The sequence below is a fragment of the Methylobacterium sp. Leaf118 genome (genome assembly GCF_920984675.1).
In the GTDB taxonomy this organism is placed as follows: Bacteria; Pseudomonadota; Alphaproteobacteria; order Rhizobiales; family Beijerinckiaceae; genus Methylobacterium.
In genome coordinates, this window is record NZ_CAKLBV010000016.1 from 1 (window position 1) to 81,744 (window position 81,744).

77 protein-coding genes and 1 pseudogene are annotated in these 81,744 nt (G+C 71.7%); 42 read left to right on the top strand and 36 right to left on the bottom strand.

Annotation, left to right across the window (positions count from 1 at the left end; all coding sequences use genetic code 11):
* Positions 1-236: 236 nt before the first annotated feature.
* A complete protein-coding gene (locus tag LW587_RS09115; protein WP_232629272.1) occupies positions 237-1,250 on the bottom strand; it encodes an NAD(P)H-quinone oxidoreductase in 1,014 nt (337 codons plus the stop codon).
* 107 nt (positions 1,251-1,357) lie between these two features.
* On the opposite strand from LW587_RS09115, the gene LW587_RS09120 reads away from it, so the two are divergent.
* Together LW587_RS09120 and LW587_RS09125 are read left to right on the top strand one after the other, a co-directional pair.
* Positions 1,358-1,582 (top strand): hypothetical protein, encoded by a 225-nt coding sequence (locus LW587_RS09120; protein ID WP_232629273.1) that lies wholly within the window; start codon positions 1,358-1,360, stop codon positions 1,580-1,582.
* Complete coding sequence (locus tag LW587_RS09125; protein WP_232629274.1) at positions 1,579-1,860, top strand: type II toxin-antitoxin system RelE/ParE family toxin; 282 nt, start codon at positions 1,579-1,581, stop codon at positions 1,858-1,860. The genes LW587_RS09120 and LW587_RS09125 overlap by 4 nt, the downstream gene beginning before the upstream one ends.
* A gap of 11 nt (positions 1,861-1,871) precedes the next feature.
* Here LW587_RS09125 and upp read toward each other — a convergent pair whose 3' ends face one another.
* Complete coding sequence (gene upp / locus LW587_RS09130; protein ID WP_232629275.1) at positions 1,872-2,528, bottom strand: uracil phosphoribosyltransferase; 657 nt, start codon at positions 2,526-2,528, stop codon at positions 1,872-1,874.
* A gap of 434 nt (positions 2,529-2,962) precedes the next feature.
* Here upp and LW587_RS09135 point away from each other — a divergent pair, with 434 nt between their 5' ends.
* On the top strand, positions 2,963-6,280 hold the full coding sequence (locus LW587_RS09135) for a helicase-related protein (protein WP_232629276.1): 3,318 nt from the start codon (positions 2,963-2,965) through the stop codon (positions 6,278-6,280).
* A gap of 492 nt (positions 6,281-6,772) precedes the next feature.
* Positions 6,773-7,342 carry a hypothetical protein gene (locus LW587_RS09140; protein ID WP_232629277.1) on the top strand — a complete coding sequence of 190 codons (570 nt, stop codon included), beginning with the start codon at positions 6,773-6,775 and terminating at the stop codon, positions 7,340-7,342.
* Between the two features lie 66 nt (positions 7,343-7,408).
* On the opposite strand, the gene LW587_RS09145 is transcribed toward LW587_RS09140, so the two are convergent.
* Positions 7,409-8,554 carry a GNAT family N-acetyltransferase gene (locus LW587_RS09145; protein WP_232629278.1) on the bottom strand — a complete coding sequence of 382 codons (1,146 nt, stop codon included), beginning with the start codon at positions 8,552-8,554 and terminating at the stop codon, positions 7,409-7,411.
* 2 nt (positions 8,555-8,556) lie between these two features.
* The gene (locus tag LW587_RS09150) at positions 8,557-9,933 is read right to left on the bottom strand and encodes a lipopolysaccharide biosynthesis protein (protein ID WP_232629279.1); all 1,377 of its coding nucleotides are present in this window, start codon (positions 9,931-9,933) and stop codon (positions 8,557-8,559) included.
* Between the two features lie 748 nt (positions 9,934-10,681).
* On the opposite strand from LW587_RS09150, the gene LW587_RS09155 reads away from it, so the two are divergent.
* Positions 10,682-10,843 (top strand): hypothetical protein, encoded by a 162-nt coding sequence (locus LW587_RS09155; RefSeq protein ID WP_232629280.1) that lies wholly within the window; start codon positions 10,682-10,684, stop codon positions 10,841-10,843.
* Between the two features lie 24 nt (positions 10,844-10,867).
* Here the strand turns inward: LW587_RS09155 and gshB are convergent, their stop codons facing one another.
* Positions 10,868-11,830 carry a glutathione synthase gene (gshB, locus tag LW587_RS09160; RefSeq protein ID WP_232629281.1) on the bottom strand — a complete coding sequence of 321 codons (963 nt, stop codon included), beginning with the start codon at positions 11,828-11,830 and terminating at the stop codon, positions 10,868-10,870.
* Positions 11,831-12,139: 309 nt separating this feature from the next.
* Positions 12,140-12,484 carry a hypothetical protein gene (locus LW587_RS09165; RefSeq protein WP_332839829.1) on the bottom strand — a complete coding sequence of 115 codons (345 nt, stop codon included), beginning with the start codon at positions 12,482-12,484 and terminating at the stop codon, positions 12,140-12,142.
* Positions 12,485-12,922: 438 nt separating this feature from the next.
* Between LW587_RS09165 and LW587_RS09170 the strand changes: the two genes are divergently transcribed.
* The 4 genes from LW587_RS09170 to LW587_RS09185 are packed head-to-tail and all read left to right on the top strand — an operon-like array spanning position 12,923 to position 15,283.
* Positions 12,923-13,144: a hypothetical protein gene (locus LW587_RS09170; RefSeq protein WP_232629283.1), complete on the top strand. Its 222-nt coding sequence runs from the start codon at positions 12,923-12,925 to the stop codon at positions 13,142-13,144.
* On the top strand, positions 13,141-13,947 hold the full coding sequence (locus LW587_RS09175; RefSeq protein WP_442919108.1) for a hypothetical protein: 807 nt from the start codon (positions 13,141-13,143) through the stop codon (positions 13,945-13,947). Before LW587_RS09170 ends, LW587_RS09175 begins: the two co-directional genes overlap by 4 nt.
* Positions 13,948-13,993: 46 nt before the next feature.
* Entirely contained in the window at positions 13,994-14,704 is a 711-nt protein-coding gene (gene rnhA, locus LW587_RS09180; RefSeq protein WP_232629284.1) for a ribonuclease HI, read from the top strand.
* A 12-nt stretch (positions 14,705-14,716) separates the two neighbouring features.
* Complete coding sequence (locus LW587_RS09185; RefSeq protein ID WP_232629285.1) at positions 14,717-15,283, top strand: DNA-3-methyladenine glycosylase; 567 nt, start codon at positions 14,717-14,719, stop codon at positions 15,281-15,283.
* Positions 15,284-15,401: 118 nt separating this feature from the next.
* Here the strand turns inward: LW587_RS09185 and LW587_RS09190 are convergent, their stop codons facing one another.
* The 5 genes from LW587_RS09190 to LW587_RS09210 all read right to left on the bottom strand — a co-directional run bounded on the left by LW587_RS09190 (position 15,402) and on the right by LW587_RS09210 (position 21,859).
* Entirely contained in the window at positions 15,402-17,645 is a 2,244-nt protein-coding gene (locus tag LW587_RS09190) for an NADP-dependent malic enzyme (protein WP_232629286.1), read from the bottom strand.
* Positions 17,646-17,877: 232 nt separating this feature from the next.
* On the bottom strand, positions 17,878-18,060 hold the full coding sequence (locus tag LW587_RS09195) for a hypothetical protein (RefSeq protein ID WP_232629287.1): 183 nt from the start codon (positions 18,058-18,060) through the stop codon (positions 17,878-17,880).
* A 546-nt stretch (positions 18,061-18,606) separates the two neighbouring features.
* On the bottom strand, positions 18,607-19,164 hold the full coding sequence (locus LW587_RS09200; RefSeq protein WP_232629349.1) for a GNAT family N-acetyltransferase: 558 nt from the start codon (positions 19,162-19,164) through the stop codon (positions 18,607-18,609).
* A 68-nt stretch (positions 19,165-19,232) separates the two neighbouring features.
* Positions 19,233-21,578: an Orn/Lys/Arg decarboxylase N-terminal domain-containing protein gene (locus LW587_RS09205; protein WP_232629288.1), complete on the bottom strand. Its 2,346-nt coding sequence runs from the start codon at positions 21,576-21,578 to the stop codon at positions 19,233-19,235.
* Positions 21,579-21,676: 98 nt separating this feature from the next.
* Entirely contained in the window at positions 21,677-21,859 is a 183-nt protein-coding gene (locus tag LW587_RS09210) for a hypothetical protein (protein ID WP_232629289.1), read from the bottom strand.
* Between the two features lie 337 nt (positions 21,860-22,196).
* On the opposite strand from LW587_RS09210, the gene LW587_RS09215 reads away from it, so the two are divergent.
* On the top strand, positions 22,197-24,605 hold the full coding sequence (locus tag LW587_RS09215; protein ID WP_232629290.1) for a putative bifunctional diguanylate cyclase/phosphodiesterase: 2,409 nt from the start codon (positions 22,197-22,199) through the stop codon (positions 24,603-24,605).
* A 76-nt stretch (positions 24,606-24,681) separates the two neighbouring features.
* Here LW587_RS09215 and dusA read toward each other — a convergent pair whose 3' ends face one another.
* Positions 24,682-25,704, bottom strand: coding sequence for a tRNA dihydrouridine(20/20a) synthase DusA (gene dusA, locus LW587_RS09220; protein WP_269780321.1), 1,023 nt, complete (start codon positions 25,702-25,704; stop codon positions 24,682-24,684).
* A gap of 356 nt (positions 25,705-26,060) precedes the next feature.
* On the opposite strand from dusA, the gene LW587_RS09225 reads away from it, so the two are divergent.
* Positions 26,061-26,582, top strand: coding sequence for a hypothetical protein (locus tag LW587_RS09225; protein ID WP_232629291.1), 522 nt, complete (start codon positions 26,061-26,063; stop codon positions 26,580-26,582).
* 201 nt (positions 26,583-26,783) lie between these two features.
* On the top strand, positions 26,784-27,071 hold the full coding sequence (locus LW587_RS09230) for a hypothetical protein (protein ID WP_232629292.1): 288 nt from the start codon (positions 26,784-26,786) through the stop codon (positions 27,069-27,071).
* An 84-nt stretch (positions 27,072-27,155) separates the two neighbouring features.
* Here the strand turns inward: LW587_RS09230 and LW587_RS09235 are convergent, their stop codons facing one another.
* From LW587_RS09235 to LW587_RS09260, 6 genes are all read right to left on the bottom strand, one after another.
* Positions 27,156-28,088, bottom strand: coding sequence for a DMT family transporter (locus LW587_RS09235; protein ID WP_232629351.1), 933 nt, complete (start codon positions 28,086-28,088; stop codon positions 27,156-27,158).
* A 221-nt stretch (positions 28,089-28,309) separates the two neighbouring features.
* Positions 28,310-29,359: a hypothetical protein gene (locus tag LW587_RS09240; protein ID WP_232629293.1), complete on the bottom strand. Its 1,050-nt coding sequence runs from the start codon at positions 29,357-29,359 to the stop codon at positions 28,310-28,312.
* Between the two features lie 108 nt (positions 29,360-29,467).
* Positions 29,468-30,607: an aminotransferase class I/II-fold pyridoxal phosphate-dependent enzyme gene (locus tag LW587_RS09245; protein WP_232629294.1), complete on the bottom strand. Its 1,140-nt coding sequence runs from the start codon at positions 30,605-30,607 to the stop codon at positions 29,468-29,470.
* A gap of 56 nt (positions 30,608-30,663) precedes the next feature.
* The gene (locus LW587_RS09250; protein WP_232629295.1) at positions 30,664-31,467 is read right to left on the bottom strand and encodes a molybdate ABC transporter substrate-binding protein; all 804 of its coding nucleotides are present in this window, start codon (positions 31,465-31,467) and stop codon (positions 30,664-30,666) included.
* Positions 31,467-31,775: a hypothetical protein gene (locus tag LW587_RS09255; protein ID WP_232629296.1), complete on the bottom strand. Its 309-nt coding sequence runs from the start codon at positions 31,773-31,775 to the stop codon at positions 31,467-31,469. Before LW587_RS09255 ends, LW587_RS09250 begins: the two co-directional genes overlap by 1 nt.
* 29 nt (positions 31,776-31,804) lie before the next feature.
* Positions 31,805-32,125, bottom strand: coding sequence for a recombinase family protein (locus tag LW587_RS09260; protein WP_232629297.1), 321 nt, complete (start codon positions 32,123-32,125; stop codon positions 31,805-31,807).
* Positions 32,126-32,243: 118 nt separating this feature from the next.
* Here LW587_RS09260 and LW587_RS09265 point away from each other — a divergent pair, with 118 nt between their 5' ends.
* Both LW587_RS09265 and LW587_RS09270 read left to right on the top strand, forming a co-directional pair.
* Complete coding sequence (locus LW587_RS09265) at positions 32,244-33,287, top strand: substrate-binding domain-containing protein (protein WP_232629298.1); 1,044 nt, start codon at positions 32,244-32,246, stop codon at positions 33,285-33,287.
* Between the two features lie 94 nt (positions 33,288-33,381).
* Entirely contained in the window at positions 33,382-34,008 is a 627-nt protein-coding gene (locus LW587_RS09270; protein ID WP_232629299.1) for a uracil-DNA glycosylase family protein, read from the top strand.
* A gap of 22 nt (positions 34,009-34,030) precedes the next feature.
* Here LW587_RS09270 and LW587_RS09275 read toward each other — a convergent pair whose 3' ends face one another.
* A complete protein-coding gene (locus LW587_RS09275) occupies positions 34,031-34,384 on the bottom strand; it encodes a hypothetical protein (protein ID WP_232629300.1) in 354 nt (117 codons plus the stop codon).
* A 74-nt stretch (positions 34,385-34,458) separates the two neighbouring features.
* Positions 34,459-35,244, bottom strand: a complete 786-nt coding sequence (locus tag LW587_RS09280; RefSeq protein WP_232629301.1) for an FRG domain-containing protein — start codon at positions 35,242-35,244, stop codon at positions 34,459-34,461.
* 117 nt (positions 35,245-35,361) lie between these two features.
* Between LW587_RS09280 and pyrF the strand changes: the two genes are divergently transcribed.
* The gene (pyrF, locus tag LW587_RS09285; protein ID WP_232629302.1) at positions 35,362-36,054 is read left to right on the top strand and encodes an orotidine-5'-phosphate decarboxylase; all 693 of its coding nucleotides are present in this window, start codon (positions 35,362-35,364) and stop codon (positions 36,052-36,054) included.
* Positions 36,055-36,157: 103 nt separating this feature from the next.
* On the opposite strand, the gene LW587_RS09290 is transcribed toward pyrF, so the two are convergent.
* On the bottom strand, positions 36,158-36,541 hold the full coding sequence (locus tag LW587_RS09290) for a VOC family protein (protein ID WP_232629303.1): 384 nt from the start codon (positions 36,539-36,541) through the stop codon (positions 36,158-36,160).
* A gap of 156 nt (positions 36,542-36,697) precedes the next feature.
* On the opposite strand from LW587_RS09290, the gene LW587_RS09295 reads away from it, so the two are divergent.
* The gene (locus LW587_RS09295) at positions 36,698-37,042 is read left to right on the top strand and encodes a DUF1330 domain-containing protein (protein WP_232629304.1); all 345 of its coding nucleotides are present in this window, start codon (positions 36,698-36,700) and stop codon (positions 37,040-37,042) included.
* A gap of 182 nt (positions 37,043-37,224) precedes the next feature.
* Here LW587_RS09295 and LW587_RS09300 read toward each other — a convergent pair whose 3' ends face one another.
* From LW587_RS09300 to LW587_RS09310, 3 genes are all read right to left on the bottom strand, one after another.
* Positions 37,225-37,851, bottom strand: a complete 627-nt coding sequence (locus LW587_RS09300; protein WP_232629305.1) for a TetR/AcrR family transcriptional regulator — start codon at positions 37,849-37,851, stop codon at positions 37,225-37,227.
* A 112-nt stretch (positions 37,852-37,963) separates the two neighbouring features.
* Positions 37,964-40,072, bottom strand: coding sequence for a glycogen debranching protein GlgX (gene glgX, locus LW587_RS09305; protein WP_232629306.1), 2,109 nt, complete (start codon positions 40,070-40,072; stop codon positions 37,964-37,966).
* Positions 40,073-40,313: 241 nt separating this feature from the next.
* The gene (locus LW587_RS09310; RefSeq protein WP_232629307.1) at positions 40,314-41,735 is read right to left on the bottom strand and encodes an alpha,alpha-trehalose-phosphate synthase (UDP-forming); all 1,422 of its coding nucleotides are present in this window, start codon (positions 41,733-41,735) and stop codon (positions 40,314-40,316) included.
* A 508-nt stretch (positions 41,736-42,243) separates the two neighbouring features.
* Between LW587_RS09310 and LW587_RS09315 the strand changes: the two genes are divergently transcribed.
* The 9 genes from LW587_RS09315 to LW587_RS09355 all read left to right on the top strand — a co-directional run bounded on the left by LW587_RS09315 (position 42,244) and on the right by LW587_RS09355 (position 48,740).
* The gene (locus LW587_RS09315) at positions 42,244-42,711 is read left to right on the top strand and encodes a hypothetical protein (protein WP_232629308.1); all 468 of its coding nucleotides are present in this window, start codon (positions 42,244-42,246) and stop codon (positions 42,709-42,711) included.
* A 12-nt stretch (positions 42,712-42,723) separates the two neighbouring features.
* On the top strand, positions 42,724-43,131 hold the full coding sequence (locus LW587_RS09320; protein WP_232629309.1) for a phage holin family protein: 408 nt from the start codon (positions 42,724-42,726) through the stop codon (positions 43,129-43,131).
* Positions 43,128-43,565 (top strand): DUF3618 domain-containing protein, encoded by a 438-nt coding sequence (locus LW587_RS09325; protein WP_232629310.1) that lies wholly within the window; start codon positions 43,128-43,130, stop codon positions 43,563-43,565. Before LW587_RS09320 ends, LW587_RS09325 begins: the two co-directional genes overlap by 4 nt.
* 73 nt (positions 43,566-43,638) lie before the next feature.
* A complete protein-coding gene (locus tag LW587_RS09330; RefSeq protein ID WP_232629311.1) occupies positions 43,639-44,472 on the top strand; it encodes an apolipoprotein A1/A4/E family protein in 834 nt (277 codons plus the stop codon).
* A gap of 184 nt (positions 44,473-44,656) precedes the next feature.
* On the top strand, positions 44,657-45,382 hold the full coding sequence (gene pxpB / locus LW587_RS09335; RefSeq protein ID WP_232629312.1) for a 5-oxoprolinase subunit PxpB: 726 nt from the start codon (positions 44,657-44,659) through the stop codon (positions 45,380-45,382).
* Entirely contained in the window at positions 45,379-46,392 is a 1,014-nt protein-coding gene (locus LW587_RS09340) for a biotin-dependent carboxyltransferase family protein (protein WP_232629313.1), read from the top strand. The genes pxpB and LW587_RS09340 overlap by 4 nt, the downstream gene beginning before the upstream one ends.
* 126 nt (positions 46,393-46,518) lie before the next feature.
* Positions 46,519-47,595 carry a UV damage endonuclease UvsE gene (locus LW587_RS09345; RefSeq protein WP_232629314.1) on the top strand — a complete coding sequence of 359 codons (1,077 nt, stop codon included), beginning with the start codon at positions 46,519-46,521 and terminating at the stop codon, positions 47,593-47,595.
* Between the two features lie 125 nt (positions 47,596-47,720).
* Complete coding sequence (locus LW587_RS09350; RefSeq protein ID WP_232629315.1) at positions 47,721-48,272, top strand: RBBP9/YdeN family alpha/beta hydrolase; 552 nt, start codon at positions 47,721-47,723, stop codon at positions 48,270-48,272.
* A gap of 198 nt (positions 48,273-48,470) precedes the next feature.
* Positions 48,471-48,740 carry a hypothetical protein gene (locus tag LW587_RS09355; protein WP_232629316.1) on the top strand — a complete coding sequence of 90 codons (270 nt, stop codon included), beginning with the start codon at positions 48,471-48,473 and terminating at the stop codon, positions 48,738-48,740.
* Between the two features lie 80 nt (positions 48,741-48,820).
* On the opposite strand, the gene LW587_RS09360 is transcribed toward LW587_RS09355, so the two are convergent.
* From LW587_RS09360 to ispG, 7 genes are all read right to left on the bottom strand, one after another.
* On the bottom strand, positions 48,821-49,702 hold the full coding sequence (locus LW587_RS09360) for a 3-hydroxybutyryl-CoA dehydrogenase (protein ID WP_232629352.1): 882 nt from the start codon (positions 49,700-49,702) through the stop codon (positions 48,821-48,823).
* Positions 49,703-49,812: 110 nt separating this feature from the next.
* Entirely contained in the window at positions 49,813-50,766 is a 954-nt protein-coding gene (locus LW587_RS09365) for an electron transfer flavoprotein subunit alpha/FixB family protein (RefSeq protein ID WP_232629317.1), read from the bottom strand.
* A gap of 73 nt (positions 50,767-50,839) precedes the next feature.
* Entirely contained in the window at positions 50,840-51,589 is a 750-nt protein-coding gene (locus tag LW587_RS09370; protein ID WP_232629318.1) for an electron transfer flavoprotein subunit beta/FixA family protein, read from the bottom strand.
* Positions 51,590-51,790: 201 nt separating this feature from the next.
* Positions 51,791-52,372 carry a cob(I)yrinic acid a,c-diamide adenosyltransferase gene (locus LW587_RS09375; protein WP_232629319.1) on the bottom strand — a complete coding sequence of 194 codons (582 nt, stop codon included), beginning with the start codon at positions 52,370-52,372 and terminating at the stop codon, positions 51,791-51,793.
* A gap of 310 nt (positions 52,373-52,682) precedes the next feature.
* Positions 52,683-53,324 carry an acyloxyacyl hydrolase gene (locus LW587_RS09380; protein ID WP_232629320.1) on the bottom strand — a complete coding sequence of 214 codons (642 nt, stop codon included), beginning with the start codon at positions 53,322-53,324 and terminating at the stop codon, positions 52,683-52,685.
* Positions 53,325-53,478: 154 nt separating this feature from the next.
* Positions 53,479-55,488: a potassium transporter Kup gene (locus LW587_RS09385; RefSeq protein ID WP_232629321.1), complete on the bottom strand. Its 2,010-nt coding sequence runs from the start codon at positions 55,486-55,488 to the stop codon at positions 53,479-53,481.
* Between the two features lie 352 nt (positions 55,489-55,840).
* Complete coding sequence (gene ispG / locus LW587_RS09390; RefSeq protein WP_442919109.1) at positions 55,841-57,169, bottom strand: flavodoxin-dependent (E)-4-hydroxy-3-methylbut-2-enyl-diphosphate synthase; 1,329 nt, start codon at positions 57,167-57,169, stop codon at positions 55,841-55,843.
* Positions 57,170-57,486: 317 nt separating this feature from the next.
* On the opposite strand from ispG, the gene LW587_RS09395 reads away from it, so the two are divergent.
* The 5 genes from LW587_RS09395 (at position 57,487) to LW587_RS09415 (ending at position 65,067) form a co-directional block, all read left to right on the top strand.
* Positions 57,487-58,638, top strand: coding sequence for a patatin-like phospholipase family protein (locus LW587_RS09395; protein ID WP_232629323.1), 1,152 nt, complete (start codon positions 57,487-57,489; stop codon positions 58,636-58,638).
* Positions 58,639-58,762: 124 nt separating this feature from the next.
* Entirely contained in the window at positions 58,763-59,776 is a 1,014-nt protein-coding gene (locus tag LW587_RS09400; protein ID WP_232629324.1) for an ArsR/SmtB family transcription factor, read from the top strand.
* A gap of 46 nt (positions 59,777-59,822) precedes the next feature.
* The gene (gene metF, locus LW587_RS09405) at positions 59,823-60,749 is read left to right on the top strand and encodes a methylenetetrahydrofolate reductase [NAD(P)H] (protein ID WP_232629325.1); all 927 of its coding nucleotides are present in this window, start codon (positions 59,823-59,825) and stop codon (positions 60,747-60,749) included.
* 215 nt (positions 60,750-60,964) lie between these two features.
* Complete coding sequence (metH, locus tag LW587_RS09410) at positions 60,965-64,717, top strand: methionine synthase (protein WP_232629326.1); 3,753 nt, start codon at positions 60,965-60,967, stop codon at positions 64,715-64,717.
* Positions 64,718-64,854: 137 nt separating this feature from the next.
* Positions 64,855-65,067, top strand: coding sequence for a hypothetical protein (locus tag LW587_RS09415; protein WP_232629327.1), 213 nt, complete (start codon positions 64,855-64,857; stop codon positions 65,065-65,067).
* A 294-nt stretch (positions 65,068-65,361) separates the two neighbouring features.
* Here LW587_RS09415 and rlmN read toward each other — a convergent pair whose 3' ends face one another.
* Both rlmN and LW587_RS09425 read right to left on the bottom strand, forming a co-directional pair.
* Positions 65,362-66,639, bottom strand: coding sequence for a 23S rRNA (adenine(2503)-C(2))-methyltransferase RlmN (gene rlmN / locus LW587_RS09420; protein ID WP_232629328.1), 1,278 nt, complete (start codon positions 66,637-66,639; stop codon positions 65,362-65,364).
* A gap of 73 nt (positions 66,640-66,712) precedes the next feature.
* Positions 66,713-67,330: a L,D-transpeptidase family protein gene (locus LW587_RS09425; protein WP_232629329.1), complete on the bottom strand. Its 618-nt coding sequence runs from the start codon at positions 67,328-67,330 to the stop codon at positions 66,713-66,715.
* Between the two features lie 286 nt (positions 67,331-67,616).
* On the opposite strand from LW587_RS09425, the gene LW587_RS09430 reads away from it, so the two are divergent.
* The 6 genes from LW587_RS09430 to fhuF all read left to right on the top strand — a co-directional run bounded on the left by LW587_RS09430 (position 67,617) and on the right by fhuF (position 72,536).
* Complete coding sequence (locus LW587_RS09430; RefSeq protein ID WP_232629330.1) at positions 67,617-68,303, top strand: response regulator transcription factor; 687 nt, start codon at positions 67,617-67,619, stop codon at positions 68,301-68,303.
* 110 nt (positions 68,304-68,413) lie between these two features.
* Positions 68,414-68,881 carry a cyclic nucleotide-binding domain-containing protein gene (locus LW587_RS09435; protein ID WP_232629331.1) on the top strand — a complete coding sequence of 156 codons (468 nt, stop codon included), beginning with the start codon at positions 68,414-68,416 and terminating at the stop codon, positions 68,879-68,881.
* A 79-nt stretch (positions 68,882-68,960) separates the two neighbouring features.
* Complete coding sequence (gene dapD, locus LW587_RS09440) at positions 68,961-69,803, top strand: 2,3,4,5-tetrahydropyridine-2,6-dicarboxylate N-succinyltransferase (protein WP_232629332.1); 843 nt, start codon at positions 68,961-68,963, stop codon at positions 69,801-69,803.
* Entirely contained in the window at positions 69,803-70,675 is an 873-nt protein-coding gene (locus tag LW587_RS09445; protein ID WP_232629333.1) for an alpha/beta fold hydrolase, read from the top strand. The genes dapD and LW587_RS09445 overlap by 1 nt, the downstream gene beginning before the upstream one ends.
* 150 nt (positions 70,676-70,825) lie before the next feature.
* Entirely contained in the window at positions 70,826-71,695 is an 870-nt protein-coding gene (locus LW587_RS09450) for an acid phosphatase (RefSeq protein ID WP_232629334.1), read from the top strand.
* A gap of 121 nt (positions 71,696-71,816) precedes the next feature.
* Complete coding sequence (gene fhuF, locus LW587_RS09455) at positions 71,817-72,536, top strand: siderophore-iron reductase FhuF (protein ID WP_232629335.1); 720 nt, start codon at positions 71,817-71,819, stop codon at positions 72,534-72,536.
* A gap of 42 nt (positions 72,537-72,578) precedes the next feature.
* Here fhuF and LW587_RS09460 read toward each other — a convergent pair whose 3' ends face one another.
* Positions 72,579-73,319, bottom strand: coding sequence for a TerC family protein (locus LW587_RS09460; protein ID WP_232629336.1), 741 nt, complete (start codon positions 73,317-73,319; stop codon positions 72,579-72,581).
* A gap of 14 nt (positions 73,320-73,333) precedes the next feature.
* Positions 73,334-74,278, bottom strand: a complete 945-nt coding sequence (locus tag LW587_RS09465) for a lipid kinase (RefSeq protein WP_232629337.1) — start codon at positions 74,276-74,278, stop codon at positions 73,334-73,336.
* A gap of 439 nt (positions 74,279-74,717) precedes the next feature.
* Here LW587_RS09465 and LW587_RS09470 point away from each other — a divergent pair, with 439 nt between their 5' ends.
* The 5 genes from LW587_RS09470 (at position 74,718) to LW587_RS09490 (ending at position 79,904) form a co-directional block, all read left to right on the top strand.
* On the top strand, positions 74,718-75,566 hold the full coding sequence (locus LW587_RS09470) for a hypothetical protein (RefSeq protein WP_232629338.1): 849 nt from the start codon (positions 74,718-74,720) through the stop codon (positions 75,564-75,566).
* Positions 75,567-75,661: 95 nt separating this feature from the next.
* A complete protein-coding gene (locus LW587_RS09475) occupies positions 75,662-76,963 on the top strand; it encodes a thermonuclease family protein (protein WP_232629339.1) in 1,302 nt (433 codons plus the stop codon).
* 238 nt (positions 76,964-77,201) lie between these two features.
* On the top strand, positions 77,202-77,903 hold the full coding sequence (locus LW587_RS09480) for a L,D-transpeptidase (RefSeq protein ID WP_442919110.1): 702 nt from the start codon (positions 77,202-77,204) through the stop codon (positions 77,901-77,903).
* A 213-nt stretch (positions 77,904-78,116) separates the two neighbouring features.
* A complete protein-coding gene (locus LW587_RS09485) occupies positions 78,117-78,863 on the top strand; it encodes a YebC/PmpR family DNA-binding transcriptional regulator (protein WP_232629340.1) in 747 nt (248 codons plus the stop codon).
* Positions 78,864-79,004: 141 nt separating this feature from the next.
* Positions 79,005-79,904 (top strand): thioesterase domain-containing protein, encoded by a 900-nt coding sequence (locus LW587_RS09490; protein WP_232629341.1) that lies wholly within the window; start codon positions 79,005-79,007, stop codon positions 79,902-79,904.
* Positions 79,905-79,911: 7 nt separating this feature from the next.
* Here LW587_RS09490 and zapE read toward each other — a convergent pair whose 3' ends face one another.
* Positions 79,912-81,129: a cell division protein ZapE gene (gene zapE / locus LW587_RS09495; RefSeq protein ID WP_232629342.1), complete on the bottom strand. Its 1,218-nt coding sequence runs from the start codon at positions 81,127-81,129 to the stop codon at positions 79,912-79,914.
* Between the two features lie 224 nt (positions 81,130-81,353).
* On the opposite strand from zapE, the pseudogene LW587_RS24220 reads away from it, so the two are divergent.
* A pseudogene (locus LW587_RS24220) lies at positions 81,354-81,744 on the top strand (GNAT family N-acetyltransferase); the annotation flags it as partial.

The following is an 81,744-nucleotide window of genomic DNA, read 5'->3' on the forward strand; positions in this document are numbered from 1 at the left end:
GGCGAGGGCACCGCCGGTGCCGCGCCGGAGGCGCCGCCGGCCGTGCTGGGCGCCGTCTGGGCGATGGCCGGCCATGGGGCGAGAGCCAGCGCCACGGTGAGCGCGCGCGCGAGGGGATGCATCGGAAACCTTGCGAGGGAGGCTGAAGGGGAGGGCGGCCACGGACCGGGCCGCCGCGCCTCACCAAGCCCAGCGCGCGGCGGCGGTTCCCCGCCGCGCACCGCCGCCGGGGCCCGTCAGCGCCCGGTCGTCAGCAGGATCTTGCCCGAATGGCCGCTCGTCTCCATCAGTTCGTGGGCCTTGCGGGCGTCCTCCAGCGGGAAGGTCGCATGGACGATGGGGCGGATCTTTCCGGACTCGACGAGCGGCCAGACCTCCCGCGTCACGCCCTCGGCGATGGCGGCCTTCGCCTCCTTGGACTGCGCCCGCAGGGTCGCCCCGGTGATCGTCAGGCGCTTGAGCATGATCGGCGTCAGCGTCAGGCTCTCGGCCTTGTAGCCCTGCATGAAGGCGATCTGGACGAGCCGGCCCTCGACCGCGAGCGAGGCGATGTTCTTCTGGAGATAGGCCGCGCCCACCATGTCGAGGATCACGTCGACGCCCTTGCCCTCGGTGAGGCGCTTCAGCTCCTCGGCGAAATCGGCCTCGCGGTAGTTGATCGCGGCCTCCGCCCCCAGTTCCTCGCAGAAGCGGCACTTCTCGGCCGAGCCCGCGGTCGCGAAGACCCGGGCGCCGTGCTGGCGCGCGATCTGGATCGCGGTGGAGCCGATGCCGCTCGATCCGCCATGGACCAGGAAGGTCTCGCCCGGCTGCAGCCGCCCGCGCTGGATGACGGTGGAATAGACCGTGAAGACGGTCTCGGGCAGGCCCGCCGCCTCGGTGAGCGAGAGGGAGGCGGGCTTCCTGAGCACCTGCCCCGCCTCGGCCAGCGCGAACTCGGCATAGCCGCCGCTGATGAGGAGCGCGCAGACCTCGTCGCCCACGGCGAGCCCGCTCACGCCCTCGCCAAGCGCCGCGATGCGGCCGGCGATCTCCAGCCCCGGAATCTCGGTGGCGCCCTTGGGCGGCGGGTAGCTGCCCTGGCGCTGCATGAGGTCGGGCCGGTTGACGCCCGCGGCCACGACCTCGACGAGCACCTGACCGGCCCCCGGCTTCGGCACCGGGGCGGTCTCCACCCCGATCACCTCCGGCCCGCCCGCACCGCCGAAGCGGATCTGGCGCATGGTGTCGGGCGGGCTCTGGCTCGTCATCGGGAACTCCTGTCGGCGGATCGGGGCGCCCGCTCGCATGCCCGCACACATGGCGCGCGGGACGGCGCCCGTCGAGGCGTGCTAGACTGACGGTCCGAAGGTGACCGATGACGAAGCTGCTCGAACAGGCCGTCGAGGCGATACGCCGACTGCCCGCCGCCGATCAGGACACGATCGCCGAGGCCATGCTCGGCCTCGCTCGACTCGGCGCCGCAGACGACATCGACCCCGACCATCTCGAAGACGTTCTGGCTGGTCTTGCGGAGATCGAGCGGGGCGAGATCGCCTCAGAGGACGAAGTCGCGGCGGCCTTTCGCAGTTTCGAGCGGTGAAGCTGCAGGTCTCCCGTCGGGCTGTCGGGCAATTGTACCGGATCGCCGATTTCATTCACCGGCACGATCCGACGGCCGCCCTCAACGTGCAGCGGACCATCCGAGACGCGTTCCAGCTTCTGGCGGACTTTCCCGATGCCGGACGGATCGTCCGGCCGAACATCCGGCGATTCGTCGTTCCGCGATTGCCTGATCTGATCTATTACACCGTCAACACAACGGAGGATGCGGTCGTGATCGTGACGGTCCGCCACGCGGCCCGGCGGCGCCTGACCTAGGCAGGACCGCCTCACCGCGTCCCGTACATCCGGTCGCCGGCATCCCCCAGCCCCGGCACGATGTAGCCGTGCTCGTTGAGGTGGCTGTCGATCGACGCGGTCCAGACCGGCACGTCCGGATGCGCCGCCTGGAAATGGGCGATGCCCTCGGGCGCGGCGAGCAGGCAGACGAAGCGCAGGTCCCGGGCGCCCCGGCTCTTCAATCGCTCCACCGCGGCGACCGCCGAGTTGGCGGTGGCGAGCATCGGATCGAGCACCAGCACCGTGCGGTCGGCCAGATCCGACGGGCTCTTGAAGTAGTATTCCACCGCCTGGAGCGTGTCGGGATCGCGGTAGAGCCCGACATGGGCGACCCGGGCCGAGGGCATCAGCGAGAGCATCCCGTCGAGGAAGCCGACGCCGGCCCGCAGGATCGGGGCGAGCACGAGCTTCTTGCCGGCGATCTGGCGCCCCTCCATCGGCCCGATCGGCGTCTCGATGGAGATCGCTTCCAACGGGAGGTCGCGGGTCACCTCGTAGGCCAGCAGCATGCCGATCTCGTTGAGGAGTTCGCGAAACCCCTTCGTGGAGCGGTCGCGGTCGCGCATCATCGTCAGCTTGTGCTGGACGAGCGGATGATCGACCACCGTGACCGGCGCCGCCCCGGCGCTGCCTGCCCCCCTCGACATCGAACCTCCCTGGCGCCGGACCCTGTCGGCGCGGGCGCGACGATGCCACAGCCTGACGCCGGATGCCGAGACGCCCGCGCGGTTTTCCCGGCGGTTTCGACGGGACGGGGCCAGCCTGCTGGAGCGCCGGGCGCCGGAAGGCAGCACCGATGGCGTCAGGGACGGCGGCCGAGAGCCGCAGCGAGGGCTGATTTCTACGGCTTCGAGGCGGTCCCGACGATCGGCGGCGAGGGCCGACGGGCCGCAGGCGGGCCGCCCTCCGCCATGGCGACGCGACGCGGATCGGGGTGCGGACCAAAGTGCGGACCAGGACGCGGACACGCGACCGTTTGCAGCGCGCGACGGCTGGGGATCGCGGGGCGGGCCACGGAAACCGGGGGGCCGACCGGGGTTCCCGAAAGCCAGCCCTCGAAACGGTGCGCGACGGATCATCCATGGCAAAGCCCAAGGCTCAAACGAAGGCCCCGACGAAGGCGGCGACGCGCCGCGAGGCGGCGCCGGAGGTGGGGCTCGCCCCGCTGGTCCCCACGGGGGCGCTCGCGGTCGCCCTGCTCGATCTGGCGGGCGCGGCGCGGCCCCTCGTCCACGTGGCCCGGGACGCGCGCCGCCTGGAGACGATCGCCGCGGTGCTGCGGGCCCTGGCGCCGGAGCGGACGGTCGCAGTCTATCCCGAATGGGATTGCCTGCCTTTCGACCGCGCCTCGCCCTCGCGCGGCGTCATGGGCGCCCGGGCCGGGGTGCTGCGCTGGCTGACCGACCCGGCCTCACCCCCCGACATTCTCCTGACCACGGCGCCCGCCCTGTTGCAGCGGGTGCCCCCGCCGGAGGTCTGGGCCTCGGCCCATCTCGAGCTGCGCGTCGGCGATCGGCTCGATCCGGAGGCCCTTACCGCCGCCCTGCGGCGGCTCGGCTACGGCATCGACGACCGGGTCGACGAGCCCGGCGAGGTGGCGGTCCGGGGGCGGACCATCGACATCTTCCCCGCCGCCGCGCCGCTGCCCTGCCGGGTCGAGCATGCCGACGGCCGCATCACGGCGATCCGCTCCTACGATCCGGTGTCGCAGCGCTCCCGCGTCGAGACCGAGCGTCTGGTGATCGATCCCGCCAGCGAGATCGTCCCGGAGCCCGGTTCGGAGGCCGCGCCGCCCACGCCGTTCACGGGGCAGGAGCACCGGCTCCCGCGCCTCTACCCGCGGCTCGCCACCGTGCTCGACCCCGTGCCCGGCGCGCGCCTCGTGGTGGAGGCCGGGGTCGAGGCCCGCGTCGCCGCCTTCTTCGAGCAGCTCGCCGAGGCCCGCGAGGGTGCGGCGGAGGGTGCGGCGGAGGCGGACCTATACCTCACCCCCGAGGCGTGGCGGGCGCTTGTGGCGGAGCGCTGCCTCACGGAGGCCGACCCGGACGAGGGCGCGCGCGTGGCGCTGCCCGCCTTCGTCCACGAGCGTCGGCCCGCCGCGGCCTTCGCCCGGACCGTGGATGCGCGGCGCAAGGCCGGCGACCGGGTGGTGCTGGCCGGCCCCAAGGCGCCCCTGCGCCGCCTCGTGCGGGAGGCCGCCGCCCTCGGCGACAGCACGGTGCGCCTGATCGATGCCTGGAGCGAGGTCGCGGCGGCGCCCCCCGGCGCGATGCTGGCGCTCGAGGCCCCGGTCGAGGCAGGCTTTCACGTGCCCGGGGCGGACGCCACGGTGATCGCCGCCGCCGACCTGTTCGGCGGAGCGGTCGCGGGCGAAGCGCGTCGCGCCGCCGCGCTGCCGCTCGGGGAGGTCGAGCTGCGGGTCGGCGACGTGGCGATCGACCGCGACCACGGCCTGTGCGTGTTCGAGGGGCTCGCAACGATCCCGGGCGGCGAGGACGGGGCGGACGAGGACGCCCTGCGCCTGCGCTTCGCCGACGCGGCCCTCCTGATGGTCCCGGCCTCCCAAGCCGACCGGATCTGGCGCTACGGCTCGGAGACCGAGGCCGTCACCCTCGACCGGCTCGACGGCGGGACCTGGCCCCGGCGCCGCCTGGAGGCGGAAGCCGCCCTGGCCACGGCCGCCCGGGCGATGCTGACGGCCGCGGAGGACCGGCGGCGGGCCCGCGCGCCCGCGCTCGTCGCGCCCGAGCGCGAGATGGAGCGCTTCGCGGCCGGGTTCGGCCACCCGCTCACCGGCGATCAGGCGCGGGCGATCGATGCGGTTCTGGCCGACCTCGCCCGCGTGGAGCCGATGGACCGGCTGGTCTGCGGCGATGTCGGCTTCGGCAAGACCGAGGTGGCCCTGCGGGCCGCCGCCGCAGCCGTGTTCGCCGGCCGGCAGGTCGCCGTGATGGCGCCGACCACGGTGCTGGTGCGCCAGCATGTCGAGACCTTTCGGCGGCGCTTCGCCCGCTTCGGCATCGAGGTGGCGCATCTCTCGCGGCTGGTGCCGCCGGCCGAGGCCCGGCGGGTGAAGCAGGGCCTCGCCGACGGCACGGTGCGCCTCGTCGTCGGCACCCAGGCGCTCGCCGGGCGCGGCGTGCGCCTGCCCGATCTCGGCCTCGCGATCATCGACGAGGAGCAGCGCTTCGGCGCCAAGACCAAGGCCGCCTTGCGCCGCGCGGCGGGCGACGCCCATCTCCTGACGCTCAGCGCCACGCCGATCCCGCGCACCCTGCAGGCGGCGATGGTCGGCCTGCAGAGCCTGAGCGTGATCGCCACGCCGCCCGCCGTGCGCCAGCCGATCCGGACGGTGATCGCCCCCTTCGATGGAGAGAGCGTGCGGGCGGCGCTGACCCGCGAACACCGCCGCGGCGGCCAGAGCTTCGTGGTCTGCCCGCGCATCGAGGACATCGCCCCGATGGCGCAGCGCCTCGCCACCCTCGTTCCCGGCCTCACCGTGATCACGGCCCATGGCGGCATGCGGGCCGCCGACATGGACGCCGCGATGGTGCGCTTCGCCGAGGGCGAGGGCGACGTGCTGCTGGCCACCAGCATCATCGAGAGCGGGCTCGACGTGCCGCGGGCCAACACGATGCTGGTCTGGGACGCGGAGCGGTTCGGCCTCGCCCAGCTGCACCAGCTGCGCGGGCGGGTCGGGCGCGGGCAGCGGCGCGGGGCGGCCTACCTGTGCGGGCTCCCCGACACGCCGTTCTCGCCCGCCACCGAGAAACGGTTGCGGACGCTGGAGACCCTCGACCGGCTCGGGGCGGGCTTCGCCATCGCGGCCCGCGATCTCGACCTGCGGGGGGCGGGTGACCTCGTGGGCGAGGACCAGGCCGGTCACGTCACCCTCGTCGGCCTCGGGCTCTACCAGCACTTGCTGCAGCTGGCCCTGCGCGCCGCCAAGGGCGAGACGGCCGAGGACTGGACCCCGGAGGTGAAGCTCGGCCTGATCGGCCGCGTCCCCGCGGATTACGTGCCCGAGCCCGAGATCCGCCTGAGCCTCACCACCCGCCTGCTGCGCCTGGAAGCCGTGGAGGATCTCGACGCCCTGCACGACGAGATCGAGGACCGCTTCGGCGCCCCGCCGGAGCCGGTCGAGGCCCTCTTCACCCTGGCGCGCCTGCGGATCGCCTGCCGCGCCCTGGGGATCGCCCGCTTGACCGGCGGTCCGCAGGGGATCGCGGCGGATTTCCGCGCCGGCACGGCCCCGCCGATCATGCCGGTCTCGGACGCGATCACTCTGCGCGACGGGCGCGTGGTCCTGCGCCAGAGCAGCGACACCCCGCCGAGGCGGGCCGAGCAGGCCGCGGCTTTGCTGCGGACCTTGCGGGAGGCGCAGGATCGGCGCGGCTGAGCAAGCCTCGCCGGAGTCGTCCAAAGCGACCGTGGAGGGGCGTGGACTTCGGGTAAAAGCCACGCCCCTCATCGCGACCGGTCATCGCGCGATCGATTTGGCAAGGCATGCGCCCCACCTTTCCACTCCTGATTGACGAGGGGGATGGCGCCGTGTTCTCGCGTGCCTGCAACCGTTTCGGCAGTGGCACGCGCTCCCGCCGCTCAGGCGAGCTGCCAAACGCGACGCGACGCGTCATGAGCATGATCAGGAAGCTTTTCAGCGCGCTCGAACTTCCCCCGGCTCCTCCGACGAACACGGAGGCCGATCGCGAGCGCTTGGCTCGTGGCGTGGTTGCGGAACGCTCGCATGGAAATGTCCTGTTGCAGAGGGGACAATATTATACCAAAGAGGACATAGACGCGGAATACGAATCCGTCCGACGCTATGACTTAAAACCTACCGCAAAAGACCAGCGATAACTTCACAATCGCAAGCGATTATCGGAATTTCTTGGTCGAATACGACGAAGCGTCCGAGCTTTGTGCGAAGGTCCAGCTTTTCCGCAAGGCGGCCGGCATCCCCGCCATCAACGAGATGCGGTATGCGGGCTACCACCTCCGCTTTGCCTTCGACGATCAGGCGCAACTGCTCGATCAAGATCAGCTGCGAAAGGCGGGAGGCCATGCCCAGCGGGCGAGTTACGAGGCGGCCGAGGCGGGCCTTCTACTGGCCCTCGATGAGATCAATCTCTTCAAGGAAGATTATAAAAACGTCATCGTGACGGGCGATGTAAAGGATTACGTGGCGATCCTGGCAGATTGTGCCGAAGCACAGAGTCACCTGGGCGTTCAACACCATCTCGGCGATGGACAAATCCTCGATCACGTCCGGCATCGGCAGCTATTCGAAACGCTTCCGAAAGCGGCGAATACGCTGCATGCGGCACGGCCGGAAATCAACAAGCGCATGAATGAGTCGCGAACCGGCAAGGGGCGCTGGCTCATCACGACCCTCATCGCTCTGTGTGCCCTCATCGCGGCCTTCTTCAAGGAAAGACTCTGGGGGCTCATGGGGCCGTGAGTGCGGCGCACGATTCCGCGGTGAGGCGGGAACCGGCCGGCGGCGTGCCCGCGTGAAGAATCGGCCTCAGCGCCGGCCGAGCAGGCGCTTGGCCTCGGCGCGGGCGCGGTGGGCGAGGCGGGCGAGGTGCACGCGCTGCTCCAGGGTGAGCAGGCTGGGGCCGGGCGGCACGGCCAGGATCTCGGCGATGGTCTCGCGGTCGGGATAGAGGCTCTCCAGGACCGAGCCCGGCAGGGTGGCCGAGTCGAGACGGTCGGCGAAGGCGGTGTCGTGGAGGGCCCGGACGATGTCGGCCTCCAGCACCAGCCCCGGCGCCTGGGCACGCGAACCCTCGTCGTAGGCGGTCTTCAGGAGGAAGGCGGTCCCGCCCGCCACCAGGGCGAGGCTCGCCGCGATGGTCCGGCCGTCGAGACGCAGGAGGTCGGCGCGGACGGCGGGGGCCCCGTCCGCCCGGAACAGGGCCCGGGCGAGCGCCTCGGTGTCCGCACCGCACCGCAGGGCCGTGCCCGCCGCGCCCTTCCAGCCGGCCGCCTCCAGGGCCAGGAACTCCTCCAGGGCCTGCTCCAGGGCCGGACCCTCGGTCGCGGACACGAAGGCGAGCGTCCCACTCTCCCCGAGCCGCCGCCGCCGGCGGCGCAGGTCCTTCAGGCGGCCCCGGTGCGGATGGCCGGCGAGGAAGGCGGCGTGGTCCGCCCGCCGGTCGAGGACCGGGCGCGCGAACGCCGCCACCGTCGCCACGCCCCAGCCGGCCCGCGCCATCGCGGCCAGAAGGCCCGCGCCGAGGCGGCCGGCCACGGGCAGGAGCGGCCAGCGCCAGCAGCGCCCGCCCGAGGCCAGGGCGAGCCCCTCGACCAGGGCGTCGAGCCGATCGTCGAGAGCCGGCCCCTCGGCCACGAGCGGGAGGCTCGCGGTGACGAGGCGCGAGAGGAAGGGCTGGGCGACCGTGCCGCCGAGGCCGATCACGTCGGCGCGCAGCTCGAACGGCAGCACCGCCTCGAGCCCGTCCGTCCCGCGCACGACGACGGCGGCGAGGCCCGCGGGGGCGAGGCCGCTGGCCTGATGCGCCGCGATCGCGCGGCGGCCATAGAAGGGCTGGGGCGCGATCGCCCGGGCCGCGAGGGCGTTCCAGGCCTCGGGCTCGAGGGCGCCCACGCTCTCGACGGCAGCAGACCAGGGGCCGGGGGCGGGTGGACGGTGCAGGGGATGTCCCATCGTCAGGCGGCCCCGCGGCCCCAGGCGAAGGCCAGCGTCGAGATGCCGTGGACCGCCTTGGCGCCCGCCGCCATGGCGAAGCCCCGCAGGGCGGTGGCCCCCGCCATGGCGATCGCGGCCCCGATCATGCCGAGCGCGGGCACGAGGGCGAGGCACAGGAGGACGGCGAGCCCCAGCATGGCGAGGGTGATGCCGACGCAGAGGCGCTCGCCGCCGAGCATGATCAGGATATCCTCGCCGGGCCCAAACAGGCTCGCCGCGACGCCGCCCGCCACCAGGATCGCCAGCACCGGCAGGCTGTCGTGGAAATCCGAGCCGAACAGGCCGAGCAGGAGGGGGGCGGTCGCCAACACGCCGAGCCCGACCACCGCGGTGCCGAGGAAGGTCCAGCGCGCCTGGACCCGCACCAGAGCGGCGAGGCCCGCCTCGTCGCCCTCGGCGCGGGCGGCGGCGAAGCGCTGGGCGGTCGCGGCGGAGGCCGCATAGGAGACGAAGACCACGAATTGCTGGATGCGGGTGGCGGCGAAGTAGAGGCCCACCGCCGCGGGCGGGGCGAGGAAGCCCAGCAGGACCACGTCGACGAAGCCGAAGGCGCTGGCGGCGAGCTCGCCCGCCGCGATCGGCAGGCAGGCCCCGAGCCAGACCCGCCAGCGGGTGCGGCGAGGGCCCGGGGGCAGGCGACGGCGCAGGCGCACCAGCAGCACCACGCCCTGGACCGTCGCCGCGGCGCCGGTCGCCACCAGGGTGCAGGCGATGGCGACCCAGGCATGGGCCGGCGCGCCGAACAGCACGGCGGCGGCCATGCCCACCATGATCAGGCCCTGGCGCAGGAGGTAGGGCGGGGCGATGGCGAGGAGGGGCCAGCCCTGGCTTCGGGCCACGCCTTCGAGATAGTCCTGAAAGGCGAAGAGCGGCACGACGCAGACGGCGACCAGGATGAGTTCGCCGTAGGGACCGGCCAGCAGGCCGCCCTGCATCCGGGCGACCGCGAGGCCGGCCAGCGCCAGGACGAGCCCGCCCGCCGCGCTGGCGAAGGCGCCGCCGATTAGAAAGCCGCGCATCGCGGCGAGATCGCCTCGCGCCCGCTCGGCGGGCAGGAAGCGGCAGGCGCCCTGGCCGAGCCCGAGCGTCGCGGTGTGGCCGAGAATCGCGATCCAGACCCAGACGGTGGCGAAGATGCCGTATTCCGTGCCGCCCATCATGCGGGCCATCATGACCTGCGCGAGGTAGGCGAAGCCGGCCGCGGCGATGCGCAGCCCGAACACGCCCAGGGCGGCCTCGCCGGCGCCGTTGCGCGCGGCGCGCAGGCGCGCGAGGCCCCGGACGAGGGGATGCGAAGGGCCGGGGAGGGGACCGGCGATCGTCTCGTCCAGCGCCATGGCGCGTCCTTCACCGGGCACCGGCAGGGGACGGGGCCGGCACGCCCGAGCCGGAGCTTGCCGCAGGCGGCGTTTCGGGCGGGTTAAGCCCGGCGCAGGCGCGTGAGCCGCGGGATGCACCCGGGGCCGGTCGGTGGTCGACGGTCGCCCTTCCACAAGGTGGACTGCGCAGACGCGAGCCTCCGTCCCAAGGATGTCCGGTCATCCTCTGATCTGAGAAGGTCGCGTGTCCGTATTACCCCGCTCGCTCCTCAATATCCCAGTAGTTGTCCCAACCCACCGAGGCACGAAGCACGGCGGCGGCGATCGCACTCCGCTTCCGAGGGCGCGCGAAGACACGACTCAATTCCTGATTGATCCCCGTGATCAGACGACAAGCGCCCTCTCGGAGCCGCCTGCTCTGATCTTGGCGCGGCCTCGATGATCGACCTCGCAGAGATGTGTGTAATTCAGGTCGTCCTATCGGATAAAGGGAGCGTCGAACGCCTGGATCAGCCTCGATTCCGAGAACCCTTCCTCGCCCGCCGGCGTTGCGGTTCCGCTTGACGCCTGCCCCGCCCCGAACCGGCTTCGAACCCCGACCGTCACGAGGCCGTCTTTTGCCGTTCCGTCGTCCCCCGTCCGATCCTCCCGGGAAGGGCCGCACCGTATTCCGCGCGTGGGAGGATCGCCCCGGCCCTCGGCGTGAGGGCGCGTCGCATCGGTCCGCAGCCCGGGGCCCGCGGGCCATCGGCACGGCGACGTCGCGATGGTGACGCTGGCAAGCCTCACCTGTCTGGTGGCGGGCACGGTGCTGGCAGGCTGCGCCCACCGCTTCGCCACGCGGGCGGCCTTGGCCGAGACCGCGGCGGGGGTCCTGCTGATCCTCGGGCTCGTCCTGATCGGCCTCGGGCTGCCGGTGTTCCGGTAACGCGCGCCCCGAGCGGCCGGGCCGTTACGGGGACGCGCTCCGCCGCGCCGCGAGCCGGGCCTCGATCGCGTCCCAGATCGGTCCGGCGAGATCAGGGCCGCCGAGGCGGCGGATGGTGCGCACGCCGGTCGGGGAGGTCACGTTGATCTCGGTCAGGTGGCCGTCGATCACGTCGATGCCGACGAGGATCAGGCCGCGCCGCCGCAGCTCCGGGCCGATCTTGGCGCAGATCTCGCGCTCGCGCTCGGTCAGGTCGGACGGGCCGGCCGCGCCGCCGCGCACCATGTTGGAGCGGATGTCGCCCCGGGCCGGCACCCGGTTGATCGCCCCCATCGGCTCGCCGTCGACGAGGATGATGCGCTTGTCGCCCTCGGTGATCTTCTCGAGGAAGCGCTGCACCACCCATTGCTCGCGGAAGGTCACCGAGAACAGGTCGAACATCGAGCCGAAATTCGGGTCCTCCTCGGAGACCCGGAACACCGCCGCCCCGCCATGGCCGTGCAGCGGCTTCATCACGATGGTGCCGTGCTCGGCCCGGAACGCCTCGATCTCCGCCCGGTCGCGGGAGATCAGGGTCGGGGGCATCAGGTCGGGGAAGTCGAGGACGAACAGCTTCTCGGGGGCGTTCCGAACCTCGACGGGATCGTTCACCACCAGGGTGCGGTCGGCGATCCTCTCCAGCATGTGGGTGGCCGTCACATAGGCCATGTCGAAGGGCGGATCCTGGCGCATCAGCACCACGTCGACCGTGGCGAGGTCGATCCGCTCCGGCGGGAGAAGCGTCGCGTGCGCGCCCTCGACATCCTGCACGGTCACCGGCGTGGCGGTGGCCGTCACGAGCCGGCCCTGCATCGACAGCCGGTCGGGCGTGTAGGTGTAGAGGCGATGGCCGCGCGCCTGCGCCTCCAGCATGAGGCCGAAGGTGGTGTCGCCCGCGATGCGGATCGACTGGATCGGGTCCATCTGGACCGCGACGGTCAGCGCCATGCTCTCGTCCCCGGAAGCTTGCTCGATGTCTCTGGCCGGATGCCCGCGCGCCGTTGGCGCGGGAGGCGAGGCGGGCCGATCTACGCCGTCTCGCGGCGTCCGAGACCCCGCGAGGAATCCGGGACGGCGCGCCGCCCGCATCGGCCCGGGCGGGAGGGGTCAGCTCCTCGAAACCGCGGATGCGGCACCGGAGCCGAGAGCGCCGTCCCGGATCCGATCTCTCGGACGGCTCCGAGCCTCTGTCGTGGGGCGCCTCTGTCGTGGGGCGCGCTGGCGCCGAACCGGCATCCCCTTCGGCGGAAGAGCGCTCTAGTCCTCGGGCTGCGCGCCGCGGGAGGAGCGGCCGCGGGGCTGGGAGGCGCCGCCGCCGCTGCGCCGGTCGTAATCCGAGATCGCCGAGCGGCATTCGGGCGAGAGGCGCGCGCGGTTGCGGTTCATGCAGGATTCCGCGTCCGGGCTGTTGGGATCGACGCCAGCGCAGAGGCGGAAATAGTCGTTGGCGCAGCCGAGCTGCAGCCCCTGATCCTCGCGCTGCGCCTGGGCCGGGGTCGCGGCCAGGGCCATGAGGGCGAAGGGGGCGAGTCTCAGGGCCGCGGCCAATCCACGCGACGGACCGCGGGGTCGCCTGCCAAGTCGTGAGAAGTCCGGACGCATCCTGCCTTGTCCTTCGCTCGATCAAGAGGGCTGAAGCCCCGCATATCGGGCATTGCCGCGGGTTAGCAAGCGCAGCACGTCGATGGGTGCGGTGCCCATCCCGCGCGGTGGGGGGCCGGCCGGCCCGCGGGGAACCCATCGAAAAACGGCCCCGCGGCGGCTGCGCCCGGGGCCGAAGTCGAGGGAGGAAACGCCCGCCATGGGCCGAAACCACGATGCAAGGAGTGGGCCGCACGGCCACAGCTCCGCCCCTGCGACGCCTCGACGCCGGGCTGGAAACACTCCGTTAACCACGTCGTGCTGAGCATGGCTGCAGACCGCTCGGCCGGACGGCTCCTCCGTCCAAGGAGCGCCGTCCCCGGTCCGCGTCGCTCCTCGAGGGCGCGCCCTGCCCGGGGACGGGCTTCCGCCGCCACCCATCACGACGGGGCCACGCCCATGACGCCTTCGACGCCTTCCATCCAGCGCCCGCCGATCCCCGCCCGCGAGCGGAACACGGCCGGCTCCGTGGTGCCGTTCCGCACGGCGCCCGCCCGCCGCCTGCGCCGCGACGAGGCGGCGGATGCGCCGCGCGGCCAGATCCTGCTGTTCACGGGCGTGCGCTACGAGAGGCTGCCGGAGGTGGACGCTCCGGCGGTCCCGCAGCGCCGCCGCAAGTGACCCGCGGGGGCGGCGGCCGCCGCCTTCCCCTCCTGCTCGCCCCCCTGCTGACCCCCTGGCTCCTGGCCTCCTGTGCCCAGGAGGGCGATTTCGGGCGGCCGGCCAAGAGCGCCTGGAACGGGCTCGTCGAGACCACCGGCACGCTCGCGGCCCGCGAGCGCGGGGAACCGGCCTCGGCCTCGCCGCTGACCGACGACGAGGCGCTCCTGCGCGACCGGGCGTGGCGCTTCCTGATGCCGGCGCAGCCGCGCGCGGCCTTCGAGGACGCCCTGGCCAACCTCACCCGGGTGCGCGCCCTGCCGCCGGCTTGGCGGCCCGCCGACATCCCGGCCTATCACGAAGGGTTGATCGCCGGGCCGTTCCGCTCGCCGGTCTCCCGCTATCGCCGCCTCTCGGAGGACGCGACCGCCGATGCCCGCCTGATCCAGGCCTTCGCCGGCGTGGCGGAGCGCGTGTTCGAAGCCGACGCGATGCGGCTGCGGGCGCTGCCGCTGGCGCGCAGCCTCGACGAGTGGGATCTGCGGCAGGCCGCCATGCGGGTCGCCGAGAACCGCTGCCTCGTCGCCTGGATGCGCCTGGAAACCGGCCTTCGCCTCGCGGGCTATCGCTACGCCCTCGAGCATTTTCTGGTCGAGATGCCCGGCCGCGAGGCAGTGCCTGCCGAGCAGGCACTCGCCTTCCTCGAGGCGCGGCGCCGGCTGCTCGACCCGCTGCTGCCCCCGGAGGCCGCCGCGCGCTGCGGCCTCGCCGAGCCCGCCGCCACCGAGGCCACCCTGGCCCCGCCGGTGGTGGCCAAGTATTAGACTCCCCCCTTCAGGCGCGGCTCGACCCCGAAACACGCAGGCACCCATGCGAACCATCGTCTACGCGGATGGCGGCTGCGATCCCAATCCCGGCCCCGGCGGCTGGGGCGCGGTGATCCAGGACCCCGCCCGCACGGTCGAGCTGCGCGGCGGCGAGCGGGCCACCACCAACAACCGCATGGAGCTGACCGCCGCGATCAGCGCCCTCGAACACTTCCCCGAAGGCGCGCAGATCGAGATGCGCTGCGACAGCCAGTACGTGGTGAAGTCCGTCACCGAGTGGATGCGCGGCTGGAAGGCGCGCGGCTGGCGCACCGCCACCGGTCCGGTGAAGAACATCGACCTGATGCAGCGCCTCGACGCGCTGGCCTCCGCCCGCGACGTGCGCTGGACCTGGGTGCGCGGCCATGCGGGCGAGGCCGGCAACGAGCGCGCCGACCGCCTCGCGACGCTCGGCCGCCGCGAGGCGCTGCTGGGCATCACCGGCCCGACGGCGTCCACGGCCGCTCCCTCGACCGCCCCCTCGGCCACATCCGCCGCCGCGCTGGCCCCCCCGCCGGCCGCGTCCGTCCCGAACGAGGCCGGGACCGCTCCGATGAGCCTCGGCAGCGATCTGGCCCATGCCGTCGCCCGCGCCGCCGCCCGGGCCGGCACGACGCCCCAGGCCTATCTGGAGGAGGCGGTGCGCCTCGCCCTCGATCTCGGCCCCGAGGGCATCGCCCGGGTCCGGGGCGGGCTGACGCGCAAGGCCTCCTGACGGGCCGAGGCGATGGAGCCCGCCTTTTTCGACCGGCCGGCGGCGACGGTGGCGGCCGCGTTGATCGGGCATGTCCTTCTGGTCGAGGGGGTCGGCGGCGCCATCGTCGAGACCGAGGCCTACGACCGTTCGGACCCGGCCTCGCACAGCGTCTCCGGCCCGACCCGGCGCAATGCCAGCATGTTCGGGCCGCCGGGACGCGCCTACGTCTACCGCTCCTACGGCCTGCACTGGTGCCTCAACCTCGTCTGCGAGACCGGCAGCGCCGTGCTGCTGCGGGCGCTGGCGCCGGGCGACGGCCTCGCGGCGATGCGGGCGCGGCGCGGCCTCGACGACCCGCGGCGCCTCTGCGCCGGGCCGGGCCGCCTCGCCCAGGCGCTCGGCATCGAGGGCGCGCATGACGGCGCCCCGCTCGACCGGGCGCCGTTCGGATGGCGGCCCCCGGAGGGGCCGGTGACGGTGGCGGCGACGACCCGCATCGGCATCACCAAGGGGGTCGAGACGCCGTGGCGCTTCGTGTGGGCGGGCTCGCCCTATCTGAGCCGGCCGCTGCCGCGGCCAAGGTCAGCGATACGATGAGGCGCCACCCGCGCGCGACGGCGAGGGTGCCGGATCCGCTGTGTCCGAAAGCCGGCCGCCGCCTGGGCCGGCGCGCGCCGGGGGTCCCCGTCGATCCCCGGCGCTCGGCCGTGACGCCTCAAGCGAGGGCTTCGACCACCGTGAGGGCCGTCATGTTGACGATGCCCCGGACCGTGCTGGTGGGCGTGAGGATGTGGATCGGCTTGGCCGCGCCGAGCAGGATCGGCCCGACGCTGACGCCCTGGCCGGCCACCACCTTCAAGGCGTTGAAGGTGATGTGGGCCGCCCCCAGGTTCGGCATGATGAGGAGGTTGGCCTCCGCCGTGAGCCGGGATCCGGGGAAGACCCGGTTCATCAGGGACATGCTCAGCGCGACGTCGGCATGCATCTCACCCTCGACCTCCAGGTCCGGCTCCCGCCGGGTGATGAGGTCCAGCGCCCGGCGCATCTTCGCGGCGGCGGGATCCTCGGCCGTCCCGAGATTCGAATGCGACACCAGGGCGGCGCGGGGCGTCAGGCCGAAGCGGCGCATCGCCTCCGCGGCGAGATGGGTCATCTCCGCCAGTTCCGCGGCCGTCGGATCGAGGTTGACGAAGGTGTCGCAGATGAAGAGCGTGTGCCGCGGCAATTGGAGGAGGTTCATGGCCGCGAAGCCGCCTGCGCCCTCCTTCAGGCCGATCACCGTCTCGACGGTGCGCAGGTGGGCCGCGTAGGTCCCCGAGGTGCCGCAGATCAGCCCGTCGGCCCTGCCGGCCTTCACCAGCGCGGCCCCGATCGCGGTGCCGTCGCGGCCCCCCTCGCCCTCGGTGGCCGCGTCGCCGTGCACGTCCACGTCGCGGCCGATGTCGAGCCGGAGACCGAGCTGGCCGATTTTGGCGCGGATGGCGTCCGCGCGCCCGACCAGGACGGGCCGGGCCAGACCCTCGTCCACCACCACCTGCGCCGCGCGCAGCACGATGTCGCTCTCGCCTTCGGCGTAGACGATCCGCTTCGTCTCCGCCCCGGCCGCCGCCGCGAAGATCGGCTGCATCACCGTGCCGGAGGTGTAGACGTAGCGCTGGAGCGAGCGCCTGTAGCTCTCCACGTCGGCGAAGGGCCGGCTCGCCACGCCGCTGTCGATGGCGGCCTGGGCCACGGCCGGCGCCACCTTGAGGATCAGGCGCGGATCGAACGGGCGCGGGATCAGGTAATCGGGCCCGAAATGGATGTCCTGGGTTCCGTAGGCGGCGGCCACCACGTCCGACGGCTCGGCCTGGGCCAGTTCGGCGATGGCGTGGACCGCGGCGAGCTTCATCGCTTCATTGATGGTCGAGGCGCCGACATCGAGCGCCCCGCGGAAGATGAAGGGGAAGCAGAGGACGTTGTTGACCTGGTTCGGGTAGTCGGAGCGCCCGGTGGCGATGATCGCGTCGGGGCGCACCGCCTTGGCCGCCTCGGGTCGGATCTCGGGGTCGGGGTTGGCGAGCGCCAGGATCAGCGGCCGCTCGGCCATGGTCCCGACCATCTCGGGCGTGAGCACGCCGGCCATCGAGACGCCGAGGAACACGTCGGCACCGTGCATCGCGTCGGCGAGCGAGCGCGCGTCGGTGTCCCGGGCGTAGAGGGCCTTCTGCGCGTCGAGCTGGGCGAGCCGGCTCGTGCTGAGCACGCCGCGGCTGTCGGTGACGAGGATGTTCTCCTTGCGCACCCCCAGCCCCACGACGATGTTGAGACAGGCGATGGCCGCGGCGCCCGCGCCCGAGCAGACGAGCTTCACGTCCTCGATGCGCTTGCCGATCACCTTGAGGCCGTTCAGCAGCGCCGCCGCGGCGACGATGGCGGTGCCGTGCTGGTCGTCGTGGAAGACCGGGATCTTCATGCGCTCCCGGAGCTTCGTCTCGACGATGAAGCACTCGGGCGCCTTGATGTCTTCGAGGTTGATCCCGCCGAAGGTCGGCTCGAGCGCGGCGATGATCTCGACCAGCTTGTCGGGATCGGTCTCGTCGACTTCGATGTCGAACACGTCGATGCCGGCGAACTTGCGGAACAGGCAGCCCTTGCCCTCCATCACCGGCTTGCCGGCCAGCGCGCCGATATTGCCCAGCCCGAGCACGGCCGTGCCGTTCGAGATCACGGCGACGAGGTTGCCGCGCGCGGTGAGGTTCGAGGCCTCGCGCGGATCGTCCTTGATGGCGAGGCAGGCGGCGGCGACGCCGGGCGAGTAGGCGAGCGCGAGGTCGCGCTGGGTGGTCATGTCCTTCGTGGGCAGGACGGTGATTTTCCCCGGGCTGGGGTAGCGGTGATAGTCCAAAGCGGCCTGAGTCAGGGCGTCGATCGCGCCGGCATCGGCCCCGTCACGGGTCGCGGGGTGGGTCTCACGCATGACCTTGTCCTTCTCATCACCGGCACTGTCATCGTGCCTCTTCTTGTGAAGCTCTGGCGAGACGGGCGCTCGTCCGAAGCCGCGATGGAGACGGGAAAGCCTCCGGTCCCGCGGCTGCGCCTGCGGCCCTGACCGTTGTGGCGGCCTGCCCGCCCCGTTCTTTCACGCGGCCCTTGATGTCCTCGACTTGCGCCCGCAAGTCATCCTGCCGCCTTCAAGCGGCATCAGCGCGCTACAGACCGAAATCCGAGGCGGCGTCGATTGTCGTCTGGGCGAAGCCAGCTGCCTTCTGCTTGGTCTCGCGCAGACACGGGCCAATCTCTCGCCGTGCCTGTGACAGCCTCGTCTCGAACGCCGGCCGTCCGCCTTCCGGCGGATCGATGCGGCCAGTCCCGACATCCGAAACCTTGTTCATCCTCCGACCATCGCGCCTTCCTCTGCGGTTATCCGCAATTCATCGCTCTGTCAGCAGAGGAGGGAACTTCGAGTGACAAAAACAGCACAATGAATCAGGAACTCTGTCACCACTCCGACTGTACGAACCGATGATTTCGACAGACAAAGGCCCGCTTCTTGCTTCGAGCCTCCGAAACCCATCGCCGGCATCCTGGGGCTCCGTCGTCCCATCCCCGTGCGCCCGCGTCGCGATGCACCCCGCCCCGCAGCGTCACGACGCGTCTTGCGACAGCGTCCGGACGCGGCCGCCCCTCGGCGGGCCGGCCGTTCGGGGGGGCTTTCAGGAGGGTCTTCGCGGCATTCGGCAACTCTTCCAGACCCTCCGGGCCCTCATGGAGGTCAAAACCCCTCCGGCAATCTCAAGGGGCCGATGGCGTGAGCGGGGGAAAATCTGCGCATGCGGACATGCCCGCGATCGTCGTCCTTCGAGGATCGTCCGCGCCATGCCGCAGACGTGCGGGCCCGCTCGGACGGCGGGTGCGCGGGCCTCGGTCCGAGGAACGCCCTAGACGGCCGGCTCACCACGGCGGTGCCACGAGGCGAAGGGCTGGTCCTCCGCGCCGGAGCCGAGCGGGCACTGAACCATGACGCTGTCGCTCCAGCGCCCGTACTTGTAGCCGATGGCCGGGAGGTAGCCGACGCGCACGAACCCGCAGGCCTCGTGCAGACGCAACGACGCCTCGTTCTTCGCGTCGATATAGCCGATCATCTGCCGGTAGCCGCCGGCCGCGCAGGCCTCGATCAGCGCGGGCAGGAGGCGCCGGCCGATGCCCGCGTGCAGGTGGTCGGGATGCACGTAGATCGAGTGCTTGAGGGTGTAGCGGTAGGCCGGGCGCTTGCGGAAGGGCACGGCGTAGGCATAGCCCGCGACCTGCCCGTCCCGCTCCGCCACGAGGTGGGGCAGGCGCTTGCTGCGCATGTTCTTGCGCCGCCGCTTGAGCTCGTCGGGCAGCAGGCGCTCCTCCTCGAAGTCGCCCGCGTCGCCGACCCCCCTGCGGATGTGGCGCTCGTAGATCGCGATCATCGCCGGCACGTCGGCATCCGACGAGGGCCGGATCACCATGTCCGGCCAATCGGCCGGATCGGCCGGCTCCGAGCGATGCGGGGCGCCCTCCTGCGCGCCTGGCGCCATCAGGCGCCCTCGCGCAGGACGTAGGTGTGGAAGCGGATGCGGCCGTCCGGATCGGTCTCGCGGTAGACGCCCTGGATCTCCGCCTCGAAGCCCGGGAACAGGTTGGAGGCGGCTTCGAACATCTTGAAGTAGTCGAGCATCGGCTTGGCCCGCGCGTCGAGCCGCTCGCCCGGCAGCACCGTTCCGATGCCCGGGGGATAGACCAGCATCAGGGTCGTGGCGATGCGCCCCTCGGCCTCGGCGATCGGCACGTAATCCACCCGGTTGCGCGTCAGCATCTGCGCGGCGGCCTTGGGCGGCATCACCATCTCGGGCAGGTGCTCGGGCATGAACTGCTTGCGCTGGAGCGCCGAGGTGCCCGACTCGCGGTGGAAGGCGTGGTAGTCGGCGCAGAGGTCGCGCAGGCGCACGCCGCGGTAGCGCTTGGGCCGCGCCCGCACGAATTCCGGCATGGCGTCGTCGAGCAGCACGTTGTCGTCGTGCAGCCGCTTGAAGGCGACGAGGCCGGAGATCAGCGTGCCGGCCTTGGACGACTCGACGCCCGGCGTCAGCAGGAAGAGCAGCGAGTTCAGATCGTTCTTCTCCGGGACGATCCGGTTCTCGCGCAGGTACTGCGCCACGATCGGCGCGGGCACGCCGTGATCGGCATAGGCGCCGGTCTTGCGGTCGAAGCCGGGCGTCAGCACCGTGAGCTTGTTCGGATCGGTGATGGCGAAGCCCGGGGCGACATGGGTGAAGCCGTGCCAGGCGGCGCCCGGCGTCAGTTCCCAGTAGCGGGCATCCGCGGCGAGCGCGTCGGTCGGCACCGCCTCCCACGGGGTCTCGGTGCCGTCGGGGCCGGTCACCACGTCGGGCACGAAGGGATCGAAGAACCAGCGCCGCTTCGGGTCGGCCTCGCGCTCCTCGAATTCCTTGCGGATCGCCCGCGCCTTCTTGCGCCACTCGATGCCGAGCCGAATCGTGTCGTCCCACAGGACCACGCCGGAGCGGCCCTTCATCATCTGCGCGCCGACATCGAGCGAGGCGAAGATCGGATAGAACGGCGAGGTCGAGGCATGCACCAGGAAGCTCTCGTTGAGCCGCTTGTGCTCGACCCGCCGGGTCTGGCCGCGGATATGCCCGTCCCGGGTATGGATCTGCGAGGCCTGGGAGAAGCTGGCCAGCTGCTTGTGGGTCGATTGCGTGGCGATGATCCCGGGCGAGGTCTCGTCGAGCCCGGTCAGACCCATGGCGAAGCGGCGCTGGTAGAGCGGGTGGAACTTCATGAAGCCCGCCCAGGCCTCGTCGAACAGGATGTAGTCGCACAGGTGGCCGATCCGCTCGACGATCTCCTGGGCGTCGTAGATCGTGCCGTCATAGGTGCATTGCTCGATGACGGCGCAGCGGAACGGGCGCTCCTTGCGCCACGCCTCCTTGTCCTTCACCAGCGGATTCATCCGGATTTTGTCGCGGATCCGCTCTTCGTCGAAGGCCTCGTGATAGATCGGCCCGATCAGGCCGTAGGCGTTGCGGTCGGTCTCGAGAAAAATCGGGATGCCACCGGCGAGCAGCAGGGCACCGTGATGGGCGGCCTTGTGGTTGTTGCGGTCGAACAGGACGAGGTCGTCCTCGGCCACCAGCGAGCCCAGCACGACCTTGTTCGAGGCCGAGGTGCCGTTGAGGACGAAGTAGGTCTTCTCCGCGCCGAAGATCGCGGCGGCTTCCTTCTGGGCCTTCAGCGCAGGGCCTTCGTGGGTGAGGAGGTCGCCCAGATCCAGGACGGAATTGTCCAAATCATCGCGAAAAATCGCCTCGCCGAGATGCTCGACGAAAATCCGGCCGATCGGCGAGCGATTGTAGAAAATGCCGCCGTTGTGGCCGGGGCAGGTCCAGAGCTGGTTGCCCTCCTCGGCGTAGTCGACCAGCGCGCCGAAGAACGGCGTCTTGAGGGTGTCGGCGTACTGCGTGACGCGCGAGACGAGGCCGCGGGCGATGAATTCGGGGGTCTCTTCCGCCAGGAAGATGTAGCCGTCGATGAAGTCGAGGAGCTCGACCGGGATGTCCTCCAGCCGCTTGCGGCGGACCATGATGACGATCGGCATCTCGAGGCCGCGCTTGCGCATCATGTCGATGAGGGCGGCAGCCTTCCCCTCCAGCCCGCGCTTGCCCCAATCGACCACGAGGCAGCCGACGGCGGAATCGGTCTGGACCGCGATCGAGGCGTCCTCGACACGGCGCGCCCGCACCACCTCGAAGCCGCGCGCCTCGACGGCTGCCACGATCTGCTCGACCCGCGCGCCCTCCAGGTCGCCCGGCTCGAAGGTGGGCGTGCACATCAGGACGGTGAAGCGGCGGTGAAAATCCATGGAGCCGGGCTCTTTTCGTGAGGGTCGAACCCTGCCTTTCCGGCCCATCCGCGACGATTCGATGACACTCGGCCGCGATCTGCGACCGGCCGTCCCGCTCAGTCGGGCTGGAACCAGGACGGCACGGCGCGCAGCAGGGTCAGGACGGCGGCGGCCGCCAAGGCCGCGCCCAGGGTGATCTCGGCCGAATGGGCGTAGCCCGCCCGTTCGAGCACGGCAGAGGCGGAAGCAATCGTCAGGCCGATGCCGAGGGAGAGGAGGTGGGCGGGCGGCGTGCTCATGGGACCCACCCTAACCGATGCGGCTTGCGCGAGCATGGTGCCGCCCGCTTCGCGATCGCGTGAGCCTAAAGCCTGGGTTCGGGGCTTGAGGCCGAGGCTTCGGGCCTGGCTTGGGCTTGAAGCCGAGGCTTGGGGCCTGGGCTTGGGCTTGGGCTTGAAGCCGAGGCTTGGGGCCTGGGCTTGGGCTTGAGGCCGAGGCTTGGGCCCGGCCGCGCCCCCCGCTCGGCCGGACGCGCGGAGCAGGACAACCGCGCATGGTCCATGCAACCCGCCATAAGTTCACCTTAACCCCAGGGGGGCTAAGCCTCGGACGACGAGCGAGACGGCCCGGGGCATCATGCAGGCGCATGCGGAACATCGCGGAAGCCCGGGGGGACGATCCGCTGGCGCGGAGAATCGCCCCCATCCGGGTTCGCCCGAACTCGACCCCCTGTCGGAGACGATCCGGGAGCGGGTCCTCGTCACCGGGCTGACGCTCGGCCTGATCGTCGTCGGTCTCGTCGCGGTCGTCCTCGGCGCGGAGTTCGGCCTCGGCCGGGCGCAGCGCGTGGGCATCGTCGTGGGCACGGGCGGCCTGGCCCTGCTGCTCGTCGCCCTGATGACGGTGCGGCTCGCCCAGGCGATCGGCCAAGCGGCGCAGGCCGCCCAGGACATGGCCGCGGAGATCGCGGCGGTCGCCCCGGCCGACGCGTCCCCCCCCGCGCCCGGCCGCGCCAGTCTCCTCGAATTCGACCGGCTGCTCGCGTCTCTCGCGCGCCTGCGCGCTGCCCACGACGCGCTCGCCGGGCGCCGGGAAGCCGAAGGCCGCAGCCCCGAGACCCGGATCGGGACCGCTCTGGCCGCGGGCATCGGCCGGGAGGCGCTCGGCCTCGTGCTGACCGAGGCCGACGGGCGCGTGGTCCTGTCCACGGCCCCCTCCGCCCACCTGCGCGGGCTCGCCGACGGCGAGGAGGCCGACCTGGCCGACGGGCGCCGCGTCCGGGCCCGGCGCTGCCCGCTGCCCGATGGCGGCGCCCTGACCCTGCTCCTCGACCTGACGGCCGGGCGTGCCCGCGAGGAGGCCCTGAGCGACCACGCCACCCGGCTGGACGCGGCCCTGGACACTATGCCCCAGGGCTTCCTGCTCTACGACGACGCCCACCGGCTGCGGGTGGCGAACCGGCGCTATCACGAGATCTTCCGCCTTCCGCCCGGCGCCCTCGCCCGCGGCATGTCGGCGGCCGACGTGCTGCGCCGCAACGTCGAGGCCGGCAGCCATCCCGGCCGCGACCCGGACGACGTCCTGGCGGAGATCGATGCCCTCATGCGGATCAGCGCCGCGCCGGCGCAGATCCAGCAGCTCGGCAGCGGACAGGTGGTCTCGGGGGAGATGCACGCGCTGCCCTGCGGCGGCTTCGTGGCGATCTACGAGGACGTGACCGAGCGCTGGCAGGCGGAGGCCCGCATCGCCTACATGGCCCGCCACGACACGCTGACGAACCTGCCGAACCGCCTGCTCCTGCGCGAGCGGATCGAGGGGGCGATCACCCTCGCCCGGCGGGATGCGGGCTTCGCGATGCTCTGCCTCGACCTCGACAATTTCAAGCAGGTCAACGACACCCTGGGCCACGCCGTCGGCGACGAGCTCCTGCGGGCCGTGGCCCACCGGCTGAAGGCCTGCCTGCGCGAAGTCGACACCGTGGCCCGGCTCGGCGGCGACGAATTCGCGATCATCCAGGCCGGCATCGAGGGGCGGATGGATGCGGCCACCCTGGCCCAGCGCATCCGCGACGTGGTGAGCGCGCCCTACGTCCTGACCCACCATTCCGTCACGATCGGCGTCAGCATCGGCATCGCGATGGCGCCGGGCGACGGGCTGGAGCCGGACCGCCTGATGCAATGCGCCGACGTCGCCCTCTACCGCGCCAAGGGCGACGGGCGCGGCGTGTTCCGCTTCTTCGAGGCGGAGATGGATGCCCGCCTCCAGGCCCGGCGCGCCCTGGAACTCGACCTGCGCGCCGCCGTCGAGGCGAAGGCGTTCGAGCTGCACTACCAGCCGATCTACGATCTCGCGGCGGAGCGGATCTGCGGCTTCGAGGCGCTGCTGCGCTGGACCCACCCGACCCGCGGCCGGGTCTCGCCCGCCGAGTTCGTGCCGCTCGCCGAGGAGATCGGCCTGATCGTGCCGCTGGGCGAGTGGGTGCTGGCCCAGGCCTGCCGCGAGGCGGCGGGCTGGCCCGACGACCTCAAGGTCGCGGTCAACGTCTCGGCGGCGCAGTTCACCTCCGCGGAGCTGATCGGCACGGTGAGCGCCGCGCTCGCCGCGAGCGGCCTGCCGGCCCGGCGGCTGGAGCTGGAGATCACCGAGAGCGTGCTGCTCGTGAACGGCAACGCCACGGTCGCGATCCTGCACGCCCTGCGGGGCTTGGGGACCCGCATCGCCATGGACGATTTCGGCACGGGCTATTCCTCGCTGAGCTACCTGCGCAGCTTCCCCTTCGACAAGATGAAGATCGACCAGTGCTTCACCCGCGACCTCACGGTCGAGCAGAGCTCCGGCTTCATCGTGCGGGCGGTCATCAGCCTCGCCTGCAGCCTCGGCATGACGACCACCGCGGAGGGTGTCGAGACGCCCGAGCAGCTCGCCCGCCTGCGCGAAGAGGGCTGCGACGAGGTGCAGGGCTATCTGTTCAGCCGGCCGGTGCCGGCCTCCGCATTGCCCGCCCTCTTGGAGGTCTGGAACGGGGCCACCCGCCGGGCCGCCTGATCCCGGAGGCCGCGCCGGGGCGCCATCGCCCCTGCCATGGCCCTCGCGGGCCGAACCCGGGGCCCGGCTTACGGCCTCAGGCCGCCGCCCGCTCCGGCGGGCGCTCACGGGAGACCTTGGCGACCGCCTCCCGCAGGGTGGCGAGATCCGCCTCCGGGGCCATGCCCGCGGTGGCGAGGTGGCGCCGGTAGGCCCGCGCCCCGGGCCGCCCGTTGAACAGCCCCAGCATGTGGCGGGTGAAGGCGTGCAGCCGCGTGCCGGCGGCCAGCGCGTCGTGGATCGTCGGCGCCAGCGCCTCGATGGCCGCGAAGGCGTCCGCGACGGGCGCCGGCTCGCCGAACAGCGCGGGATCGACCTCGAGAAGCAGCGCAGGTTCGGTATAGGCGGCCCGCCCCACCATCACCCCGTCGACCTCCGCGAGCCGGGCCCGGGCCGCGGCGAGGTCCGCGATGCCGCCGTTGACCGCGATCGGCAGTCCCGGCCGGGCCGCCTTGAGACGAGCGACGCGGCTGTAATCGAGGGGCGGCACGTCCCGGTTCTCCCGGGGCGAGAGGCCCTTCAGCCAGGCCTTGCGGGCATGGACGATCAGCCCGTCGACGCCCGCGGCGACGACCGCCTCCGCCACGGCGTCGAGGGCCTCCTCGGTGTCCTGATCGTCGACCCCGAGGCGGCACTTGACCGTCACGGGTACGCAGACCGCCGCCTTCATCGCGGCCACGCACTCGCCGACGAGGGCCGGCTCGCGCATCAGGCAGGCGCCGAAGCGACCCTCCTGCACCCGGTCGGACGGGCAGCCGACATTGAGGTTGACCTCCGCGTAGCCGAACGCCGCCGCGATCCGCGCCGCTTGGGCGAGGTCCCCGGGGTTCGAGCCGCCGAGCTGCACCGCCACCGGCTGCTCGCCGGGTCCGAAGCCGAGCAGCCGCTCCCGGTCGCCATGCAGCACGGCCCCCGTCGTCACCATCTCGGTGTAGAGCCGGGCCCGGCGCGACAGCGTGCGGTGGAACGCCCGGCAATTCCGGTCGGTCCAATCCATCATGGGGGCCACGCTGAACTGCCACCCGCTGAGCGGGTCGGGAATGTCGATGCCCGCCGTCACGTCGATCCGCTCTCTATGTCTGTCGCTTGCCGGAACGCTTGCCTGAACGCTTGCGCGATCGGGTCGGCCCATCGGCCGGCCATGGATCGGCGCCCGTGGGCGGCCCGCCGCCGGGCGGCCCGCATCCCCGAACGCGCACCGGGGCGCCGGATACCATGGGCGCGCCGCGGGGCCAAAGCGGCGGCGGCCCACCGAGCGCCCGAACCCGGGTCACCGTCTGTCGAAGGGTGTGAAGGCGGCGCGCCGAGCGTCCTCACGGGCCGACGCGACTGACCTGTGCCGTTGAACATCTTGTGTTTTGCGCAGCCGAGACACTGCGGCTAGCGTCTTTTTCAGTCGGGTCGAAAGGGCTTACAGTGTTTTCCAGTCGTTTTGCACGGGCTGCGGTCGGTGCCGTCGCTCTTTTGATGCTGGCCAGCGGGCCTGTCCTCGCGAAAAAGGTCAAAGTCGTCCCCGGCGATCCGCCGATCACGGTCGATATTCCTGCGACCTGGGAAGTCACGGACAGCAAGCGGGGCATTCAAGCGAACACCGCCGATGAGGAAATCTATATTTGGTTTGAAAACTATAAGCCAAGCCAATTCGCTAAGATCTTGGATGAGCACAACAAGTATTTTGACGAACAGGGCGTGACCGTCACCGGGGCAGCCAAGCAGGACGAAAAAGCCTATCCGAACTTCGTGATCAAGAAATCAGATTATCCCGCGACCTACGAGGGCAAGCCGACCGTCCTGCGCTACCTTTCGATCGTGCCGCGGTCGGAGGAGAAGCGCCACCTGCTGATTTGTTACTGGGCCTCGCCGGACGCCGACAAGGAATACGCCGACGAGATGGAAAAGATGATGAAGAGCTTGGGCGCGTCCATCGACGAACAGTGACGGCGCTGGGCCGCTCCGGGCCGGGATCGCCCTGAGCGGCCGGTCGCCCGCGCGGTGGCGCGGGCCGCCCGCGCCGGCATGCCCCGAAGCCGGCGGCCCGGAACCCGAACGCTCAAGCTTCGTTGGGTTCCCGTCCGGGCGCGGGGCCGGCCTCTGTCCCCGCCCGATCCCAGCTCCGATCCGAGAAACGAGGAACACGCCATGATCCGTCTCGCCGCCGCTGCCGCAGGGCTGATGCTCTGCCTCATGCCCCTGTCGGGCGAGGCCCAGGCCCAGGGCGTTCCGGGAGGCATGCAGCGCGGTGCTGCCGAGGGCAATCGCGTCGGCGGTCCGATCGGCGCCGTGGTGGGCGGCGCGGTCGGCGGCGCCGTCGGCGGCGTCAACGGGGTGCTCGGCATCGATCCGGGCCGGCGCGCCTACCGCACCCGGATGCGCTCGCAGCGCGGCTACCATCACCGTCGCCATCACCACGACCGCCGCTACCGCTGAGGCGAAGGGGCGGAGGGCGTCGAAGCGCTCCGCCCGCCACGCCGGGAGGGCGCCGCGCGGGCGCCCGGCCTCTCAGGAGACCCGTCACGCCCGCGGCCGCGCCCACCTCCGCGCGATCCGGTCCTCGCCGATGAGCACGAGGCCGGAGGCCACGATGATCAGGGCGCCGAGGAGCGTCCAGGGGCTCGGCACGTCGCCGAACAGCCAGGCGCCGAGCAGCATCGACCACAGGATCTGCGTGTAGATCAGCGGCGCGAGCAGGCTCGCGGGCGCCCGGGCATGGGCCAGCACGAGGAGAAAGTGCCCGGCCGTGCCGAACAGCCCGACCGCGACCAGCATGGCCCAGACCGCGGCCGAGGCAGGCGCCGTCCAGATCCAGGGCAGGAACGGGCCCATCACGGCCAAACCGGCGAGCCCCGTGTAGAACACCGTCGTGGCCGAGGAATCGGTGGCCGCGAGCTTGCGCGTCACGATCAGGTAGAGCGCGTAGCAGAGCATGTTGCCGAGGCTGAACAGCATCGCCGGCTGGGCCGCGAGCGCGCCGGGCCGCACGATCACGAGCACGCCGAGAAACCCCGTCGCCACCGCCGCGAGCCGCAGGCGCGACGACCATTCCCCGAGGAGCGGCCCGGCCAGCAGCGCCACCGCCAGCGGCGCCGCAAACTGGATCGAGACCGTCTCGGCGAGCTGAAGCGAGCGCAGGGCGAGAAAGTTGCAGGCGGTGGAGCCGAACAGCAGCAGCGAGCGCAGCACCTGCAGGGGGAGGCGGCGCGTCTGCGCCACGCCGGGCCGGGTCACCGGGTTGAGGACGGCCGTGACCAGCGCGACGTTGACCGCGTAGCGCATGAAGGTCGTCAGAAGCGGGTCGACGCCCTCCGCCGCGAGCCGCTTGCCCGTGGCGTCGAGGCTCGCGAAGAAGACCGGCGCGGCGCACATCAGGGCGATGCCGACGAGCCGGCGCGGATCACGGCGCGGCGCCGGGGTCGCTCCTTGGGCCAGGTTCGCCCCTTGGGCCAGGTTCGCTCCTTGGGCCCGGGCGTCGTGGTCCGCAGGCACCGGTCAGGCTCCTCTCGCGGTGAGGGCTCCGGCGCCGTCGGTGCGAATCGTCCCGGAGACCGGATCCAGCATGCGTTCCTAAGATCCTGCGCCGCATCGGCTTTTTGCGAGAGCCGGGGCCCGTCCCTCGGGCCGATCCTATAGACCAGGGCGGGGGCCGACGCATCCCGCGCCGAGGCGCCTCAGAATTCCACGCCGAACTTCACCCGCACGGCGTGCCGCTCGTAGTGCCGGAGGTCGAACGCCCGGCGCGGGTCGGCAAGTTCGCGGTCGTGGCCGGCGATCTGCGCGGCGTAGGCGAGGATCAGATAGGCCCCGCGGGGCAGCGTCCGGTAGAGCGTCGGCCCGAGGGTGAGGGCGCGACCGCGGAAGCGGTTGAGGAAGAGGCCGTCATAGGTGCGGCTGTAGCGCAGCTCCGGTCCGACGAAGGTGTCCTCGGCGACCCGGGCCGCGAGAGCGTGCGACCACAGGAGGAGCGAGGATCGCTCGGCCGCGCCGCGCCCGCGCAGGCGCCCGTCCGACGGGTCGATGCTGAGATTGGTGCCGTACCACAGCCGGTCGGGCACCAGCCGGACATCGGCCTCGATCACGCTCTCCATGTCGAAGAGATCGGCGCCCCGTCCCTCGGTCGCCAGCACGCGGCGGTAGCTCGGCCGGATCTCCAGGGCGAGGCCGAGCGGCTGGGCGTTCGAGCCGTGCAGGAACTGGTACTTCAGCTCGAGCGAGGCACCGTCGAAGGTGCCGTAATCCTTGTCCGGCAGGCCCTCGACGGCCCGCACCCGGCGCAGATCCGCGAACACGCTGGTCTCGATGCTGAACCCGTCGGCCGGATCGTATTGATAGGTCAGGCGGGTGTTGGCGGCCGAAAAGCCCGAGCGCCCCGGCCCCGCCCGGCGCTTGCCGGCCCGGATCGTCGTATCGGTCAGGACTTCCTGCTCGCCCCGCTTGCCGGCCTCGGCCCCTTCGGTGAAGCCGAACAGGTTCTCGGTGTCGACCTCGTCGTCCGCGCCCTCGGTCCGCTCGCCCGTCGTCTTGTCCCCTTGCTCACCCCCATGCCCGCCCCCTTGCTCGTCCTTCTGCCCCGCCCTCTGCCCGGCATCCGACGCGGGCCCGGCCGCGCCGACGGGGGTGGCGCTCAGGACGAGCACCGCGAGGAGGAGGAGGACGGGGAGGCGAAGAGGGGGCGCCATCGGGTTGCCGGAGGAGCGATCCGCAGCCTCATGGTCTGCCACGCAAGCCGCTCCGAGACTGCGGCCCGGGCGTCACGCTGGCCAGAATTCCCCGGATCTTGGGGGCAAATCCTCCCGCCGCTCCTCCCGTCCTGCCGGGGCGGGCTTCGATCAGGCCGCCGCGACGAGGTCCGGCGCGAGGTCTCTCAGCGCCGCGGCGAGCGCGTCGACCTGGGCCTCGTCGTGCGCCGCCGAGAAGGCGACCCGCAGGCGCGCGGTGCCGGGGGCGACGGTCGGCGGGCGGATCGCCACGACGAGGAAGCCGCGGGCCTCGAGGGCGGCCGAGAGGGCGAGCGCCGCCTCGGCCGCGCCGACCAGGACCGGCACGATCGGGCTCTGCGCCGCAGGCAGGCCGAGGCGCTCGGTGAAGCGGCGGGCGAGGGCCAGGGGCCGGGCGGCCCAGTCCGGTTCCGTCTCGACGATGGTGAGGGCGGCGAGCGCCGCCGCCGCCGAGGCCGGCGGCAGGCCGGTGGTGTAGACGAGGCTGCGGGCCCGGCTCGTCAGGAGGTCGATCACGGGCCGCGCGGCGCAGAGATAGCCGCCATAGGAGCCCAAGGTCTTGGACAGGGTGCCCATTTCCAGGGGGGCCCGGGCGCCGGGCTCGACCACGCCGAGGCCGTGCGCGTCGTCGACCAGGGTCCAGGCGTCGAACTCCGCGGCCAGGGCCAGGATTTCGGCGAGCGGCGCCCGGTCGCCGTCCATGCTGAAGATCCGCTCGGTGAGGATCAGGACGTGCCGGGCCGCGCCGCGACGGGCGCGCAGCGCCGCGCGCAACGCCTCGAGCCCATTGTGGGGGAAGCGCTGCACCTCGGCCCCCGACAGGCGCGCGCCCGCAAACAGGCAGGAATGGCCCAGTTCGTCGATCAGGATCAGGTCGCCCGGCCCGACCAGCGCCGGGACGATGCCGAGATTGGCGAGGTAGCCGGAGCCGAACACAAGGGCGGCCTCCTTGCCCTTGTGCCGGGCGAGCCGCTCCTCAAGGGCGACGAGCGGCGGCGCGTTGCCGGTGACGAGCCGCGACGCGCCGGTCCCGGCGCCGTAGCGGGCGAGGGCCTCCGTGGCGGCGGCGATCACCCGCGGATCGTGGGCGAGTCCGAGATAGTCGTTGCAGGAGAACGAGACGAGGCTGCGCCCCTCACGCTCGGCGCGGGCGCCGGGTCCGCGGGCGGTGGTCACGAGGCGCCGTCGCAGGGCGGCGGCGTCCAGGTCGGCGAGTTTGTCGCGCGCGAAGGCGTCGAGGCTGTCGGACATGGCGCCTCACAGCGTCGCCGCGGGCCCGTTGTCAAGCGGCGCGAGACCCGGGGCGCTCACGGCGCGCCGGAGGTCCGGAACCCGTGGCGGGACAGGATCGCGCGGCCCTCGGGCGACAGGATGAACAGGGCCAGCCGGTAGGCCGCCTCGGAGGACCCGTTCATGACCGTGAGACCGTAATCGGCGCCGACGGCCAGGGCCTCCGGCAGGTCCACGACCCCGGCCCCCTCGACCTCGCGCGCCGCGGCGCGGGCGTTCGTGCAGTAGGTCAGGAACAGATCCGCCTCGCCCCGCTCGACGAGGCTGCCATAGACGCTCCGGCCTGTGGGCGGCTTCGGGCTCGCGGCCCCACCGGTGAGTGGAAGGGCCTTGCCCGCGAGGGCCGCGAAGCTGCCCGCCCGCACGGCCTCGGCCTTGCCGAAGGCCTCCCAGGCGTAGTCGCCGGAGGGATCGGCCTTCGGCGTCGCGGTGCCGAGCTTGATCTGCGGATCGAGCATCCGGTCGAGGAGGGTCGCGGTGGTCACCGCGAGGCCGGGCCGGACCAGCGCGCAGAGCTGGTTGCGCGCGAACAGGACGACGGGACCGCTGCGCTTGGCCTGCGCGAGGGCGCGGGGATGCTCCATGTTGGCCGAGGCGAACACCTCGGCCTTCGTTCCCCCCGCAATCGCGTCGCGCAGGAGGCCGGACGGGCCGAAGGTCGTCGTGACGGCGGCGCCCTCGGCCGCCTCGAAGGCGCGCGCCACCTCGGTCAGGGGATCGCGCAAGCTTCCCGCCGCATGCAGGAGAACCGCCTCCGCGGCGTGGCCGGAGGCGGGGAGCAGGGCCAGGAGGCTCATCGCGGCGGCGAGAAGCCGTCGCATCAGGTCCCGGCCTCGGGGAGAGGGCGTTTCCGTTTCGCCCCGGTTCGCGCCCGGCGCGCCCGGGCGAGGAGGATCGCGGTCTGGACCGCCGCCCGCTTCAGCACGGAATTGGTCCCGGGATTGGCCGTGATCTGGCTCGCCCAGTGATGCCCGGCGACCGCCGCGGCGAGATCGACCGTGTAGCCCTCCGTGATCGGATGCGCCGTGGTCCGAGGCTCGGCGAGGTACTGCTCGACGGCCGCGTCCACCTGCTCGTCGGTAAGCGCCTTGGCTTTGAAGAGATCGCTGACGGTCGGAGGCTCAGCCATCCCGCAAGACTCCGATCGCTTCGCTGACATCAGGCATGACGGGGGTGTTCGAAGGACCGGTCGTCGCGGCGTCCGGCCGGCCCGGCGGCGAGACGCTTCTCGACCCGCGCCACCTGCATCGGGTACCAGCGCCGCCCCCGCGCCGAGGGCACGCCCCGGGCGTTGAGGGCATTGGCCACCTGCTCCAGCGTCAGCGCGCCGGCGGCGCGAATCTCGTTCAGGATCGGCGCGACCGCCTTCGCCCGTTCCCGGCTTCGCTGGGCCCGTGGCCCCTCGCTCCGGCTCTCGACGGGCGGACGCGGCCGGAGATTCCCGGCCTGGAGGGCGGTCGTGTCGAGGTCAGAGGGCATCGGCAAGGGGAGGGACTGCCTTTCCGCAACGATGCGTGGGGGCGTCGTTCACCGAGCCACGACACGTCCCGGACTTTCAGGGTATTTGGTTGTCTATGACAATTGGAGCCCCATCAATATGAATGCGACTTCCGATAAGCCGCCCGTCGCCGTGGCGTTCAAGCTCGGCGGGACGGTCTGGGTCGGTTCGAAGCCGCTCGAAGTGCTCGACCTGATGACCGTGTTCGAGGCGATCGCCCGGACGGGGTCGATCAAGGGCTTTGCCGACACCCTCGGCCTGTCCTACCGCGCGGCCTGGGCCCGGGTGCAGGCCTGCGAGACGGCCCTGGGCCAGCCGCTCGTGCGCAAGACCCGCGGCCAGGGCTCGGAACTCACGGCATTCGGATCCGCCCTGGCGGAGGCGTTTTCCGCCGCGGCCTCGGAGCTGGAACCGGGCCTCGTGCGCGAGACCCGCGCCATCGAGCACCGCCTGCGGCGCCTGCTCACCGGGCGAGGGGGGACGCTGGCCCTGGCGGCCAGCCACGACCCGCTGCTGGTCGAGGTCCTGCGCGAGATCCCGGCCGACCACGGCGGGGTCGCGCTGTCGGTGATGGGCAGCAGCGCGGCGGTGCAGCTCCTCCTCGACGGCGGGGTCGATGCGGCCGGCTTCCATTGCGGCGCGCTGGCCCCCGAGCGGGCCGAGGCGCCCTTCTCCGGCGTCAGCCTGAGTGCCGGGCTCGTCCCGCACCCGCTGTTCGAGCGCGAGCAGGGCCTGCTGCTCGCCTCCGGCAATCCCCTCGGCATCCGCACCCTCGCCGATCTGACGGCGCCGGGCGTGCGCTACGTCAACCGCCAGCGGGGCTCGGGCACGCGCAGCTGGTTCGACCGCATGCTGGCGGAGGCGGGGCTCGCCCCCGGGGCGATCCACGGCTACGGGGTCGAGGAATTCACCCATCAGGCGGTCGCGGCCATGATCGCCTGCGGGGCGGCCGATGCCGGGCTCGGAGCACGGGCGGCGGCCGACCGGCTCGGCCTCGATTTCCTGTCGGTCGGCTGGGAAACCTACTATCTCGCCGCGAGCCGCTCGCTTGCCGTGCCCGTGCTCGACGCGCTGATCGAGGCCGTCCGGGCCGGCGCGGCCCGCACGCCCGGTTATCGCCCCGCGCAGGCGGCGGCGGGCTGAGCCCGGTTCCATGCGGCCTGCCCCCGGGCGCCGAGGGCCGGCCGGGCGCGGTGACGCATCGCGGCGGCCCCGCCCCCGCCCCATCTCCGAGGCCATGCCCGACGCCTTCGACGCCACGGCCGCCCGCCTGCGCGCCTGCCGGATCTGCCGCGACGCGCCCCGCCACGGGCCGCCGCTGCCGCACGAGCCGCGGCCCATCGTGCAGGGCCGCGCCACCGCCCGGCTCCTGATCGCGAGCCAGGCCCCGGGCAACCGGGCCCACCGCAGCGGCGTGCCCTTCAGCGACCCGTCGGGCCAGCGCCTGCGGGCATGGCTCGGCCTGTCCGAGGCGGCGTTCTACGATCCCGGCATGGTCGCGATCCTGCCGATGGGCGCCTGCTTTCCGGGCCTCGACGCCAAGGGCGGCGACCGGCCGCCGCGGCGGGAATGCGCGCCCGCATGGCGGGCCGCCCTCCTCGCCGGGCTGCCACGCCTCGACCTGATCCTGGTGATCGGCCAATACGCCCAGGTCTGGCATCTGCCGCCGGACGCGCGCGTGGGCGGCCTGACCGGAACGGTCGCGCGCTGGCGGACGATCCTGGAGGGGTCGTCCCGGCCCCGGGTGCTGCCGCTGCCCCATCCCTCCTGGCGCAACAACGGCTGGCTGCGCAAAAACCCCTGGTTCGAGGCGGAGCTGCTGCCGGTGCTGCAAGCCGAGGTCGCGGGCGCGTTGGCCTCATGATGAGACGGCTCTTTCGTGCCGACTATCCCGAGACGGCGTCGGTACTGACCTCGACCTTATCGATGACGGCCGCCCCATCTTCGGCGAAGTGCCCGAAGGCGTGGAAGGGGTACGAATCCGCCATCGAGAGGGCCCTCGGACTGCGGCCGTAGTTGAGCTTGACGTAGACGCTGCCGACGGCCTCGAACCCCGAGGCATCGGTGGTCTCGAAGATGCCTTCCGGTGTCGGCTCGACGCTCTGAACCTCCGTTCGCGCCGACAGATCGTCGAGACGCTGCCAGCCGGCCGAGGCCGTGATGTCGAAGGCCTGGATCGCCTGAACGATCCGATCGATCTTTTCCGTTTCGCGAACAGGGTGGAGTTGTTCTTCGACCATGGGCGCCTGACCTTAAACTCTCTCAACGGACCCAGAGGAACCGGGGGCGCCGAACCGGCCCCCGTTCGCGCCGCTCAGGTGCCGCCGCCCAATCCGATCCCACTCGCATGCTGCCACGCGTTCCGGGCGCCGAGCCCATCGAAGCCGCTCATGATACGCTGCTGATCGATTCCGAAAAAGAACAGCCTGCGTTGGAAGAAAGCCCGCGCGTCGCCGGGGATGTCGAACATGTGCTCGGCATCGGAAGGCAGCTCGATCCAGGGCTGATCGGGTATCGGGTGGGCGCTGAACAGGCCGCCTCGCGTCACGATCCGTGTCGTCACCGAGCGCGGAAGGATGAAGCCGACGCGGCGCATGGCGAAAGGGTCGGGCTCCTTGATCGGGTCGATCGTCAGGCGCGCGGTCGCCCGGATCGCGACGACCCGCGCCGTCACCACCGTGGCCTCCGGCGTCATTCGGATCGCCTTGGTGCTTCGGGTTCCGCTGGGCTTGGCGGCAATGGGACCCGGCTGGGCTTGGATCGCGAAAAAGGCCGCCACGAGTGGATTGGCCGTCCAGTCGAGCAGGCGGGTCGGCAGACCGTGATGCTGCGCGAGGGCGAGCTTGTCCCACTCGCTCATGCGGGACAGCTCGACGAACTCAGCGGCCCTGCGCTCGAAGATTTCGAAGGCCGCCCGTTCCCGGGCCAGGGCGTAGCGGCTGCGCCCGATGCCCGGGACAAGAGGAAAGGCGCTGTCGCCGAGGCCGCGATAGACCCAAAGCTCGCTGGCATGGTCGTCGCACCAATCCAGGAACGCCCTCCACAGGGTCAGGTGGCGCCGGATGCGGAGCGCGGGGTTCGGGAGGGTCCGCAGGGCCACGTTCGATTCCAAGTGATTTCGGGACGCTCTGCAACGGTAGGATGAAAATCGGACATTGCATACGCCTCCCGCGTGGCGCAGGAGTTCGCCGGCCTGCTCCTCATGCGTCGCGTCTCCATGCCTCCGCTCCTCGACCCCCGCGACCGCCTGATCGTCGCCCTCGACCTGCCCGATATCGGCGCGGCCGAGCGGCTGGTCGAGCGCATCGGCGACGCCGCGACCTTCTACAAGATCGGCTACCGGCTGGCCTATGCGGGCGGCCTCGCCTTCGCCGAGCGGCTCGCCGCGCAGGGCAAGAAGACCTTCCTCGATCTCAAGCTCCACGACATCGGCAACACCGTCGAGGAGGGGGTGCGCTCGGCCTCCGATCTCGGGGCGACCTTCCTCACCGTGCACGCCTATCCCCAGACCATGCGGGCCGCCGTGGCCGGGCGGGGAAACGGCTTGAAGATTCTGGCGGTCACGGTGCTGACCTCCTACGACGACGCGGACGCGGCGGAGGCCGGCTATGCCCTGCCTGTAGCGGCGCTCGTGGCGCAGCGCGCGCGCCAGGCGGCCGAGATCGGCATCGACGGGATCGTCTGCGCCGCGGCCGAGGCGAGGGCGGTGCGCGCGCAGATCGGCCCCGCGGGGCTGATCGTGACGCCCGGCATCCGCCCCGCGGGCGCGGATCTGGGCGACCAGAAGCGGGTGATGACGCCGGGCCAGGCCCGGGCGGCGGGCATCGACCACGTGGTGGTCGGGCGCCCGATCACCGGGGCCGCCGACCCCCGCGCCGTCGCCGAGAGGATCGTGGCCGAGATGGCCTGACGCGCGGCGTCGGCCCGTTTGGGTCGCTCTGAAAAGTCCCTCCCAACACCTTCCCCTGACTCCGTCGGCGCGCCGATCGGCGAGGCCACGCGCGAGGGACTCTCTAGCCGTCGAACACCGCGGCGAGCTTGGTGCCGCTCGGGTCCCGCAGAGAAGCGGCGTACCAGTCCGGGCCGTCTTGGGGCCTCGGGCCCGGCCCGCCCTCGTCGGTTCCGCCGCGGGCCATGGCGGCGGCGTGGACCGCATCGGCGGCGGCGCGCGAGGGGGCCGGGAAGCCCATCATCGTGCCGTTGCCGACGCTCGCCTCCCCACCGTCGAAGGGCGTGCAGACCCACAGGACGAGCCCCTCGCCGCGCGCGCCCAACGAGTCGCCCCGCCAGCCCGGAAACTCCGCATGCGGCCCCCAGCCGACCGTCGCCAGCACGGCGGCGTCGAAGGCGTGCGCGGCCGCGGCGTCGCGGGCGCCGAGGGTGAGGTCGGTCTGCATGCCGATGTCTCCGCCCGATTCGAGGCGGTGCAGGGTAGGCCGCGAAACCAGAACATATCAAAAACAAAGCTTGGCTTCATGCACGCCGTCCTGCCCGCCCGGCGTTGCCCCGGGGCCAGGGATCGGTATCGATGGCGGACCGGACAGGAGGACGCGATGCCCAAGGGCTATTGGATCGTGCGGGTCGATGTGGCGGATGCGGAGGCCTACAAGGCCTATGCGGCGGCCAACGGCGCCGCCTTCGCCCGCTTCGGCGGCCGCTTCCTCGTGCGCGGCGGCGCGTTCGAGGGCGTGACCGGCACGGCGCGGGCCCGCAACGTGGTGCTCGAATTCCCGAGCTACGAGCAGGCGCTCGCCTGCTGGAATTCGGACCTCTACCAGTCCGCCCGCGCCCTGCAGAAGGGCGGCGCCGAGGCCGATATCGTGGTGATCGAGGGCTATGACGGTCCGCAGCCCAATCTTTCGGAACCGGCGCCGACGCCCGGCATGGCATCGGAGTGATCCGGCCTCCGGTCGGCCGGTTTAAGGCGCGCCGCACGCCGTCACTGTGAGGCGCCGCAGCGGAGACGGCTCGCCTCATACCAAATCCGGTTGATCCCTTCGGGATGGCGGATGTGGGCTTCGCTCAAACGCCGCGCGGACTTGCCTGATCCGAGCTCCGCTTTGATCAAGCGGAGCTCGGATCAGTCCTTCGCGGGGCGGAGCGCTCCGAGCAGAAAGGCGATCATCGTGGGGAGCGGCGGCAGGGCGGTGTCCTGTTGCCGGCTCACGAGCAAGGGGTGGCAGTAGCGCACGATCGCGGCCTGGACGCAGACCGATGCCGCCTTCGGATCAGCGACCGTGAAGGCCCCCGCGCGTGCGCCGTCCAGCACCACGCGCTCGAACACCGCGCCGATGCGGTCGACATGGGCTTGGCAGACCGACCAGCTCTCGCTCATCGCCGCCTCGACCATCTCGTGGACGCGCGGATGCGCCTCCCAGCGGCGGTGGCAATCCTGGTGGAGCGCCGTGATGATCCGGGCGAGGCGCTCGGGCGCATCGAGGTTCGGGGCGCTGGCGATCGCCGCGATCATCGCCTCGATCTCGCCGGTGACCTGCTCGACCACCGCCTCGTTGATCGCCTTTTTCGATTCGAAGAAGCGATAGACGTTGGCCGGGCTCATCTTGAGCGTGCGGGCGATGTCGGCGACGGTGGTCTTCTGGTAGCCGATCTCGCGGAAGGAGCGCGCCGCCGCCTCGACGATGCGGTCCCGGGTCGTCGGGGCACAATCCTCGGAAAGCGGGATGATTCGGGCCGTGGCGGCAGGCATGATTGTCAGTACCTAAGGTCCGCCGCCGGCCGCGTCAAAGCGGCCGTTGCCGAGCGGGTCCCTTCCTCCAATCGGATCGCCGGCAATCTGTTCCCGCGGCCCGCGCCGCCCCTCACGGGGCCTCCGGCGCGGGAACCGCGGGGGCGGCCTTGAGGACCAGCACGGAGCGCTCGGGAAGGGCGACCGTGCCGCCTGCGCTCACCGGGGCGCGGCTGCCCTCGGGCACGGTTCCGGTGTCGAGGGTGGTGTCGAAGACCGGGCGCCAGGGGCCGCCGAGGGCCGGCGGCAGGGCGAAGGCGCAGGGGGCGACCGCCGCGTTCATCAGGATCAGCACGCGCTCCGAGCCCTCGATGTCGTTGCTCATCTGCATGCCGAAGGCTTGGCGCCCGCCCTCGGCCCAGGCGGCGGCGTCCATTTCGGTGGCGTCCGGCGAGAGCCAGTGCACGTCCTTGAGCCCGGTCTCGCCGACCTCCGCCCCCATCAGGAAGTGGCGCCGCCGCAGGGAGCGGCAGACCCGGCGCAGGGCGGCGAGATTGGCCACGAACGCCGTGAGCGCCGGATCGGGATCGTGGGTCCAGTCCATCCAGCCCGTGGCGTTGTCCTGGCAATAGGCGTTGTTGTTGCCGCCCTGGCTGCGCGAGCGCTCGTCGCCCATCAGCAGCATCGGCACGCCCTGGGCGAAGAACACGCAGGCCAGCATGTTGCGGGCCTGACGGGCCCGCACGCTCAGGATCGCCGGATCGTCGGTCGGTCCCTCGACGCCGTGATTGGCGCTGAGATTGTGCCCGTGGCCGTCGCGGTTGTCCTCGCCGTTGGCCTCGTTGTGCTTGTCCGCGTAGGCGACGACGTCGGCCAACGTGAAGCCGTCATGTGAGGCGACGAAGTTGATGCTGGCAAGCGGCGAGCGCCCGGACGGCAGGAAGATCTCGCGGGAGCCCGAGAGGCCCTGGGTCAGCTTGGCGAGGGTGCCGGAATCGCCCCGCCAGAAGCCCCGGAGGTTGTCGCGGAACTGGTCGTTCCACTCGCTCCAGCCATAGGGATAGCCGCCGAGCTGGTAGCCGCCCATGCCAATGTCCCAGGGCTCGGCGATGAGCTTGACCCGCGACAGCACGGGGTCCTGCGCCACGGCCTGGAAGAAGGCCGCGCGGGGGCTGAAATCGTGGGGCGCGCGCCCCAGGCTGGAGGCGAGATCGAAGCGGAAGCCCGCCACGCCGTAGACGGTGACCCAGTGGCGCAGACTGTCGAGCACCATCTGCATGACCCGGGGATGGGCCAGATCGAGGGTGTTGCCGCAGCCGGTACAGTCGAGGTTGCGCCGGCGGTCGTCCGGGTCGAGCTTGTAGTAGCTGGCGTTGTCGATGCCGCGGAAGGAGAGCGTCGGCCCGAGATGGTCGCCCTCGGCGGTGTGGTTGTAGACCACATCGATCAGCGTCTCGATGCCGGCGGCGGCGAGTTCGCGGATGGCGAAGCGAAGGCCGCTGGCGTCGCCGTCGCCCAGATAGCGCGGCTCGGGGGCGAAATAGGCGTAGGGCTGGTAGCCCCAGAAGTTCACGAGCCCCCTCTCGACCAGGAAACGGTCGTCGGCGAAGGCCTGGATCGGCAGGAGTTCGAGGGCGGTGACGCCGAGCCGGAGCAGATGCTCGATGATCGCCGGATGGGCGAGGCCGAGATAGGTGCCGCGCTCCGCCTCCGACAGGGCCGGATGCGTCATGGTCAGCGCCTTGACGTGCGCCTCGTAGATGACGCTCTCGTGCATCGGCCGATGGGCGGGCCGCGCCACCGGATCGGGGCTGTCGAGCCGGGTGACGACGCCGCGCGGCAGGAACGAGGCGCTGTCGCGCCGGTCGATCTGGTCCTCGCGGACGCCGCCGCGGCGGTGCCCGTAGAGCGCGTCGTGCCAGCGGATGCGGCCGGCGATCTCCCGGGCGTAGGGGTCGAGGACGAGCTTGGCCGGGTTGAAGCGGTGGCCCGCCGCCGGGTCCCACGGGCCGAAGACCCGGTAGCCGTAATGCTGGCCCGGCAGCATCCCGTGGACATAGACGTGGAACACGTCGTCGGTCCGGCAGGGCAGGCGGATGCGGCGCTCCTCGTGGCGCGCCCCGGGTTCGAACAGGCAAAGATCGACGGCGGTCGCGTTCTGGGAGAAGAGAGCGAAGTTGACGCCGCGGCCGTCGAAATGCGCGCCAAGCGGCGTCGGCAAGCCCTCCTCGATGACGATCATCCCGGTCCTTCGCAAGCGGGCCCGAGGCGGGCCACGCTCAGGACTTAGGCCGATTCGTTGCTGTGGTGGAAGCGGTTAGCCGCCTCTCTCCCGGGTCTTGGTCGGGGTCGCCCGTGGGAGAAAACGCGCGTGACCGGCCACGGCCTCGTTCGGGGCCCCTCCCGCGGTCCCGGATCCGCCGGTCAGCGCCCGATCGAGGGCGCGCGCGACACGCGAAGCCAGGCTCCGATGAGACCTTGCTCTATTCCGCCGCCGCCGCGGCCCGCGGCGGCTCGCGCTCGACGGTGCGGAAGGTTTCGAGTTCGGCCATGAAGCTGCGGGCCCACCAGTCCACATCCTCGCGCAGCATGCGATCGGCCATCGGCTTCCAGCGCTCGAGGCGCTCGGCCCGCGGCATGTAGAGCGCCTGCCGGATGGCCTCGGCCACCTCGAAGCGGTCATAGGGGTTCACGAGCAGCGCCTCGGGCAGCTGCCGGGCCGCGCCGGCGAACTTCGACAGGACGAGGACGCCCGGATCCTCCGCGCTCTGGGCGACGACGTATTCCTTGGCGACCAGGTTCATGCCGTCGCGCATCGGCGTGACGAGGCCGACCCGGGCCGCCCGGTAGAGGCCGGCCAGGACGGGGCGCGGATATGCCTTGGTGACGTACTGAATCGGCGTCCAGGCGGGCTCGCCCAGCGTGCCGTTGATGTCACCGACCTTCTCGTTCACCTCGCGGGAGAGCTGCTCGTATTCCGGCACCTCGCTGCGCGATTTCGGCGTGATCTGGATGTAGACGACGTTGCCGCGCTGATCGGGATTCGAGGCGAAGAAGCGGTCGACCGCCTCCATCCGCTCGGGCACGCCCTTCGAATAGTCGAGCCGGTCGACGCCGATCAGCAGCTTGCGGGTGCGCAGGCCCGCCATGGTCTCGCGCACCACCTTGTTGGCGCCGGCCTTGTCGGCGGCCTCCTTGAAGCTGGCGACGTCGATGCCGATCGGGAAGGAGCGGATGCGGGTGCGCCGCCCATCCACCATCAGGGCGCCGCCGCCGAGCGGGATCGCCCGCATCGTGTCGATGAAGTTGCGCGAAAGGTTCTGCACGTCCGCGTCGGTCTGCAGGCCGATCAGGTCGTAATCGGCCATGCACCGCAGCAGCTCGTTGCTGGCCGGCAGGGTGTTGAACACGTCGGCCGCCGGCCACGGAATGTGGTGGAAATAGCCGATGGGGTTGGCGATCCCCTGGCCGCGCAGCTCGGAGGCCAGCGGCAGCAGGTGGTAATCGTGCACCCAGATCAGGTCGTCGGGCTCGACCAGCTTGGCGAGCGCCCGGGCGAAGGTCTGGTTGACGCGCTGGTAGCCGGCGTAATCCGAGCGGGAGAAGGTGCCGAGGCCGATGCGGTAATGCATGATTGGCCACAACGCCCGGTTCGCGAAGCCGGCGTAGTATTCCCGGTGGTCCTGCGGCGAGAGATCGAGGACGGCGTACTGGATCGGGCCGCGGTCGATCAGCTCCGGCTCCTGGTCCGGGTTCTCGCGGATGTTCCCGCTCCAGCCGAACCACAACCCCTCATAGGAGGCGAAGGCCTCCTTGACCGCGACGGCGAGGCCGCCTGCGGACACCGCGTCCTTGCCCTCGGCAGGCACGGCGACGCGATTAGAGACGATGATCAGACGTGCCACGAACCCGGCTCCGGTCCTCGGTGGAGCGGGCACACATTCGCGCGCCCGCCAGAGAGTCTTGCAAGTCCGTGTGAAAACGCGCGGAAGCCAAGCGCGATCCGTCGGAAGACAGCCAAGCGCATCGCTTCCTGCCGGTCAAGCGGCCAATCCGGCTTCCCCAGGGTGGACGCGTCCGCCATCGCGCCCCGTCGATCCCCGGCTCCGACCAGCGGCGACCGCCTCCGCGCTGGTTGAATCTGTCGCAGCCGCCCGCCCCGAACGGCGCCCGTGGCGGCCCGGGGCCGCGATCGCGCGTGTGGTCTGCCTCCGCCGACCCGTCCTGTCGTCCGCTCCTTCGCCCGTCCATGCGCGCGCCGCCTCCCGGACCCGACAGCCCGCCGGGCCCCGAGAGGCCGATGCGGTGTGTCGAGAGCGGAACCGTGCGGCGCGGCCGTTGGTTCTCCGGCCGAATTCTTTGTTGAGACGCCGCGCCGATGCGCGGGGCGTCCCCTCCCCAGGAGCCCATGCCATGACCGCCTCTCCGGATCCCATCGGCGGAACCGATCCCGCGGCCCGCTCGGCGGACCTGAAGGACCTGCGCCACGATGTCGAAGACACGGCCCACGTCGCGGCCGAGCGTGGCCGGGGCTTCGCCGCCGCGGCCCGCAAGCACGCCCTGTCCTACGTCGACGACCGCAAGAGCGAGGCCGCCCGCTCGGTCTCGGACCTCGCCCGGTCGCTCAAGGATTCGGGCAAGACCTTCGACGACCGCCCCAACATCCGCGCCTTCTTCGACAGCGCGGCGGAGGGGCTCGACGACCTGTCCGGCTCGATCGAACGGCGCAGCCTCGACGACATCTACGCCGAGGCCGAGGCCTATGCCCGGCGCTCGCCGGTGACGGTGGCGGTGGCGACCTTCGCGGCGGGGTTCCTGCTCGCGCGGTTCATCAAGGCATCCGGCCAGCCCGAGCCCTACGACGACGGCTTCCGGGCCTGAGGGATACGCGTGATGGCCAATCCCTCTCCTCCACCTCCCTCCTCCTCGATCCAGTCGCTCGTCGCGGAGGCCCTGCGCGAGGCGAGCGAACTCGCCGGCCGGGAGATCGCGCTCTTCCGCACGGAGATGACGAACAACGTCCGCTCGCTCTTCGTCGGGCTGGCCATGATGGTGCTTGCCGCCGTCTTCGGCGTGACCGCGATGCTCGTGCTGATCGGCGCGCTGGTGAAATACGTGGCGACGCTGGTGAATTCGGAATGGCTCGCGGCGCTGATCGTCGGCGGCGGGATGCTGTTCGTCGCGGTGGTGCTCGGTGTCATTGGGGCCCGGGCGATGTCCCTGTCCAACCTCGCCCCGACCCGGACCTCCCGGCAGGTCCGGCAGGATGCCCGCGCGCTGACGGAAAGGGTTTCGGGATGAGCGAATCGATCTCGGATCTCGAGAAGGACATCGAGCAGCGCCGCGCCCGGCTCGACGAGACCATCGACCGGATCCAGGGGCGCCTGAACGCGTCGAGCCTCGTCGACGAGATGCTCGGCTCGGCCCGGCGCACGCCCTATGGCAGCGTCTACGACGAGGCGCTGGATGCGGTGCGACGCAACCCCCTGCCGGTGCTGCTGATCGCGGCCGGCGTGGGCCTGATCCTCAACGGCATGCGGACCGGCCGTCGGCCCACGCGCCACGCGGTGATCCCGCTCGATTCCCGGCCCGTCGCGGCGTCCTCCGCCGAGACCGCCTCCGAGGCGGCGCCCGTGATCGTCACGGGGGCCGACCGCACCTACGACCCCGATGCGCCGACCGGGCGCCCGCCCCACGATCCGCCCGGCGGCCTGCCGAGCGAGCGCCGCGCCTGATCCGACCCGACCGGCCGCGCGCGACCTGCGCCGACGGCCCGACCGACATGGCCCAACCGATGTGGAGCCTCCCATGACCCAGACCTCGTCGACCCCGCCCCGCACCCCCTCGGGCGCCCCCATCGAGACCCTGCCCGAGCACATCGCCGGACGCGCCGGCATGCCGCGCACCGAAGGCGTCAACCACGATCTCCACGCCCTCGCCGAGCGCGCCTCCGCCCAGGGCCGCGAGGCCAATGCCCGGCTGCAGCAGGGCCTGCACGATGCGACCGAGGACGCCGCGCAGAGCACCCGCACCCTGCGCGACCAAGCCACCGACACGGCCTCGGACCTGCGCGATCGGGCGGCCGACACGGCTTCCGACCTCCGTGAGCGTGCGGCCGGGACGGCCTCCGACCTTCGTGAGCGTGCGGCCGGGACGGCCTCCGACCTGCGCGATCGGGCCAGCGAGACGATCCGCACCGCCCGCGCCCGGGCGGGGGACACCTACGACGACGCCCGCTCCTGGGCCGAGGACCGCTACGAGACGCAGCGCCAGCGCGCCGCCGAACTGGCCGATCGCGGCGCCCGCCGCCTCCACGAGGGCCGCACCGCCACGGAGCAGTTCGTCTCCGAGAACCCGCTCCTCGTCGGCGTGGTCGGCCTCGCCGCCGGTCTCCTCCTCGGCGCGCTGCTGCCGCGCACCCGCCAGGAGGATCAGGCGCTCGGTCCCTACGCGGACGACCTGCGCGGCCAGGGCATCCGCTACGCCCGCGACCTGACCCATCGCGGCCGCGCCTTCGTCGAGACGGCGCTCGATCCCGAGAACCTCGACGCGGCGGTGCAGCGCGCCACCGCGCCGACCTCGGGACCGGACACGTCCGCCCCGCATCGGGACGAGGCGGAGCGGGCGGCCCAGCGGCTCTGATCCCCACCTTGGCGGGGCGGCCCCCTCTCTCCTGCGGCGGCGAGAGGGGGCCGCCCGGCCACGGCCTCGGACCGGTGCGGGCCTCGCGGCGCGCCCGACCTTGGTCTAGAGACTCGTCCCGGATCGGCCTCTCCCCGGGGAGCCGGCATCCACCCCTCGGGCCGATGCTCTCGTCTGCGCCTCCATGACCCACGACGCGCCGCGGCTGCTCGCCTGCGGGGACACGGCCTTCACCATCGAATTCGGTGACCGGATCGATCCGGCCCTGTCGGCCCGCGTGCGCGCCCTCGATGCGGCCCTCGCGGAGCGCCCCCCGCCCGGCCTCGTCGAGACCGTACCGACCTACCGCTCGCTCACCGTCCATCTCGATCCACTGATCGCCGACCCGGAGGCGACGGGGCGCGCCGTTCTGGCCCTGGCCGGCGCGACGCAGGCCTCCGCGGCGCCCGAACGGCTCTGGCACATCCCGGTGGTCTATGGCGGCGCGTTCGGGATCGACCTCGCAGCGGTCGCCGACCACCACGGTCTCTCGCCCGGCGCGGTGATCGAGCGCCACGCGGCGCCCGAGTACCGGGTGGCGATGATCGGCTTCCTGCCGGGCTACGCCTATCTCGAAGGGCTCGATCCGGCACTGGCCCTGTCGCGACGCCCGCACCCGCGGCCCTCGACGCCCGCCGGCACCATCTCGATCGGCGGGGCGCAGGCGCTGGTCGCGAGCATCGCCGCGCCGAGCGGCTGGCACCTCCTCGGCCGCACGCCGGTGAAGTCCTTCCTGCCCGGGCGCGATCCAGTCTTCCTGCTGCGCCCCGGCGACCGCCTGCGCTTCGTGCCCATCGCGGCGGGCCAGTGGGACGCCCTCGCCGCCGCCGCCAAGGCCGGCGAGACCGTGGTCGAGCTGCGCGAAGGATGAGCGGGCGGCTCTCTCTCCTTCGCCTGACCGGCGCGGCCTCGATCCAGGACGGGGGGCGGCCCGGCTTCCTGCGCTTCGGCCTGTCGGGATCGGGACCGATGGACCGCCTCGCCCACGCCGCCGCCAATGTCCTGGTCGGCAACGCGCCCGACACGGCGGCGCTCGAACTCGGCCTCTGCGCCGTCACCCTGCGGGCCGAGGGCGGACCGGTGCGGCTGGCGCTGGCGGGCGCGCCCTGCGCCCTGCGGATCGACGGCGAGGCGCTCGCGGACCACCGCTCCTTCCTGCTGCGCGAGGGCGCCGAACTCACCATCGCCCGGCCCCAAGCGGGGGTGTTCGCCACCCTCGCGGCGGAAGGCGGGTTTCCGGTGCGGGCGGTGATGGGCAGCCGCTCGCTGCATCGACGCGCCGGCCTCGGCGAGGGTCCGTTCACGGACGGCGACGCCCTGCCGCTCGCGGGCCTGTCGCCCTCGGGGGGCCCGGAGCGCTGCCTCGACCCGATCCCGCTGGAGCGGGACGGGCCGATCCGCGTCGTGCTTGGCCCCCAGGACGATGCCTTCACGGCGGACGGGTGCGCGACCTTTCTGGAACAGACCTTCACGGTTTCGCCCCAGGCCGACCGGATGGGCTACCAGCTCGACGGCCCGGCGATCGCTCACGGCGAGGGCGGCTTCAACATCGTCTCCGACGCGACCGTGGCCGGCTCGGTCCAGGTTCCGGGTTCGGGGCGGCCGATCGTGCTGCTCGCCGACCGCCAGACCACCGGCGGCTATCCGAAGATCGCCACGGTCGTCTCGGCCGACCTGCGCCGGATCGCCCAGCGCCGCCCCGGCGAGGCCGTGCGGTTCGCCGCGATCGATCTCGCCCAGGCCCGCCGCCTCGCGCAGGCGCGCGCGGCGGTGCTTGCGGCCCTCTCCGAAGCCCTGCGCCCGGTGGAGTGCCGGGCCGAGCGGCTCCTGCGGGCCAACCTCGCGGGCGCGGCGGTCGATGCCTTCAACCCCGGCGATTAGCGAAAACACACCGAGAGCGGGCCGCCACCGCCCGGACATGGCCGATGCGGCATCGAAGCGTCGTCCCGACCTGCGATCCGGGCGGGCGCGCGCGGACCGGAACCGGCCCTGCCGCGTTGTCCGGCCATGGCTCGCGAAACCTCCCCACCGCCCCGTCTCGGCTTCTGCTGCACCTTCATCCCGGATGCGGACCCCGCACACCGGACGTTGAAGGCCGCCAAGGACGCCGCCAAGCTGATGAATCTCGGCACCGTGACGATGGCGCATCTCCAGCGCCTCGGCCCGGCCGAGCGGCGCCAGAAGCTGGAGGACGTGGTGCGCCACAACCTCGCGGCCCTGGAACGGCAGATCGCCTGGGTCGCCGCGCGGCCGCCATTGGAGCGGCTCCTGCGCATGGCGAGCTCGCTCCTGCCGGGCTACACCCACCCGACCGCGATGCCGCTCTATGCGGAGACCTCGTTGCGGACACTGATCGAGACCGGGCTGGCCCGGATCGGCGAGCGGGCGCGGGCCGGCGGCGTGCGCCTGAGCATGCATCCGGGGCCGTTCTGCATCATCGCCTCGTGCAACCCGAACGCGCAGGCCAACGGCATCGCCGAACTGGAATACCACGCCGAGGCCATGGCGATGCTGGGCTACGGCTCCGGCTGGCACCCGCAGGGCGCCCACGTGAACATCCATGTCGGCGGACGCGAGCCCGGCATCGACGGCTTTCGCGAGAACCTGTCCCTGATCTCGGAGACGGCGCGCAACCTGCTCACCGTCGAGAACGACGAGTCGCTGTTCGGCCTCGACGCGGTCCTGCGCCTCGGCGAGCGCATCCCCGTGGTGCTCGACCTGCACCACCATTGGGTCGAGAGCCGGGGGGCCTATCTCGAGCCCGACGAGCCCCGGATCCAGGCGGTGATCGCCTCCTGGCGCGGCGTGCGGCCGGTGAGCCATATCAGCGTCTCGCGCGAGAGCCTGCTGCCCGATCACGACCCGGCGGCGCTGCCGGACTACGCGGCGCTCTCCGAATCCGGCCATTCCTGGCGCGACCTCGCCGCGCATTCCGACCTGATGTGGAACGAGGCGGTCAACGCCCTGGTGGCCCGCCACCTCGCCTGGAGCGATTTCGAGATCGAAGCCAAGGGCAAGAACCAAGCCTCGGTCCCCCTCGCCGCCGGGATCGGGCGCCGCCTGACGGGGGCGCTGGCGGCCTGAACGGTCCTTGCGCGACGTCCGCCGCACCGACCGCGCCCGGAACCGGGACGGCCGGTGAAGCGAGGGTTCGTGCGCAAGGCCGAGCCCCGGTGTACAGGCGCCCGGCTTGGGTTAGACATCCCCTCATGAAGACTGCCGATTGCGACATCCTGATCCTGCCGGGCTACGCGGGCTCCGAAGAGGAGCACTGGCAGACCCGCTGGGCAGGCCGCCTGCGGACGGCGCGGATCGTCGAGCAGGCGGACTGGCACCAGCCCGATCCGGAGGCCTGGCGCGACCGCATCGTCGAAGCGGTGACGGCGTCGACCCGGCCAGTGGTGCTCATCGCCCACAGCCTGGGCGTCGTGGCCGCGGTCGAGGCCGCGCCCCGCTTCCCCCCGGAAACGGTGCGCGGCGCCCTGCTCGTGGCCTTCCCCGACATCGAGGCGGGCGCGGGCCTGCCCGAGAGCGTGCGTGCCTTCGCCCCCGTGCCCCGAGAGCCCTTGCGGTTTCCCTCGCTGCTGGTGGCGAGCCGCACCGACCCGCACTGCGCCTATGAGCGGGCGGAGGAATACGGCAACGCCTGGGGCGCGGCCGTGGTCGATGCGGGCGAATCCGGCCACATCAACGTGGCGAGCGGCCACGGCCCCTGGCCGGAAGGCCTGATGCGGCTCGCGGGCTTCATGAAGGATCTCTGATCCGGCGGCCCGCGCCAAGCGCTCCCCATCGGCGGGACGAGGGAGCGCGTTGAGCCGTAGTCGGACAGGGGGCCGCCGTGGTTGCGTCCCGGCCTCGGACCTTATTGACCAGGAACTCTCGCAGCCTGCGCGGCGTTGGCCCAGCAACTCCCCAGCTTATACCGCCGCCTCGACTGGGGGCGGCCAGAGAGGATCTTCATGGCGCCGATCGAGAACCAAACCGAAGCCCGCCAGGGCGAGAAGGGCAAGCCCGCACTCTACGTGTTGGTCGCGAGCCTGATCCTGGTCGCCGTCGCGACCGTCGGTCTGCTGAGCTGGAACCGCGCCGAGTCCCCGGCCGACCATGCGGGCAAGAGCCAGGACTCGGCCCGCGAGCTGACCACCGGCTCCGTCAATTCGTCCAACAGCGCCCGGACGCCGACCGAGAACCCGGCCTATCCGCAGCCCGCGGAGAAGAAGGCGCCGTAACCGCCTTCCTCCTCGCCGAGGCGAAAACAGCCGCCCGGGATCACCGGGCGGCTGTTTTCGTCGAGGGGGCCGCCCGTCGTTCAGCGGGTCGGAACCGGCGTCTCGCCCCGGTAATCGTAGAAGCCGCGCTTGGATTTGCGGCCGAGCCAGCCGGCCTCGACATATTTCACCAGCAGCGGGCAGGGGCGGTACTTCGAATCCGCCAGCCCCTCGTAGAGCACCTGCATCACCGAGAGGCAGGTATCGAGGCCGATGAAGTCGGCGAGCTGGAGCGGCCCCATCGGATGGTTGGCGCCCAGCCGCATCGCCGTGTCGATCGACTCGACCGAGCCCACGCCCTCGTAGAGCGTGTAGATCGCCTCGTTGATCATCGGCAGCAGGATGCGGTTGACGATGAAGGCCGGAAAATCCTCCGACATGGTCGAGGTCTTGCCGAGCCGGCCGATGAAGGCCTTGGCGGATTCGTAGGTCGGATCCTCGGTGGCGATGCCGCGAATCAGCTCGACGAGCTGCATCAACGGCACCGGGTTCATGAAGTGGATGCCGATGAAGCGGTCGGGTCGGTCGGTCGCCGCCGCGAGCCGGGTGATCGAGATCGAGGAGGTGTTGGTCGCGACGAGCGCGTCGGGCTTGAGCGACGGACACAGGGCCTGGAAGATCTTGCGCTTGGTCGGCTCGTCCTCGGTGGCGGCCTCGATCACGAGGTCGCAGGCGCCGAGATCCTCGTATCCACGGGCCTTGCCGATCCGATCCATGGCGGTCCGGCGCTGCTCCTCGCTGAGCGTGCCCTTCTGGACCTGGCGGACGAGGTTGGCGTCGATCAGCGCGAGGCCGGCATCGATCCGATCGGGGTCGCGGTCGTTCAGCCGGACGTCGAGACCCGACGCCGCGCAGACATGCGCGATGCCGGTCCCCATCTGGCCGGCACCGATGATGCCGACCGTCTTGATCTCGATGCCCATACCCGTCTCGCGTCCCACCTGTTGCGGCATCGTCGGTCGAACCGCATGCATACAATGCGGCACTGCAACAAATGCGTCAAACCGCTCCGCGCGGCGCCCGTCTTCGGCGACTACCGGTCCTTGGCCTTGGCGATCTCGGCCTGGAACTCCGGCACCACCTGGAACAAGTCGCCGACGAGCCCGTAATCGGCCACTTGGAAGATCGGCGCGTCCTCGTCCTTGTTGATCGCGACGATGACCTTGGAATCCTTCATGCCGGCGAGATGCTGGATCGCGCCGGAGATGCCGACCGCCACGTAGAGATCGGGCGCCACCACCTTGCCGGTCTGGCCGACCTGCCAGTCGTTGGGGGCGTAGCCGGCATCGACCGCCGCGCGGGAGGCGCCGACGGCGGCGCCGAGGCTGTCGGCCAGGGGCTCGATCAGTTCCTTGAACTTCTCGGCCGAGCCGAGCGAGCGGCCGCCGGAGACGATGAACTTGGCCGAGGCCAGTTCCGGCCGGTCGGACTTGGCGATCTCCTCGGACTTGTAGGCCGCGCCGAGGGCGTCGGGGACCGCCGCCGAGACCGCCTCGACGGACGCGCCCGCGCCGCCTTCTTCCGCCGGCTTAAAGGCGGCGGTGCGCACGGTGATGACCTTCTTGCCGGACCCCGACTGCACGGTCTGGATCGCGTTGCCGGCGTAGATCGGCCGCTCGAACGTGTCGGGAGAGACGACCTTGATGATGTCGGAGACCTGGGCGACGTCGAGGAGCGCGGCCACGCGGGGCAAGGTGTTCTTGCCCGTGGTGGTGGCGGCGGCGACGATCGCGTCATAGCCGTCCGCCAGCGCGACGATCAGCGCGGCGTTGGTCTCGGCGAGGTCGTGGTCGTAGGCGGCATCCTCGGCGTTGAGCACCTTCTCGACGCCGTCGAGCTTGGCCGCCGCCTCCGCCGCCGGCATCGAGCCGGCGCCGGCGACGAGGGCGTGGATGGGAGCGCCGAGCTGCTTGGCCGCCGTGAGCGCCTTGAGGGTGCCGTCCTTGATCTTGCCGTCGGCGTGCTCGACGTAGAGGAGCGTGGTCATCGGGAGGACTTTCGGAAGAGGGAAGGGGGCCCCGCTCGACCCGGGGGGAGCGGCGCGCGAATCTCGGAGGCGATCAGAAGACGCCGGCCTCGACCTTGAGCTTCTGGACGAGCTCGGCCGCGGAACCGACCTTGACCCCCGCGGAGCGGCCCGGGGGCTCGGCGACCTTCAGGACGGTCAGCTTCGGCGCGACGTCGACGCCGAGGGCGTCGGGGGCGAGCTCCTCCAGCGGCTTCTTCTTGGCCTTCATGATGTTGGGCAGGCTCGCGTAGCGCGGCTCGTTGAGGCGCAGATCCGTCGTCACGATCGCCGGCAGCTTGAGCGACACGGTCTGGAGCCCGCCATCGACCTCGCGGGTCACGTCGAGGCTTCCCTCGCCGAACTCGACCTTGAAGGCGAAGGTGCCCTGCGGCCAGCCGAGCAGAGCCGCGAGCATCTGGCCGGTCTGGTTGGAATCGTCGTCGATCGCCTGCTTGCCGAGGATGACGAGTTCCGGCGACTCCTTCTCGACCACCGCCTTCAGGATCTTGGCGACGGCGAGCGGCTCGCAATTCACGTCGGTCTTGACGAGGATCGCCCGGTCGGCGCCCATGGCGAGCGCCGTGCGCAGGGTCTCCTGGGCCTGCTGCGGCCCGATCGAGACGGCGACGATCTCGGTGACCTTGCCCTTTTCCTTCAGGCGGATCGCCTCCTCGACGGCGATCTCGTCGAATGGGTTCATCGACATCTTGACGTTGGCGAGTTCCACGCCCGATCCGTCGGCCTTGACGCGGATCTTCACGTTGTAGTCGACCACCCGCTTGACGGGCACCAGAACCTTCATGGCGTTGCTTTCCTCCGCGCCGGTCGGGCCGGCCGGGCGCTCGGGAAGCGGCCTTGAGACGGCGCGACGGCAATCAGACTTCGATTGTCAGGGCGCGGGACCGTAACGAGGCGATTTCCCGCTTGTCAACGCGCCAGAGCCGCGGCTCGACCGGGCCAAGATTGGAGCACGCGCCGCGCGATCACGGGCGCCGGTCCGCCGTCACCGGTTCTGGCCGGGCACCCACAGCACGTCGTCGGCGCCGTTCCGGTTGGCGGCGCGGGAGGCCACGAACAGGAAGTCGGACAGCCGGTTGAGGTATTGCAGCGCTTCGGCCGAAATCGCCTCGCCTTCGTGGGCCGAGAGCGCGACGACGAGCCGCTCGGCGCGGCGGCACACGGTGCGGGCGAGGTGGAGCGCGGCGGCCGTCGGCGCGCCGCCGGGCAGCACGAAGGATTTCAGCGGCGGGATGGGCGCGTTGAGCGCGTCGATCTCGGCCTCGAGCCGCTCCACCTGGGCGGCCACCACCCGCAGGGGCTCGTAGCCGAGGGGCTTGTCGCTTGGCGGCGTGGCCAGATCGGCGCCGAGGTCGAACAGGTCGTTCTGGATGCGCGCCAGCATCGCGTCGAGGGCGGGCTCGTCGGTGGCGGCGTGCTGGCGGGCGAGCCCGATGCAGGCGTTGGTCTCGTCGACGGTGCCGTAGGCCTCGACCCGCAGATCCGCCTTCGAGCGGCGCTCGCCATTGGCGAGCCCGGTCGTGCCGCCGTCGCCGGTGCGGGTGTAGATGCGGTTCAGCTTGACCACGGCGTCTCTCCCGCGGGCACGAAAAACCCGCCGGGCGATGGTGTTTCGCGCGCGACGGGCGTTGGCAAGTTCCCTGGCGGGATTCTTGGCAGGTTTCTTGGCAGGTTTCTTGGCAAGTGCCCGGTAAGATTCCCGGCACATCGCTCGAGCCCGTTCCCGGGCTCACTTGAGCGCGCGCTTTTCGGAAGGGGCCCGGGCGCCGCCACCAGGGGCGGCGGCCTCCGCACCGGCCGAGGCGCGACCTGCGCCGGGATGTCCGCGCGGCCTCAGGTGGCGGATGCCAGGGCTCGCGCGCGACCCGGGCGCCGCGTCAGAACGTGTAGCCGATCTTGCCGCCGAAATTGGTCAGGCCACGGTTGTTGTCGCACAGGCCGGCATTCGACATGTGCTCGACGGTCGCCATGACGCTCCAACGTTCGGTGATGCGGAAGCCGAGGGCAGCGGCCTCGCGGAACAACGGGTTGCAGCCGAGCGTGTTGAAGCCGTAGGGCACCGTGGCCTTCGGGCCGGTATAGCCGTTATGGGCGGCGCCACCGAAGAAGCCTTCGATGAACAGGCGGCGGTTGAAGAACTCGGGGAAGATATCGACGGTCCAGGTGGCGCCGATATAGGCGAAGCTGGTGCGCCCGCCGGTGTTGTAGCTGCCGCCGACCGTCGGGCGCGGCACGAAGGCCTGCCAGAACGGATCCGTGCTGACGAGCGGCTTGTTGAACAGGATCTCGCCGTTGACGTTCGCGGTGCTGAAACCGGGCAGCTTGCCCTCGGCGCTGCCCGGGTCCTGAACGCCGCCGCCGATGCGGATCTCGGAGACGATGCTGTAGGGCTGGAGCGGGGCCGCATAGGCCAGCGGGACCGGTGCCCGGGCGCCGCCGAGATCGGCGGCCAGCACGGCCGGGGCGGCCAGTGCGCAGCCCAGAAGCAGGGCCGTAGTCCGGGCGAGAAGGGCTGTCATCAGGGCGGATCAATCCGGTTGAACCGCCCTTGATTATCACGGGGGTCCGAGATCATCCCGCAGATTCCTCCATCCCCCCGCTTTTCCCGGGGCGGTGGGGCGCCGGCGCCACACCGGGCGGGCGCTTTCCCGTCCGGCCTGCGGGGCCGGAGCCCTACACGGTCACCTGCGTGCCGACCTCGACGACGCGGCCGGTCGGGATCTGGAAGAAGTCGGTGGCGTCGTTGGCGTTCTTGGCCAGCGTGATGAAGATCCGGTCCTGCCACAGCGGCATCCCGGAATGGGCGGCGGGCCGGATCGAGCGACGCGACAGGAAGAACGAGGTCGACATGATGTCGAACTTGAACCCCTCGCGCTTGAGCAGCGTCAGGGTGCGGGGGATGTTGGGCGTCTCCATGAAGCCGAAGCGCATCACCACCTTGAAGAAGCCCGGCCCCACCGGGGAGATCCGCACCCGCTCGGAGGCCGGTGCGCGGGGCCGGTCCATGGTCTCGACGGTGAGCACGACGTTCTTCTCGTGCACCACCTTGTTGTGCTTCATGTTGTGCAGGAGCGCGGCCGGAGCGATCTCGGGATCGCTGGTGAGGAACACCGCGGTGCCCTTCACCCGGTGGTAGGAGGCGCTCTTTTCCAGCATCCCGACGAGCTCGACCAGCGGGACGTCGGTCTTGCGGGTCTTGTTGACGAGGATCGTCACGCCTCGGACCCAGGTCCACATCATCAGCATCAGGCCGCCCGCGAGCAGCAGGGGCACGTAGCCGCCCTCGTGCACCTTCAGGAGGTTCGAGAGCATGAACAGGAACTCGATGACGATGAAGGGCGCGATCACCGCCGCCGCGACGACGGCCCGGAGTCGGACGACCTTCCACAGCACCACGAAGGCCATGCAGGCGGTGAGGAGCATCGTGCCGGTCACCGCGATGCCGTAGGCCGAGGCCAGCGCCGAGGAGGAGCGGAAGGTGATCGCCAGGATCACCACGCCGAGCCCGAGCAGCATGTTGATCTGCGGCAGGTAGATCTGGCCCGAATGGGCCTCGGAGGTGTGGCGGATCTCCATGCGCGGCAGCATGCCGAGCTGGATCGCCTGCCGCGACAGCGAGAAAGCCCCGGTGATGACCGCCTGGCTCGCCGTCACGGTGGCGATGGTGGCGAGCAGCACCATGGGGATCAGGCCCCATTCGGGCACGAGCTGGTAGAACGGGTCGGTCGTGTCGGGCTTGGCGAGGACGAGGGCGGTCTGGCCGAGATAGTTCAGGACGAGGCAGGGCGCGACGAGGCCGAGCCACGCCACCTGGATCGGGCGGCGCCCGAAATGGCCGAGATCGGCGAACAGGGCCTCCGCCCCGGTCACCGCCAGGAACACCGCGCCGAGCGCCACCAGCGCGCCGGTGCCGTGGCCGAGCAGGTAATGCACCGCGTACCAGGGATTGAAGGCGGCGAGCACGCCCGGATTGCCGGCGATGTGCGGCAGGGCGGCGCCGGCCAGCGCCAGGAACCAGACCACCATGATCGGGCCGAAGAAGGTCGCGACCCGGGCGGTGCCGTGGCTCTGGACCGCGAACAGGCCGACGATGATCACCACCGTGATCGGCAGGACGTAGCCCTCGAAGGCGGGCGTGACGAGCTTGAGGCCCTCCACCGCCGAGAGCACCGAGATCGCCGGGGTGATGACCGAATCGCCGTAGAACAGCGAGGCGCCGAGCAGGCCCAGCATGAACACGATCCTCGAGCCGCCGAGCGCGTGGCGGGCCTTGGCCATCAGCGAGAGGATGCCGCCCTCGCCGTTGTTGTCCATGCGCAGCAGGATCGCGACGTATTTGATCGTGACGATGAGCAGCAGGGCCCAGATGATGAGCGAGGCGGTGCCGATCACCTCCTCGCTCAGGAGGATGCCGTCGACCCGCGAGGGCGCGAGCGCCTCCCGGAAGGCGTAGAGCGGGCTCGTGCCGATATCGCCGTAGACGACGCCGACCGAGCCGACGGCGAGGGTCCAGAACCCGGTGCGGGCATGGTCCTGGGCCGCGTCCTCGGAGGCGTCCACGGCGCCGGCAGCGGTCGCGACGGGACCGCCCTCGCCGGGGGCCGGACCGCCGGCGGAGGCCGGGACGGCGGCGGCTCTGGCGGCGGCGTCGGCCGGCAGGCTCGGGCTGGCAGGCTGGGTCATCGGGCGATGGGATCTTCGCTCGCGCGGGGTCCGGACGGATCTGCCGGACTCGCATGAAGGGATTGCGTCGGTCGCCCGCGCGGACGCCGGTGCGCCCGGAGCGGCAGGCTGTCGAGGCCCGGCCGCAGGGCGGCGGACATCGACGGTCCGGCGTCCGGGATCAGGGAGAGAGCAAGGCTCGGGCCGGACATCGCGGCCTCAGGGGCGCTCCGTATGCCGGACCAGCGTTAGCACGGGGACTCGGCCCCGGGAACGCCCCCGGAGCCCGGTCGAGGGCCCCGCGGGCGACACCCGCCGGGCCTCTTCTCACGCGGCCGCCCGCTTGGTTCTCAAGGGGGGGCTCACGCGGCCCTCACTCGGCGGCGTCGCGCTTGCCCGGGCCGAAGCGGCGCTCGATGTAGTCGATGACGATGCCCTCGAAATCCTTGGCGAGGGTCGCGCCGCGCAGGGTCATCGCCTTCTTGCCGTCGATGAAGACCGGCGCGCTCGGGCTCTCGCCGGTGCCGGGCAGGGAGATGCCGATATCGGCGTGCTTCGACTCGCCGGGGCCGTTCACGATGCAGCCCATCACCGCGACGTTCAGCCCCTCGACGCCCGGATAGGTCTTCTTCCACTCCGGCATGGAGGTGGTGATCCAGTTCTGGATGTCGCGGGCCAGCTCCTGGAAGGTCGTGGAGGTGGTGCGGCCGCAGCCGGGGCAGGCCGCGACCAGCGGCACGAAGGTCCGGAACCCCATGGTCTGCAGGAGTTCCTGCGCGGCCTTCACCTCCACCGTCCGGTCGCCGCCGGGCTCGGGCGTCAGCGAGTAGCGGATCGTGTCGCCGATGCCCTCCTGGAGCAGGACGCCGATGGCGGCGGAGGCCGCGACGATGCCCTTCGAGCCCATGCCGGCCTCGGTCAGGCCGAGATGGATCGCGTAGTCGGAGCGGCGCGCCACCTCGCGATAGACCGCGATGAGGTCCTGCACCGCCGAGACCTTCGCGGAGAGGATGATGCGGTCCTTGGGCAGGCCGAGCTCCACCGCGCGGTCGGCGGAGGTCAGCGCCGACTGCACCATCGCCTCGCGCATCACCGCGCGGGCGTCGATCGGCTTCGGCGAGCGGGCGTTCTCGTCCATCAGATGCGTCAGCAGGGCCTCGTCGAGCGAGCCCCAGTTCGCGCCGATGCGGACCGTCTTGCCGTATTTGACCGCCTGCTCGACGATGGTCGAGAACTGGGTGTCCTTCTTCTCCTTGAAGCCGACATTGCCCGGATTGATCCGGTACTTGGCCAGCGCCTCGGCGCAGGCCGGATGGTCGGACAGGAGCTTGTGGCCGATATAGTGGAAATCGCCCACCAGCGGCACGTGGCAGCCGATCCGGTCGAGGCGCTCGCGGATCTTCGGGACGGCGGCGGCGGCCTCGTCGCGGTCGACGGTGATGCGCACCAGCTCCGAGCCGGCGCGGGCGAGCTGGGCGACCTGGGCCACGGTGCCGTCGATGTCGGCCGTGTCGGTGTTGGTCATCGACTGGACGACGATCGGCGCGCCGCCGCCGACGGTGACGGCGCCCGCCCCCTCGCCGATCTGCACGCCGACGGTGCGGTGGCGCGGGGCGGGCCCGGCGATCTCCGGCCCGCGCATGTTCGGGCTCTGAGCCTCGATCGGGTTTGCCAGGGCGTCGGGAGCTTCCATGACTTCCATCGTGCCTTCGCGGGTCAAGCTGTCGTCCGCGCGTGCCGGCCGGAGGCTGTCTGCAGGCGCAGCGGCGATCCTATCCGAGTCCGGCGCGATCCGCGACCGGCCGCCGCGCCCGCGCAGCGCACCTCGATCTCGACATCGCTTCCTTGTCGCATCCGCACCGGGATGTCGAGCCGCTGACGCGCAGATGCAAGGATGCCGGCGGAGAGAAACGCCTTATCCTATCTTGCATCCGCCCGCTCGCGGGGCAAAGAACCGCACGGGCATGATTGCTGCTCTGCACCATATCGGGATGCACTGCAACAAGCCTGCGAGGGACGATGGACGCGACGAGCCCCGATTCGACAAAGGCCGCCAGCCTGCCGGGCCTGGAACCCGACGACGCCCACAACCCCGCCACCGCCGTGCCCGATCCCATCGCGGATTCGACCCGGCCGGGCGACGATTTCCGCGGCCTCGCCGGCGCGCGGGCGGAGAAGGCGGTCTCGCTCGCGCTCCAGGGCGGGGGCTCCCACGGCGCCTTCACCTGGGGGGTGCTCGATGCGCTGATCGAGGACGGGCGCCTCGCCTTCGAGGCGGTGACGGGCGCGAGCGCGGGGGCGATGAACGCCGTCGTCCTCGTGGACGGATGGCTCGCCGGCGGCCCCGACGGGGCCCGCACGGCCCTGGAGACGTTCTGGCGCGAGGCGAGCCTCGATGCCGATCTGCGCCCGTCGCAGAAGGGCGTGATCGACGGCCTCTTCCAGATCTGGAAGGGCAATCCCTTCGTCGAGGCGTGGCTGAAGGCCTTCAACCCCGGCCCCTACGCGACCAATCCGCTGAACTTCAATCCCCTGCGCGACGCGCTGGAGCGCACCGTCGATTTCGAGCGACTGCGCGCGGCCGAGACCGCCAACGTTTTCGTCTCGGCCACCAATGTCTGGACCGGCAAGCTCGCCGTGTTCGAGCGGGAGCGGCTGACCGCTGACCACCTGATGGCCTCGGCCTGCCTGCCCACCGTGTTCCAGGCGGTGGAGATCGACGGCGTGCCCTACTGGGACGGCGGCTATCTCGGCAATCCCGCCCTCTACCCGCTGCACGGGTCGAGCACCCGGGACATCCTGCTCGTGCAGATCAACCCGGTGGAGCGCCGCGAGACCCCGCGCTCGGCCAGCGACATCCAGAACCGGCTGAACGAGATCACCTTCAACGCCAACCTGATGCGCGAATTGCGCGCCATCGACTTCGTCCACGGGCTGATCGACGAGGGCGGACAGGGGCAGGTTCCGGGCCTGGAGCGGGTCTTCCTCCACCGCATCGACGGCACCGATTCCCTCGACACCTACGCCGCCTCCTCGCGCACCGACGCGCGCTGGCGGGTCATCGAGCGCCTGCGCGACAAGGGCCGCGCCGCGGCCAAGGCCTGGCTCGAGAACGGCTACGCCGAGGTCGGGATGCGCTGCTCCCTCGACCTCAAACAGGCCTACCAATAGGCCATCGACGCGGGCGGGGCGGGCGGCGAAACCCACCCGCCGATCCTGCCCGCGCATCCCGCTGACAGGTTCCGGTGACAAATCCCTCTTGCCACCCGATCGCTACGCACATAAAGATATCTTTATGTCTAGCGAAAGCAGTTCCGGGACGGCTCCCGTGCCCTTCGCCGATGCGCTCGCCGTGCTGCGGGCGGCGGCGGAGGAGACGCGCCTGCGCATCCTGGCGCTGCTCGCCGAGGGCGAACTCTCGGTCACGGACCTCACCGACATCCTCGGCCAGTCGCAGCCGCGCATCTCGCGCCATCTCAAGCTGCTCGTCGAATCCGGCCTGATCGAGCGTCACCGCGAGGGGGCCTGGGCGTTTTTCCGCCTGCGCGAACCGGCCCTCGCCTTCGTCGAGCCGCTGATCGCGGCGCTGGCGCAGGAAGCGCCGCCGCTCTCCGAGGACCGCGCCCGGCTCGACTCGGTACGGGCCCAGCGGGCCGAGGCCGCGCAATCCTTCTTCGCCCGGCTGGCGCCGAAATGGGACGGCCTGCGCTCCCTGCACGTGCCGGAGACCACCGTCGAGGCGGCGGTGCTCGACGTGCTCGGCGACCGGCCGATCCGGCACGTGGTCGATCTCGGCACCGGCACCGGCAAGATGCTCGGCCTGCTGGCGCCCCGCGCGACCCGGGCCACCGGGCTCGATTCGAGCCACGCCATGCTCTCGGTCGCCCGCGCCAACCTCGAACGGCTCGGCCTGTCGCGGGTCGACCTGCGCCAGGGCGACCTCCACGCGCCGCCATTCGGACGCGGCAGCTTCGATCTCGTGGTGCTGCATCAGGTGCTGCATTATCTCGACGACCCGGCCCGGGCGCTGCGCGAGGCGGCCCGCCTCGTCGCCCCGGGCGGGCGCCTGCTCGTCGTCGACTTCGCGCCGCACGACCTCGAACAGCTGCGCGAGAATCAGGCCCATCGCCGCCTCGGCTTCGCCGCCGATCAGGTCGCGGGCTGGCTCGTCCAGGCGGGCCTCTCCGACGTCGAGAGCCGCGATCTCGCCCCCGAGGACGGCTCCGAACTTCCGCTCACCGTCACGCTCTGGCTGGCGCAGGACGCCTCCGCCGGAACCGAGACGGCCCCCGAACGCGCCGTGGCCTGACGCTTCGGCCCGACGACGACACGACCGATTGAAGAGGGACGATCCGATGCCCAGCGCTTCCCGGCACCGCGCCAGCCGCGACGGCTTCCGCCCGATCCGCGTCTCGATCGAGTTCTTCCCCCCGAAGACCGAGGAGATGGAGACGATCCTCTGGTCCTCCATCGAGCGCCTCGCGCCGCTCCAGCCGAAATTCGTCTCGGTGACCTACGGCGCGGGCGGCTCCACCCGCGAGCGCACCCACAACACCGTCGCCCGGATGGTGCGCGAGACGAGCCTCCGGCCCGCCGCCCACCTGACCTGCGTGAACGCCACGCGCGAGGAGATCGACGCGGTGGTCCAGTCCTACTGGGATGCCGGCGTGCGCCACATCGTGGCCCTGCGCGGCGATCCGGCCGAGGGCGTCGGCACCAGCTACCGGCCCCATCCCGGCGGCTACGCCCAGACCTCCGACCTCGTGGCCGGCATCAAGCGGATCGGCGACTTCAAGGTCTCGGTCTCGGCCTATCCTGAGAAGCATCCCGAGGCCGCCTCGCTCGAGGCCGACATCGACGCCCTGAAGGCGAAGGTCGATGCCGGCGCCGATCAGGCGATCACCCAGTTCTTCTTCGACAACGAGATCTATCTCCGCTACCGCGACAAGGTGCGCGCGGCCGGCATCGAGATCCCGATCATCCCGGGGATCCTGCCGGTGCAGAACTTCAAGCAGGCGGCCAACTTCGCCCGCCGCACCGGCGCCTCGGTGCCCTACTGGCTCGCCGCCCGCTTCGAGGGCCTCGAGAACGACGTGGAGACCCGCCGCCTCGTCGCGGCGGCGGTGGCCGCCGAGCAGGTGCTCGATCTCGTCGACGAGGGCGTGGAGGACTTCCACTTCTATTCGATGAACCGCTCGGACCTCGTCTATGCGATCTGCCACCTGCTCGGCCTGCGCTCCCAGGCGCCGGCGAAGGTGGCGGCCGCGAAGGCCGCGGCTTAAATCAAGGCCGACTCGGGAGTTTCCGCCGTGGCCGACCCGCAAGACGCGATCCATCAAGACCCGATCCCGACGGTGCCGCGCGCGATGCGGGGCGGATGCGCTGGCGGCCGCCGGCGCGTCGCGGCCCGGTCCTGACCCGAACAGACCTTCGCTCCCCCGCCTCGGGAGCGCCCATCGGCTTCGCCGGTGCTCATGCCGATTGCTCGAGAGACCCGATGACCCCCTTCCCCCCCGTCGACGGCACCGAGATCGAGCGCGCGCTGCGCCAGCGCGCGGCGGAGAAAATCCTCGTCCTCGACGGGGCGATGGGCACGGTGATCCAGCGCCTGAAGTTCACGGAAGAGGACTTTCGGGGCGCGCGCTTCAAGGACCACGGGCATGACCAGCGCGGCAACAACGACCTCCTGATCCTGACGCAGCCCGACGCGATCCGGCAGATCCACCTCGACTACTTCCTCGCCGGTGCCGACGTCGCTGAGACCAACACGTTTTCCGGCACCACGATCGCCCAGGCCGATTACGGCATGGAATCGATCATCCACGAGCTGAACGCCGAGGGCGCGCGGCTGGCCCGCGAGGCGGCGAAACTCGCGGAAGAACAGGACGGCCGCCGCCGGTTCGTGGCCGGCGCCATCGGCCCGACCAACCGCACGCTGTCGATCTCGCCGGACGTCAACAATCCCGGCTACCGCGCCGTCACCTTCGACCAAGTCCGCCAAGCCTATGTCGAGCAGGTGCGCGGCCTCATCGACGGCGGCGCCGAACTGATCCTGATCGAGACGATCTTCGACACGCTCAACGCCAAGGCGGCGATCGCCGCCGCTTGGGCCGTGTTCGAGGAGACCGGCATCCATCTGCCGATCCAGATCTCGGGCACCATCACGGATCTCTCCGGCCGCACCCTCTCGGGCCAGACCCCGGGGGCGTTCTGGAACTCGCTGCGCCATTCGAGCCCGCTGACCTTCGGCCTCAACTGCGCCCTCGGGGCGCGGGAGATGCGCGGCCACATCGCCGAGCTGTCGCGGATCTGCGACACGCTGGTCTGCGCCTATCCGAATGCCGGCCTGCCCAACGAGTTCGGCCTCTACGACGAGAGCCCGGAGGCGATGGGCAAGCTCGTCGGCGAGTTCGCCGAATCCGGCCTCGTCAACATGGTCGGCGGCTGCTGCGGCACCACCCCGGACCACATCCGCGCCATCGCCGAAGCGGTCGCCGACAAGACACCGCGAAAAGTCCCGGAAATCCCGCGCCTGATGCGGCTGTCGGGCCTCGAGCCCTTCGTGCTGACGAAGGAAATTCCGTTCGTGAACGTGGGCGAGCGCACCAACGTCACCGGCTCGGCCAAATTCCGTAAGCTCATCACCAACGGCGACTACGCCGCGGCCCTCGACGTGGCCCGCGATCAGGTCGCGGCCGGCGCCCAGGTCATCGACGTCAACATGGACGAGGGCCTGCTCGACAGCCAGAAGGCCATGGTCGAGTTCCTGAACCTCGTCGCCGCCGAGCCCGACATCGCCCGGGTGCCGGTGATGGTCGATTCCTCGAAGTTCGAGGTGATCGAGGCCGGCCTGAAATGCATCCAGGGCAAGCCGATCGTGAACTCGATCTCCATGAAGGAGGGCGAGGACAAGTTCATCGAGGCCGCGCGTGTCTGCCGCTCCTACGGCGCGGCGGTCGTCGTCATGGCCTTCGACGAACAGGGGCAGGCGGATTCCTACGAGCGCAAGGTCGAGATCTGCACCAAGGCCTATCGGATCCTCACCGAAGAGGTCGGCTTCCCGCCGGAAGACATCATCTTCGATCCGAACATCTTCGCCGTCGCCACCGGCATCGAGGAGCACAACCCCTACGGCGTCGCCTTCATCGAGGCCACGCGGACAATTCGGAAAACACTGCCCCACGCCCATATCTCGGGCGGCGTCTCGAACCTGTCCTTCGCCTTCCGCGGCAACGAGCCGGTGCGCGAGGCGATGCATGCGGTGTTCCTGTTCCACTGCATCACGGCCGGCATGGACATGGGCATCGTCAATGCGGGGCAGCTCGCGGTCTACGACGAGATCCCGGCGGAGCTGCGCGACCTGTGCGAGGACGTCGTCCTCAACCGGCGCGAGGATTCGACCGAGCGCCTCCTGGAGGCCGCCGAGCGCTTCAAGACCGGCGCCTCGGCCCAGGCCCGGACCGCCGACCTCTCCTGGCGCGAGGCCCCGGTCGCGAAGCGCATCGAGCACGCGCTCGTCAACGGCATCACCGAGTACATCGTCGCCGACACCGAGGAGGCGCGCAAAGAGGCCGAGCGCCCGCTCCACGTCATCGAGGGCCCGCTGATGGCCGGCATGAACGTGGTCGGCGACCTGTTCGGCGCCGGAAAGATGTTCCTGCCCCAGGTCGTGAAGTCGGCCCGGGTGATGAAGCAGGCGGTCGCCTATCTCGAGCCCTTCATGGAGGAGGAGAAGCGCGCCAATGGCGGCACCGGCCAGCGTCAGGCGGCCGGCAAGGTCCTGATGGCGACCGTGAAGGGCGACGTCCACGACATCGGCAAGAACATCGTCGGCGTGGTTCTGGCCTGCAACAACTACGAGATCATCGATCTCGGCGTGATGGTGCCGGCCGCCAAGATCCTCGAGACGGCCAAGCGCGAGAACGTCGACATCATCGGCCTGTCCGGGCTGATCACGCCCTCGCTCGACGAGATGGTGCATGTCGCGGCCGAGATGGAGCGCGAGGGCATGGAGATGCCGCTCCTGATCGGCGGCGCCACGACGAGCCGCGTCCACACGGCGGTGAAGATCCACCCGGCCTACGCGAAGGGCCAGGCGGTCTACGTCACCGATGCCAGCCGGGCGGTCGGCGTCGTCTCCAGCCTGCTCTCGCAGGAGACCCGCGGGGCCACCATCGAGCGGGTCCGCGGCGAGTACCGCAAGGTCGCCGACGCCCATGCCCGCTCGGAACTCGACAAGCAGCGCCTGCCGCTGGCGAAAGCCCGGGCCAACGCCTTCAAGGTCGACTGGTCGGGCTACGCCCCCCAACGCCCGAGCTTCACCGGCACCCGCGTCTACGGTTCCTACGAGGTGGCCGACCTCGTCCCCTACATCGACTGGACGCCGTTCCTGCAGACCTACGAGTTCAAGGGCCGCTACCCCGCGATCCTCGACGATCCCGAACAGGGCCCGGCCGCCCGCGCCCTGTTCGAGGACGCGCAGATCATGCTCAAGCAGATCGTGGAGGAGCGCTGGTTCAACCCGAAGGCGGTGATCGGCTTCTGGCCGGCCAACAGCGTCGGCGACGACATCCGCCTCTACACCGGCGAGAGCCGGCAGGAGACGCTCGCGACCTTCCACGGCCTGCGCCAGCAGCTGTCGAAGCGCGACGGGCGCCCCAACACCTGCCTCTCCGACTTCGTGGCGCCCGCCGAGACCGGCATCGCCGATTATGTCGGTGGCTTCGTGGTGACGGCGGGGCTGGAGGAGGTGCGGATTGCCGAGCGGTTCGAGCGGGCCAACGACGATTACCGCTCGATCCTCGTCAAGGCGCTGGCCGACCGCATCGCCGAGGCTTTCGCCGAGCGGATGCACGAGCGCGTCCGCAAGGAGTTCTGGGGCTACGCGCCGGGCGAGACCTACGCGCCCGACGAGCTGGTCGCGGAGAAGTACGACGGCATTCGCCCGGCGCCGGGCTATCCGGCCCAGCCCGACCATACCGAGAAGGTGCCGCTGTTCGATCTCCTCAAGGCGGAAAGCCGGATCGGGGTGAAGCTCACCGAATCCTACGCCATGTGGCCGGGCTCGTCGGTGTCGGGGATCTATCTCGCCCATCCGCAGGCGCATTATTTCGGCGTCGCCAAGATCGAGCGCGATCAGGTCGAGGATTATGCCCTGCGCAAGGGCATGGAGATCGGGCAGGTCGAGCGCTGGCTCGGGCCGATCCTCAATTACGATCCGGCCCGATACCTCAAGGCCGCCGCCGAATAAGACACGCCGAAGAAGTCACACCCGGCGCGGGATCGCCCCCGCGCCGGCTTTTTGCCCTTGCCGAGGGACGGGCTCGCGGGGCACGCCGTCTGACCGGCCGGAGCGGCGACGCTTCCGCCCCATCCAGGGAAGACCCGATGCGTCCCACGCTCCTCGTCCTCGCCGCCGTCCTCGCCTGCGGTCTGTCCGCCTGCAACAGCGCGGGCTCCGGCAATTCCGGCCTGTCGCAGTCCTTCGACACCAGCAACTACCGCAGCTCGGCCGACACCAACGGCACCCAGTCCCGCAAGGACGTGAACCGCGCCTACACGCAGCCCTCGCTGCCCTCGATCGCCAATCGCGGCTTCTGATTCTTTGGGGGATGCGGCCGGGCTCCCCGGCCGTCATTCCGGGGCCGCGCCGCGGAACCCGGAATCCATGACGGGCCTCGACGACGGGCCTCGACGCCATGCTCCGGCTCCGCATCACGGGTGGTTTCCGGGTTCGCTTATCAGCGCCCCGGAATGACGATGCCAATCTTCACGTTGTTTGGGACGTCGTCGCGCAGCGCAGGCCGATCCTTGCGCCTTCGAGGCCCTCTCGGATGGGCAGCGCAGCGGCGCATCTCAGGTGAGGACAAGGGCGGGACGGTAGGGTCGAGCCCCTCAATCCTCGCCGCCGGCGTAAAACCCTTCCGCGCCCATCCCGTCTTCGAGCATCATCCGGGCGCGGGCGCGCAGTTTCTCCGTCTCGCTCTTGAGCTGGCCGCAGGCCGCCAGGATGTCGCGGCCGCGCGGGGTGCGCACCGGCGAGGCGTAGCCAGCGTTGAACACGATCTCCGAGAAGCGGTCGATCCGCTCCCAGTCCGAGCACTCGTATTTCGAGCCGGGCCAGGGATTGAACGGGATCAGGTTGATCTTGGCCGGAATCCCCTTGAGGAGCCGCACCAGGGCGCGGGCATCGGCGTCCGAATCGTTGACGCCCTTCAGCATCACGTATTCGAAGGTGATGCGGCGCGCGTTGCTGACGCCCGGATAGGTCCGGCAGGCCTCGAGCAGCTGCGCGATCGGATATTTGCGGTTCAGCGGCACCAGCTCGTCGCGCAAGGTGTCACGCACCGCGTGCAGCGAGATCGCCAGCATGGCGTTCGCCTCCTCGCCGAGCCGCGCGATCTGCGGCACGACCCCGGAGGTCGAAACCGTGATGCGGCGGCGCGAGAGGGCGAGCCCCTCCGGGTCGGCCATCACGGCGACGGCGTCGATCACGGCGTCGAGATTGTAGAGCGGCTCGCCCATGCCCATGAAGACGATGTTGGTCACGAGGCGCCCGACCTCGCCGCCGTCCTTGCTCGGCATCTGCCCGGCGAAGTCGCCCAGCGCGTCGCGGGCCACCACGACCTGGGCGACGATCTCGGCGGTCGAGAGGTTGCGCACGAGGCGCTGGGTCCCGGTATGGCAGAACGAGCAGGTCAGCGTGCAGCCGACCTGGGACGAGACGCAGAGCGTGCCGCGGTCGTCGCCGGGGATGTAGACGCACTCGATCTCGGCGCCGCGGTTGTGGTCGTGCGCGCCGGTCGGCGCCATGCGCAGGAGCCATTTGCGGGTGCCGTCGCGGGAGACCTGCTCGGTGACGATCTCGGGCCGGTCCAGGCTGAAGGCGTCCGCGAGCTGCGCCTTCAGCCCCTTGCCGACATTGGTCATTTCCGAAAAGTCGCGCGCACCGCGCACATAGACCCAGTGCCAGATCTGGCCGACGCGCATCCGCGTCTCGCGCTCGGCCACGCCGATGTCGAGGAGCGCCTGTTTCAGGTCGGCCCGGGTGAGGCCGACGAGCGAGCGCTTGCGCCCGGGCGGGGCGGAGAGGGCCGTGACCTCGGGGGCCTTCTCGATCGGGGAAACGGCGCGCGCCTCGCGCCGGGCGGTATCGAACGACGCCGTCGCCATGGCAGTGACCTTAAGGAACTGGAACCGCTCTCATATAGGCGACTTCGTCCGCGAACGCGAATGCGCGGCGCGCTCAGGCGCCGGTCCGGGGACGCCGGCCCGGACGCAGGGGCCGCGCCGTCACGGAGCCGATCGCGATCCGCGTGCCCGGTCCGAGCCGCCGCAGCAGGCGGCGCAGGTCGTCGGGTCGGAGCGCCACGCAGCCCTCGGTCGGCCGGAACCCCGAGCGGGCGACGTGCAGGAAGATCGCCGAGCCGCGGCACGGACGGATCGGCCCGCGGTTGTAGTCGAGGTCGAGCACGAGGTCGTAGAGGCCGTCCGCGCGCCAGAGCGTCTCGGCGCGGGTCGGGCTCGGCAGGCGGACGGGGCGGTTGTAGCGGCGGTCGCCGGCCGCGTCGCACCAGCCGTCGTCGGGCCGGATCGCCCGCAGCGGCAGGGGGCTTTCCGGTCGCACGGGGAAGCGGTCGGGCCGGTAATAGCCGCCGCGCAGGCGAAACACCCCCCGGGGCGAGGCGCCGTCACCCTCGCGCTTGTCCGCCCGCACCCCGGCGCGGCCGAGGGCGCAGGGCAGCACGATCGGGCCGGCGACGAGCCGCCCCTTCGTCGGATCCGTCGGCAGGGGATGCACCCGCAGCAGGCCGAGCGCGGCGGGCCGCCGGGTCGTCCGGCCCTCCTCCTCGATGCGGTTCATTGCGCATTCATCCTGTATCTCTGTTCGTCGGCCGCTGATCCGACAGTCGGAGCCCGGCAACAGGCGCCCGAACATGGCGAAAATTCTGCATAAAGCGGTAACCAGGATGTTCGGGAGCCGGAATCGAACTAGGTTCGGCTCGAGGCGGGGCTGTGCGAGCGCCGCTTGCGGTGGACGGATGGGCCGATGATCCGGTGCGGTCCTGCGTCATGACACTGTCCTCGTCGCTTGCCTGAGGCGCTCGACCTCGGGTCACCGGAAGAGCCTGTCGAAAGTCACGTTGTCGATGTCCAACCCCTATTGTCTCCTCGTCTGCGACGACGACGACGCCCTGCGCGAGGCGTTGACGGAGCAGATCGATGCCTACGAGGAGTTCACCGTCATCGGCGAGGCCAACGCCACGGCCGCGCTCGCCCGCGTGGCGGAGGAGCGGGTCGATCTCGTCGTGATGGATGTCGGCCTGCCGGACATGGACGGGCGCGAGGCCGTGCGGGTCATGCGCCGCAACGGCTATCGCGGTCCGATCATCGTGCTGACCGCCCAGGAATCCGACGACGACATGGTGGAGGGCCTGGAGGCGGGCGCCAACGACTACGTGGTCAAGCCGTTCAAGTTCGCCGTGCTGCTCGCGCGCATCCGGGTGCAGCTGCGCCAGCACGAGGCCAGCGAGGACGCGGTGTTCCGCATCGGCCCCTACACCTTCCGCCCGGGCGCCAAGCTCCTGGTCGGCGAGCGCGGCTCCAAGCTGAAGCTCACCGAGAAGGAGACCGCGATCCTGCGCTATCTCTATCGGGCCGGGCGCGAGGTGGTGGGGCGCGACACGCTGCTCGCCGAGGTGTGGGGCTACAACGCCCACGTCACCACCCACACGCTGGAAACCCACATCTACCGCCTGCGCCAGAAGATCGAGCCGAACCCGGCCACGGCCGCGATCCTCGTCACCGAGGGCGGGGGCTACAAGCTGCTGCCCTGACGCGGCACGGGGCCGGCCGCCCTGGATCGGGCCCGCGTATCGCGCGCCCGCACCAGATCGGCTAAGCGTTGCCGTGCCGGGAGCGGTGCGGCCGAGGGGCGAGACAGGCGTTGGGGCTCGACGACGACATGGCGATCCTCGCCGCCGCCCCGGTGTTCGAGCTGTTCGAGCGCGACGCCCTGCGCCTCCTGAGCTTTGCCGGGGACCGGCGCCGGCTGGAGGCGGGCGAACTGCTGTTTGCCCGCGGCGCGGCCTCCGACGGCGGCTACGTCGTGATGGCCGGCACGATCGCCCTCGAGTCCCGCCGCCCCGGCATCGCCCCCGTCACCGTCTCCCGCTCCGGACTGATCGGGCGCAACGCCCTGTTCGGCCCGGTGGAACGGCCGACCGATGCCCGCGCCGTCGAGCCGTCCGAGGTGATGCGCCTGCCGCCCTCCGTGATGAGCCGCGTGCTGCGCGAGTTTCCCGATGTGGCCGCCGCCATCCATGCCGGCATCGCCGGCGAGTTGCGCGATCTCGTCGAAGGTCTCGCGGCGGTCGGCGAGCGGATCGCACGGATCACGCCACGCGAACGGTGACAGGCCGGAGCGGCTTTTGTAAGCACAGCCGATCTCTCGCGCCCGACACTCGGCGCCCGAACCGCCCGGAACACCGACGATGTCCTACGCTGATCTCGAAAAGACCATCGAAGCCGCCTGGGACGAGCGCGCCGCCGTCTCGACCACGACCGCGGGCCCCGTCCGCGAGGCGGTGGACGAGGCGCTCAACCTCCTCGATTCCGGGCGGGCCCGCGTCGCCGAGAAGGTGGGTGACACGTGGCAGGTGAACCAGTGGCTCAAGAAGGCGGTGCTGCTCTCGTTCCGCCTCAACGACATGGTGCCGATCGAGGGCGGGCCCGGCGCCGCGCCGTGGTGGGACAAGGTGCCCTCGAAGTTTGCCGGCTGGGGCGAGGCCGAGTTCCGCGCGGGCGGATTCCGCGCCGTGCCGGGCTGCTTCGTGCGCCGCGGCTCCTACATCGCCCCCGGCGCGGTGCTGATGCCGAGCTTCATCAACCTCGGCGCCCATGTCGGCGAGGGCACCATGGTCGACACTTGGGTGACGATCGGCTCCTGCGCCCAGGTCGGGAAGAACTGCCACATCTCGGGCGGGGCCGGGATCGCCGGCGTGCTGGAGCCGCTCCAGGCCAACCCGGTCATCATCGAGGACAATTGCTTCGTCGGCGCCCGCGCCGAGGTCGCCGAGGGCGTCATCGTCGGCGAGGGCTCGGTGCTGTCGATGGGCGTCTATATCGGCGCCTCGACCCGCATCATCGACCGCACCACCGGCGAGACCTTCTTCGGACGCGTGCCGCCCTATTCGGTCGTCGTCTCGGGCACGACCCCCGGCAAGCCCCTGCCGGACGGCACCCCCGGCCCCGGCCTGTACTGCGCCGTGATCGTCAAGCGCGTCGACGCCGGCACCCGCGCCAAGACCGGCATCAACGAGCTGCTGCGGACCTGATGGGCGCGACGGCGCCCCTCACCACCCGCCTCCTCGAGCTCACCGTCGCCGGGCAGCTGGTTCCGACCCCGTGCAGCGAGGTCGGCGCGGGACCGGCGGCGCTGCTGCTGCCGGCGCTCTCCTCGATCTCCGCGCGCGAGGAGATGCGGCCCCTCGCCCGCGAACTCGCGGAGAGCCATCGCTGCCTCGTGCCGGACTGGCCGGGCTTCGGCGCCCAGGCCCGCACCCGGCTGCCGCTCACGCCCGCGACCGTCCACGCCTTCCTCGACGCGCTGCTCGCCGCCGCGCCGGGGCCCTACGCGCTGGCGGTCGCGGCGGGCCACGCCGCCCCCTATCTCGCGGCGGCCGCGCGCCGCCACCCGCACGCCTTCGGGCGGCTGGTGCTGGTGGCGCCGACCTGGCGCGGGCCGCTGCCGACCGCGATGGGGCCGGAGCGGGCGCATTGGTTCGGACGCATCCGCCGGGCGGTGGAGATGCCGGTCCTCGGCGAGGCGCTCTACCGCCTCAACATCAGCCCGCCGGTGATCGCCCGGATGCTGCGGGCCCATGTCTACGCGGAGCCCGGGCACGTCACGCCGGACCTGGTCCGGGCCAAGCACCGGATCACCCGCCAGCGCAACGGGCGCTTCGGCACCGCCGCCTTCGTGACCGGCGGGCTCGACCCGGTCGGCACGCGCGAAGAGTTCCTGGCCCTGTTCGGCACGGATCTTCCGCCGGTGCGGGTGCTGCGGCCGGAGCGGGCGCCGCGGCGCTCGGGGGCCGAGATGGACGCTCTGGTCGCTTCGGGCGGCGTCGAAGCCCGCCCCATCCCCGGAGCCCTGAGCCCGCACGAAGAGTTCCCGCGGGAGGTCGCCGCCGCGATCCGCACCTGATCGGCCGGGATCGGGCGCCTCCCGGGCGCGCGACATCACCGAAAAGGTGTCAGCCCACAGGGGCTTGCCGGACTGTGACGCGTCTGTCGCATGTCCCTCCTAGACAGACCCGGCCTGTTACGGCGTTCGATTCCTGAAAGCATTCGTCCGATGTTCCGTCCGCCGGCCCGCCTCGCCACCGTCCTGATCGTCCTGCTCGCCGCGCCCGTCGCCGCCCAGACCGAAACGGTCCCGCCGGCGGCCTCCGCCCCGGACAAGGCCGCGCCCTCGATCGAGCAGGACCGGCTCGGCTCGGCCGTGACCGCGCCGAAAGCCTATCTGAGCGAGGCCGCCGCGCCGAGCCTCGTCGCGATCCTGCCGCCGCCCCCGGGCGGCCACTCGGTGGCGGAGGCGGCCGACCGGGCGGCCTTCAACGCGACCCGCGCCTACCAGGGCACCGCGCGCTGGGACCTCGCCACCAACGACGTGGCCGAGGGCGGCGCGGCGCTGCTGGAGGATTTCGCCTGCGTGCTCGGCCAGCGCATCGACCAGACCCGCGTGCCCGACCTGATGCGGCTTCTCGACCGGGCCCGCCTCGACATCGCCCGCGCCACCCGCGAGGCCAAGCGGCGCTACCGCCGCCTGCGGCCCTTCGTCGGCAACGACGCGCCGATCTGCGTCGCGCGCTCGCCCGAACTCGCCAACAGCTACAGCTACCCCTCGGGCCATGCCGGCCAGGGCTGGGCCTACGGCCTGATCATGGCCAACCTGTTGCCCGAGAAGGCGACGCAGTTCCTCGTGCGCGGCCGGCTCTACGGCGAGAGCCGGGTGGTCTGCGGCGTCCACTGGATGAGCGACGTGGTCGCCGCCCGCACCGGCGCCTCCGCGGTGGTCGCGGTGCTCCTGGCCGATACCGGCTTCCGTGCCGACCTGGAGCGCGCCCGGGCCGATCTGAAGCGCGCCCTGACCACGGGCGGCACCAAGCCCGATCCGGCGATCTGCGCCCGCGAAGACGCCGCCGCCCGCCAGCCGCTGCTCTGAGCCGGCGGCCGGTCGCCGCGGGGGCCCCGGGGCGGAGGGGCCGGCTTTTCGGGACACGGGTTCGGTCTTAAAGGCTTCTCCGGCCGGCGGCCCTGTGCGCCGCCGTGAGGAGCCCCTCCGCTTGCGCCCGCTCACCCAGACCGTCCTCGACGACGCGCTGACCGGCGGCTTCGCCCCGCATGCCGGCCGGCTGCGGCTCGATTCCGATCCGGCCGCCGGGACGCTGGCGGAGCTCGCGGGGTCCGGCGCCCTCGCGGCGGGGATCGCGCGCTTCGCGGAGGCGCATCCGGGCGGCGAGCGGCGGGCGGCGGCCTCGCTGTGGAGCGCCTACCTCTTCGCCGGGCTCGTGGCGCCGTCCCTCGCCGCGGGGGCGCGGCTCGGGCGGGCGCTGACGCCGGAGCGGCTGCGCCTCGATCCCGTGACCGGCCTGCCCGCCGCGATCCATCTCGCGCCCGAACCGCCACAGGCCGCGCCTCTGCCGGATCAGGTCGAGCGATTGCTCGACGCCTGCGTCGCGCCCGCGGTGCGGCTCCTGCGGGCCGGGACCGGGCTCTCGGCCCGGCTCCTGTGGGAGAATGCGGGCGGCCACCTGTTCTGGACGCTCGACACCCTCGCCCGCGAGTGCCCGGAGCGGGCCGGCGAGGCGAGGGCGGCGCTGGAAGCCCTGCGCTGGCCCCAGGAGGCCTGCGCCGCGCTCACGCTGATGCGGTCCGACGCACTCGCCGGACACGAGGCCCCCCGCCGCCGGGTCTGCTGCCTGCGCCACGCCCTGCCGGGGTTCCCGCACTGCCCCGGCATCTGCCCGCTGCTGCGCGCGCCGGCCCCGGCCTCGGATCGTTGAGGGCGGCCCGGAGGCCGCCGCCCTGTCGTCAGGACCCTGTCGTCAGGCCGTCCCGGCCTTTCGGCGCTTGCGCCGCCGGGCCAGCATGTTGAGCCCCTCCACGCCCGCCGAGAAGGCCATGGCGGTGTAGATGTAGCCCTTGGGCACATGCGCGCCGAACCCCTCGGCGATCAGCGTCATGCCGATCATGATGAGGAAGCCCAGCGCCAGCATCACCACGGTGGGGTTGGCGGCGATGAAGCGCGAGAGCGGGTCGGCGGCCAGCAGCATCACGGTCACGGCGGTGACGACCGCAATCACCATGATCGGCACGTGCTCCGTCATGCCGACGGCCGTGATGATCGAGTCGATCGAGAAGACGAGGTCGAGGATCAGGATCTGGCCGATCGCCGAGGTGAAGGTGAGGCCGGCCTGGCCGCCCGCCTTCTCCTCCGGGTTCGGATCGACGCTGTGATGGATCTCCTTGGTGGCCTTCCAGAGCAGGAACAGGCCGCCGGCGATCAGGATCATGTCGCGCCAGGAGATGCCCTTGCCGAACACCTCGAAGACCGGCTCCGTCAGGTGGACGATCCAGGCGACCGTGCCGAGGAGGGCGAGGCGCAGGATCAGGGCGAGGCCGATGCCGATGCGCCGGGCTCGGCTCTGCTGATCGGCGGGCAGCTTGTTGGTGATGATCGAGATGAAGATCAGATTGTCGATCCCGAGCACCACCTCCATGACGACGAGGGTGGCGAGCGCCGCCCAGGCGGTCGGGTCGGCGGCGAGCTGAAGGAGGCTGTCCACGTTGGTCGTCCGGCTCAGAGCTTGAAGGGAAGGGGGATTCGCAGGCCGCCCGCATCGAGGGGCGGGGCCAGCACGCGCACGGCCTTGGGGATCACCTTGAAATGCGCGGGCGTCCAGGTGGTCAGCTCGCCGTCGGTGTTCACCGCCCGCGGCCGCCGGGTGGAGAGCTTGAGCTCCGTCGTCTCGAAGGCGCGCACGTCCTCGGCCTGGCCGTGGGTGCCGCGGCGCAGGGCCGGCAGCAGCGCGATCAGCCGCCACCAGTGCTCGACCTCCAGGCTGTAGAAGTCGAGCTTGCCGTCGTCGACGGTGGCGTCCTCCTGCACGGTCATGCCGCCGCCGTAGTGGCGGCCGTTGCCGACCGAGGCCTGGATGGTGGTGACCTTCTCGATCGTGCCGTCGTGCTCGATCGTCACCGTGAAGGGGCGGGCGCGCCGCAGGAGGCGGAAGGCCGCGATGGCGTAGCCCACCGTGCCCCACTTCTTCTTGGCCTCCGCCGTGAGTTCCGCCGCGAGGTCGGCGGAGAAGCCGATGCTCGCGACGTTGAAATAGTGGTGCCCGTTGACCCAGCCGAGATCGATCGCCTTTTCCGGCGCGGTCGGGATGACATGGGCCGCCGCCTCCGGTTCGAGCGGCAATCCGAGCGAGCGGGCGAGGTCGTTGGCGGTGCCGAGCGGCAGGATGCCGAAGGGCAGCCGCGTCTCCACGAGGGCGGAGGCCGCCGCGTTCATGGTGCCGTCGCCGCCGCCCAGCACCACCAGATCGACGGCGCCCGCATGGCGCACGATGGTGTCGTGGCAATCGGGGTTGCTCTCGGGCTCGACGAGATCGAGCCCGCCCTCGCGCAGGATGGTGCGGATCGCGTCCAGCGACGACCCGCCGTTGCGGGCCTTGGCGTTGGCGAGGAACAGGGCGCGCCGCCGGGCGCCGCCAGGGGTGCTCAAATCGCCAGGAGCGCTCAATGGGTCGCTCCGGGACAGGACGGGACGGTCGGCGCCTCCGGGGGAAGTAGCCCTCTCACGAATCCTCGCACGCGTTCGCGCAGCGTCAGCGCAAGGCCCGGCGCAGAGCCGTGGTAGATCCGACATCACGGTCGACGCCTCGACCGTCAGAGGGGCCCGGACCCGCTCGACGCGCTCACCGGGAGAATGGTTCCATCGAACCCTGCCCCGAGGCGGGGCGGCGGACGAGACCGCGGAGAGCGCATGCTCAAGGTGGGCCCTTCCGCCGGGAGGGCAAGGGGAGAGGGCACGGGCAAGAAGACGGGGAAGAGGGCGGGCAAGAGGGCGGGCAAGAGGACGTGGAAGAGGATAAGGGCCCGCGCGGTTCACGGCGGAATGGAACCCTCGGCGTGGCCGCATGCGTTTCACGAAGGACGCGCCCCGCCCGATCGGTGATGCCATGCGGCCTCTTCTCGTCTCGACCGCCCTTTCGGCCCTTCTGGCTCTGACGCTGCCGGCCGTCGCCCAGCAGGGGGCAGGCTGGGTCGATCCACCGGCCAAGCCCGCCGAGCCGAGCAAGCCGGCCCCGGAGACAGCCGAGCTGCCCCCGGCGGCGCGCCCCGAGACACCGGCCCCCGCCGCGCGCGAGGCGCGGTCCCGGCCGCGCTTCGACACCCGCGCCGCGGCGTCGGAGAAGACCGCGGAGGAGACCCGGGACGAGACCCGAAGGGCCGCCCGCGGCACCCGGCGGGCGGGCGAGCTGCGGCAGGCCCGGCGGCAGGCGGCCCGCGAGGCGGCACTCCGCGCGCATCGCCCCGCCGTCGCCCCGCCGCTGCCGTCCCAGGGCCAGGCACGGGCCGAGCCCGATCCGCGCTTTCCCGAATGGGCCGGCACCGCGCAGCGCATGAGCGTGGCCTATCTCGACAGCGTGTCGAGCCCGGGTGAGGGGATGGTCGCGGCGGCACCCCGCTTCTACGGGGAGCGGATCCGCTTCCACGGCCGCACGATGTCGCTGTCCGCGCTGATGGCGGAGAAGCGGCGCTTCGTGCGGCGCTGGCCCGAGCGGAGCTACGAGCCGCAGGGCGAGCCGCGGGTCGGGTGCGACGCCGGCAGCGCGACCTGCCTCGTGCGCATCGTCCACACCTTCACCGCCGCGAGCCCGGGCCGCGGCACCCGCTCCCAGGGCCTCGCCGAACTGGTGCTGACGGTGAGCTTCGCCGGCGGGCGGCCGGTCATCGTCGCCGAATCGAGCCGCGTCCTGCGCCGAGGGTCGCTGACCGCCTCGGCGGGGGGCCCGGGTGGCGCCTGAGGCCCCTGGCTTGCGCGCGCGCCGATGATGTTGAAGGAGTGCGGTTCGTCCCCCCGCGGGACCGGCATCGGCGTGTGAGACGGAGTGACCCGCGCGTGAAGGGATCGGCAAAGGCCGCAGGCCGGAGCAAGGAGGCCGCCGCGCCCCCGCCCGAGGCGCCGGTCTCCGAGGACGACCGCCGCATCCGCGCCCTCATCCTGGCCGAGCTCGACCGGCGCCGGGTGCGGCCGGTGGCGCGCCGGACGCTGGCCTTGATCGCCGAGGGGTTCGTCGAACCCGCCGAGGGCCTGCCGGGCTACCGCATCGTCGACCGTGCGGGCACCGTGCGCCTGCGCGGCGAGGGCGCCGGTGTGCCCCTGGCGCTGCACGAGCTGATCGAGGAATTGAGCGGCCAGCATCCCGCCCTGTTTGAGCCGCCGCCCCCGGTCCCCGAGCCGCCGGAGCCCCATCGCGACACCATCGCCGACGTGCGGGCCGCGGGCGCACGCTTCGTCGAGACCCAATCGGCGCTCGCCCGCTCCCTCGCCTCCACCTCGGCCGAGCGCAGCCGGGCCCTGGCCAACGCGGCGAGCGAGACGGTCGAGGGATGGCGCCACCGGCTCGCCACGCGCCTCCGGGCCCGGCCGCGCCCCGCCCCGGTGGCCTTCGAGCCCGCCGCGAGCGACCTCCCGGATTCGGCCACGCCCCCGCCGGTGACCGAGGGTCTCCGCAGCCGGCTCGACCGGACCTGGACGGCGCTGTCCGGCCGCCTCCAGCCCCGTGAGAACGCGCTGCGCCTGCGCGACCGCGTCGAGGACGGCCTCGCCGCGGGCGGCCACCGGCCGGTTCTCCTGATGGGGCTCGGCGCCGTGGCGGGCGCGGGCCTCGTGGCCGCCATCGTCCTGACCGGGCGCGAGGGCGGCGAACCCGCCGCGACGGGCCGGGAGACGCCCCCGGTCGCCGAGACCCGAACCCCGCCGCAGGAGAGCCGGGATCCGTCCCCCGCCCAGGAACGGCCCCCCGCCCAGGAGCCGGCCCCCGCCGAGACACCCCGGATGCCGCCCGCGGCGGACCCGCCGGCGGCCGAGGCGCCCCGCGCCGCGAACACCCCCGCGGGCGTCGCCGAGGTGATCGACACCGCGACCCTGCGGGTGGCCGGCAAGGTCGTGCGGCTGTTCGGCGTGGAATGGGTGCGCGGCGGACAGGCCGACGAACTCGCGAAATACCTGCGCGGGCGCGAGGTGACCTGCCAGCCGGCGCCGGGCAGCAGCGCCCATATCTGCACCGTGGAGGGGCGCGACCTGTCCGAGGTCGTCCTGTTCAACGGCGGCGGGCGCGCCTCGGCGGAGGCGACGCCCGAACTCGCCGCCGCGGAGGACCACGCCCGCAGCGAGCGGCTCGGGGTGTGGAAGCGCTAGGAAGTCGTACCGGATCGCGGGTCCAGGGAGTCCCGCGAACTCTGCGCCGGCCGCCCCTCGCGGGCCGACACCCGGGGCGCACCACACCTGCTCCGACCGACCGGAGAGGCCCGCCGACCCTCGCCGCCGCGCCGGCCGATCGCGCCGGGACGCGGAAATGTCAGCTTGGCCGTAATTTCGCCGAAGATTGGCGGGAGCCCTCCCGTATCGGCCCGCGGGACACGGAAAGTCCAGAATCATGACCATGGACGCTGAGGGCGCCGCGTTCGGCGGTGGGGACGGGATCGGGCTCCGGGTGCCGCGCCTCAACCGCCGGTCGTTCCTGGCAGGCTCGGCCGCCGGTCTCGGCGCCTGGGGCCTGGGCGGCTGCGTGACCTCCGACGGCACGACCTTCGCCGAGGCGGCGCAGATCTACGGGCCGATGCCGGACGAAAAGTTCGCGATCCCGGCGGTCGACATCAAGAAGGTCGATCCGAAATACTACCGCCGGACGGTCCGCTACGAGACCAAGGAAGCGCCGGGCACGATCGTCGTCGATCCCCGCAACTACTACGTCTACCGCATCGAGGGCGACGGGGCCGCGATCCGCTACGGCGCCAATGTCGGGCGTGACGGGTTCCTGTGGAGCGGCGACGCCTATGTCGGGCGCAAGTCCGAATGGGCGACCTGGACGCCGCCCAGGGAGATGATCAAGCGCCAGCCCGAGGTCGCCCAATATGCCCGCGGCATGCCCGGCGGACTCGAGAACCCGCTCGGCGCCCGCACCCTGCACCTGTACCAGAACGGCGCCTACACGCTCTACACGATCTATGCCAGCAGCGAGCCCGAATCGATCGGCTCGGGCATCACCAGCGGCTGCGTCGGCCTGCTCAGCCAGGACATGATTCATCTCTACGCGCGCACGCCGGTGAAGACGAAGGTGGTCGTTCTGCCTGCGTAGGGCCGCGGCCCCGAACCAACGACCGTGGTTCCTGGGCGACGGGGCCCGACGACATCCGAGAGACGTCGAAGCCCGTCATCGCCGCCCCCGCGTTTGCGTCGGGCCGGCGCGGCGGCCTATAAGCGGCGCTCCCGACACATCCCACCCCGAAGCGTCGAGGATCCCGCCCGCCGGGAGCCCTCCGCCCGGGCCGAACGAGAGACAGGTCCCGCCATGGCCGGGCATTCCCAGTTCAAGAACATCATGCACCGCAAGGGCCGTGTCGACGCGGTCCGCTCGAAGCTGTTCAGCAAGCTCGCCCGCGAGATCACGGTGGCGGCCAAGCTCGGCACGCCCGACCCGGCGATGAACCCGCGCCTGCGCGCCGCCGTGCTGGCGGCCCGGGCCGAGAACATGCCCAAGGACAACATCGAGCGCGCCATCAAGAAGGCGACCGGGGGCGACGGGGAGAACTACGAGGAGATCCGCTACGAGGGCTACGGCCCCGGCGGCGCGGCCCTCATCGTCGAGGCGCAGACCGACAACCGCAACCGCACCGCCAGCGACGTGCGCTCGGCCTTCACCAAGTCCGGCGGCAGCCTCGCCGAGACCGGGGCGGTGGCCTTCCTGTTCGACCGGGTCGGCGTCATCGCCTTCCCCCCCGAGGTCGCCGACGCCGACGCGATGCTGGAGGCCGCGATCGAGGCCGGCGCCGACGACGTGCGCTCGGATTCGGACGGCCACGAGGTCACCTGCGCCCAGGACGCCTATGGCGAGGTCTCGAAGGCGCTGGAGGCCCGCTTCGGCGAGCCGCGCCGCACCGGCCTGATCTGGAAGGCCCAGAACAGCATCGACGTCGATGACGAGACCGGAGAGAAGCTGGTCCGCCTCGTCGAGGTGATCGAGGACCAGGACGACGTGCAGAACGTCTACGTCAACTTCGCCCTCTCCGACGCGCTCATGGAGAAGATGGGCGCGTAGCCGCCGCGCGGCGGGGCGCCCCGCCGCACCGCGGCGGGCGAAAAGACCCAGCCCTTTTGTCGCGCGGGCGCGCACCCGCTTGCGCGCTATCTACTGGTGGCCGCCACGTTCCGGCGCGCTCGAACCCCGTCGCCTCGCCCGATGCAGGACCGCCCCGTCATTCTCGGCATCCACGGCCTCGCCAACAAGCCGCCCCGGGACGAGAAGCAGAAGTGGTGGGAGGCGGCGATCCGGGAGGGGCTCGCGCGCAATCTCGGCCATGACCCGAGCGAGCGCCTGCGCTTCGATTTCGTCTACTGGGCGGACCTGCGCTACGGGGAGCCGGTCACGGCCGGGCGCAACCGCGAGCCCTATTATCCCGCCCGCGGCCGGGGGCCGTTCCCGAGTCCGGAGGCCGGGCCGCCACCGGGGCCGACCCTGACCGACCGGGTCTACCGCGTCCTCGAATGGCTGCAGGAGAAGTCCGGCCGGCTCCTCGTCGACGACGTGTTCATCGAGTACCGGCTCGACGACCTGTGGGGCTACTACAAGGACGCCGCCTTCCGCGACGCCGCCCGCGAGCGGCTGCGCGCGGCGCTGGCGCAGCATGCCGGGCGGCCGCTGCTGCTGGCCGCCCACTCGATGGGCTCGCTGATCGCCTACGACGTGCTGCGGCTCCTGGAGGCGGACGGGGCCCCGCCGCGCAGGCTCCATCTCGTCACCATGGGGGCGCCGCTGGGCCTCGCCGAGGTCAAGCACCGGATCGACCAGGAGCATGGCGGCCTGCGCGTGCCGGCGGCGGTGGCGCGCTGGACCAATCTCAGCGACCGCGACGACGTGGCGACCGTCGGCGCCGCCCTGGACGAGGCCTACGGGCCGAACGCGGCGGGCGTGCGCCCGGTCGAGCACCGGGTCATCAACGCCTATCGGCGCCCGCGCGGCGGCACGAACCCGCACAAGTCCTACGGCTACCTGCGCACGCCGCAATTCTCGCGGGCGGTGGCGGCGTTCCTGGCGGACGAGACGGCCGAGGCGAGGGTGGAGGCCGAGGCATCGGCCTGAGGCCTCCTCAGGTCTCGACGAGGCCGGCGCTCGAATCCGACAGGCCGTGGCCGTGCGGCTGGGCGAGGTACTCTTCCGAGCGCATCTCGATCAGGCGCGAGACGGTGCGCTCGAACTCGAAGGCCTCGCGCCCGTCGGTGGCGGTGTAGAGCCCCGGCGGCTCGGCCTGCGCCGAGGCGACGAGCTTCACCCGCGCATCGTAGAGCGTGTCGATGAGGGTGATGAAGCGCTTGGCCTCGTTGCGCTCCGCCTCGCCCATGATCGGAATGCCCGAGACGATCAGCGTGTGGAAGGTGACGGCGAGCGCCATGTAGTCGGAGGCGCCGAGCGGCCTGCGGCACAGATCGTCGAAGGCGAAGCGGGCGACGCCCCCGGCCTCCTCCGGCACTGCGACGGCGCGGCCCTTGACCCGGATCTCGCTCGGGCTCCCCGTCGCCTTGCCGGTGAGCGCCTTGAACGCCGCGTCGAGGGCGGTCGCGGCCTCCGCATCGGCCGGCACGTGGTAGACCGAGGCGCCGCCGAGCTTCTCCAGGCGGAAATCGGTGCGGGAATCGAGGCGCAGCACCGTGACCCGCTCCGTCAGCTCCGCCACGAAGGGCAGGAACAGGGCGCGGTTGAGCCCGCCCTCGTAGAGCCGGCTGGGCTCGACATTGGAGGTCGCCACCACGGTCACCCCGTGCCGGAACAGGGCGCCGAACAGGCGTCCGAGCAGCATCGCGTCGGCGATATCGGTCACCGTGAACTCGTCGAAGCAGAGGAGCGAGGCGTCCGCCGCCAGCGCCTCGGCGACCGGCGGGATCGGATCGTCGCCCTTGGCCGCCCCGCTCTTCACCGCCTGCCGATGGGCGTGGATGCGCTCATGCGCGTCGGCCATGAAGCCGTGGAAGTGGACCCGCCGCTTCGGCCCCGGCGCCGCCTCGTGGAACAGGTCCATCAGCATGGTCTTGCCGCGGCCGACCGAGCCCCAGATGTAGAGCCCCTTGGGCGGGGCGGCGCCCTCGTCCTTGCGCCCGAACAGCCAGCCCAGCGCGCTGCCCTTCCTCGCGCGGCGGCGGCGCTCCAGATCCTGCACCAGCCGGTCGAGGGCCGCGACGAGGCGCAGCTGCGCGGGATCGCGCTCGATCGCGCCCGAAGCGACCAGGGCGTCGTAGCGCTCGCGGACCAGGCCGGGCGAGACCGCGCCGGCGCGGGCATGGTCGGAGGGGGCGAGCTTGTCCGGGGACATGGGGCCGGGTTCGTGCGCGACCGCGAACGGCCGATGGACCCCTAGTGCCGCGCCGCTCCCCCCGGATCAAGCCGCATGACCGGCGCAGGCCAGCCATGCGGCCGCGCTCGCCGATCCGGCACTTTGCTGCATTGCAGCACAAGTCGGGTCGTTCCAGATTGGGACTGGGCCGCGCCGGAGGGAGGGGGTGCGCCGGCCGAAGCTGCAGCGAGAAGTCGCCTCCGATGTCGCAACCGGACTGTCTCCCGAACCCACCCGCGCCCCGCTTGCCTCGGGACAGCGCGACCTGCCGCCGGCTCTGGCCGAGCGATGCCGCGATGGTGCGGGCCTATTTTCTCCGCCTCGATCCCGAGACCCGGGCGAGCCGCTTCATGGCCGCGGTCGGCGATCGCGCCGCCGCCGCTTACGCCGAGCGCGCGGTCATCGCCGCGGGGCTTATGTTCGGCGCCTTCGCCGACGGGCGGCTGAGGGGGCTCGGCGAGTTGCGCCCGCTCGGGCCCGCCGGCCGTCTCGGCGGGCTCGGCCTCCGGGCGGAAGCCGCCCTGGCGGTCGAGCGGGGCTTCCGGCGCCGCGGCCTCGGCGGGATGCTGCTGCGGCGGCTCGCCGAGGCCGCGC

Bases quoted from the DNA above. Each gene is read 5' to 3' on its own strand.
- LW587_RS09115 (WP_232629272.1), bottom strand. From the start codon at position 1,250: ATGACGAGCCAGAGCCCGCCCGACACCATGCGCCAGATCCGCTTCGGC.
- LW587_RS09120 (WP_232629273.1), top strand. From the start codon at position 1,358: ATGACGAAGCTGCTCGAACAGGCCGTCGAGGCGATACGCCGACTGCCC.
- upp (WP_232629275.1), bottom strand. From the start codon at position 2,528: ATGTCGAGGGGGGCAGGCAGCGCCGGGGCGGCGCCGGTCACGGTGGTC.
- LW587_RS09135 (WP_232629276.1), top strand. From the start codon at position 2,963: ATGGCAAAGCCCAAGGCTCAAACGAAGGCCCCGACGAAGGCGGCGACG.
- LW587_RS09145 (WP_232629278.1), bottom strand. From the start codon at position 8,554: ATGGGACATCCCCTGCACCGTCCACCCGCCCCCGGCCCCTGGTCTGCT.
- LW587_RS09150 (WP_232629279.1), bottom strand. From the start codon at position 9,933: ATGGCGCTGGACGAGACGATCGCCGGTCCCCTCCCCGGCCCTTCGCAT.
- LW587_RS09155 (WP_232629280.1), top strand. From the start codon at position 10,682: ATGGTGACGCTGGCAAGCCTCACCTGTCTGGTGGCGGGCACGGTGCTG.
- gshB (WP_232629281.1), bottom strand. From the start codon at position 11,830: ATGGCGCTGACCGTCGCGGTCCAGATGGACCCGATCCAGTCGATCCGC.
- LW587_RS09165 (WP_332839829.1), bottom strand. From the start codon at position 12,484: ATGCGTCCGGACTTCTCACGACTTGGCAGGCGACCCCGCGGTCCGTCG.
- LW587_RS09170 (WP_232629283.1), top strand. From the start codon at position 12,923: ATGACGCCTTCGACGCCTTCCATCCAGCGCCCGCCGATCCCCGCCCGC.
- rnhA (WP_232629284.1), top strand. From the start codon at position 13,994: ATGCGAACCATCGTCTACGCGGATGGCGGCTGCGATCCCAATCCCGGC.
- LW587_RS09185 (WP_232629285.1), top strand. From the start codon at position 14,717: ATGGAGCCCGCCTTTTTCGACCGGCCGGCGGCGACGGTGGCGGCCGCG.
- LW587_RS09190 (WP_232629286.1), bottom strand. From the start codon at position 17,645: ATGCGTGAGACCCACCCCGCGACCCGTGACGGGGCCGATGCCGGCGCG.
- LW587_RS09195 (WP_232629287.1), bottom strand. From the start codon at position 18,060: ATGAACAAGGTTTCGGATGTCGGGACTGGCCGCATCGATCCGCCGGAA.
- LW587_RS09200 (WP_232629349.1), bottom strand. From the start codon at position 19,164: ATGGTGATCCGGCCCTCGTCGGATGCCGACGTGCCGGCGATGATCGCG.
- LW587_RS09205 (WP_232629288.1), bottom strand. From the start codon at position 21,578: ATGGATTTTCACCGCCGCTTCACCGTCCTGATGTGCACGCCCACCTTC.
- LW587_RS09210 (WP_232629289.1), bottom strand. From the start codon at position 21,859: ATGAGCACGCCGCCCGCCCACCTCCTCTCCCTCGGCATCGGCCTGACG.
- LW587_RS09215 (WP_232629290.1), top strand. From the start codon at position 22,197: ATGCAGGCGCATGCGGAACATCGCGGAAGCCCGGGGGGACGATCCGCT.
- LW587_RS09230 (WP_232629292.1), top strand. From the start codon at position 26,784: ATGATCCGTCTCGCCGCCGCTGCCGCAGGGCTGATGCTCTGCCTCATG.
- LW587_RS09245 (WP_232629294.1), bottom strand. From the start codon at position 30,607: ATGTCCGACAGCCTCGACGCCTTCGCGCGCGACAAACTCGCCGACCTG.
- LW587_RS09250 (WP_232629295.1), bottom strand. From the start codon at position 31,467: ATGCGACGGCTTCTCGCCGCCGCGATGAGCCTCCTGGCCCTGCTCCCC.
- LW587_RS09255 (WP_232629296.1), bottom strand. From the start codon at position 31,775: ATGGCTGAGCCTCCGACCGTCAGCGATCTCTTCAAAGCCAAGGCGCTT.
- LW587_RS09260 (WP_232629297.1), bottom strand. From the start codon at position 32,125: ATGCCCTCTGACCTCGACACGACCGCCCTCCAGGCCGGGAATCTCCGG.
- LW587_RS09265 (WP_232629298.1), top strand. From the start codon at position 32,244: ATGAATGCGACTTCCGATAAGCCGCCCGTCGCCGTGGCGTTCAAGCTC.
- LW587_RS09270 (WP_232629299.1), top strand. From the start codon at position 33,382: ATGCCCGACGCCTTCGACGCCACGGCCGCCCGCCTGCGCGCCTGCCGG.
- LW587_RS09275 (WP_232629300.1), bottom strand. From the start codon at position 34,384: ATGGTCGAAGAACAACTCCACCCTGTTCGCGAAACGGAAAAGATCGAT.
- pyrF (WP_232629302.1), top strand. From the start codon at position 35,362: ATGCCTCCGCTCCTCGACCCCCGCGACCGCCTGATCGTCGCCCTCGAC.
- LW587_RS09290 (WP_232629303.1), bottom strand. From the start codon at position 36,541: ATGCAGACCGACCTCACCCTCGGCGCCCGCGACGCCGCGGCCGCGCAC.
- LW587_RS09295 (WP_232629304.1), top strand. From the start codon at position 36,698: ATGCCCAAGGGCTATTGGATCGTGCGGGTCGATGTGGCGGATGCGGAG.
- LW587_RS09300 (WP_232629305.1), bottom strand. From the start codon at position 37,851: ATGCCTGCCGCCACGGCCCGAATCATCCCGCTTTCCGAGGATTGTGCC.
- glgX (WP_232629306.1), bottom strand. From the start codon at position 40,072: ATGATCGTCATCGAGGAGGGCTTGCCGACGCCGCTTGGCGCGCATTTC.
- LW587_RS09315 (WP_232629308.1), top strand. From the start codon at position 42,244: ATGACCGCCTCTCCGGATCCCATCGGCGGAACCGATCCCGCGGCCCGC.
- LW587_RS09320 (WP_232629309.1), top strand. From the start codon at position 42,724: ATGGCCAATCCCTCTCCTCCACCTCCCTCCTCCTCGATCCAGTCGCTC.
- LW587_RS09325 (WP_232629310.1), top strand. From the start codon at position 43,128: ATGAGCGAATCGATCTCGGATCTCGAGAAGGACATCGAGCAGCGCCGC.
- LW587_RS09330 (WP_232629311.1), top strand. From the start codon at position 43,639: ATGACCCAGACCTCGTCGACCCCGCCCCGCACCCCCTCGGGCGCCCCC.
- pxpB (WP_232629312.1), top strand. From the start codon at position 44,657: ATGACCCACGACGCGCCGCGGCTGCTCGCCTGCGGGGACACGGCCTTC.
- LW587_RS09340 (WP_232629313.1), top strand. From the start codon at position 45,379: ATGAGCGGGCGGCTCTCTCTCCTTCGCCTGACCGGCGCGGCCTCGATC.
- LW587_RS09345 (WP_232629314.1), top strand. From the start codon at position 46,519: ATGGCTCGCGAAACCTCCCCACCGCCCCGTCTCGGCTTCTGCTGCACC.
- LW587_RS09350 (WP_232629315.1), top strand. From the start codon at position 47,721: ATGAAGACTGCCGATTGCGACATCCTGATCCTGCCGGGCTACGCGGGC.
- LW587_RS09355 (WP_232629316.1), top strand. From the start codon at position 48,471: ATGGCGCCGATCGAGAACCAAACCGAAGCCCGCCAGGGCGAGAAGGGC.
- LW587_RS09360 (WP_232629352.1), bottom strand. From the start codon at position 49,702: ATGGGCATCGAGATCAAGACGGTCGGCATCATCGGTGCCGGCCAGATG.
- LW587_RS09365 (WP_232629317.1), bottom strand. From the start codon at position 50,766: ATGACCACGCTCCTCTACGTCGAGCACGCCGACGGCAAGATCAAGGAC.
- LW587_RS09370 (WP_232629318.1), bottom strand. From the start codon at position 51,589: ATGAAGGTTCTGGTGCCCGTCAAGCGGGTGGTCGACTACAACGTGAAG.
- LW587_RS09380 (WP_232629320.1), bottom strand. From the start codon at position 53,324: ATGACAGCCCTTCTCGCCCGGACTACGGCCCTGCTTCTGGGCTGCGCA.
- LW587_RS09385 (WP_232629321.1), bottom strand. From the start codon at position 55,488: ATGACCCAGCCTGCCAGCCCGAGCCTGCCGGCCGACGCCGCCGCCAGA.
- ispG (WP_442919109.1), bottom strand. From the start codon at position 57,169: ATGGAAGTCATGGAAGCTCCCGACGCCCTGGCAAACCCGATCGAGGCT.
- LW587_RS09395 (WP_232629323.1), top strand. From the start codon at position 57,487: ATGGACGCGACGAGCCCCGATTCGACAAAGGCCGCCAGCCTGCCGGGC.
- LW587_RS09400 (WP_232629324.1), top strand. From the start codon at position 58,763: ATGTCTAGCGAAAGCAGTTCCGGGACGGCTCCCGTGCCCTTCGCCGAT.
- metF (WP_232629325.1), top strand. From the start codon at position 59,823: ATGCCCAGCGCTTCCCGGCACCGCGCCAGCCGCGACGGCTTCCGCCCG.
- metH (WP_232629326.1), top strand. From the start codon at position 60,965: ATGACCCCCTTCCCCCCCGTCGACGGCACCGAGATCGAGCGCGCGCTG.
- LW587_RS09415 (WP_232629327.1), top strand. From the start codon at position 64,855: ATGCGTCCCACGCTCCTCGTCCTCGCCGCCGTCCTCGCCTGCGGTCTG.
- rlmN (WP_232629328.1), bottom strand. From the start codon at position 66,639: ATGGCGACGGCGTCGTTCGATACCGCCCGGCGCGAGGCGCGCGCCGTT.
- LW587_RS09425 (WP_232629329.1), bottom strand. From the start codon at position 67,330: ATGAACCGCATCGAGGAGGAGGGCCGGACGACCCGGCGGCCCGCCGCG.
- LW587_RS09430 (WP_232629330.1), top strand. From the start codon at position 67,617: ATGTCCAACCCCTATTGTCTCCTCGTCTGCGACGACGACGACGCCCTG.
- dapD (WP_232629332.1), top strand. From the start codon at position 68,961: ATGTCCTACGCTGATCTCGAAAAGACCATCGAAGCCGCCTGGGACGAG.
- LW587_RS09445 (WP_232629333.1), top strand. From the start codon at position 69,803: ATGGGCGCGACGGCGCCCCTCACCACCCGCCTCCTCGAGCTCACCGTC.
- LW587_RS09450 (WP_232629334.1), top strand. From the start codon at position 70,826: ATGTTCCGTCCGCCGGCCCGCCTCGCCACCGTCCTGATCGTCCTGCTC.
- LW587_RS09470 (WP_232629338.1), top strand. From the start codon at position 74,718: ATGCGGCCTCTTCTCGTCTCGACCGCCCTTTCGGCCCTTCTGGCTCTG.
- LW587_RS09480 (WP_442919110.1), top strand. From the start codon at position 77,202: ATGACCATGGACGCTGAGGGCGCCGCGTTCGGCGGTGGGGACGGGATC.
- LW587_RS09485 (WP_232629340.1), top strand. From the start codon at position 78,117: ATGGCCGGGCATTCCCAGTTCAAGAACATCATGCACCGCAAGGGCCGT.
- LW587_RS09490 (WP_232629341.1), top strand. From the start codon at position 79,005: ATGCAGGACCGCCCCGTCATTCTCGGCATCCACGGCCTCGCCAACAAG.
- zapE (WP_232629342.1), bottom strand. From the start codon at position 81,129: ATGTCCCCGGACAAGCTCGCCCCCTCCGACCATGCCCGCGCCGGCGCG.